Origin of the sequence: Plantactinospora sp. ZYX-F-223, from assembly GCF_039649625.1 — a bacterium.
Classification (GTDB): domain Bacteria; phylum Actinomycetota; class Actinomycetes; order Mycobacteriales; family Micromonosporaceae; genus Plantactinospora.
In genome coordinates this window covers 1-84,291 of record NZ_JBDJAV010000042.1, presented here as the reverse complement: position 1 = coordinate 84,291, position 84,291 = coordinate 1, and the positions used below count along the sequence as shown (strand labels likewise).

67 protein-coding genes, 1 tRNA gene and 6 pseudogenes are annotated in these 84,291 nt (G+C 71.0%); 28 read left to right on the top strand and 46 right to left on the bottom strand.

What is annotated here, in order from left to right:
- Positions 1–104 precede the first annotated feature (104 nt).
- Together AAH979_RS32995 and AAH979_RS32990 are read left to right on the top strand one after the other, a co-directional pair.
- Positions 105–602 carry a YfbM family protein gene (locus AAH979_RS32995; protein ID WP_346262047.1) on the top strand — a complete coding sequence of 166 codons (498 nt, stop codon included), beginning with the start codon at positions 105–107 and terminating at the stop codon, positions 600–602.
- Between the two features lie 261 nt (positions 603–863).
- Positions 864–1,268, top strand: coding sequence for a hypothetical protein (locus tag AAH979_RS32990; protein ID WP_346262042.1), 405 nt, complete (start codon positions 864–866; stop codon positions 1,266–1,268).
- A gap of 15 nt (positions 1,269–1,283) precedes the next feature.
- Here the strand turns inward: AAH979_RS32990 and AAH979_RS32985 are convergent.
- The 3 genes and pseudogenes from AAH979_RS32985 to AAH979_RS32975 form a co-directional block, all read right to left on the bottom strand.
- Positions 1,284–1,701, bottom strand: a pseudogene (locus tag AAH979_RS32985) (IS5 family transposase); the annotation flags it as partial.
- Between the two features lie 395 nt (positions 1,702–2,096).
- Positions 2,097–3,143 (bottom strand): LacI family DNA-binding transcriptional regulator, encoded by a 1,047-nt coding sequence (locus tag AAH979_RS32980; RefSeq protein WP_346262041.1) that lies wholly within the window; start codon positions 3,141–3,143, stop codon positions 2,097–2,099.
- On the bottom strand, positions 3,140–4,702 hold the full coding sequence (locus AAH979_RS32975) for an FAD-dependent oxidoreductase (protein ID WP_346262040.1): 1,563 nt from the start codon (positions 4,700–4,702) through the stop codon (positions 3,140–3,142). The genes AAH979_RS32980 and AAH979_RS32975 overlap by 4 nt, the downstream gene beginning before the upstream one ends.
- A 216-nt stretch (positions 4,703–4,918) precedes the next feature.
- Here AAH979_RS32975 and AAH979_RS32970 point away from each other — a divergent pair, with 216 nt between their 5' ends.
- The 8 genes from AAH979_RS32970 (at position 4,919) to AAH979_RS32935 (ending at position 19,540) form a co-directional block, all read left to right on the top strand.
- On the top strand, positions 4,919–6,685 hold the full coding sequence (locus tag AAH979_RS32970; RefSeq protein ID WP_346262039.1) for an FAD-dependent oxidoreductase: 1,767 nt from the start codon (positions 4,919–4,921) through the stop codon (positions 6,683–6,685).
- A gap of 5 nt (positions 6,686–6,690) precedes the next feature.
- The gene (locus tag AAH979_RS32965; RefSeq protein ID WP_346262038.1) at positions 6,691–8,253 is read left to right on the top strand and encodes an FAD-dependent oxidoreductase; all 1,563 of its coding nucleotides are present in this window, start codon (positions 6,691–6,693) and stop codon (positions 8,251–8,253) included.
- Positions 8,241–11,801 (top strand): hypothetical protein, encoded by a 3,561-nt coding sequence (locus AAH979_RS32960; protein WP_346262037.1) that lies wholly within the window; start codon positions 8,241–8,243, stop codon positions 11,799–11,801. The genes AAH979_RS32965 and AAH979_RS32960 overlap by 13 nt, the downstream gene beginning before the upstream one ends.
- Before the next feature lie 2 nt (positions 11,802–11,803).
- Positions 11,804–13,417, top strand: coding sequence for an extracellular solute-binding protein (locus AAH979_RS32955; RefSeq protein ID WP_346262036.1), 1,614 nt, complete (start codon positions 11,804–11,806; stop codon positions 13,415–13,417).
- Positions 13,418–13,448: 31 nt separating this feature from the next.
- A complete protein-coding gene (locus AAH979_RS32950) occupies positions 13,449–14,459 on the top strand; it encodes an ABC transporter permease subunit (protein ID WP_346262035.1) in 1,011 nt (336 codons plus the stop codon).
- Complete coding sequence (locus AAH979_RS32945) at positions 14,453–15,361, top strand: carbohydrate ABC transporter permease (protein ID WP_346262034.1); 909 nt, start codon at positions 14,453–14,455, stop codon at positions 15,359–15,361. The genes AAH979_RS32950 and AAH979_RS32945 overlap by 7 nt, the downstream gene beginning before the upstream one ends.
- Positions 15,362–15,473: 112 nt before the next feature.
- The gene (locus AAH979_RS32940) at positions 15,474–17,576 is read left to right on the top strand and encodes a hypothetical protein (RefSeq protein WP_346262033.1); all 2,103 of its coding nucleotides are present in this window, start codon (positions 15,474–15,476) and stop codon (positions 17,574–17,576) included.
- A 410-nt stretch (positions 17,577–17,986) separates the two neighbouring features.
- Positions 17,987–19,540 (top strand): FAD-dependent monooxygenase, encoded by a 1,554-nt coding sequence (locus AAH979_RS32935; protein WP_346262032.1) that lies wholly within the window; start codon positions 17,987–17,989, stop codon positions 19,538–19,540.
- Here the strand turns inward: AAH979_RS32935 and AAH979_RS32930 are convergent.
- From AAH979_RS32930 to AAH979_RS32850, 17 genes are all read right to left on the bottom strand, one after another.
- Complete coding sequence (locus AAH979_RS32930; protein ID WP_346262031.1) at positions 19,436–20,167, bottom strand: aldolase/citrate lyase family protein; 732 nt, start codon at positions 20,165–20,167, stop codon at positions 19,436–19,438. The genes AAH979_RS32935 and AAH979_RS32930 overlap by 105 nt on opposite strands.
- Before the next feature lie 388 nt (positions 20,168–20,555).
- Positions 20,556–21,275 carry a DivIVA domain-containing protein gene (locus tag AAH979_RS32925; protein WP_346262030.1) on the bottom strand — a complete coding sequence of 240 codons (720 nt, stop codon included), beginning with the start codon at positions 21,273–21,275 and terminating at the stop codon, positions 20,556–20,558.
- On the bottom strand, positions 21,272–22,450 hold the full coding sequence (locus AAH979_RS32920; RefSeq protein WP_346262029.1) for a globin domain-containing protein: 1,179 nt from the start codon (positions 22,448–22,450) through the stop codon (positions 21,272–21,274). Before AAH979_RS32920 ends, AAH979_RS32925 begins: the two co-directional genes overlap by 4 nt.
- 2 nt (positions 22,451–22,452) lie before the next feature.
- Positions 22,453–22,824 (bottom strand): group 1 truncated hemoglobin, encoded by a 372-nt coding sequence (locus AAH979_RS32915; protein ID WP_346262028.1) that lies wholly within the window; start codon positions 22,822–22,824, stop codon positions 22,453–22,455.
- Between the two features lie 349 nt (positions 22,825–23,173).
- Positions 23,174–23,893: an ElyC/SanA/YdcF family protein gene (locus tag AAH979_RS32910; protein WP_346262027.1), complete on the bottom strand. Its 720-nt coding sequence runs from the start codon at positions 23,891–23,893 to the stop codon at positions 23,174–23,176.
- 110 nt (positions 23,894–24,003) lie between these two features.
- Positions 24,004–24,594 (bottom strand): MerR family transcriptional regulator, encoded by a 591-nt coding sequence (locus AAH979_RS32905; protein WP_346262026.1) that lies wholly within the window; start codon positions 24,592–24,594, stop codon positions 24,004–24,006.
- 264 nt (positions 24,595–24,858) lie between these two features.
- A complete protein-coding gene (locus AAH979_RS32900) occupies positions 24,859–25,323 on the bottom strand; it encodes a bifunctional nuclease family protein (protein ID WP_318397067.1) in 465 nt (154 codons plus the stop codon).
- Between the two features lie 281 nt (positions 25,324–25,604).
- Positions 25,605–26,312, bottom strand: a complete 708-nt coding sequence (locus AAH979_RS32895) for a MerR family transcriptional regulator (RefSeq protein WP_346262025.1) — start codon at positions 26,310–26,312, stop codon at positions 25,605–25,607.
- Between the two features lie 152 nt (positions 26,313–26,464).
- On the bottom strand, positions 26,465–26,917 hold the full coding sequence (locus AAH979_RS32890) for an FHA domain-containing protein (protein WP_101365931.1): 453 nt from the start codon (positions 26,915–26,917) through the stop codon (positions 26,465–26,467).
- Between the two features lie 214 nt (positions 26,918–27,131).
- Positions 27,132–27,512 carry a glycine cleavage system protein GcvH gene (gene gcvH, locus AAH979_RS32885; RefSeq protein ID WP_346262024.1) on the bottom strand — a complete coding sequence of 127 codons (381 nt, stop codon included), beginning with the start codon at positions 27,510–27,512 and terminating at the stop codon, positions 27,132–27,134.
- Positions 27,513–27,580: 68 nt separating this feature from the next.
- Positions 27,581–28,597, bottom strand: a complete 1,017-nt coding sequence (locus AAH979_RS32880) for a DUF881 domain-containing protein (RefSeq protein ID WP_346262023.1) — start codon at positions 28,595–28,597, stop codon at positions 27,581–27,583.
- Positions 28,598–28,608: 11 nt separating this feature from the next.
- On the bottom strand, positions 28,609–28,941 hold the full coding sequence (locus AAH979_RS32875) for a small basic family protein (protein ID WP_203866211.1): 333 nt from the start codon (positions 28,939–28,941) through the stop codon (positions 28,609–28,611).
- Positions 28,938–29,840 (bottom strand): DUF881 domain-containing protein, encoded by a 903-nt coding sequence (locus AAH979_RS32870; protein ID WP_346262022.1) that lies wholly within the window; start codon positions 29,838–29,840, stop codon positions 28,938–28,940. Before AAH979_RS32870 ends, AAH979_RS32875 begins: the two co-directional genes overlap by 4 nt.
- Positions 29,837–30,397, bottom strand: coding sequence for a CDP-alcohol phosphatidyltransferase family protein (locus AAH979_RS32865; protein WP_346262046.1), 561 nt, complete (start codon positions 30,395–30,397; stop codon positions 29,837–29,839). The genes AAH979_RS32870 and AAH979_RS32865 overlap by 4 nt, the downstream gene beginning before the upstream one ends.
- 460 nt (positions 30,398–30,857) lie before the next feature.
- Positions 30,858–31,250 carry a DUF2267 domain-containing protein gene (locus AAH979_RS32860; RefSeq protein ID WP_346262021.1) on the bottom strand — a complete coding sequence of 131 codons (393 nt, stop codon included), beginning with the start codon at positions 31,248–31,250 and terminating at the stop codon, positions 30,858–30,860.
- Between the two features lie 93 nt (positions 31,251–31,343).
- Positions 31,344–32,459 carry an N-acetylmuramoyl-L-alanine amidase gene (locus AAH979_RS32855; RefSeq protein ID WP_346262020.1) on the bottom strand — a complete coding sequence of 372 codons (1,116 nt, stop codon included), beginning with the start codon at positions 32,457–32,459 and terminating at the stop codon, positions 31,344–31,346.
- Positions 32,460–32,647: 188 nt separating this feature from the next.
- Positions 32,648–33,805 (bottom strand): XdhC family protein, encoded by a 1,158-nt coding sequence (locus AAH979_RS32850; protein ID WP_346262019.1) that lies wholly within the window; start codon positions 33,803–33,805, stop codon positions 32,648–32,650.
- Between the two features lie 260 nt (positions 33,806–34,065).
- Between AAH979_RS32850 and AAH979_RS32845 the strand changes: the two genes are divergently transcribed.
- Together AAH979_RS32845 and AAH979_RS32840 are read left to right on the top strand one after the other, a co-directional pair.
- Positions 34,066–34,278, top strand: a complete 213-nt coding sequence (locus AAH979_RS32845) for a phosphatidylethanolamine-binding protein (protein ID WP_346262018.1) — start codon at positions 34,066–34,068, stop codon at positions 34,276–34,278.
- A 74-nt stretch (positions 34,279–34,352) separates the two neighbouring features.
- Positions 34,353–34,796: a hypothetical protein gene (locus tag AAH979_RS32840; RefSeq protein ID WP_346262045.1), complete on the top strand. Its 444-nt coding sequence runs from the start codon at positions 34,353–34,355 to the stop codon at positions 34,794–34,796.
- Between the two features lie 61 nt (positions 34,797–34,857).
- Here AAH979_RS32840 and AAH979_RS32835 read toward each other — a convergent pair whose 3' ends face one another.
- Positions 34,858–35,079 (bottom strand): hypothetical protein, encoded by a 222-nt coding sequence (locus AAH979_RS32835; protein WP_346262017.1) that lies wholly within the window; start codon positions 35,077–35,079, stop codon positions 34,858–34,860.
- A gap of 211 nt (positions 35,080–35,290) precedes the next feature.
- Here AAH979_RS32835 and AAH979_RS32830 point away from each other — a divergent pair, with 211 nt between their 5' ends.
- Positions 35,291–35,944 (top strand): hypothetical protein, encoded by a 654-nt coding sequence (locus AAH979_RS32830; RefSeq protein WP_346262016.1) that lies wholly within the window; start codon positions 35,291–35,293, stop codon positions 35,942–35,944.
- 31 nt (positions 35,945–35,975) lie between these two features.
- Here the strand turns inward: AAH979_RS32830 and AAH979_RS32825 are convergent, their stop codons facing one another.
- On the bottom strand, positions 35,976–36,128 hold the full coding sequence (locus AAH979_RS32825) for an amidophosphoribosyltransferase (RefSeq protein WP_346262044.1): 153 nt from the start codon (positions 36,126–36,128) through the stop codon (positions 35,976–35,978).
- A gap of 193 nt (positions 36,129–36,321) precedes the next feature.
- Between AAH979_RS32825 and AAH979_RS32820 the strand changes: the two genes are divergently transcribed.
- Positions 36,322–37,407: an SRPBCC domain-containing protein gene (locus AAH979_RS32820; protein ID WP_346262015.1), complete on the top strand. Its 1,086-nt coding sequence runs from the start codon at positions 36,322–36,324 to the stop codon at positions 37,405–37,407.
- A 10-nt stretch (positions 37,408–37,417) separates the two neighbouring features.
- On the opposite strand, the gene AAH979_RS32815 is transcribed toward AAH979_RS32820, so the two are convergent.
- Together AAH979_RS32815 and AAH979_RS32810 are read right to left on the bottom strand one after the other, a co-directional pair.
- Positions 37,418–38,746, bottom strand: a complete 1,329-nt coding sequence (locus tag AAH979_RS32815; protein ID WP_346262014.1) for a DUF1343 domain-containing protein — start codon at positions 38,744–38,746, stop codon at positions 37,418–37,420.
- 95 nt (positions 38,747–38,841) lie between these two features.
- Positions 38,842–39,045: a hypothetical protein gene (locus AAH979_RS32810; RefSeq protein ID WP_130462943.1), complete on the bottom strand. Its 204-nt coding sequence runs from the start codon at positions 39,043–39,045 to the stop codon at positions 38,842–38,844.
- A gap of 131 nt (positions 39,046–39,176) precedes the next feature.
- Between AAH979_RS32810 and AAH979_RS32805 the strand changes: the two genes are divergently transcribed.
- The 3 genes from AAH979_RS32805 to AAH979_RS32795 all read left to right on the top strand — a co-directional run bounded on the left by AAH979_RS32805 (position 39,177) and on the right by AAH979_RS32795 (position 44,006).
- The gene (locus tag AAH979_RS32805; protein WP_346262013.1) at positions 39,177–40,217 is read left to right on the top strand and encodes a DUF6461 domain-containing protein; all 1,041 of its coding nucleotides are present in this window, start codon (positions 39,177–39,179) and stop codon (positions 40,215–40,217) included.
- Between the two features lie 100 nt (positions 40,218–40,317).
- Positions 40,318–42,588: an excinuclease ABC subunit UvrA gene (locus tag AAH979_RS32800; RefSeq protein WP_346262012.1), complete on the top strand. Its 2,271-nt coding sequence runs from the start codon at positions 40,318–40,320 to the stop codon at positions 42,586–42,588.
- Between the two features lie 242 nt (positions 42,589–42,830).
- Positions 42,831–44,006, top strand: coding sequence for a low temperature requirement protein A (locus AAH979_RS32795; protein WP_346262011.1), 1,176 nt, complete (start codon positions 42,831–42,833; stop codon positions 44,004–44,006).
- A gap of 185 nt (positions 44,007–44,191) precedes the next feature.
- Here the strand turns inward: AAH979_RS32795 and AAH979_RS32790 are convergent, their stop codons facing one another.
- The 7 genes from AAH979_RS32790 to AAH979_RS32760 are packed head-to-tail and all read right to left on the bottom strand — an operon-like array spanning position 44,192 to position 53,169.
- Positions 44,192–45,409 (bottom strand): HAMP domain-containing sensor histidine kinase, encoded by a 1,218-nt coding sequence (locus AAH979_RS32790; protein WP_346262010.1) that lies wholly within the window; start codon positions 45,407–45,409, stop codon positions 44,192–44,194.
- Positions 45,410–45,447: 38 nt separating this feature from the next.
- Positions 45,448–46,134, bottom strand: coding sequence for a response regulator transcription factor (locus AAH979_RS32785; RefSeq protein ID WP_346262009.1), 687 nt, complete (start codon positions 46,132–46,134; stop codon positions 45,448–45,450).
- 50 nt (positions 46,135–46,184) lie between these two features.
- A complete protein-coding gene (locus AAH979_RS32780) occupies positions 46,185–47,471 on the bottom strand; it encodes a cation:proton antiporter (protein WP_346262008.1) in 1,287 nt (428 codons plus the stop codon).
- Positions 47,472–47,517: 46 nt separating this feature from the next.
- Positions 47,518–48,897, bottom strand: a complete 1,380-nt coding sequence (locus AAH979_RS32775; RefSeq protein ID WP_346262007.1) for a cytochrome P450 — start codon at positions 48,895–48,897, stop codon at positions 47,518–47,520.
- Entirely contained in the window at positions 48,894–50,015 is a 1,122-nt protein-coding gene (locus AAH979_RS32770; protein ID WP_346262006.1) for an alpha-hydroxy acid oxidase, read from the bottom strand. Before AAH979_RS32770 ends, AAH979_RS32775 begins: the two co-directional genes overlap by 4 nt.
- A gap of 5 nt (positions 50,016–50,020) precedes the next feature.
- Positions 50,021–51,601 carry an FAD-dependent oxidoreductase gene (locus tag AAH979_RS32765; RefSeq protein WP_346262005.1) on the bottom strand — a complete coding sequence of 527 codons (1,581 nt, stop codon included), beginning with the start codon at positions 51,599–51,601 and terminating at the stop codon, positions 50,021–50,023.
- Between the two features lie 35 nt (positions 51,602–51,636).
- Positions 51,637–53,169: an aromatic amino acid ammonia-lyase gene (locus tag AAH979_RS32760; RefSeq protein ID WP_346262004.1), complete on the bottom strand. Its 1,533-nt coding sequence runs from the start codon at positions 53,167–53,169 to the stop codon at positions 51,637–51,639.
- A gap of 73 nt (positions 53,170–53,242) precedes the next feature.
- Between AAH979_RS32760 and AAH979_RS32755 the strand changes: the two genes are divergently transcribed.
- Both AAH979_RS32755 and AAH979_RS32750 read left to right on the top strand, forming a co-directional pair.
- On the top strand, positions 53,243–54,862 hold the full coding sequence (locus AAH979_RS32755; RefSeq protein ID WP_346262003.1) for an NAD(P)-binding domain-containing protein: 1,620 nt from the start codon (positions 53,243–53,245) through the stop codon (positions 54,860–54,862).
- Complete coding sequence (locus tag AAH979_RS32750; RefSeq protein WP_346262002.1) at positions 54,849–56,387, top strand: AMP-binding protein; 1,539 nt, start codon at positions 54,849–54,851, stop codon at positions 56,385–56,387. The genes AAH979_RS32755 and AAH979_RS32750 overlap by 14 nt, the downstream gene beginning before the upstream one ends.
- 89 nt (positions 56,388–56,476) lie before the next feature.
- Here AAH979_RS32750 and selB read toward each other — a convergent pair whose 3' ends face one another.
- The 4 genes and pseudogenes from selB to amcA all read right to left on the bottom strand — a co-directional run bounded on the left by selB (position 56,477) and on the right by amcA (position 60,836).
- Positions 56,477–58,249 carry a selenocysteine-specific translation elongation factor gene (gene selB, locus AAH979_RS32745; RefSeq protein WP_346262001.1) on the bottom strand — a complete coding sequence of 591 codons (1,773 nt, stop codon included), beginning with the start codon at positions 58,247–58,249 and terminating at the stop codon, positions 56,477–56,479.
- A 1-nt stretch (position 58,250) separates the two neighbouring features.
- The gene (gene selA, locus AAH979_RS32740; protein ID WP_346262000.1) at positions 58,251–59,612 is read right to left on the bottom strand and encodes an L-seryl-tRNA(Sec) selenium transferase; all 1,362 of its coding nucleotides are present in this window, start codon (positions 59,610–59,612) and stop codon (positions 58,251–58,253) included.
- Between the two features lie 410 nt (positions 59,613–60,022).
- Positions 60,023–60,421 (bottom strand): annotated as a pseudogene (locus AAH979_RS32735) (pentapeptide repeat-containing protein); the annotation flags it as partial.
- Positions 60,422–60,668: 247 nt separating this feature from the next.
- Entirely contained in the window at positions 60,669–60,836 is a 168-nt protein-coding gene (gene amcA, locus AAH979_RS32730; RefSeq protein WP_346261999.1) for a multiple cyclophane-containing RiPP AmcA, read from the bottom strand.
- 443 nt (positions 60,837–61,279) lie between these two features.
- Between amcA and AAH979_RS32725 the strand changes: the two genes are divergently transcribed.
- From AAH979_RS32725 to AAH979_RS32715, 3 genes are all read left to right on the top strand, one after another.
- Positions 61,280–62,626: a hypothetical protein gene (locus AAH979_RS32725; protein ID WP_346261998.1), complete on the top strand. Its 1,347-nt coding sequence runs from the start codon at positions 61,280–61,282 to the stop codon at positions 62,624–62,626.
- Complete coding sequence (locus tag AAH979_RS32720; protein ID WP_346261997.1) at positions 62,623–63,198, top strand: flavoprotein; 576 nt, start codon at positions 62,623–62,625, stop codon at positions 63,196–63,198. The genes AAH979_RS32725 and AAH979_RS32720 overlap by 4 nt, the downstream gene beginning before the upstream one ends.
- Before the next feature lie 176 nt (positions 63,199–63,374).
- Positions 63,375–63,450 (top strand) — tRNA-Lys (locus AAH979_RS32715).
- A 157-nt stretch (positions 63,451–63,607) separates the two neighbouring features.
- Here the strand turns inward: AAH979_RS32715 and AAH979_RS32710 are convergent.
- The 7 genes and pseudogenes from AAH979_RS32710 to istA form a co-directional block, all read right to left on the bottom strand.
- A pseudogene (locus AAH979_RS32710) lies at positions 63,608–64,829 on the bottom strand (site-specific integrase).
- 639 nt (positions 64,830–65,468) lie between these two features.
- A complete protein-coding gene (gene istB / locus AAH979_RS32705) occupies positions 65,469–66,260 on the bottom strand; it encodes an IS21-like element helper ATPase IstB (RefSeq protein WP_346261996.1) in 792 nt (263 codons plus the stop codon).
- Positions 66,257–66,836: pseudogene (locus tag AAH979_RS32700) on the bottom strand (IS21 family transposase); the annotation flags it as partial. The gene istB and the pseudogene AAH979_RS32700, both read right to left, overlap by 4 nt.
- 1,083 nt (positions 66,837–67,919) lie before the next feature.
- Entirely contained in the window at positions 67,920–69,362 is a 1,443-nt protein-coding gene (locus AAH979_RS32695) for an endo-1,4-beta-xylanase (protein WP_346261995.1), read from the bottom strand.
- 269 nt (positions 69,363–69,631) lie between these two features.
- Positions 69,632–70,933, bottom strand: a complete 1,302-nt coding sequence (locus AAH979_RS32690) for a cellulose binding domain-containing protein (RefSeq protein ID WP_346262043.1) — start codon at positions 70,931–70,933, stop codon at positions 69,632–69,634.
- Positions 70,934–71,206: 273 nt separating this feature from the next.
- Positions 71,207–71,368: pseudogene (locus tag AAH979_RS32685) on the bottom strand (ISNCY family transposase); the annotation flags it as partial.
- Between the two features lie 860 nt (positions 71,369–72,228).
- A pseudogene (gene istA, locus AAH979_RS32680) lies at positions 72,229–73,164 on the bottom strand (IS21 family transposase); the annotation flags it as partial.
- Positions 73,165–73,409: 245 nt separating this feature from the next.
- Between istA and AAH979_RS32675 the strand changes: the two are divergent.
- Complete coding sequence (locus AAH979_RS32675) at positions 73,410–74,252, top strand: transposase family protein (RefSeq protein ID WP_346261994.1); 843 nt, start codon at positions 73,410–73,412, stop codon at positions 74,250–74,252.
- Between the two features lie 249 nt (positions 74,253–74,501).
- Here AAH979_RS32675 and AAH979_RS32670 read toward each other — a convergent pair whose 3' ends face one another.
- Both AAH979_RS32670 and AAH979_RS32665 read right to left on the bottom strand, forming a co-directional pair.
- Positions 74,502–74,867, bottom strand: coding sequence for a DUF2750 domain-containing protein (locus AAH979_RS32670; protein WP_203862856.1), 366 nt, complete (start codon positions 74,865–74,867; stop codon positions 74,502–74,504).
- A 259-nt stretch (positions 74,868–75,126) separates the two neighbouring features.
- Positions 75,127–75,462 (bottom strand): hypothetical protein, encoded by a 336-nt coding sequence (locus tag AAH979_RS32665; RefSeq protein WP_346261993.1) that lies wholly within the window; start codon positions 75,460–75,462, stop codon positions 75,127–75,129.
- Here AAH979_RS32665 and AAH979_RS32660 point away from each other — a divergent pair.
- From AAH979_RS32660 to AAH979_RS32645, 4 genes are all read left to right on the top strand, one after another.
- Positions 75,412–76,044, top strand: coding sequence for a transposase family protein (locus tag AAH979_RS32660; RefSeq protein WP_346261992.1), 633 nt, complete (start codon positions 75,412–75,414; stop codon positions 76,042–76,044). The genes AAH979_RS32665 and AAH979_RS32660 overlap by 51 nt on opposite strands.
- A 426-nt stretch (positions 76,045–76,470) precedes the next feature.
- The gene (locus tag AAH979_RS32655) at positions 76,471–78,786 is read left to right on the top strand and encodes a WD40 repeat domain-containing protein (protein WP_346261991.1); all 2,316 of its coding nucleotides are present in this window, start codon (positions 76,471–76,473) and stop codon (positions 78,784–78,786) included.
- Between the two features lie 684 nt (positions 78,787–79,470).
- Complete coding sequence (locus AAH979_RS32650) at positions 79,471–80,028, top strand: TetR/AcrR family transcriptional regulator (RefSeq protein ID WP_346261990.1); 558 nt, start codon at positions 79,471–79,473, stop codon at positions 80,026–80,028.
- The gene (locus AAH979_RS32645) at positions 80,025–80,522 is read left to right on the top strand and encodes a hypothetical protein (RefSeq protein WP_346261989.1); all 498 of its coding nucleotides are present in this window, start codon (positions 80,025–80,027) and stop codon (positions 80,520–80,522) included. The genes AAH979_RS32650 and AAH979_RS32645 overlap by 4 nt, the downstream gene beginning before the upstream one ends.
- A gap of 193 nt (positions 80,523–80,715) precedes the next feature.
- On the opposite strand, the gene AAH979_RS32640 is transcribed toward AAH979_RS32645, so the two are convergent.
- Positions 80,716–82,182, bottom strand: a complete 1,467-nt coding sequence (locus AAH979_RS32640) for a hypothetical protein (protein ID WP_346261988.1) — start codon at positions 82,180–82,182, stop codon at positions 80,716–80,718.
- Positions 82,183–82,256: 74 nt separating this feature from the next.
- Here AAH979_RS32640 and ilvY point away from each other — a divergent pair, with 74 nt between their 5' ends.
- Positions 82,257–83,144: an HTH-type transcriptional activator IlvY gene (ilvY, locus tag AAH979_RS32635; protein WP_346261987.1), complete on the top strand. Its 888-nt coding sequence runs from the start codon at positions 82,257–82,259 to the stop codon at positions 83,142–83,144.
- Between the two features lie 89 nt (positions 83,145–83,233).
- Here ilvY and AAH979_RS32630 read toward each other — a convergent pair whose 3' ends face one another.
- Positions 83,234–84,199 (bottom strand): IS30 family transposase, encoded by a 966-nt coding sequence (locus AAH979_RS32630; protein ID WP_346261986.1) that lies wholly within the window; start codon positions 84,197–84,199, stop codon positions 83,234–83,236.
- Positions 84,200–84,291: the final 92 nt, after the last annotated feature.

Below are 84,291 nucleotides of genomic sequence, written 5' to 3'. Positions count from 1 at the left end.
CTAAAGTGCACTGAAAGGTAACGGTTGCTGTACCGTGCTGCCCGACAAGAGCCGGTGACCGGCGGGGAGCACGCCAAGGATAGAGACGGGGTCGATCTGTGGGCATGGTGTTAGTCGGGCGCCGGTTGTCGGCCGAGGAGTTGGCAGCGGTGCTCGCCGACCCGGAGACGGTCGACACGCTGCTGTACGGCGACCTCGACGACGAGGCGGCCGAGATGCCCGAGCCCGAACTGGACCTGGACAAGTCGTGGCACGGCATCCACTACCTGCTCACCGGCACTGCCTGGCACATCGGCGAGGGTGCCGGCGCGGCAATCCTCGGCGGCGACGTGATCGGTCAGGATGGTGGCTACGGGCCTGCCCGGCTGCTCGACCCGGCGACGGTACACGCGATCGCCACCGCGCTCGACGCCCTGAATGTGGAGACCCTGCGCGCCCGCTTCGACCCGAACGCCATGGCCACCGCCGGTATCTACCCAGATATCTGGGCCAACGGGACCGAGGAGTTCGACAATTACCTTGCGCCGAACTTCACCAAACTGCGCCGGTTTTACCAAACCGCAGCCGTACACCGGCAGGCCGTGCTGTTGGCCATCACCTGACGCCACCGTGCCGCCGTCTTCGGGCGCCGACGTCCAAGACGCCCAGGTGCCCGCTTCTAGGACACCCTTCAGAAGACGTTGCTCTGGATCGAGACGTCCTCGGTGTGGTGACGCTCGGATCGGCAGCAAGCCGCGCGAGGTTCGGTACTGTGTGGCCGCGGTGTGGTCGGATGCTGTCTACTGCTCGTCATGGGTGGAACGGCGTTGAGCGTCCTGAGTCCCTGCACGGCTGAGGACGTCGAACCAGTACTGCCAGAGGAGATGGCAGCCGAGGGCCTGGTCCGGTACGAGCCCAACCCCAACTACTGGCTGTCCGCCGATGGCCTGCCTTACGAATACGACGTTCAGGCGCCGGACTTCGAGGTCGGTGTCGACGAGCTGCAGCTCGTCGCACGGGCAGCCGGTGCGATCATGCGCTGCGACATCGTGCTGCACATCCTCGTCAGCGATCGCGCCGGCCGACCTGCCCTGGCCCGGATTGCCGAGCGAGTGGCGTGGCGTACCAACGGCTGGGTGTTCGTTGAGTGCGGCACTCCGCCCTCGGCAGACCTGGTCGGGTATCTGGAGAACGCGGGTCGCTGCGTTCGCGTCGACGACGCCGTCTACCTGGACGCGGCGGCGATGACCGCCTGGATCGCCCATCCTGGCTTTCACGTCGTCAAGTGAGCGTCATGCGCGTCCGCCGCCGGGCGGCTCCTTCTGCTCCTGCGGGCGCGTGCGGGCGCCGGCGGCGTGCTGATGCGCGCGGGTGATCGTGGAGTCGACGCTGACGTCCCAGTCGATCAGACCGGCGGCGTCGGCGTGGGCTTGCAGATCCCGGCGCGCTGCCAGCGGCGGAACAGCCCGTACACGGTCTGCCAGGGTCCGTACAGGTCGGGTACGTCCCGCCACGGGCAGCCGACCCGCACCCGCCAACGGATCCCGTCGATGAGCTGGCGTTTGTCCCACTTCGGCGGACGGCCGGCTTCGTGCCCTTGGGCAGCAGCGGTGCAAGGGCCGCCCACTGCGCGTCGGTCAGGTCGTGCCGCCTCGCCGCCGGTAGTCTCCGGTTTCGTCCTTCTTGGTCGTTGAACGGTCTACCGGAGACCTCGCTGTTCATCGATCAGCGACACACCGCCTGATCAGCCGTACCCACGACCGACCTCATGCGTCACCGCCACTTCTGAAACGCGCCCTGGTAGGACTTTGTTAGGTCGGTACGGGGTGGTGGCAGTGAGGGCAGAAGCCGAGCCAGGTGGCGAGCTGGTATGGGCCTGGTCCCGATGGCGCCGACGACGCCAGTACCAGGCCAGACTCTGCCACTACCGACGACACGGCTACTCCTGACACTGCCGTTGCAGTACTAGCCGCGATCCGCGCCGACCCTAGTCGAGCCCTGCCGAGAAGGCAGGCGCATCGGTGGGGCACGCCGCTCGGCGAGGTGACTTTGGGCGGCCGGGCCGACCAGGACCGCAGTCGGGCCCGAGGCGACACTGCCCGCACCGCCGCCGGGATTCATGCGGGCGGCGGACCGACCGTCCGGTCGAGAGTGTGGCTGCACGGCAGCAGGACCTGCCGCTCGTATTCCCCGGCCGGATCGGTGAGCAATGCGGTGAGCATGCGTACCGCCCAGGCGCCCATCGCGTTCCGGGGGATGTGCATGGCGGCCCACGGCTGGCCGCCCACCTCGCCGTTCGGATCGTCGACCAGCAGGACGACCGAGACGTCCTCGGGGATGCGCAGGCCACGGAGGCTGATGATGGCGTGCAGCACCCGTAGCAGGCTGACCGATTCGACGAGGATGGCGGTGGTGGCGGCGGCGAGGGAGTCGTCGAGCCACTGCGCGGTCAGCTCGTCCGGGTTGACGTACGCCGGGGTGGGCACCGGCAGCCCGAACCGGTCCAGGGCGGCGGCGAAGCCGTCCCACCGGTCGGCCTGCGGTTCGTACCGGGAGCTTTCGCCGAGGTACCCGAACGACCGGTGACCGAGGGCGACCAGGTCGTCGACGATCCGGCCGGTCGCGGCGCGGTAGTCGCCACCGACGTAACAGATCTCGACGCCAGGGACCTCGCGGTGTCCGATGTAGACGAAGTGGTGGCCGTCGGCGGCGAGCCGGGCGAGGTCGTCGAGGTGTGCCCGGTGGCCGAGGATCAGGCTGCCGGCCGCCTGGCCGAGTCCGTTCACTCCGTTGCGGTAGATCCGGCGGATCCCGCCCTCGTCCCGGGCCGCGGTGAAGAGCACCAGGTTGCAGCCCTCGATGCCGGCCTGCTCCTCGATGCCCTGGAGGAACTCGAAGTAGTAGTCGCCGATGCTGGTGGGGAAGATCGGTTCGAAGGTGTGTACGCCCAGCAGGAGCGGGGCGCTCCGGCTCTGCGTGGCGGCGCGCTGTTGCGGGCTGGTGGTGTAGCGCAGCCGGCGGGCGGCGGTCAGCACGCGGCGCTGCGTTTCCGGGGAGATGCGACTCAGGTCACCCGCGCCGCGCAGCACCTGGGAGACGGTGGACTGGGAGACACCGGCCTCGCGGGCGATGTCGGCCTGCCGCGAGCCCTGGCCACGCCTCATGCCCGTACCTCCTGCTCGGGCGGCCAGGTGAGCACCGAGCCGGTCCGCACGAGTTCCTTGCGCAGTGTCTCGTAGTCGACGTCCCGTACGCCGCCCCGCACGCCGACCGCCTGGGCGGCGGCACAGCCGGCGGCCTCGCCGATCATCATGAAGACTGGCTCCATCCGGACCGAGGCGAAGGCCACGTGCGACGCGGAGACCGCCGAGGCGACGAGGAGATTCTCGCACTCGCCGGCTCTCGGCACGATTGACCGGTACGGGATGCCGAACGGCACTGTGAGTGGATGCTGGACATTGCCCTCGTTGCGCGGCTGCCCGTCGACGACGACCCGCTTGGCGTTGTGCGAGTCCATCACGTACGAGGCGAGCGCGATCGGATCGGCGGGCCGGGACCGTCCGGCGGCGTCGTGCTGGGTGACGACGTAGTCGGCGACCATCCGGCGGGCCTCGCGGATGTAGAGCTGGTGCGGCCAGTGTCCGGTGCTGGTGAATTCGGCCGGGGAAAGCCCGTACGCCCGGGTGGCCGCCCGGATCGGCGCCGGCAGTCGCGGGTCGTTGGCCAGGAAGTACAGCAGGCCGGCCTGGTAGCGGACGTGGTCCTGGAAGATCTCCTCCCGGCGGGGGTAGTCCGCTGTCGGCCAGTCGGTGTTGGCCCCGATGTGGTCCGAGGAGACCGCACCGTGGTTGTTCATGTCGTAGACGTCGCCGCGCACCGGGGTGGTGCGCCCGTAGAGCTCGAAGACGCCGGCCTCGATGTACCGGCGCAGCAGTTCGTACCGCTCCGGCTGGTAGCCGTCGGGGCGGGGGTAGCGGACCCGGCCGGCGCTGGTCGTCACGTGCAGCCGGAAGTTGTACGCCTGGAGGCGCCGGTCGCCGGCGCCGATCTCGCCGTGGTCGTCCGGGCTGATGCCGGGCAGCAGGCCGCTGTCCGGGTGCCCCGGCCGCAGGTAGGGGTCGACGGGGCGGCTGAACTGGTGGTTGGTGCTGGGCTGCACGCCGGCGAGGGGTTCGCGGTAGGTGGTCGATGCCTCGCGGCCGACGGTGTGGGTGACCCCGGCGGCCGCCATCAGGTCGCCCTCGTAGGAGGCGTCGACGTAGATCCGGGCGCGGTGCCGCCCACCGTCGTCGGTACGCAGCTCGACGATCCGACCGGATCGCACGACGACGTCACGCAGGTGCTGGCGGCGGCGGATCCGCACGCCGGTGTCGGCGAGCCAGCGTTCGAAGATCTCCTCGGCCACCCGGGCCTCGACCCGCCAGTGCGGGTCGGGCGCGTGGTAGGCGGCGGCGACGTCCGCGTAGAAGGCCCTGGCCAGCCCGCCGACGGTTTCCGGCCGGCCGACGTCGGTCTCGCCGAGGCCACCGGCGGACATGCCGCCCACATGGTCGTCGAAGGCGAGTAGGAGCACCGTCATGCCGTCCCGGGCGGCACGCACCGCCGCCGTGACGCCGCCGGAGGTCGCACCGTAGACGACCACGTCGGCCTCGGTCGGTGCCCCCTGGGCGGGTGGCGCGGGCAGGTGGTAGCGCAGGCCGGGCAGCGCTGGTGCTGCTGTCATGACTGGGTTTCTAACAGCTCGGCCGGAGATCGCAAATAGCTAATATTTGCTAATTCCAAGATGCCGAACCGTCACCGAAACAGCAGCTCAGCAACGATTGACATCCACCTGACCGAGGGATGTAACGTAGCCGCAATCTTCACGGCGGTGATCGTTGCCGATATATTAGCAGCGCCGCCGCAGACGCGTACCCCATCGGAAGGGAAGCGGGCGAGCATGAGCAAGACGACCGGGCTGGAGACCGATCTCCTGGTGGTCGGCGGCGGCCTCGGCGGCGTCGCGGCGGCACTGACCGCCGCCCGGCTGGGCCGCCGGGTCATCCTCACCGAGGAGACGGACTGGCTGGGCGGACAGCTCACGGCGCAGGCCGTGCCGTCCGACGAGCATCCGTGGATCGAGACCGAGCACATCTCGCCCGGCTACCGACAACTACGCGACGGCATCCGCGCCTACTACAAGCGGAACTACCCGCTACGCCCGGAAGCGCTCGCCGACCCGACCCTCAACCCGGGGCTGGGTAACGTGAGCCGGCTCTGCCACGAGCCCCGGGTCGGCGTCGCCGTCATCGACGAGTTGCTCGCCGGCTACCGATCCGCCGGCCGGATCACCGTGCTCTACGAGCACGAGCCGGTCTCGGCAGCCACCGACGGCGACCGGATCACCGCGGTGACCCTGCGCGACCGGCGCAGCGGCGACCTGCGCACCGTCACCGCCGCCCTGGTCGCCGACGCCACCGAACTCGGCGACCTGCTGGAACTGGCCGGCGTCGAGCACGTGCTGGGCGCCGAGGCACAGGACGAGACCGGCGAGCCGTTCGCCGCGCCCGAGGCGGACTGGACCGACCAGCAGGCGATCACCTGGTGCTTCCCGCTCGAATACCGGCCCGGCGAGGAGCACGTCGTCGACCGTCCGGCCTCGTACGACCACTGGAAGACCCACGTCGACCCGTTCTGGCCGGGCCCACAGCTGTCCTGGATGAAAATCGACATCCACACGAACGCGGGCAAGGAAAACCGCATCTTCGAGGGCGACCTGGACGCCGTACGCGTGCCCGACCTGTGGCACTTCCGCCGCATCCGGGCCCGCAGCCAGTTCCGGCCCGACCTCGTCGACACCGACATCAGCCTGGTGAACTGGCCCAATATCGACTACTGGGAGGCGCCGCTGGTCGGCCCGGGCATCGACGGGCACGCCCGCGAGCGGGCACTGCAACGCTGCCGGGAGCTTTCCCTGTCCTACCTGCACTGGATGCAGACCGAGGCGCCCCGCCCCGACGGCGGGCAGGGCTACCCCGGCCTCAAGCTGCGGCCCGACCTCACCGGCACCGCCGACGGGCTGGCCAAGACGGTCTACATCCGCGAGTCCCGCCGCATCCGGGCCCGGTTCACCGTGCTCGAACAACACGTCGCCGTCGTGGACCGGCCGGAGGACGCTGGAGCCGTCCAGTTCGCCGACGCGGTCGGCGTCGGGCACTACAACATCGACCTGCACCCCAGCACCGCCGGCGTCAACTACGTCAACCTGGAGTGCTACCCGTTCCAGATCCCGCTCGGCGCGCTCATCCCGGTCCGGATGCGCAACCTCCTGCCCGCCTGCAAGAACATCGGCACCACGCACATCACCAACGGCTGCTACCGGCTGCACCCGGTCGAGTGGAGCATCGGCGAGGCGGTCGGGGCGCTGGCGGCGTACTGCCTGTCCCGCGACACCGAGCCGCACGCCGTACACGACTCCGCGAAGCTGACCGAGGACTACCAGGCACTGCTCACCCAGACCCTGGGCATCCCGATCGCCTGGCCGGACGACATCCGGCGGACCCGCCCGTCGCGGGCCGCCCGGAGCGCTACACCGCTGCTCGCGTTGCCCGAACGCCGGGTGAAGAAGGCGGCGAACCAGGCGGCGGGGGCAGCGGATCCGGCGGCGGCGCAGCGGCCGGGTTCGCCGGGCCAGGCGGCGGAGCCGGCCACCCCGGCGGGACGGTGACGGCCATGCGGGTACCCGACGCCGCCACCGCTGCCCCTACCGCTCCGCTGCCGGTGGACGTCGTGATCTACGGCGCCACCCTGGCCGGCATCATGGCCGCCCTGCGGCTGCGCCTGCGGGGCCTGTCCAGCGTGATCCTCGAACCGACCGGGCACGTCGGCGGCATCATCGCCGGCGGCCTGGTCAAGACCGACACCCCCAACGTGACCGAGGCGCTCGGCGGGCTGACGTCGAGCCGGTTCTTCGCCGGGATCGGCGCCGCCTACGGCGACGACGGGTCCCGGTACCGGTTCGAGCCGAAGGTGGCCGAACGGGTCGCCCGGGACCTGCTGGCCGAGGCGCGGGCCACGGTCCTGGTGCACCACCGGCTGCACGGGCCGGCCGACGTCGAGGTCTCCGGCCGGCGGCTGCGGGCGGTACGTACCGCGCAGGGCTGGCAGCGCGCCCGCTTCTTCATCGACGCCTCCTACGAGGGTGACCTGATGGCGGCCGCCGGTGTGCCCTACACCGTAGGGCGGGAGCCGAAGACCCGGTACGACGAGCCGCTGGCCGGGTTCCAGCCGGTGCAGGCGTACCGGCGGCGCAGCTTCCGGCCGAACGACCGCTACCCGGTCGGCCCGGCGCCGAAGCTGCACGCCGGTGAGGGCGACGAGAAGACCCAGGCGTACAACTTCCGCGGCGTGCTGTCGACCAACGCCGACCGGCTGCCGTTCCCGAAGCCCGCCGGCTACGATCCCGAGCACTACCGCTACCTGGCGCAACTGCTGCGGCAGCGCGGCATCCCCGGGCTGTCGTCGATCGTCACCGAGACCGCGCTGCTGCCCGGCGGCAAGTACCAGACCAACCAGGCGCTCTTCATCGGCTTCGACCTGCCCGGCGCGTCCTGGGACTATCCGGACGGTAGCTGGCGGCGGCGCGACGAGATCATCGCCGAGCAGGTGCGCTGGCACCAGGGGATGCTCTACTGGCTCGCCAACGACCCGTCGCTGCCGGAGAGTTTCCGCGCCGACGCCCGCCGCTTCGGCCTGCCGCCGGACGAGTTCACCGACAGCCCGCACGGTACCGGCTTCCCGCACGCCCTCTACGTCCGCGAGGCGCGCCGGATGGTCGGCGCACACGTGCTGACCCAGCACGACCTGCTCAGCCCGAACAACACCAAGGCGACCCCGGTGTGCTGCTGGAAGTACGGCATGGACAGCCACATCGTGCAGTACTACGCCGAGGGCGACGACACCATCGTCGGCGAGGGCACCCTGAGCGGCACCGAGTTCAACCCGCCGGTGGACCTGTACCAGATGCCGGCGGAGGTGCTGTTCCCGGCGCGCGGCGGGCTGGAGAACATCGCCGTACCGCTCTGCTTCTCCGCCAGCCATGTGGGCTACACCTCGCCCCGGATGGAACCGAACTACGGCATGCTCGGCGAGGCGAGCGGCGAACTGGCGGCGCAGTCGCTGCGCACCGGCCGGCCGGTGCAGGACTACGACCACACCGACCTCGCCACCGCCCTCCGGGAGCACGGCAGCGTGCTGACCCTGCCCGGGCTGGAGCCGGAAACATGCTCCCGCTGACCATCGCCGCCCCCGGCGTCGAGCTGCCGGCGTTCCAGCCCGGCCCGCTCAACGCGTCGACCGGCTGGCGGGCGCACCGGGTCGAGCTGCCGCTGCGGATCGAGCCCGGCGACGTTCCGGCGTACGGCGCCGTGCTGCGCCTGGCGTTCACCGCCGGCCACGGGCCCTGCCCCGACCTCCTGCTGGAGCTCGACGGTACGCACCGTGGCCTGTTCCACCCCCTGGTACGCCGCGACGACCGGTCGGAGGTCTACCGGCACGGCCCGATCGCCGGCGACGTCCTGCTCGAGGTGCCACTGCCGGCGGCCTGGCTCACACCCGGCGACCACCTCCTGGCGGTCACCACCACCCTCGACGAGCCGGCCGCCACCGGACCCGTCCCGGCCGACCCCGACCGGCCCCGCCATCGCGAGCAGTTCGGCAACCACTTCGGCAGCGGCATCACCTGGCAGGAGCTGGCCCTCGTCCCGGCCACGGCGCCCGCCCCCGAGGCGCTCGGCGTGGCGCTCGACGCGACGCCGCTCTACGTCGAGCACGACGGCGCCCTGCACGAGCTGCTCGAACTCACCGTCACCGTCCCGCCGGGCGCGACCTGGCCGGCCCGGGCCGAGGTACGTCTCGCCGGGCGGACCCACGAGCTGGACCTGACCCGCGCCGGGCGGACCTTCGGGCAGGTGCGGGTGCGATTCCCGGTACCGGAGTTCACCGGTCCCGCACCGGCCACGGTCGCCGTCGACGGCGGGCCGGAGACCCGAGCCGTGCTGCACCCGGCCCGCAGGTGGACCCTGCACCTCATCCCGCACGTCCACCTGGACGTCGGCTACACCGACGTCCAGGGCAAGGTCCTGGAACTGCACAGCCGCAACCTGGACCGGGCGGTCGAGGCGCTGGACCGGGACCCGGACTTCGCCTTCTCCGTCGACGGCTCCCTGATCGTGACGCAGTACCTGGCCACCCGCTCACCGCAGCGGGCGCAGCGGGTGCTGGCGGCGCTGCGCTCGGAACGGCTCGCCGTGAACGCCTTCCACAGCCTGTTCCTGTCCGGAGTGGCCAGCCTGGAGGAGATCTACCGGGCCGCGTACGCCGCCGGACGGCTGCGCGACGAGCACGGCGTCCCGGTCCGGTACGCCAACCTCACCGACGTCCCCTCGTACAGCGCGGCGCTGCCGTCGATCCTGACGGCGCTGCGCATCGACGCGTTCGTCGGCATCGAGAACCACCACCGGGGTGGCAACGCCGAAAGCGACGAGCAGCACCTGGCCAGTCCGGTGATGTGGGAGGGCGTCGACGGATCCCGGGTGCTCACCCACTTCTCCGACACGTACTCCCAACTGCGGTTCATGGCCGGCGATCCGCAGACGGTCCCCGGCGCCGCGCACGCCTTCTGCCGGCTGCTGGCCCGCTACGAGCGGACCGACTACCTGCCACACGACCTGGCGGTGATCGGCACCCACGCGGACAACGAGGACCTGGCCGACGGCGACGCCGGCTTCGCCGCCCGCTGGAACGAGCGGTACGCGTACCCCCGGATGCGGGTCTCCACGATGGCCGGCTACCTCGCGGCGGTCCGCCCGCTCGCCGACCGGCTCCCGGTGTGGCGCGGGGACGGGGGCAGCTACTGGGAGGACGGCGTCGGTACCGGAGCCACGGTCAGTGCCGAGCACCGCCGGGCGCAGACGGCGCTGCCCGCGGCCGAGGGGCTGGCCGCGCTGGTCGCACTCGCCGACCCCGGCTACCGGCCGCACCGGGCGGCCCTGGACGCCGCCTGGGAAGGCGCGCTGATCGGCTGCGAACACACCTGGACCTGGGCCCACGCCAACGCCCACCCGCACGGCCACCAGGTCGGCGACCAGCTCGACTGGAAGCGGCACCAGGTGCACACCGCCCACCGCACCGCCGTCGACGAGGCCAACCGGGCGCTCAGCCAGCTCGGCGAGCTGGTCGGCACGCGCGGACCCACCCTGCTCGTGCACAACCCGCTGGGCTGGCGGCGCGACGTGGAGGTCGAGGTGGAAACCCTGCACGGGCCGCCGACGCTGCCCGGCGGCGAGCCCCTCGGGGCGGAACCGCTCGCCGACTGCAACGGGCTGCGACGGCTGCGGGTCACCGTGCCGGAGGTACCCGGATTCGGCTACCGGGTGGTGCCGCTCGGCGGCGCGCGGACGCTCGCCCCGGGCGAAGAGGACGGTGCGGCGGCCGGTGGTACCGCCGGGACCGGCGAGTCACCGGACTGGGGGCCGGTGCCGGCCACGCTGGTGGCCGACCGGTGGCTGGTCTCCCTCGATCCGGCCACCGGCGCGGTCCTCGGCCTGGTCCACCGGTCCAGCGGGCGCGAGCTGCTGGACCGGGCCGGGCCGTGGCGGTTGGGTCAGGTGCTCTACGCGCTCGACGGTCCGGTCGAGCTGACCCGCGGCGACGTCGACCGGCCGGGCGAGCAGTCGTGGACATCGCCGCTGCCGCGGTTGCAGAACGGCACCCCGGACAGCCCGTGGCACAGCGGCAGCCCGCACCGGCACGAGCCACAACCGCGCAGCTCGCTGCTCGGTCGGCGGCCGAAGGCGGATCCGCCGGCGCTGGTCGTGCACGCCGCCGAGATGCGGCCGGTCGGACTGCGTCGGACCTACGACGGGTGGCGGTTGCGGACCGTCGGCCGGGCGCCGAGCCTGCCGCGCATCGAGGTCGACGTGCTGCTGCGCGACGGCGACGACCGCGTCGACGTCACCGTCTCGTTCGACAAGGAGCCGGTGCTGGCCAAGGAGGCGGTCTACGTCGCCTTCCCGTTCGTGGCCGCCGACCCGGTCTTCCGGTACGACCGGCAGCAGGGCTGGATCAACCCGGCGGTCGACCATGCGCCGGGCGCCTGCCACGACTGGTTCACCAGCCAGTACGGCGTCGTGGTGGCGGACGGCGCCGGGCCGGCCATTGCCTGGTCCTCGGCCGACGCGCCGCTCTGGACCGCCGGGGACATCGTCCGGGGCGCCTGGTTCGAGCGCTTCGCACCCGCCTCGGCCGCGATCTTCTCCTGGGTGCTGAACAACTACTGGCCCACCAACACGCCACCGCAGCAGGAGGGAACCCTGACCCTGCGGTACGCCTTCACGCCGCTGCCGGAGTTCGACCCGGTCACCGCCGGCCGGTTCGGCCGGGAGGTCCGGGCGGCGGCGATCGCCACCGAGATCACCTGGCTGGACAAGTTCGACCTCGACCCGAGGCCGCTGGCCGAACCGGCCGGTGCGCTGCTCGACCTGGACCTGCCGGAGACCGTACACGCCACCGTGGCCCAGCCCCGGTCCGGCGGCGGGCTGCTGGTACGCCTCCAGGACCTCAGCGGTCGGGCGCACACCGTACGTCTCCGGCACCCGGCGGGTGGGCGCGGCGAGGCCACGCTCTGCCACGCCGACGAGCGGCCGGTGGCCACCCTGCCCCCGGACGCCGACGGTCGCTTCGCGGTACGCCTCGACGCGTGGCAGGTCGCCACGCTGACCCTCACCGGCGGTGCGTCCCCGGCCGACGGACCCCATGACGCCGCCGCACCCCCGAAGGAGTAACCATGCGCAACGTCCAGATGAGCCGACGCCGATTCCTGGCGATGACCGGCGGCGCGGCCGCCGTGGCGGCCGGCTCCGGCCTGCTCGCGGCCTGCGGCAGCTCGACCACGCCAACCACCGGCGGTGCCGGCAGTGTCACCTTCCCGGACTATCTCCCCTATACCGGCGTCCAGGCGGATCTGCCCGCCACCGCCGAAGGGGTGATGGCCGGCTTCTACCGGTACCCGACCGACCTCGTCACCGCGTTCCCCGGCAAGCCGGGGGACGGCGCGGGCACCGTGTCAGTGCTGACCAACATCCTGACGCCGGTGCCGCCAGCGGCCGGGTCCAACGCCTACTGGCAGGAGCTCGACAACCGGCTCGGCGCCACCCTCGACATCACGATGACCCGGCAGGTCGACTACCTCAGCAAGCTCTCCACCGTCATCGCGGGCGGGGACCTGCCGGACATGACCCTGATCTCCGCCCGGCTGGCGAACCGGGCCGACGTGCTCACCCGGCTCTGCGCCGACATCTCGGAGTTCGTCTCCGGCCCGGCGATCAAGCAGTACCCGTTCCTGGCCAACATCCCGACCGACGCGTGGCGGGCCACCGCCTATGGCGGCGGGATCTACGCGGTGCCGATCCCGCGCGCCGTCGTCGGGACCATCATGTTCGCCCGGGCCGACCTGATCCGCGCCAGGGGTCTCCAGCCGAATCCGGCGAACTACCAAGAGTTCCTGGCGCTGGCCCGGGGGCTGACCGACGCCCGCGCCAACCGCTGGGCGTTCGGCACCGCGAAGCAGGTCGTCACCTTCGTCGGCACCATGCTCGGCGTACCGAACGTGTGGCGCGAGGAGGGCGGCAAGTTCACCTCGGAGTACGAGACCGAGGAGCGCAAGGAGGCCCTCGCCCGGACCGCCGAGATGGCCAAGGGCGGGTTGTTCCACCCCGACGCGATGGGCGGGAAGCTGCAACTGCGGGACCTGTTCGGCAACGGCACTCTCGCCTTCAACCCCGACGGGTACGCCGCCTGGGACACGCTCGCCGACACCTACCGGGTCGAGGTCGGCGCGGTGCCGGCGCCCAGGTACGACGGCGGCGGCGTGGCCCGGCACCGGGCGGGTACCACGGCGTTCGCGATCACCGCCTTCAAGCGGGCCGACAAGGGCCGCATCCAGCAACTGCTGCGCATCTGCGACTGGCTGGCCGCGCCGCTTGGCACCACGGAGTACATGTTCCGCAAGTTCGGCGTCGAGGGCAGCCACTACACGGTGCAGGACGGCAGGCCGGTCCTCACCGACAAGGGAAAGGTCGAGGTCAAGCTGCCCCTGGAGTACGTCGCGGACGCTCCGCACGTGCTCGGCCCCGGCGACCGGACGCGGATCGACGCCCAGCGGGCGTACCAGGAGAAGGTGGTCCCGAGCATCCTGCGCAACCCCGCCGAGGGCCACTATTCGGCCACCGCCGTCGACAAGGCCGGCGCGATGAGCAAGATCATCGACGACGCCGAGCTGGACATCGTCGCCGGCCGCAAGCCGGTCAGCTCCTGGGACGAGGCGGTTGCCCAGTGGCGAAGGGCCGGCGGCGACGCCGCCCGCGCCGAGTACGAGAAGGCGCTGGCCGAGCAGGGCTGACCAGCCGATCGCGGCAGGAGGAGGAGAGGCGATGGCATCGACCGAGCTTGCCCGGGGTGCGGCGGCTCCCGCCGCCCCCGGCCCGGCGGGTCCACCCGAGGCGCCGCCGCCGGACCGGCCGCGCCGGCGGCCGTCGGCGCGGCAGCGGTTGCGCCGCGACGGCTTCCTGTTCCTGCTCGGCCTGCCCGGGTTGGCGCTGATCCTGCTGTTCCACTACGTCCCGCTCGCCGGCAACGTCATCGCCTTCAAGGACTACCGGCCGTACCTGACGATCTGGGAGGCGCCCTGGGTCGGCCTGGCCAACTTCCAGGTCATCTACACCGCCGATCCGGCGTTCCTCAACGCGCTGACCAACACGCTGATCATCTCGCTGCTCCAGATCATCGTGGTCTTCCCGATCCCGATCGCCGTCGCGTTGCTGCTCAACAGCCTGCTCTCGGAACGGCTCAAGCGCGTCGTGCAGTCGGTGCTGTACCTGCCGCACTTCATGTCCTGGGTCGTGGTCGTCGCCCTGTTCCAGCAGCTACTCGGCAACGCCGGGCTCTACAACACCTGGGCCCGCGCCCACGACCTGCCGCTGCTACACCTGATCGGCAACCCCGACCTGTTCCTCACCCTGATCACGTCGCAGGCGATCTGGAAGGACGCCGGTTGGGGCACCATCATCTTCCTGGCCGCGATCTCCCGGGTGGACCTGGAACTGTACGAGTCGGTCGCGGTCGACGGCGGTGGGCGGCTACGCCAGCTCTGGCACGTCACCCTGCCGGCGATCCGGTCCGTCATCGTCCTGCTGCTCATCCTGAGGCTCGGTGACGTGTTGACCGTCGGCTTCGAGCAGATCATCCTCCAGCAGGCCGCCGTCGGCCAGGACGCCTCCGAGGTGCTCGACACGTACGTCTACAACCGCGGCATCATCGACGGTGACTTCGGCATGGCGGCGGCGGTCGGCCTGGTCAAGGGCGTGGTCGGGCTCGCGCTGGTACTCGCCGCCAACAAGATCGCGCACCTGTTCGGGGAGAGGGGGATCTACTCCCGATGGTGACCACAACCGCCGCCCGCGGCCGCCGCCGGATGGTCAACGGCATGGCACCCCCGCATCCCGCCGTACGCGGCCTCAAGGGCATCGTGCTGGCTCTGTGCTGCGCCGTGGTGGCCATCCCGTTCCTCGGTGTCGTCGCCACCTCTCTCGCCGACCAGGAACAGATCACCCGGGCCGGCGGCTACGTCCTGTGGCCGCAGGACCCGACGCTCGACGCCTACGCCGCGATCTTCCGGGGCGGGGTGGTCACCCGCGCCACCCTCGTCTCGATCGGTGTCACGCTGGTCGGGTCGCTGCTGTCGGTGGCCGTGGTGGCGCTGCTGGCGTACTCGCTGTCCCGGCCGGGCAGCTTCGGCAGCCGTCCGGTGCTGATACTCGTACTGGTCACCCTGCTCTTCAACGCGGGCATGATCCCCAACTACCTGCTGATCAAGCAGCTCGGCCTGATCGACTCGTGGTGGGCGCTGATCCTGCCGCCACTCGTCTCGGCGTTCCAGGTGATCATCGTGCGCGCGTTCTTCCTGGAGGTCCCGAAGGAGATCGTCGACGCCGCGCGCATCGACGGCGCGGGCGAGCTGCAGATCCTCACCCGGATCATGCTGCCGCTGTCCAAGGCGGTGCTCGCGGTGGTGGCGCTGTTCCAGGCCGTGGCCTACTGGAGCGCCTTCTTCAACGCGTTGCTGTACCTCAACTCCACCGAGAAGTGGCCGCTGCAACTGGTGCTGCGCACCTACGTGGTGGACAACGCCGCGATCGGCACCGACCTGCCGGGCGAGGTGGTCCCACCGCAGCAGTCCCTGCAGATGGCCATCCTGGTCGTCTCGCTCGTCCCGATCCTGCTCGTCTACCCGTTCCTACAGAAGCATTTCGCCAAGGGAGTGGTCATCGGAGCCGTCAAGGGCTGACCCCTCCCGCACGTCCCCCACCCGTACCCCGGCCGTGGCCGGCGTTGGCGCCGGTCGCGCGGTGGTGCGCGTCCGCCGCGCCGGGGGCTACGCCGACAACAGGAGGCCCGAGATGCCCGACCGTCCCGACCCGACCGGCACGCCGTTCGCCGGTACCCGCCGCCGCGCCCTGGCCACCCTCGGTTTCGCCGGTCTCACCCTGACCGGCAGCCAGGCCGTCGCCACCGCCGCACACGCCGCGCCGCCGAAGCCGTCCCGTGCCGCCGGCGACGGCATCGCCAGCGTCGACCAGCTGCGCGGCACGCCCGGCCAGACCGACGGCCAGCAGGTGCACCTGCTCGGCTACCACGCCGACACGCCCGGCGTCGGCGGCGGCCCGCTGCACTGGGATGCGGACAGCACCGAGCCCGACAACGGGGGCACCGTCTTCGCCGTCGCCGGGACCGCCACCGGCCGGTGGAAGCGGCCGCAAACCACCCGCCTCGACCTGGCCTGGTTCGGCTGCACCGGAGCAGGGGTGGACGACGACTCGGCGCGGGTGCAGGCCGCCGTCGACACGCTGCGCACGGGCGGCGTCATCGAGGCCGGTCCCGGCAAGATCCGCCTGGAGCGCACCATCCGGGTACGCGACGTGCCGGTCACCTTCTCCGGCGCCGGCCCCACCGACAACGACGAGTACGCCACCCAGTACGTCGTCGCCACCGGCGGCGGGCACGGGTTCCTGCTCACCAACGTGTCCGGCGGCGGGCTGCGCGACCTCGTGGTACGCGGCGACGGCCTGACCGGCGGCAGCCTGGTCGCCACCGAGGCGGTCGACGGCGGCCGCAACTACATGGTGTCGTTCGTCAACGTCCGGTTCAAGAATGGCTACACCGGTACGACCCTGCGCTCCTGCAACACCATCCGGTTCCGCAACTGCGTCTGGAACGGCTTCACCGGCCCGTACGTGATCCTGCTCAACGGGGTGGGCAACACGTCCCGGGCCGACCCGGTGGAGTTCGTGCAGTGCGGCATCGCCGCCGGCTCCGGCAACACCACCACGGACAACCTGGTCATCGACGGCCTCGGCGGGTCGATCAAGTTCTTCGCGACCGCGGTGCTGTTCGGCCGGCACGGGCTGTGGCTGAAGAACACCACCGGCGGGTCCTACCCGAAGTTCGTCTACTTCGAGGGCGGCGGTTTCGAGAACGGTCACGGCACACCGGTGCTGCTCGACGCCGGCGCGCACGCCCAGTTCACCAACGTCTACATCTCGGCCGACAACGAACACGACAACGTCCGGATCAATCCTGGCTTCACCGGCATGGCCACCTTCACCGGGTGCGTCATCCGGGGCTCCGGGCGCAACGGCCTCGACATCGCCGCCACCCGGGTCACCGTCACCGGCTGCATCATCGGCAACAACGGCCGTACCGCACATCCCAGCTTCGCCCGCGCGATCAGCGGCATCACGGCGGGCCCGGGAGGCCGGGCCCGGGTCACCACCGCCGTCGAACACGGCTGGGAGACCGGCGACCGGATCACCATCTCCGGCGCGACCGGCAGCACCGAGGCCAACGGCACCTGGCGGATCGAGGTGGTCAGCCCCACCCAGTTCGACCTGCCGGTCACCGTCGCGCACGGGTACGCCGGCGGCGGCAGCGGCTACCGGCACGGCGCCGGCATCAACATCCGCTCCGGCGCCAGCCGGGTCGTCATCGTCGGCAACGCCGTCGGCTCGCTCGCCGACGGCATCAACCGGCAGGACTACGGCGTGGTCGACGGGGCCGGTGACGTACTGGTCGCCGACAACGACCTCAGCGGCAACCTGGTCGGCCCGTATCTGCTCGCCGGGACCTCCACCGGCCAGGCCCGGTTCACCGGCAACAAGGGTGTCGAGCAGATCGACGGTTGGCTGGCGGCCCGGGTGACCGGTCCGGTGGCCGACGGGCTGTACGACTTCGGCAACCTGCTCTATCTCGCCGGGCAGCGCATCCGGGTGGTCACGGTGACGCGCCGACTCGCCGCCGGTGCCTGCGCCGTGCGGCTGGACGCGGACGGGGAGTCCGCGGGCGGTAACGCCGTCGGCGTGACCACCGCCGTGCAGACCACCGCACTCGTCGCGCCGTTCACCGTCGACGGCAGCGGCGAGGCGCCGCGACTGCAGGTCCGGGTCCTCGACGCGGCCGCCGCCAGTGGCCTGGAGGTGCAGTTCGGGTACCAGTTGATCAGTTGATCCGCGGTGCGCTGCCTCCCCGGCCGGGAGGCAGCGCACCGCCAGTGCCATCCGGTAAGTGGACCGCGGTCTCGGCTCCACCGAGCCGATCTGGCGGCCCCTGCTATCAATCAATGGTTCGGCGCTGAGCAGCGCGAACCTGGTAGACGCAAGCCTTTACGGCGCGAACCTATTCGGCACGCTCTTGGACGACGCGAACCTGGCTGGCGCGAAGCTGGTCGGTACGGACCTAAGCGATACGAACCTGGGGAATGAACCTTTCGACCTCCCCTTGCGGTCCGACGGACCGCAAGGTCGGACGCGGTGCGTAAGCGCCGTGGGCCGTCGCCCGACAGGAGGTACTGGCGGAACAAGTCGGATCTTGAGCACACCATGGGACGGCGGAATTCCGCTAGCTAGCTTTGCCGGCTATGGGGGACAACAGAACAGTACCGGTGATCATCGTCGGATGTGGACCGACCGGAGCGACCGCCGCGCTTGAACTGGCGCACTATTCCATTCCGTCCATTGTGCTCGACTCGGGCGCCGAGAGGCCGCAGGGATCACGCGCAATCGCCATTCATCGCACCGCGCTGGCAGTCTGGGAGAAACTCGGCTGCGTCGAGCCGATGTTGGCGCGCGGCATCGCCTGGCGTACCCGGAAGACCTATTTCCGGCAGCACGAGATGCAGACCCAGACCGCAGCCGCACCGGCGCCCGGAGAACTACCGCCCTTCCTCAACCTGCCGCAACACGAGACCGAACGCCAACTGCTGGCGGCGATGGCCCGTTCACCCCTGGTCGACCTGCGCTGGCAGCACACCGTGGTCGGGCTGCACCAGGACGCCGACGGGGTCACCGTCACCGCGCGGACACCGTCCGGCCCGGTGTCGATCCGGGGCCGATACCTGCTGGCCTGCGACGGCGCCCGCAGCACCACCCGCAAACTGCTCGGACTCGACTTCCCGGGCCGGACCTATCCGGACCGGTTCCTGATCGCCGACATCCGCGCGAAGTTGCCCTTTCCGGCCGAGCCGCGGTTCTTCTTCGATCATCCTGCCAACCCCGGGCACAACATCCTCATCCACCCGCAGCCGGACGACGTGTGGCGCGTCGATTGGCAACTCAGCGGCGACGCGGCCGTCGAGGACGAGCGCTCCCCCGAGGCGATGGGCCGCCGGATTCGGGCGCTGATCGGGGATCTGCCATATGAGCTGGTGTGGTTGACCGACTACCGCTTCCACCAGCGTCTGCTGCGCCGGCTCCGGCACGGCCGGGTCTTCCTGCTCGGGGATGCCGCGCACCTGGTCGCGCCGTTCGGGGCACGGGGCATGAACGGCGCCATCCACGACGTGGAGAACCTGTGCTGGAAGCTCGCCTACGTGCTGACCGGCCGTGCCGGGTCAGACCTGCTCGAGACGTACCAGACCGAACGCTGGGCGGCGCAGCGGCACAACCAGGAGGTCACCGAGGCCACCATGCGGTTCATGGCGCCCCGGACCCGCTGGCAGCGCCTGCGCCGGAACGTGATCCTGCGACTGCGACTGCGGCGGCTCGTCGACAGCGGCAGGATGAGCACGCCGTACACGTACACCACGTCGCCGCTGTCCCTGGCCGACGACGTAGGGAACTGGGGCGGGGCGCCCGCGCTCGGGTCCAAGCTGGTACCCGCGGATCCGGACGTACGCCGACGACTGGGGCACGGCTTCACCGCCCTGTACTCTTCGCCCGACCCGGTCGACCTCGTCGGTGTCGTGACGATGCCGCCCGACAAGGTGTCGCCACCGGGTACCTGCTACCTGCTGCGGCCGGACGGACACGTCGCGGCACGGCGGCGGGATATCGCGCCCGCCGACCTGCCCGCCCTGGTACGGACGGTGCTAGGCAAGCCGGTCCCGCACACCCTGGCTCAGCACGGCCACGTCGGTGGCGACGTTGACCATGACGAAGCCCTGCTCGAGCCGCTCGGCGGCCGCCTCGGGTGACGAGCAATATATTCCTGCCGGCAGCCCGGCCGCCCTGGCCGCACGCAGGATCTCGTCCAGCGCCTGGCGGAAGGCCGGATCGCGGCTATCCGAATCCGGCCCCAGACCCAGCGAGATCGCAAGGTCGACGGGGCCCACAAACACGCCGTCGAGTCCCGGCACACCGCAGATCGCGTCGAGGTGATCCAGAGCCGCACGGTTCTCGATCTGCACCATCGCGATGGTCTGCTCGTTGGCGATACGCAGGTAGTCCGGCGCGGCCACATCGAAGGCGAGCCCTGCCCAGGCGCTGCCGAAGCTGCGCTGCCCGACCGGCGGGAACTTCGCCGCCGCCACAAACGCCTCCGCCTCGGCGCGAGTGTTGACCATCGGGCCGATCACGCCCCACGCACCCGCGTCCAGGGCCCGTTTGACGTTCTCCACACCCGGGCTCGCCAGCCGTACCAGCGGTGCCGGGCCGCGGGCGTCGGCGATCGTCGCCACCATCCGGGTCATCGTCTCCGCACCCACCGGGGCGTGCTCGACGTCGACAACCAGCCAGTCCGCCGGCATCCGTGCCATCAGCCGGGCGGATTCCACGCTGGGCAACGCCAACCACACTCCGCGCACCGGCTCGCCGCGCCGCATCCGGTCCTTCAACGTGTTCCCCCGCATCCGGCCGAGCCTATACCCGGGTCGGCGGTCACCGGCGAGTCGATCTGCCTGCCGCAACGGGGGTAGATCCGGGGGCAGCAGGATTCGGCAGGTCCGGGCCGCAGGCCGGCGCGCGGGGTGGCCTCGAAGTGTGGCCGGCGCGGGGCGTCGGAAACCACTCCCACAGCCACCCCGGGCCGGGCCGGACCGGACCGGCGGTACGTCACCGACCCTGCCCCCGACACCGTTCCCGCACCCGACCCCTACGACAGCGGAACACTCCGGACCGATGGCACCTCGGCCGGCGGCCCCCACAGCCGCCGGCACGCAGATGACGGCCGCCCACCCGGTCACGCCGACGGACCGGGCCAGGGCCGGCACCCTACATCTGCCGCGGCTGCTCCGGACGCGGCGACAGCGCCGGCCGGGCGACACCCGGCGGCGTCGCACTGCCGATCCCCGCACCCGCCTCCCGGACGATCCGGTCCATGGTGCGGGCCAGATGCTCACTGCCGTCGTCGAGATGCCGGGCCGCCGCCTGCATGTGCGAGATCATCATCTCGCCGAAGATACGCAGCGCCTCCCGGGTCGCCACCGTGTCGTCGAAACTCGACCCGGCCGACGCCCGGTAGTCCTGCACCGCCCGCTCCGCCTCGTTGCGGGCATCCTCGGCCGCCGCCCGCAGATAGTTCTCGTACTGCACCCGGGCGTACTCGGCGACCCGGCGGGCGTAGTCGTGCGCCTGGGCGATGATCTGCTCGGCCTCCCGCTGCGCCGCCGAGAGCAGGTTGACCTCCTTCGCCCCCGGCAACTGCGGCCGGTTGCTGGCACTCGGCAGCACCCCGTGCCGGTGCAGCTCCACATGGTCGTGCAGCCGCTGGTTCTCCGCCCGCAGATCTGCCAACTGGGTCGCCAACAGGTCCAACTCGTCGGCCACCTGGTGCCGGAACCGGTCGACATCCCGGTCGTCGTAGCCGCGCCTGGTGAACGACGACGTGTTGAACTCCCACCGCCGGACCCGATCCGCGGTCATCCGCACCCGAGGACTCGGACCCGACAGCGCCGTCGCGCGGTCGTACTCGCTGATCGGGCTGGCGCTCACTGCGTACCTCCGTCTGCCGGCCTATGCTCCTGCACCTCGCCGATCCGCCGCCCGGGCGAATACCACTGCCCACCCAGCGCCTCGTAGTGCAGCTGCCCGGCGTGGTAACCCGCCTGCGCCAGTCCGGTGACCGCGCCCGACACCATCGGATCGGACCCGCAGACGAAGACGTGCCGGTTGCGCCAGTCGCCGTCGGCGAGGGCGCGGTCCACCACCTGGACGAACTCTCCGGGCCGTGACGGGTCGGCGTTGACCACATACGTCACCCGCAACCATGGGTACGACGCCACCAGCTTCTCGGTCGCGTCGACGTCGTAGAACTCGGTACGGGACCGGGCCCCGACGTACGCGTCGACCCGCCGACCGCCGCCCTCGGCCGCCACCTGCTCCACCAGCGCCTTCAACGGCGCCCAGCCGGTGCCGTTGGCCAGCAGCAGCAGGTCCCCACCGCCGGACGCCTGGCGCAACGTCAGCCGCTCCCCCACCGGGGACGCCAGATGCACCTGGTCACCGACGCTGGTCCCGTACACCAGCCGGGAACTCACCGCCCCACCCGGCGCCGCCCGCACGTGCAGCTCGATCGTGCCGTCGGTGCGGGGCGTGTTCCCGGGCGAGTAGTACCGCCACGCCCGGGTCGCCGGGCTGGACACCCCGATCGACTGGCCCGCCTCGAACGGCAGCAGATATTGCGGGCGCAGCGTCAGCACCGCGATGTCGAACGTCCGCGGCTCGTGCGCGACGACCTCGCCGACCCACCACGGCGGGCTGACGTTCTCCGCCGCCGTCGCGCCGTCGGTCATCACCTTCGCGACCAGCCCGTACGCCGCCGTCCAGTCCTTCGCCAGATCCTCGGTCCAGTGCTCGCCGAGGAAGTGCGCCAGGGTCGCCAGCAGCGCCTCCCCGACCGCCGGATAGTGCTCCGGCCGGACCGCGAACTTGCGGTGGTCGGCGCCGAGAGACTGCAGGAAACCGACGAGCTGGTCCACCTGGTCCACGTTGGAGACAATGTGACCCAGCGCGGTGACCAGCCGGTCCCGCTGGCCGGCCATGTTCGTCGGGAACATCTGCCGGACGTCGGGATGGGCCAGGAACAGGGTCGAGTAGAAGTAGAGCGGCACCTGGTCGCCATGTCCGGCGACCAGGTGCCAACTCTGCTTGAGACGAGCGACGTCCACGGTCAGACGCCCGCGGAGGTGCCGCTCGCCACCACCTGGTCGCGTACCGAACCCAGCGTCGCCCGCACGTCGTCCAGGATGTCGTCCGGCACGCCGAGCCCGGTCAGGGTGTCGATCAGGTGCACACCGACCCGTGCGTAGTGCTCGTCCGGGATGTTCAGCGGCTGGTGCGCCTCGGCCAGTCCCCGGCCGGCGTAGTTGTTCGGCCCGCCGAGCACCACGGTCAGCATCAGCACCATGTGCCGCCGCTGCTCCTCCATGTTCACCGAGGTGAAATAGCCGGCCAGCTCCGGGTCGGCGAGCACCCGGTCGTAGAACAGCCGCACGGCCGCCTTGACCGACTCCGCCCCGCCGATCCGCTCGTAGTGCGTCACGCGGGCTGCTGCACCGTTACCGGTGGTCGCGGCGCCGTCCGCGGGGGACGACACGGCGCTGTCATGTGGATCCGTCACGGTCTTCCTTCCGGCGCGAGGGGGATCGCGCGGCGTGTGGGGTCGAAACACCAACAGTGCCGGCCGCCGGGCGGACGGCCGACGGGTGACACTGGGTGGGGACACTACCGCGCCCACCCGTTCTGTGTCATCCAACCCGAATCGGTGTCATCCATACCCAACCGGCTCGGCAATCATCGAGCTCGATCCGATCCGGACCATCATCCCCATCGGACGCCGCGCCGGCCACCCCGGTCACGGTACGCGACGACACACTCCACCGCCCGCACCGTCAGCCGGCCAAGGCGTCGCGGACCCCCGACTCAGCCGGGCCCAGGAACACCGGATCCCGTCCGCTGAGCACGTCGTAGACCGCCTTCACCGCCGCGAAGTGCTCCCGGAACCCGCCCCACCGCCAGGCCCGCTCGAACCGGCGTACCGACTCGTCGCCGACACCGACCGCGTCCAGACCGACCCGCCGGCACACCGTGACCGCCCGCTCGATGTGGAAGCTCTGGGTGACCACAATGGTCCGATCGACACCGAAGACCCGACGAGCCCGCGAACACGAGTCGTAGGTGTCGAACCCGGCATGGTCCTGCACCACCAACCGGGCCGGCACGCCCCGCTCCACCAACCAGCGACTCATCGCCCCCGGCTCGTCGTACGCCCAGCTCCGGTGGTCGCCGGAAACCAGGATCGCCCGGACCTTCCCCGCCGCCAGCAGCTCCTTCGCCAGCCCCAGCCGGGCGGCCAGGAACGGCGCCGGGGTGCCGTCCGGATACACCCGGGCACCCAGCACCAGGGCGACCGGCGCCGCCGGAACGTCGGCCAGCGCATACACGTGCTCCCGCGCCGACTGCCGCACCCAGACCACGCTGCCGACCACCGACACCGGCAACAGCAGCAGGCCCACCAGAGCCCCGAGCATGATCCGGCGACGCCAGCGGCGCCGGGCGACCCGACGCGGACGGTCGGAGCCGGACGACTCCGGCGACAAAGTAGACGACATACGCCAAGTATGCGATAACGATCAAGGGGGCGGGTGGCGGCGACCCGAGCCACGCAGCCTCCCGGCGCTGGGCCGGTATACCTCGACAACCCCGGCCCGGACGGGCCGGGTCAGCCCGCGCGCCGCCGGGCCCGGCGGGCCGCCAACTCGTCGCCGGCCTCCACCGCGACCGGCTCCGGCGTCTCCCCCGCCAACGGCGGCTCCCCGGCCGGCTCCGCCGGCAGATGCGACAGCGAGCCCTGGACCTCCTTGAACGCCCCACCAATGGCGATCCCGAACACCCCCTGCCCACCCTGCAACAGGTCGACGACCTCCTCCGGAGATCGGCACTCGTAGACCGTCGTGCCATCCGAGATCAGCGTGATACCGGCCAAGTCCGCCACCCCGCGCGAGCGCAGCGCGTCGATCGCCCGCCGGATGTTCTGCAACGAGACCCCCGCGTCCAGCAGCCGCTTCACCACCTTCAGCACCACCAGATCGCGGAACGAGTAGAGCCGCTGGGTTCCCGACCCCGAGGCGTCCCGCACGCTCGGCACCACCAGCGCCGTACGCGCCCAGTAGTCCAACTGCCGGTAGCTGATCCCGACGGCGTGGCACGCCGTCACACCCCGATAGCCGACCGACCCGTCCTCCACCGACGCCCCGCCAGCCGAGTGATCCTCCGCCACCTCACGAGGCCCGTCGACGTGCCGCTGATCCATACCCTGGGGATTCGACCTACCCGGATCAGGGTCCTGTGGCTCATGCATCGGACAACCTCCCCGCCCGTGCGGTGACACGTCGTTTCCGCCGACGTGCACCCCTCGACAGGCCCAACCCTATAGCCCGGCTGGAGGGTTACCCCGCAGGAAATGCCGCGACACGCCGCACACGGGGATCACCGCAGGGTTACCCCAGGACGAATCAATCGTTACCCGACCGGCAGCACCACAACCACCGGCCAGGCCGCCGCCACGGAGCCGCGGTCAACCGGCGAAGTCCTCCGGGCGGACCTGCTCCAGGAACTCCCGGAACTTCTCCACCTCGTCCTCCTGCTCGTCCGGGATGATGATCCCGGCCTCGGTGAGCACCTGCTCCGCACAGCGGATCGGCGCACCCACCCGCAACGCCAACGCGATCGAGTCCGACGGCCGGGCCGACACCCGCAGACCGTCCCCGATCAGCAGATCGGCGTAGAAGACGTTCTCCTTCAACTCCACGATCTCCACCGCCCGCAGCGGCGCCTGCAACGCGGAGAGGATGTCCCGCAGCAGATCGTGGGTCAGCGGCCGGGCCGGCTTGACCCCCTGCTGCTCGTAGGCGATCGCGGTAGCCTCCACCGCACCGATCCAGATCGGCAGATAACGGTCGCCCTCGACCTCTCTGAGCAGGACGATCGGCTGGTTGGTGGGTAGCTCCACCCGAACCCCGACCACGCTCAGCTCGCGCACCGCCGCCTCCGTGTCGCCGTCGTCTCTTCCCCACCACCGTCCTGCGGCGGCCGATGCTACCCGCCGCAGGGGCCGGTATGCCCCTTCCCTGCACGGTACACGGGCTCGGATAACACCGCCCCACCCGCGCCGCCCGCAACCGCCGCACCGCACGGGTTACCCCGGGAAGCGTACGCCACGCCCACCGCCGCAGATCTTTCCTGCCGGCCGAGTGCGCCAGGCCACACCCAGCAACCCGCCGGACAACCGCCCCAGGGCGGCACATCCGCCGCCCTGGGAGGTCACCGGCCCAACGTCCCGCGCAGCCCCACCCGGACCAGCGCCGCGTGCAGCCGCTGCGACAGGCCAACCAGCTCCCGCGCCGCCTCCGCCGCCCGCGCCCGGGCCGCCGGATCGTTCTGCCGGGCCAACGGCGCCACCAACTGGGCGAACAACCCCACCTCGCGATCCGCCGCCGTCCGGTAGCCGCGCAGATGCCGCGGCTCCAACCCGTACGCCGCCAACCCCGCCACCGCCTGCGCGATCACCAGCGCATCCGCGTCGTACCAGCCGGGCGGCTGCGACACCACCAGACCCATCCGCTCCAACTCGGCCAGCAACGCCTCACCGAGCCCACTGCGGGACAGCAATTCAGTCCGGTCCAGCCGGGTCTCCGACGACTCGCCGACCGGGGCGGCCGGCTCCCGACCCGGCACCTCGCCATCCGGCCCCACCGCCACCAGCGACGGCCGATGCCGCTCCGGCCCCGACAACCCGTCCCGAGCCGCCTCCGCGAGCTGCTCCCGAATCACCCGCAACGGCAGGTACTGGTCACGCTGCGCGGTCAACACGAACCGCAACCGCGCCACGTCGTCCCAGCTGTACTTGCGGTAACCCGCCGGCGTGCGTTGCGGCTCGACCAGACCCTCGGACTCAAGAAAGCGCAGCTTGGAGATCGTCGTGTCGGGAAACTCCACCCGAAGCTGCGCCAGCACCTCACCGATACTCATCAGTGAACCCTTGTCGGCCTCCCCCTGCGGTCCGTCGTGGCCGCGGGTGGAAGTCGAGGGGTGCGCGCCGCGCAGTTCAGGTGGAAAAAGGTTCGGTGGCTGGCCCCGAGCGGCCGTCCCCGGCCCGGGAACAGCCGCCGCCGCACTCTCGCTCACCCCCGGACGGCCCCCTCCTCCGGACGCGGACCAGCGATGAAGACCAGCCGGAACTTCCCGACCTGGACCTCGTCACCGTTACTCAGCGTCGCTGCCTCGACCCGCTCCCGGTTCACGTACGTCCCGTTCAGGCTGCCCACGTCCCGGACGGTGAACGTGCCACCGTCCCGGTGGAACTCGGCGTGCCGCCGGGACACCGTGACGTCGTCCAGGAAGATGTCACTGTCCGGATGCCGGCCACTCGTCGTCACATCGTGATCCAGCAGGAACCGGGCGCCGGCATTCGGACCACGCCGAACCACCAGCAACGCCATACCCGGAGGCAGCGAACCTGACATCCGGCTCGGCACAACGTCGGTCTCGGGCCCCTCCAACATCTCGTCGAGAGAACCAAGGTTCAGCGTCGATGTGACGTCGAGTGGGGGGAACTCGTCGTCTGGGCGCGTCATTGGGACCACCTCACGGATCTGTTCGGTCGGCGTCGGGTGTTACGGGTCTGGCCGCCGGGCGCCCTCGGGGCCCAGCGGCTGGCTCCCCCGTGCCCGGGAAGGCATTTCCGCAACGCGCAACTATTGGTTCTCGGTCGACTGGGCGAGCCTAGCCAGCGCCGAAATACAGGGCAACCAGACGCGCGGACACAACCACGCGACGGCGTCACCACGATCAGCTCTCGGTCAGCTCCCGATAAGCCTCGGCGGTCAACAAACCAGCCACCGCCGACGCGTCACTGGGCGCGATCTCGACCAGCCAACCCGAGCCGTACGGGTCGGTGTTGATCACCTCAGGAGTATCCGTGAGCTGCTCGTTCCGCGCCACCACCGTACCGGTCAACGGGGCGTAGATCTCCGAGACGCTCTTGGTCGACTCGACCTCACCGAACGATTCGCCGGCCTGCACCGTCGCACCCTCGTCGGGAAGCTGGACATAAACGATGTCGCCCAGCGCGTCCTGCGCGAAGTGGGTGATGCCCACCCGCACCGGTCCGCTGCCGTCGCCAGCCACCCACTCGTGCTCGGCGGTGTACCGCAGGTCCTCAGGAATCACCAGACGCGTCCTTCTTCATCGCACCAGCCAATACCGGGACGCCGAGTCGCCGTCCCGACCGCGCCCGGTCAGGAGACCGGACGCGCATGTTGCAGATCCTTCGGCGGGCTGAGGGCCGTCACGTCGACCACCTCCCGCTCCTGGATCGCCACGTTACCGCCGTCCCCGCTGACCGATGCCACCACCCCGCCCGGGATGTTCAGTGCGGTTTGCATCGTCTTCGGATCGCCGATCACCGAGATCATGTACGGTCCGGTCAACCGCCGTCCACTCACCGAGATACCGCCGTCCGCGTCGAGGAAGTACGTCGACGCGATGATCCGCACCGTGGCACCGTCACCGCCGGAGATCTGCATCGCCTCCGCCCCCGCGCCCCGCAGCTCCTGCACCGCGTCCAACACCCGCGACGCCGCGATCGGCTTGCTCACCGGCATGAAACTGACCGTCAACCCCGGCCCCCGGGCCGGCAACGTCCCCGCCAGGATGCCCAACTCGTCGGCCCGCCGGGTCGCCTCGTCCAACGCCGCCTGCCGCCCCTCGGCACCGGAGTTCAACTGCCGCTGGCTCTCCTCCAGCGCCGCGATGTCCTGCCGGACCCGCTCCTCCTGCGCGTCCAGGTCCGACAGGATCCGCACCAGGTCCTCCTGGCGGGTCGTCTCCAGCGACGCGTCCGTGGAGTTGGTCCGCAACTGCACCGCCAGGGTGAACCCCAGCAGCGCCAGCAGCACCCCGATCATCGCGTTCGCCGCGGTCAGCCGGGGCAGCAGCCGGCGAACCGCCGACGCCGGCCCGACCGGCTCCGGCGGCTCCGGCGGCGGGATCGGCACCGTCTCGTCGTCCCCCGGCAACGGCACGGTCGGCCCGTCGTCGGTCGACAGCCGCACCGTGGGCCCGTCGTCCGCCGAGACCGTACTCCGGTCGGCACCCGGGTCCCCGTCACCGGCCGGCCCCGGCGTGGCCGGCCGCTCCGCGGCGGCGCCGTCCGGCGACTCCGGCGTACCCGGCGTCCGGTCCGCCGGCGAACCACCCGGTACCGGGCCCCTGGCCGCCTCGTCCGGACTGTTCTGCTCGCTCGCTCCCGCCATCGCCGTCGAACCTACGCCCGGAACAGGTGCCGGCGAATAGCCGCCACGTTGCCGAAGATCCGGACACCGAGCACCACCACGACACCGGTGGACAACTGCCCACCGACGCCGAGCTGGTCACCCAGGTAGACGATGAGCCCGGCGACCAGCACGTTCGAGATGAACGAGATCACAAACTGCTTGTCGTCGAAGATGCCGTCGAGCTTGGCCCGCACCCCGCCGAACACCGCGTCCAAGGCCGCCACCACGGCGATCGGCAGGTACGGCTGGAGCGCCGACGGAACCGTCGGATCCAGCCAGACGCCGAGCAACACCCCGGCGAGCAACGCGAGCACAGCGATCATCGGCCGCCTCCATGCGGACTCGGGGACCCCCCGCCACCCGCCGACGACCCGGACGGCGTCGGGGTGGGCTCGGGCGAGGGTGTGGCATAGCGCAGCCGCGGCTCCGTCGCGGCCGGCAGAGTCAGATCGTCGACCCTACGGAACTCGAACGACATCCCGTGCTCCTCGGAGACGCTGTCCAGCAACCGCGCCGCCGCGCTGTCCCGGAACCGGCGCTCCAGCTGACCGGGACCGATCGCGGACACCTCGTACGGGCCGATCACCGGCTTGAAGTCGACCAGAATGGCGCCACCCGCCGCCCGGATCGTCGAGGTGGCGGTCAGCCGCTGCCCGTTGATCGAGACCGCCTCCGCCCCGCCACTCCATAGCGCGTTCGCGATGTCCTGGAGGTCACGGTCGAGTACCCGGCCGAGATTCGTCGCACCGGCACCCGTGACCGCGTCCGGCTCCTCGGGCGCGTCCGCGACCCGCACCACCAGACCGTCACCGCGCACCCGGCCCAGCCCGGTGGCCGCCTCCAGATTCCGCAGGTTCGCCGCCGCGCTGCCGGACAGCGCCGCGTCCCGCTGCCGGAGCACCTCGGCACGCAGCCGGTCGGCCCGCTCGGTCAGCGCGGCATTCTCAGCCTCCCGCTGCTTGATCTGGGTCACCAGGCCGGCCCGCGCCTTGCTGCGACTCGGCTCCGCCGCCACCGTCTGGCGGTAGGCCATCGCGAGCAGCAGCCCCAGCACGACCAGGGTCACCAGGGTCACCGCCCGGGGCATCGACCGCCGCCATCCGGTGGCCGGCACCGCACGCCGGCGCCGCGCGGCCGCATCGGCGTAACCGGGGTCGAGCGGGTTCTGGAAGAGCTCGGTGAGGAAATCGGCCGCGTACGTCCGCTTGCCCTGCCCGGTCATCCCACCTCCGCCCGTGCCGCCCGGATCAGCCGGACGGCCTGGATCAGGTAGAGCCCGCCGGCCAGCCAATACAGGACCAGTCCCCACAGTGCCAGCCCCCAGCCGATCGCCCCGGCAGCGGTAGCCGCCCCGGGCACCGTAGCCGCGAGCAGCAGTACCGGAAAAGCGGCCAGTAGTACGAACGTCGCCGTCTTGCCCAGATAGTGCACCGGCGGCGGGCGGAAGCCGAAGTGGCGCAGCATGCCCAGATTGGCGGTCATCACGACGTCCCGGGCCAGCAGCGCGACAGTGAACTGCCACGGCACCACCTCGCGGACGGTCAGCGCGACCAGGGTGGCCAGGATGTAGAGCCGGTCGGCGACCGGGTCGAGCAGCTCGCCGAGCCGGCTGACCTGGCGCAGTCGCCGGGCGACGAAGCCGTCCACCCAGTCGCTCAGGCCACCGACGGCGAGGACGACCACGGCGGCCGCGTCCGCCTCGGTGACCAGGAAGAGGTAGAGGAAGAGCGGTACGCCGAGCAGCCGGACGAAACTGATCAGGTTGGGGACGGTGAGGATCCGCCCCGTCGAGCCAGCAGGCCCGGCGGTGGCGTCACCGGTTGGCTGGGCGTCATCCGCCCGCGCCGGCCGACGCGACACCGAACCTCCCTCTGCGCCACGGCCCGGCGTCCGCACGATGGCGGAGGACGGTCCAGAAACCGGTGCGCGCTCCGACCGACCTCTCGCCCGGGAACGGTTGACGCATTCCGGACGAGTGACGGCACCTGACGCAGCCCCGGTTACGGCGCATTCGGCTCCCGTGGCTGCTCAATTGCCGTGCCACTATATCCGGCCCGATTTTGGCGCGGCCGTCCGTGTCCGGTGTCTTCCGTTTCTGTCGTGCGGTGTGAGCAGGGGCACGCCGCGTAGGGCATCCTAGGATGCTAGTTCGGGTGCTGGGGCCGCCCGAACGGGCCGGACGGCGACGATCAGGCGTGGCCAGGCGGGATCAAGGACGGTGCGAAGGTGGATCGGCTGCTCAGCCGCTCAGGCCGGCCCGGCCGAACAGTACGGCGTACCCGGACGGCAGCTGGGTCAGCACGTCGTTGAGCTCACCGCCGGAGATGGCCTCGGCCACGGTGCACAGCACCGCGCTGGCGTCCCACTCGGCGGTCCGCGCGGTCGCTCCCGCCCCGGTGGCGACCCGGCCCAGGAACTCCCGTGCACCGAACGCACCCGCGGTACCCTGCCCGGCCGAGATCAGGGTCGCGGCCAGCGGGCCGGGCAACTGGGCGGCCAGATCCTCCGCCTCGTCCGGGTGCAGCCGCTGGGCGAGGATGCCGAGCACCAGGTGGGTCACCCGTTCCGCCTCCGCCGAATCGGCGTACTCGCCACGGTCGCGCACCTTGGCGACGAACTCGTCGTACCGCACTCCCCCACCCCCTTAGCCGCCTCCGGTACGCCGATACCCGTCGGCACGCCGTTGATGCGTTCCGGCGGGTATCGGCGACGGAGTCGGTACGGGTCAGACCCGGGTGACCCGTACGGCGTCGGCGATCACGTATCCCGTGGCGCCGCTCCACCGGCTCACCCCGACCACGTTCTTGTCGCCGGCGGTCAGCGTGAAGGTGCCCAGCGAACGCCACGTCCCGCCGCCGGTGCTCTGGTCCACCACCACCGTCTGGTTGCCGCTCTTGGCCAGCACGATGTACGGGGTGGCGGTGTTGTAGCCGGCGATGCCCGGGTACCAGGCGTCGATCCGGTACGTCCCCTCGGCCGGGATGTTCACCTTGTAGTACGCCACGTCGCTGATCGCGGCCGGGTCGGCGTACCGGTAGTCCGCGCCGTACCGCTCGGTGGAGTACGACGAGGTGAGCCAGTTGGCGCTGGCGGTGAACCGGCCGCTGGTGGTGTTGTCGACGATCGCGCTGAAGGCCGGCGGTGGGGTGGTGCCCCCGTCGAGCGCGTCGGCGACGTCGGCGCGCAGTTGCGGGAGCATGCCGTAGAGCACGTTGCCGGGGCAGGCGGTGGCCACGTAGTCCCGGTGGCCGTAGATCCGGGACGCGGCGATGCCGTACTGGTCGCAGACGTACGCGCAGAACTGCACCAGGCTGTCGTAGAGCGCGGCGGTCGGGGTGGCGCTGGTGTAGGTGCCCTCGTTCTCGATCCCGATGCCCTTGTCGTTCTGGCCCGGGCAGTGCGCGCCGACCACCATGCCGCTGCCGGCGCGCAGCCGGGACAGGCTGTTGTGCCGGCCCTCCATGATGTAGCCGCCACGGCTGATGGTGAAGTGCTGTCCCGAGTCGGACCAGCCGTTGCCGTCCATGTGGAAGTTCTGGATGCTGCGGGCCATCGCGTACGCGTGCGCCTGGGTGTAGTTGGTGGTGTTCGAGCCGGCGGTGTGGTGGATCACGATCTTGTCCGGCGAAGACGAGATCACGCTGAGCGAGCCCGGCGACCGGGCCCCCCAGGTGGCGCAGCTGGCGATGGTGGGGACGGGCACCGCGAGCGCGTCGACCTCGTCGGGCGCGGCCAGCGCCGGTGGCGCGCCGGCGATCGACACACCGCCGGTCGCGGCGCCGACACCGAGGAAGACCGCGCCGCGTACGACGTCGCGGCGGGACAGGGGGTTGCCGGTCACGTGGACCTCCAGGTGAACGGGGGTTGAAGGTTTCTTTGATGACGGCGGGAGAGATTGAAGGAATTCTTACCAGAGGATCGACGTTTACCGCTAGACCTGTCCCTTCGCGGATATCCGCGATCCGTCGACCGGCGCGCGGACGGGGTCGCCGCGCCGTCCCTCCCCCGCTGCGCCTGGCCCGGCCGGAATCAGCCGACCGGGGCGGCCTCGTCGGCTGCGGGCGCCTCGTGGTGGATCCGGCCGGACAGCGCCGACAGCGGGCTGCCGGTACCACCCCAGCGGCCGGCGACCACCTCGGCGGCGATGCTCACCGCGGTCTCCTCCGGGGTACGCGCGCCCAGGTCCAGCCCGAGCGGAGAGGAGAGCCGCCCCAGTTCCTCGGGGGAGAGACCGGCCGCCCGCAGCCGGGCCACCCGGTCGCCGTGGGTCCGCCGGGAGCCCATCGCGCCGACGTAGCCGAGCGGCAGCCGCAGCGCCACCTCCAGCACCGGCACGTCGAACTTCGGATCGTGGGTCAGTACGCAGACCACGGTCCGCCCGTCCAGCCGGCCGGCCTCCGCCTCGGCCCGCAGGTAGCGGTGCGGCCAGTCGACCACCACCTCGTGCGCGTCCGGCAGCCGGCGGGAGGTGGCGAAGACCGGCCGGGCGTCACAGACCGTGACTCGGTAGCCGAGGAACGCACCGATCCGGGCCAGCGCGGCGGCGAAGTCGATCGCGCCGAACACGATCATGCGGGGCGGGGCGGCGTACGCCGCGACGAAGAGCAGCAGGTCGTCGCCACGCCGTTGGCCGTGGTAGCCGTACCCGAGCGTGCCGGTCCGCCCGGTGGCGAGCAGGCCCCGACTGTCGTCGGTGGCCGCCGCGTCCAGCCGGTCGGTGCCGAGCGAGCCGGCGGTGCGGTCCGGCCAGACCACCAGCCGCCGGCCGAGCCGCCCGGCCGGATCGGACTCGCCGGCCGACACGCAGGTCACCACCGCGACCGGCGCACCGGCCCGGATCGAGGCCGCCACCTCGGCGAACTCGGCGAAACCGGCCGGGTCGACCCGTTCGATGTAGACGTCCAGGAGGCCGCCGCAGGTCAGGCCCACCGCGAACGCGTCGTCGTCGGTCACGCCGTAGCGTTGCAGCGCCGGCCGGCCGGTGGCGGTCACCTGCCGGGTCAGCTCGTAGACCGCGCCCTCGACGCAGCCGCCGGAGACGCTGCCGACCGCCGCCCCGTCCGGGCCGACCAGCATGGTGGCGCCGGCCTGCCTGGGCGCGGAACGCCAGGTCGCGACGACCGTCGCCATTCCGACCGGCTCGCCCGCCCGCCACCACCGGTCCAGTTCGTCCAGCACGTCACGCATGACCCGCTCACCCGTACCCGTTCCGCCTGCTCCGTTGGCCGGCAACGACTCCCCTGCGGTGCTCCCGCGCGGTTACCGGGCAACCTGGCACCATCCGTCGATCGTCCCATATGTCCGATCACCCGCGCCGGCCCATCCCGGACCGCGACTTGCGAGGTTACGCGCGCCAGACGGCCTCCCGGTGCGTCACGCTCCGTGAATGGGCCGGACCCGGGCGGGTAGACCAGCCGGGACGGCGCCGACACGACGGGAGGCACCCCATGCCAGGACCACGACCGGGCAGCAACGCGTACGACGTGGAGCGTGCGCGGCTGCGCAAGCGGATCGACGACTCCGGCCGCCGGACCAACGACGGCAAGGCCGACGACACCGCGAACCGGTACCTCCAGGAGGATCGCGGGCGGCGGGGTTTCGTCCGGGGCGAGCGAGGGCTCGGCCCGAAGGGTGAGCGCGGCCCGGGCGAGCCGAAGTGACCGGGAAACGCGTCGTCGCCGGCCTGCTGGATCGGCCGGCGACGGGTGGCCCGGTCACCGACGCGGTGGACGGGATGATCGCCGGTGCGGTCGGCAGTGTGGCGTTGAACGTGGTCACCTACCTCGACATGACCCTGCGGGCCCGACCGGCCAGCATCGTTCCGGAGGAGAGCGCCCAGCGGCTGGCCGAGATGCTGCACATCGGTCTGGGGCCCGAGGACCGGGCGGCGAACCGCCGCTCGGGCCTCGGGCCCCTGCTCGGCTACGCGACCGGCGTACTCTCCGGGGCCGCGCTCACCGTTATCGGGCTGCGCCGTCTTCCCGGACCGGTGGCGGCCGGGCTCTTCGGCGCCGGCGTGATGCTGGCGTCGGACGGCGCGTTGACGGTCCTGGGCAGCACCGATCCACGCCGGTGGAGCCGGACGGACTGGCTCTCCGAGATCGTGCCGCACCTGGTGTACGGGGTGGCCGCCGTCGCGACGCTCGGGCGGCTACGGCACACCCGGTGCCGCCGGTGACGGCCGCGGACCGGGTGATGCCGACGCGCGGGATCCCGCACCCGGTGCCCCGCCGTCCGGGTCACTCGATCCGGCGCGCCTCGCTGCGGCCCGCGGCCTTCCGGTCGGGATCCTCGGCAACGGGCCGGACAGACGGGCCGTACGGAGAGACCTGCTCGGGCGGGATCCGCCGGCCGTCGCCGCCCCGGACCCGGGTCGGGTCACCCGGCCGCGGACCCTTGCTGTCCTGCACCGTCGGGTTCAGTTCGTTGCGGCGCATCTCCGGCTGCTGCACGTTCGTCATCGCCGTCCCCTTCCGCCGTCGTACTCCCTCGATGGTGGGCGCCGGCCGGCGGTGGTCGCCGACCGGCGGGGTGCCCCGGGGGTTCGCAACGGCCCGTGCGCCGAGCTCGGCACGGACACCCGGGTACCCGACGTGGGGTTACCCGGTGCGGGTGGCACCATTCGGTCGGCCGCGCGGGTGCGTGGACCCGCTGCGCGGGTAACCGGACGGAATGAACCGTGACCGCGCAATGGTGCGGGTGCTGCTGGACCGGCAGGGCCGCACGTACGCCGAGGAGGCGGGCATCCGGCTGGCCGACCGGCCCGGCCCGCTCTACCAGTTGTTGGTGCTGACCACGCTGCTCAGCACCCGGATCCGGGCGGGTGTGGCGGTCGCCGCCGCCCGCGAACTCTTCGCCGCCGGCTGCCGTACCCCGCAGGGCACGGACGCGCTGAGCTGGCAGGACCGGGTGGACGCGCTGGGCCGGGGGCACTACCGCCGCTACGACGAGCGGACCGCGACGATGCTGGGCAACGCGGCACGGCTGTGCCTGGAGCGCTGGAACGGCGACCTGCGCCGGTTGCACCGGGAGGCCGGTAGTGACCCGAACGCGCTGCGCCGCGAACTGACCCGGTTTCCCGGAATCGGGCCGACCGGGGCGGACATCTTCCTCCGGGAGGCGCAGGCGGTCTGGCCGGACGTCCGCCCGTACGCCGACCGCCGGGCGGTGAACGCGGCCGGCCGGCTGGGTCTGCCGTCCACACCGGACAAGCTGGCCAGACTGGTCGGCGGCACCGACTTCCCGCGGCTGGCCTCCGCGCTGGTCCGGGTTTCGCTCGGTCAGCAGTCGATCGGCGAGCTGACCAGGGCGGCCGCCGCCCGCTGACCGGCCCACCCCGCAGGCGATGTTCTGGCGGTCAGCTCACCGGCTTGCCGGAGGTGGGTCTGGTCAGATACCACACGGTCAGTCCGGCCGCGACCGCCAGCAGCAGGACGGTGTTGGTGACCCTGCCTTCCTCCTCCCCGGTGCGGCCGAAGTAGATGACGGCGAGCGCGGCGCCGACCGACAACAGGGTCCGCAGTCCCTTGTTTTTCACGCAAATCATACTAATTATGGCAGAGGGTTCTCTTCCGGGAATCGGCCAACCACCCCGATCCGGTGACCCCGGCCGGGGTCGTCCGGGGCGGCGGTCGGTACCGGCTCCGACGTCGGTCGGCCGGGGCCGGGACATCCGCGCATACCGATGGACGTACAGTCTCGCCGTGACCGAAATCCGGACCACCGTCGAGCTGCGCCATCCCCCGGAGCGGGTCTGGCGGGCCCTCACCGACCGCGAGCTGCTGCCGAAGTGGTTCGCCTCGATCGAACCACGACCCACCTCGATCAGCCGGTTCGAGCTGCGCCCCGTGGACCTGCCCGAACTCGACGAGCTGATCATCGAGCTGATCGAGGTCGACCGGCCACACCGGATGGTGCTGCGCTGGCCGGAGGAGGGCCAGCCGACCCGGTTGGAGTGCGAGCTGACACCCACTGCGGAGGGCTGCCGGCTGACCGTCGTGCAGAGCGGCGAGGAGGAGCCCTGGCTGCCCGCCGACCCGGCCGGGCGCGAGGAGTGCTACCAGGGGCTACTCGACACCCGGCTGCCCGCCGTACTCGACTGGTTGGCCTTCCGCGAGGTGGACCTCCCCGGGCCGACCCAGATCATCAGTGCCGTGCCGGCCGGGCGGGCCGGGCCGGCACGGCGGTCACGGCGCCGGCTCGGCGCCGGGCTGGCGGTGCTGGCCCTGGCGGTGGGCGCGGTGGTCGTGGTCGCCGGCCTGGCCCGCGGCCGCGGCGACGACTCGCCGCCCGGAGCGGCGGCCACCGTCGCCAGCGCCGCGCCGAGCACGCCACCGGGTACGACCCCTCCGGTCGCCCGGACCCCGGCCAGCGGTGTCACCCCGGTCCAGCCCAGCCGGACGGCCCAGCCCGGCGCGACGCCTCGCCGGACGTCCCCGGCCGCCACCGCCAACCCGACCAGGCCGGGCCAGCCGAGGTTGACCGCCCAGTACAGCACGCTGTCGAGCCGGCTCCTCGGCTATCAGGGCGAGGTGGTGGTGGCCAACGACGGCGCGGCGACCGCGACCCGGTGGACAGTGGTGATCACCCTGGCCGGCGGTGCCCAGGTGGCGAGCGTCACCGGAGCGGAGAGCTACCGGCAGGAGGAGCAGCAGGTCACCTTCACCGGCGCCCCGCTCGCCGCCAACAGCTCGGCGACGATCCGGTTCGACGTGGAGCGCGCCGGCGCGCTGGCCCAGAAGCGGCCGACGAGCTGCGCCGTGGGCGACCAGCCGTGCGCGGGGCTGTGAGGACGACGGGTCAGTAGAGCAGGTACGGCCGGCGCCGGCGGTCGAACTCCGCCAACTCGGCCGACCAGGCTCCGACCACGTCCGGCACGTCGGCACCGGCGTCGATCATCGTACGCAGCCGGGTGGAGCCGGTCAGCTTGTCGATCCAGTACGGCCGGGCGGTGTCCCAGGTGTCCGCCCGCCAGGCGAACGCCGGGTATTTACGGGACTCGACCAGCAGCGCCACCCCGGTGCGCACCGGGTCGAACCGGGCCGGGTCGGTGACCTTCACCTCCACCCCCGCGCAGAGCTTGTTGAGCAGGGCCGGCTTCTGCCCGGCGGCGGTCGGCGAGAAGTACGCCTCCCGGAACTCGACTCCGGGCAGGTCCCGGGCGACGAGCCGGTCCACCAGGTGGTAGTCGAACTCGGTGGCCAGGCCGCCGATCAGCTCGAAGGGCCGGGTGGTGCCCCGCCCTTCGGTCATCGACGCGACCCCCTCGAACATGCAGGTGCCGGGATAGACCAGCGCGGTGTCCGGGGTCGGCATGTTCGGGCTGGGCAGCACCCACGGCACGCCGGTGTCGGCGGCGAAGTCGCCCCGCCGCCAGCCCCGGCACCTGACCACCGTCAGGTCGACCGGCCGGCCCGCCTCGGCCGGCAGGAACTCGCCGTTGTAGAACCGGGCCAGCTCGCCGACCGTCATGCCGTGCTGCTGCACGATCTCCTTCTTGCCGACGCCCGAGGTGAACGGCGTGGTCATCATCGGCCCGTACGCCCGCCCGCCGATCGGGTTCGGCCGGTCGAGTACGACGTACCGGCGGCCGAGGCGGGCGGCGGCGACCATGGAGTCGTAGAGGGTCCAGATGTAGGTGTAGAAGCGGGCGCCCACGTCCTGGATGTCGAAGACCACGGTGTCGACCCCGGCCTGGGTGATCAGTTCGCCCCACTTCGCCTGCGAGGCGCCGTACGCGTCGTAGACGGTGATGCCGGTCCGGGCGTCGATGCCGGTCCCCTCGCTGCCGCCGGCCTGGGCGGAGCCCCGGAACCCGTGCTCCGGCCCGAACGCGGCGGTGAGCCGCACCCGGCCGGAGGCGTGCATCAGGTCGACCAGGTGGCGGTAGCGGGCGTCCACTCCGGTCGGGTTGGACAGCACCCCGACCCGCTGGCCGGCGAGGACCGCGAACCTGGAGTCGACCAGCACGTCCAGGCCGGTGCTGACCCGCCGACCGTGCCGGCCCGAACCGGAGCGGTCCGCTGCGGTGTCCGGAGCGGCGGACGCGGCGGCGCCACCGAGGGCGCCGGCCGTCGCGCCCATGGCGCTCACGGCGGCGGTGCTGGCGAGGAACCTTCTGCGTTGCACGGCGGCCTCCCGGGGGCGGGGCTGCGGGCAGGGGACGTGTCGGAAGTTACCTACATCATAATGGTTGGTCAAGAAGGAAAATTACGAGAGCGGACTCAGAGCTCCTCCGCCTCCAGGTCACCGAGTTCGATGTTCTGGATCATCAGCCACCGGGCCAGCGCCGGCATGCCGTACAGCCACAGGGGTGCGGACTCGGTGGTGCCGTTGGTGGCGTAGATGGCGAACCGCAGGTCGGGAGCGTGGATCGCCTCGATCCGCCAGCGATGGTTCTTGTCCCGCCAGATGGCGGATGGGTCCATGCCCCTCACCGTAGTGCCGTCTCCGGTAGCGTTCGCCGGGTTTTGTCGTACGCCGGGTGTTGGCTCTGACGATCGGGGCGCGCCGCCGAGCCACCCGGTGGCAGGTGCCCGGCGGATCGGAAGGGGGCGGCATGGCCGACTACGACTGGCTCGACGACCACGGCCTCCGCGAGGCGTTCTGCCTGACGTTCGTCCGGGACCCGGACGAGCAGGCGGTGTTGCGCCGGTTCGGCGTCGAGCCGGCCAGCCTTCGATCGTTGACCGGCCTCGCCGAGGCCACCGAGCTGCCCTTCGACCACCTCGTGCTGGCCGGCCGGCTCGACGGCTGGGTCTTCGTGCTGGAGGAGAACGGGTTCCAGGGGATGCGGACCGAGGTGCTGCGGGCCGTCTCCGGCGGTACCGAGGCGGTGTCGCTCTATACCAACATCAACGGCAACCGGCGGTTCACGCACACCGTGGACGGCGTACTGCGCACCGGCTTCGACCCGAGTTCGCCGGTACGCCGCTGGGGCACGGCGCCGGACGCCCTGGTGCCGCTGATGCGCCGGGTCGGCCTGCCGGACAGTGGCGACGCCGGCTGGTCCAGTGCCGGGCTCGACGCGGGGCTACGCCTCGCCGACCTGCTCACCGGCGTGCACCTCGATGCCGACCGGCTGGCCGGACCGCTGAGCACCGGCCGGCTGGTGCCCCTGCTCCCGGATCCGCCCGCGCTGCCGACCTGGATGCTGCGCGAGGACCACGAGTTGTTGACCGCGATCACCTCCGCCCGGCCCGACCTGCTGCGCCGGGTGGTGGCGGCCGAGGCGCGGCGGCGCGCCGACGAGGCGGGGATCGACACCGAGCCGGTGGTGGCCGACGCGCTGGCCGAGGTGGACCGGGGCGGGACGCGGATCGTGCCGGACGACTCGGCGCTCGGTCTGCTGCTGCGCGAACTGGCCTGCCAGTCCGACGTCGCCGGCACCTCGCTGGCGCTGCCGACCCAGCGGGGCCGGATGACCGACGCGCAGCGCCAGCAGGCGTTCCTGCGGCACTCCGCCGGGCTGGCGGTGCAGGCGGCGCTCTTCCCCGACCCGGTGCGGGCCGCGTACGAGGTGCTCGGCTGGGTGGCACCGGCCCGTGATCCCGCCCGGGTCGCCCACCGCGCGCGGTTCCTCGCCGAGTTGCGGGGCTGACCACGCGCCCCCGACCGCTGCCCCGAGCCAGCGTCGGCCCCACCCCGTATGCTGTACGGTGACTCGTTGTCGTACACCATACGGGAAATAGGGGGAACGCGTGGCGGCCGACGACATCGTCATCACCGGGGCCCGGGAGAACAACCTGCGGAACGTCTCGCTGCGGGTGCCGAAACACCAGCTGGTCGTCTTCACCGGCGTCTCCGGCTCCGGCAAGTCCTCCATCGTCTTCGACACCATCGCCGCGGAGGCGCAGCGCCAGCTCAACGAAACCTTCACCGCCTTCGCCCGGACCTTCCTGCCCCGCTACGGCCAGCCGGACGTGGACACCATCGAAAACCTCTCCGCCGCCATCGTGGTCGACCAGAAGCGGCTCGGCGGTGGCTCCCGGTCGACGGTCGGCACCATCACCGACATCTACTCGCTGCTGCGGCTCCTCTACTCCCGGGTCGGCAAGCCGCACGTCGGCTACTCCAACGCCTTCTCCTTCAACGACCCGCAGGGGATGTGCCCGGAGTGCGAGGGCCTGGGCAAGTCGGTCCAGCTCGACCTCGACGCCTTCCTGGACCGGTCGAGGTCGCTGAACGAGGGCGCCCTGCTGCATCCCGACTTCGCCAGGACCGGCTGGTTCTGGAAGATGTACGCCGCCTCCGGCTTCTTCGACCTGGACAAGCCGCTGGCCGACTACTCCGAGCAGGAGTGGCAGACCCTGCTGTACGGCGACGGCAAGGTCCCGCTGGAGTGGCAGGGCACCACCATCAACTCCAGCTACGAGGGCGTGGTCACCAAGTTCACCCGGCTCTACATCCGCAAGGACGCGGCGGAGATGTCCGAACGCAACCGGGCGATCTTCCTGCGGTTCGTCACCGAGCAGACCTGCCCGCTCTGCCGGGGCGCCCGGCTCAGCCAGGCGGCGCTGAGCAGCGAGATCGACGGCTACAACATCGCCCAGTTGGCCGCGATGGAGGCCACCGAACTCGTCGCGGTGCTGCGGACCTTCACCGACCCGGTCGGCGCGACCGTGCTGGAGAGCCTGCTCGACCGGGTCGGCAACCTGGTGGATATCGGTCTCGGCTATCTGAGCCTGAACCGGCCGACCGACACCCTCTCCGGCGGTGAGTCCCAGCGGATCAAGATGGTGCGGCACCTGAGCAGCAGCCTCGTCGACATGATGTACATCTTCGACGAGCCGAGCGTCGGCCTGCACGCCCGGGACGTCGAGCGGCTCAACCGGCTGCTGGTGAAGCTGCGCGACAAGGGCAACACCGTGTTGGTGGTCGAGCACGACCGGGACGTCATCGAGATCGCCGACCATGTGATCGACATCGGCCCGTCCGGTGGCGCGGGCGGCGGTGAGGTGCTGTTCGGCGGCACCGTCGACGAGCTGCGCAGCGCGGACACCCCGACCGGGCGCTACCTGGAGCACCGGCTGCCGCTCAAGACCGACTACCGGCGGCCGACCGGGCACCTCACCGTGACCGCGGCCGACGTGCACAACCTGCGGAACGTCACGGTGGACATCCCGACCGGGGTGCTGGTGGTGGTCACCGGGGTCGCCGGGTCGGGCAAGAGCACCTTGATCAACAAGGTCTTCGTCGGGCAGCACCCCGAGGCGATCGTGATCGACCAGTCCGCCGTCGGCGCCTCGATCCGGTCCAGCCCGGCGACGTACACCGGGCTGCTCGACCCGATCCGGCAGCTCTTCTCCAAGGCCAACGGCGTACCGGCCGGGCTGTTCAGCTTCAACTCCAAGGGTGCCTGCCCGAACTGCCAGGGGCTCGGTGTGATCTACACCGACCTGGCCTTCATGGACGGGCTCAAGTCGGTCTGCGAGGCCTGTGAGGGGCGCCGGTTCAGCGAGGACGTACTCGAGCACAAGCTGCGCGGCAAGTCGATCAGCGACGTGCTGCGGATGCCGGCCTCGGAGGCCCTGGAGTTCTTCCCCGAGAAGAAGTTGCGGACGATCCTCCAGGCGGTCAACGACGTCGGGCTCGGCTACCTCCAGCTCGGCCAGCCGCTGAGCACCCTCTCCGGTGGCGAGTGCCAGCGGATCAAGCTCGCCACCGAACTACACAAGGGCGGCACCATCTATGTGATGGACGAGCCGACGACCGGGCTGCACATGTCCGACATCCAGCACCTGCTCGACATCGTCGAGCGACTGGTCGGCGGCGGAAACTCGGTCGTCGTCATCGAGCACAACCTCGACGTGATCAAGAATGCCGACTGGATCATCGACCTCGGACCGGAGGGCGGCAGCCAGGGCGGCACGGTGCTGTTCGAGGGCACCCCGGCGCAACTGCTCGACGCCCGCAACTCCTACACCGCCGAGTACCTCCGGCGCGACGTCGGGGCACCCGCACCGGCCTGAGCGCTCGGGCCGGGCCGGGCCGGCGGTGGCCGCGAGCCGCCGCAGCTCGCGCCGACGTCTCCTGGCACGGTTCCCCGCCGTACCGGGTGTTGCCGCGCGCCGGCCGCTCATCGCGGTGAAGCCGGGAACCGGACAGCCCCACCGTGGTACGACTGCTTCGACGGTGGGGTGTGACGGGTCCGCGCAGGTCAGGGCGCTGGGCGGCGGCCCGCGTGCGGCGGGTTGGGGGGAACAGGCGGTCGATGGCGACGGGCAGACACTCCACGCTGATCCGGGATCCGAGTCAGCCGCAGCGGGCCACTCCGGTGGAGCTTTTCTACGATCTCGTCTTCGTCTTCATGCTGGCCCGGCTGGCCGAAACGTTGCTCATGAGTCTGCACCCGCTCGGGGCCTACCAGACGCTTCTGCTGCTGCTGGCGATCTGGTGGGTGTGGTCGTACACCAACCTGACCACCGACACCCTGGACTCGCGGCGGCCCGCCGTGCAACTGGTGGTCATCACGATCATGCTCGGCAGCCTGCTGATCTCGACCGCGCTGCCCGACGCGTTCGACGGTCGAGCCCTGCTCTTCGCCTCCGCTTACGTCGGGATCCACCTGTTCCGCAGCACGATCCTCGCGGTGATCCTGCGGGGCCACCGGCTACGGAACCGGCCGCTGCGCGGGATCTTCTGGTTCAGTCTCTCCGGCACGCTCTGGTTCGTCGGGGTCTTCGTCTCCGGCACGCCACGGCTGCTGCTCTGGACGGCGGCCCTGGTGATGGAGTACCTGGGGCCGGTGGTGCGCTGGCCCACCCCGTGGATCGGACGCTCGCCGGCCTGGGAGTGGAACACCGCCGGTGAGCACCTCGCCGAGCGGTACCGCCAGTTCATCATCATCGCTCTCGGCGAAACCGTGGTGATCATCGCCCGGACCGTGCGGAGCACCGACTACTCGCCGAAACAGGCCGTCGCCGTGCTGATCTCGTTCACCACCACGGTGCTGCTCTGGTGGATCTACTTCTACCGGGCCAGGGAGAAGCTCGGCAGCGCGATCATCGGCTCGGCCGACCCGGCCCGGGAGAGCAAGTGGGCCGGGTACGCCCACCTGATCATGGTGGCCGGCGTCGTCCTGACCACGGTCGGCGACGAGCTGATCATCCGGCACCCGATGGAGGACACCCCCGGAGGCTGGATCGCGGTGATCGTCGGTGGTCCGGTGCTCTTCCTCGCCGGCCGGATCCTGCTCGGGCACGAGGTGTTCGCCCGGGTGTCCCGACCGTGGCTGGTCGGGATCGGTGTGCTGATCCTGATCGCGCCGATGATGGTCCTGCTGCCGCCGCTGCTCGTCTCCGTGGCCGTCATGGTCGTCCTGCTCGGAGTCGTCGTCGCCGACGCGGTGATCGTCCGGGAACCGCGCGGCACGCCCGGCATCACCTAGGACCGGGTGCCGCGGGCGCCCCGGCGCCCGGGCAGCAACCACCCACTGCCAGCGGGGTCTCCGACAACCCCGACCGCACCCGGTTCGACCGGCCCGGTTCCCCGTCCGACCGGCCCGGCGGCTACGGCGGCCCGGCGGTCACGGCTGGACGGCCACCGCCACCGGTCGCCGGCTTGCCTGGCGGCTCACGGGTCCGGACTGCTCCGCGCCGGCAGCCGGACGGCGAACTGGGCACCCTGGCCGGGGTGGCTGCGGGCCTCGATCGTGCCGCCGTGGCCGGTGACGACCTCGCGCAGCAGCGCCAACCCGAGGCCGGTGTGCCGTTTCTCGGCGCCCACGCCGCTGTGGAACCGGTCGAAGATGCGGTCGGCCGGATCAAAGCCCTCACCGGTGTCGACCACTATCAGTTCGGCGACGTCGTCCCGGCGGCGCACCGTCACGTCGATCCGCCCGTCCGCGGGCGTGTGCCGCAGGGCGTTCGTCAGAAGTTCACTGATCACCCGGCGCAGTGCCGACTCCACCCCGGGCACCGGAACCGGCACGTCGGGACGGCTGAGGGTGAGCGTCACGCCCTGTTCGGTGGCGCGGTCGGCCTCGGCGACGACCGCCGCCTCGGCGAGCGCGGCCAGATCCACCGGGGTGGTGGCCGGCCGGTCGTCCGGCATGGCCGCCAGCCGGGCGGAGAGCAGCAGGTCGTTGACGACCTCGCCGAGCCGCCTGCTGGTGCCGACCAACCGGTCCAGTTCCGACCGGTAGTTGGCCGGAACGCCGGTGGAGCCGGCCCGCCGGGCCAGCACCTGTGCCCGGGTGTGCAGTTGCGCGATGGGCGTACGCAGCTCGTGGCTGACGTCGGCGATGAACCGGCGCTGCCGGGCGAGTGCCTCGGCGAGCGGCGCGACGGTGAGCCGGCCCACGACCAACCCGCTGACGACCGCGGCGAGCAGTCCGACCAGCTCCGCGACCGCGAGGGCGAGGAGCAGATGGCGGCGGTCGGCGAGCTGGTACCGGGCATCGAAGATCGCCTGCACCACATCCTCACCCCGGGGCTCGGTGAGGACGAAGTAGACGGTGCCGTTGCGCTCGATCCTGTCGGTGGCCGGGGTCCGGGTGGCGGCGGTCGCGGTCATCGAGGCCGTGAGGGGGAAGCCGGCCGGCGCGGGTACGGCGCCGGAGATGAGTTGGCCGTCGTGCAGCAGGAAGAGCCAGGTGCATCCCGGCGGCCCGGACGGGTCGCCGCGGACGGCGGTGTAGGCGAGCTCCCGCTGGATCTGGCGCTCCTGGCCGCGTACCAGCATGCCGTAGGAGACGGCGCCGACCAGCGAGACCAGGACGGTCACCGCGAGTCCGACCAGCAGGCCGACCCGCCGGCGGGCCCGGGCGACCACCGCCCGCTCGGCCGCCATCCAGGAGAGCCCCGCCGGCGCCGCCGGCCGCCGGACCCTCACAGCTCGCCGAGCCGGTAGCCGAGGCCGTGCACGGTACGGATCGCCGCCCGGCCGAGCTTGCGGCGCAGGTAGTACACGTAGGTGTCTACGATGGACGAGGCGGCGGCCTCGTCGAACACCCGGCGGCGCAGCTCGGCCCGGGAGTGCACCGCCCGGGGGCGCACGGCGAGGACCCGGAGCAGCTCGAACTCCCGGGCGGAGAGAGCCACCCGGGATCCGTCGGGGAGCACCGCGTCCCGCAGCCCGAGGTCGAGCCGGCCGGCACCGATCGGCAGCGCCTCGGCGCCGTCGGAGGTACGCCGGCAGAGCGCCCTGATCCGGGCGCTCAGCTCGTCGAGGTCGAACGGCTTGATCAGGTAGTCGTCGGCGCCCGCATCCAGGCCGGCGACCCGGTCGTCGACCGTGCCGAGCGCCGTGAGCAGCAGGGCGCGGGCGCCGACCGCGCGGGAGCGCAGCCGGGCCAGCAGGTGCAGCCCGTCGAGCGCCGGCAGCAACCGGTCGATCACCATGACGTCGTAGCGTCGGGTGAGCCCGAGATGCAGGCCGCGCTGGCCGTCCGGGGCCACGTCGACCAGGTATCCCTCGTCGGCCAGCACCTCGGTGAGCAGCTCCGCGAGTTCCCTGTCGTCCTCGACCAGGAGCAGGCGGCGTACGGTAGGTGACGCCTCGCTTGCCTGTAGCACAGGCTGAGAATCCCACACCCACCGCCATACATAGACTGTGATAGATGTCTCTATACCGTGTCGGCCACCGGTTGAACCGCCGGCACCGGGTCCTTCGTGGCAACCGAGATGGGGTTCCTCGCCTCGCGCCGGTCGATCCAACTCAGCAGCGGCGTGGTCATCAGGGTGGTGACCAGCGCGACCAGCACCAGGGCGGTGAAGAGGGTCGCGTTGACGATCCCGGCCGCCATGCCGACGTTGATCGCGATCAGTTGCATCAGCCCGCGAGCGTTCATCAGTACGCCGATCCGCACCGCGACGCCCTTCGGTTCACCCCGGAGCCGGGCCGCCGCCCAACAGGCGCCGAACTTGCCGACGACGGCGACCGCGACACAGCCGAGCGCGAAGAGCAGCACCGAGGGTTGGCTGAGCAGCCCGAATTCGGTGTGCAGCCCGGAGTAGGTGAAGAAGAGCGGAAGGAAGACGATCTGGCAGACCGGGGTGACGGTGGCGACCATCCGATCCGTACGGGCCCGGTGCGGCATCACCGCGCCGACCGAGAAGGCGCCGAAGACCGCGTACAGGCCGATCTCGTCGGTGTACCAGGCGACCACGAAGAGCAGTGCCACCAGGCCGAGCAGCCGGGACTGGTCACCGATCCGGTCGCTGCCGACCAGCGCCGCGGCCACCCGTCGGCCCACCGACCAGAGCAGCAGCCCGAACAGGATCGCGCCGGCGACCGTGACGAGTGCCGGGCCGGACCGGCCGGTGGCGGTGGCGAGGACGACGGCGAGCAGGATCCAGGCAACCGCGTCGTCCAGCGCGCCACTGGCCATGGCGAGCGACCCGTGCCGGGTGCCCTCCTGCCCGCGTTCGGTGATGATCCGGGCGAGCATCGGAAAGGCGGTGATGGCGAGGGCGACCCCGACGAAGGCGGCGGAGACCCCGACCGAGGTGCCCGGGGCGAGCACCGGCACGTGTCCCGCGGTGGCGAGCACCAGCAGGACGCCGAGGCCGAGCGGCGCGAGTACCCCGGCCAGCGACACCGCCCCGGCGGTGCCGGCCAGTCCGGTCACCGGGTGCGAGGTGAACGCGTAGCCCGCCTGGAACATGAAGATGACCAGACCGACCTGACCGACGATGTAGAGCACCGGATAGAGCTGCTCCGGAAAGAGTGCGTCCTGCACGGCCGGGGCCAGCAGCCCGAGCAGCGACGGCCCGAGCAGGACGCCGGCCAGCATCTCGCTCACCACCGGCGGCTGGCCGACCTTGCCGAGCAGCCACGTCGTCGCCCGGCAGACGAGCAGGATGGCCGCGACGGCGATGAAGAACCGTGGCGCCAGCTCGACGGGATTCATGCCGTCCCGCCTTCCCCGGCAGTGTCCGCTGTGGACCCGACCTCGATCATGGCCGAACCTCCTCGAAGTAGCTGGTGCAGAGTCGTACGCGTCGCGCGTCGACCACCATCCAGGTGCCCAGGACCAGTTGGACGAGGCTGCGCCACACGTCGGCCCAACGGTCCGTCCACCGCATCCACCACCGTCGTACGTTCCCCGGCGGCCGTGCCCCGGGCGGGACGAGGAGGCAGGGGCCGCGGCTGGGCAGCGAGCGGGTGTGCCGCACGGTGGACACCAGGGCGTACCGGCGCAGCACCTCCCGGGTGACCGCGCGCATCATCACCGGGGCGACGCCACGGGCCGGACAGGCCCGGTTCGCGGTGACGCCGAACGGGACGAAATGCGCGTCGCCCCGGCGCAGGGTCAGCCAGCGGGCGGGGTCGAAGGTGTCGTCGGCGGCCGGCCCGGTGCGCTGGAAGGCGAGATAGTTGAAGAGCAGGACCGAGCCGGCCGGGATGGTGACCCCCGGCTCGACCTCGATCGGGCCGGAGGTGATCCGGTGTGCCACGCCGAAGAGCGGATGTACCCGCAGCGCCTCGTCGATCACCCGGTCCAGCGCCCGGTCGCCCTCGCCGCCGAGGTCGTCGAGGGTCGCGATCAGGTCCCGCTGAGCCGACGGGTGTTGGGCGAGGGCCAGCAGGAGGTGCGCCATCGCCTCGGACATCTGCACGACGGCGGTGTTGAAGAAGGTGCCCTGGAGATACCAGGTCGTCTCCTCGGCGGTGAACGGCTCCGGCAGGGTGACCGGTGCCGTGCCGGACTCGACCCGGGCCCGCAGATGGCGGGTGAGCCGGTCCCGCCGGTCCAGGTGCCGCAGCCCGCAACACTTGAGCGCGCTCACCACGTCGTCGGCGTTGGCCACGATCAGCGCCCGGACGTCGGGCGGGCACGCCTCGGCGAAGACGAGTTCGTGGTAGACCTCGGCCCAGATCGGCATCATCAGGTCACGCAGCCGCACCTGGCTGGTCCGGCCGGCCGGCAGTTCGTCGAGGACGCGTCGGGCCGCCGCCCCGGCCAGCTCGGTCGACCGGCGCTGCGACACCGCCAGCACCCGCCGGGTCGTCCGGGCGACCGTGCGGTAGCGCTCGCCCGGCTCCAGGTGCTCCTGGTGCATCTGCGGTCCGGGCGCCAGCCAGTACCAGAACAGGTCGGAGAGCCCGGCGCCCCGGCTGCGCCCGTCCGCCGCCGGGTCCGAGTACACCCGTTCGAAGTGCTCCGGGCCGACCAGCGGGCCGGGCACCGGGATGCCCTCGACGCCGTTCACCCGGATGAAGATCCGTTCCCGCAGCCGGACCACGGCCGGTGGCAACCACCGCGGCAGCGTCCACGCCACCGCCGCCACCAGCACGCCCACCGCGTACCACGGAAACCCGGGGAGCCGGCTCATCGCGGCACCCGCATCGCGATCATGTCCGGAGCGAGGTCGGTGGGGCGGACCGCGCCGGCCAGCGTCATGGCCCGGACGAGGTCGGCGCGGAGCAGGTCGAGGAGTTGGCGTACCCCGGACTCGCCCCGGGCCGCGAGACCCCAGACGACCGGCCGGCCGATCCCGACCGCCGTCGCGCCGAGCGCCAGCGCGGTGAGGACGTCGGTACCCCGGCGGATCCCGCCGTCGAGCAGTACCGGAATCCGCCCCTCGACCGCCTCGACGACCGCCCGCAGCGCGTCGATGCTCGCCGGTACCCCGTCCAGTTGCCGCCCGCCGTGGTTGGAGACCAGCACGGCGTCGGCCCCGTGCGCGACGGCGAGCCGGGCGTCGGCCGGGTGCAGGATTCCCTTCAGCACCACGGGCAGCCGGGTCGTACCGCGCAGCCACTCGATCCGGGCCCAGTCGAGGTCGGCGTCCAGCACGATGTCCCGGACCCGCCCGGTCTCCGGATCCCGCATGTTCTCGCAGCGGAGCCCGGACGGCAGGTCGAGGAAACCGTTGCGCAGGTCGCGCTCGCGGCGCCCGAGCACCGGCGAGTCGACGGTGACCACCAGGGCGCGGCAGCCGGCCGCCTCCACCCGCCTGATCACCGACTCGGTGAAGCCGAGATCCGGTTGCGGATAGAGCTGGAACCACAGCCGCGCCGGCCGGCCGGCCGGGTCCGTCGCCCCGGCGACCGCCTCGATCGGCGCGGTGGCCGCCATGCTGACCACCATCACGGTGCCGGCCGCCGCGACCGCCCGGGCGCTCGCCACCTCGCCCTCGGGGTGGGCCAGCCGGTGGAAGGCGGTCGGTGACACCAGCACCGGCATCGCGAGCGTCTCGCCGAGCAGGTCGGTACGGAGGTCACGCGCGCCCCCGCCGCGCAGCACCCGGGGCAGGATCCGGTACGCGTCGAAGGCCGTCTCGTTGGCCCGCAGCGTACGCTCGTCGCCGGATCCGCCGGCGAAGAAGTCCCGGTGCACCGGGTCGAGCCGGCGGTGCGCCTCCGTCCACAGGTCGTCGACGTTGAGCAGGGGGCCCGCGCCGGCCGTGGGTGTGCGGCGCGGGCCCGCCTGGTCCGTGACCGAGGGCATGGCGGTCAGCCCACGGTGTCCGCGAGGCAGCGGTCCAGGAAGGCGACGAGCGGGCTGCGGTGCACGTCCGGCCTGTCCCACCGGTTCTCCAGGTTCTCCGCCAGGTGGTGCACCGCCGCCACCCGGCCCCGGTGGTGGTGCCGGACCACCGGGTGCAGGTAGGCCGCGGCGTGCGCCTGGCCGGGCACGTCCTGGGCGATCCGACCCACCGAGATGTCGAACGGGTCGACCTGGTCGTGCTGCGGGCCGTACTCCAGCGTGACGACGAAGGCGTGTTCGACCGGATGGTCGGCGGTGGCGAGCCCGGTGTCGACGAGGTAGTCGACCGGCACCTCCTCGTGGTAGCGGGCGTCCGTCCCGGCCACGGTCAGCACGTCGGCGAGTACCCCGAACTGCTGCCACAGGGCGGAGCTGCGGTTGACCCGTTCGATGATCGCGTCGGCGGCCGACTCGGCGGTCGCGTCGACCTTCTCGGCCGGCCACGGGGTGTCGTGGTAGCGCCGCTGGAGGATGCGGTGCAGGGCTCGGACCCCGTACCGGAAGCCGTGGATGAAACCACTTGTCGACCGCTTGAAGTCCCGCTGCTGGGAGAGGGTGCCGGCGAAGAAGAGGTCCGGTACGTTCACCGACTCCCACTGCGCGGTCTGGGCCGGGAACCGGTCGTCGATGACGAGCGCCGGACGGCAACCGTCGGCGAAGACGGACGGGTCGAACCGGAAGCCGGTGCAGACCAGTACCCGGTCGTAGCGCAGCTCCTTGGTGACCTCGTTGGCCCGGGAGAAGCTGAAGGTGACCCGGTAGCCGTCCGCGTCCCGCTCGATGTCGCGTACCTGCCCGTCGAGGATCGCGTTCGCCGACTTGAGCTGGTAGGTGTCGAGGAAGTTGTTGTTCACCGCCCGCAGGTGTCCGACGTAGTGCGTGCGCCACGCCATCCGCACCGAACTCGGCCCGGCGACGTGGATCAGCGTGGTGGTCTCCATCAGGGCGTCGGCGGTCTCGAAGGCGGAGTTGCCCTTCCCGATGATCAGCACCCGCTGGTCCAGGAAGTCCCGCGGATCGACCGGCATCTCGTCGTACCGCTCCGCGTGCGCGATGCCGGGGATCGCCGGGACGTACGGCTGGGAGACCCCGGTCGCCACGACGACCCGGCGGGCGCGGTGCGTGGTACCCGTCTGGTCGGTGACCGCGAAACCGCCGTCCGCGTCCCGGGCGACCCGGACCACCCGGCTGCGGTACCGGACCCGGACCCCGGTGGCCGCCGCGAAGTCCGCCAGGTAGCGGACCAGCACGTCGGCGTCCGGGAAGTAGCGCTCGGTGTACCGGGTGAACCGCAGCGCCGGATCGTCGCTGAGCAGCGAGTTCCAGTCCAGCCGCAGGTTGAGTTCCGGGTCGTCGGAGCCGGTGTGCGGCTTGTTGATGGAGATGAGCTGGCGATGCCGTGGAAAGCGGGTGAAGAAGGCGCCCGGGGCGTCGGCCGCCTCCAGCACCAGGTAGTCCCGCCGGCCGTCCCGTTGGAACAGGGCCGCGAGCTGTAGTCCGGCCGGCCCCGCCCCGATGATCAGATAGTCGAGCATCTCTGCGGTCACGCGGGGAAACGTACGAAGGAGAACTCAGAGAAAAATCAGTTCGCCGGCTCGGCCGGTGCCGCCGGCGGCTCGGTCAACAGGTCGAGCAGGTCGGCGGCCCGGACGACGTCCGCGTCGAGCGGCCGGTCCGGGTCGATCGGCGGGACCAGCGCGACGAGGCGGTCCAGCGCGGCGGCACAGCCGGGGGCGGTGGGGGTACGCGCGCCGACGTGCAGAGCCTGGCGCAGCCCGACCGCGAGCGTGCCGCAGACCAGCCGGAGCAGCCGGGCCTGGTCCACGGCCCGGAGCGCGGCCTGGGTACCGAACGGCACGACATCCTGGTTGTGCAGGTTGGTCGGCAGGCTCTGCATGCTGGCCGGGGTGGCGGCCCGGCGGATCTCAGCGACCATCGCGGTGGCGGCCAACTGGGCGCCCTGCAAACCGTGCTGGCGGCCGGGCCCGGCCGCCAGCATCGGCGGCAGTCCCCCGTTGCGGGCCGGGTCGACCAGCAGGTCGAGTTGGCGCTCGACCAGGTTGCCGAGCTGGGCGGCGACCGTCGCCAGCACGTCGGCCGCGAAGGCGGCGGGCTGGCCGAAGAAGTTCCCGCCGTGCAGCACCAGGTCGTCATCCGGGAAGAACAGCGGATTGTCGCTCACGCCGCGCAGGTCCGCCGCCACCACACCGTCGACGTAGCGCAGCGCGTCCTCGGCCGCGCCGAGCAGTTGCGGGGTGCAGCGGATGCTGTACGCCTCCTGGAGCGGGCGGGCACCGGACGGCACCGCACCGGCGAGGTACCCGCGCATCCGCCCGGCGACGTCGACGGCGCCGGGGTGCCCGTACGCGGCCAGCAGCCGGGGGTGCGGGAACTGGCCGGGGTCGCAGCCGAGCAGGTCGACGAGGAGGCAGGTCAGCAGCTGGGCGGCCCGGTGCGCGCGGCGGATGTCGTCCAGGGCGAGCGCGGTGGCGGCGGTGGTCAGCGAGGTGCCGTTGACCAGTGCCAGGGCGTCCCGCCCGTCGAGGGCGAGCGGGGTCAGGCCGGCCCTGTCCAGCGCCTCGGCCGCGGGCACGCGCCGGCCGTCCAGATAGGCCCAGCCTCGGCCGCGCAGCGCCTGGGTGGCGTAGGCGAGCGGGATCAGGTCACCGCTGGCCCCGACCGAGCCGAGGCGGGGCATCGCCGGCGCGAACGCCGTCGCCAGCATCGCGGCGAGCCCCTCGACGACCCGCACCGAAACCCCGGAGACGCCCTGGGCGAGCGACCAGACCCGGACCAGCATCGCGGCCCGGCTGACCGCCGGATCGATGTCCGGACCCTGGCCGGCGCCGAGATGCGCCAGCGTGTTGTCGCACTGGTCGGCCTCGTCGTCCCGGCCGGCGAACCCGACCAGCGCACCGAAGCCGGTGGTGGCGCCGTACACCGGACGGTCGTCGCCGAGCACCGCCCGCAGGTGGTCGCGGGAGCGCCGCAACCGGTCGCGTACCGGGGCGGTGATGTCGACGCGGATCTCGGCGGCGGCATGGCGCAGGTCCGCCTCCCGCAGCGGCCGCGTCAGGTCGATGGGACGGATCGCCTTGCGGGCCTGGATCGTCATCGGGCCGACCGTAGCCGGGCATTCTCAGAGCGGTCTGAGACATCTCTGATTACCGGTGGCTACCGTCCCGCGCATGACGCACGACTACCTGATCATCGGGGCCGGGCCTGCGGGACTGCAACTCGCCGCCCTGCTCGAACGCGACGGTCATGACTACGTCGTGCTGGAGGCCGGCGCCGCACCCGGCACGTTCTTCAGCACCTATCCGCGACATCGCCGGCTGATCTCCATCAACAAGGTCTACACCGGCTCCGACGATCCGGAGTTCAACCTGCGGATGGACTGGAACTCGCTGCTCAGCGACGAGCCCGACCTGCTGTTCGGCCGGTACAGCCAGCGGTACTTCCCGGACGCGGACGACCTGGTGCGCTATCTCGCCGACTTCGCCACGGCGACCGGGGTACGGGTCGAGTACCGGACCACGGTGGTCCGGGTGAGCCGCGACGGCGACGGGTTCCACGCCCTCGACGCCGCCGGCCGCACCTGGCGGGGTCGCCGCCTGGTGGTGGCGACCGGGGTGTCCCAGCTTCACCTGCCGGCAATCGAGGGGATCGAGACCGCCGAGCGGTACGACACGGTCAGCGTCGATCCGCAGGACTTCGCCAACCAGCGGGTCATGGTCATCGGCAAGGGCAACTCCGGATTCGAGACCGCCGACGCCCTGGTGGAGACCGCCGCCGTCGTGCACGTCGCCGGGCCGCACTCGGTCCGGTTCGCCTGGCAGACGCACTACGTCGGGCACCTGCGGGCGGTGAACAACAACTTCCTCGACACGTACCAGCTCAAGTCGCAGAACGCCGTCCTGGACGGCACGGTCGAGAGCATCCACCGGCGCCCGGAGGGCGGCTACCTCGTGCGGTTCCGGTACGCCCGCACGGTCGAGGCGATCCGGGAGATCGAGTACGACCGGGTGATCGCCTGCACCGGCTTCCGCTTCGACGCGAGCGTCTTCGACGACACCTGCCGGCCGCGACTGGTGATCAACGACCGCTTCCCGGAGCAGACCTCGGGCTACGAGTCGACCTCCGTACCCGAACTGTACTTCGCCGGCACGCTCACCCAGCAACGCGACTTCAAGCGGTCGACCAGCGGGTTCATCCACGGCTTCCGGTACGGGGTCCGGGCGCTGCACCGGATCCTCAACTCCCGCTACCACCAGGTCGGGTGGCCCGCCGTGGAGTTGGCGGCGACCCCGGAGGCGATCACCGACGCGATCATCGCCCGGATCAACCGCTCGTCCGCGCTGTGGCAGCAGTTCGGCGTGCTCGGTGACGTCGTGACGGTACGCGGGGACAGCGCGTACTTCCACGAGGAGGTGCCGGTGGCGTACCTCGCCGACGGCGGGCTCGGTCCCGGTTCCTCGTCCGCCTTCGCCGTCACGCTGGAGTACGGGGCGGACCACGACGCGGTGGACCCGTTCGACGTCTCGATCCCCCGGGTCGCGGAGAACGACCCGCACGCCGCGCACCGGGCCAGCTATCTGCACCCGGTGGTGCGGCACTACCGGGACGGGACGGTGCGGGCGGTGCACCACCTGGCGGAGAACCTGGAGAACCAGTGGAACCTGCCCACCGTGCACCAGCAGCCGCTGGCCGCATTCCTGAAGGAACACCTGGCCGACGGCGAGGTCGTCGCCGAGCCCCTGGCCGGCGGCGGGACCGCCGAAGAGGTCCGGGTCGATGCCGGAAGCTGAGCCGGGCTATCCGCAGGCGATCCTGGACCTGCTCGGCACCGGCCGGGACCGCCCGGTCTTCGAGCACGGCCCGCGTACCGTCACCGCCGACGAACTGGCGGACCTGGTCGGCCGGATCAGCGCGGGCCTGCGGGAGGCGGGGATCGGCCCGGGCGACGGGGTGGCGGTGGTGCTCGGCGTGTCGCCGGAGGCGTTCGCCGCGATCGTCGCGGTGCAGGTGGTGGGTGCCCGGCTGGCCGGGGTACGTCCCGGGCTCACCCCCGGCCAGCTCCGGCACCTGCTCAGCCATCAGATCGCGGCGGTGCTGGTCGACCCGTCGACCGCGACCCCGCAGCTCCGGTCGGCCGCCGCCGGGCGCCCCCTGCTGGCGGTCGGCCCGGTCGACGGGGTACCCGAGCTGACCACCAGCCGGGCGTACCCGCCCGTTCCCGCCGGACGCCCGCAGGACGTCGGCCGGGTCATCTACACCAGCGGCAGCACCGGCAACCCGAAGGGCTGCCTCCAGACGTACGCCGCGCTCGGTGCCGCCTGGGCACCGCACCCGGACCGGTGGCCTCCGGCGATCCGCGACCTCGCCGCCAACCTCGACCGCTACCTGGTCTTCGGCTCACTCAGCAGCCAGGTGATGCTGGAGTACGGCATCCTCACCCTGGCCGCCGGCGGCACCATGGTGATCGCCGAGCCGCCCCGTGGCACGGAGCCGTTCTTCCCCGCCGCGATCGTCCGGCACCGGGCCACCGCCAGCGTGATCACCGTGCCCCGGCTGGCGAAGCTGGTCGCGAGCCAGCGCGCCGCACCGGTCGACCTCGGCACGCTGCGCGCCCTGCTGGTCTCGGGCTCCCCGCTGCACCCGGCCCGGCTCGCCGAGGCGCTCTCGGTGCTCGGGCCGGTCGTCTACCACGGCTACGGCCAGACCGAGACCGGCATGATCTCCATGCTGACCCCGGCGGAGCCGACCGCCGCGCCGGCCACCCTCGCCTCGGTGGGCCGGCCACCGACCGCCGTCGAGGTGCAGGTCCGGGACGGCAACAGCCGACCGGTGCCGACCGGGGTCGCGGGGGAACTCTTCGTCCGCACCCCGGCGCAGGCGAGCGGGTACTGGGCCGACCCGGCGGAGACGGCCGAGGTGTTCGTCGACGGCTGGGTACGCACCCGCGACCTCGCCCGGCTGGACGCCGACGGATACCTGCACCTGCTGGGGCGGGCCCGGGACGTCGTCATCGTGAACGCCGACCTCCAGTACGCCGGGCCGATCGAACGCGTCCTGGCCAGCCATCCGGACGTGGCCGAGGCGTACGTCGTGGCCGCGCCCGACGAGGAGACCGGCGAGGCGGTACACGCCTTCGTCGTCCCCGCCCCGGACCGGCGGCCGGATCCGGACGTGCTGCGCGCGCTCGTCCGGGAGCGGCTCGGCGCGGCGAGCAGTCCCCGGCACGTCACTTTCATCGCCGAGGTTCCCGTCACCACGGCCGGCAAGCCCGACAAGCGGCGCCTGCTGGCCGACCGGCGACCGGCGCTGCCCTGACCCGCGGCTGCCGCAGATGCTCTTGGCGGGTGCGTGAGCTGTGGGGCGCTCTCGGCGGGTCGGGCCGGGGTCGGGCACCGGCGGTGGGCTCAGCGGTCGCCCGGTCCGGAGAGCACGATCCGGGCGTCGTCCGGCAGCCGGCGGGTGGCGCCGCGCCGGTCCAGCAGTTCGAGCAGGGGCACGGCGACCCGCCGGGTCGTACCGAGGGCCTGCCGGGCGGTGCTGAGGGTGAACGGCTGCGGCAGCGCGGCGAGTACCCGGATCGCCCGCTCGGGGGCGTCCGGCAGCAGTACGACGTTGTCGGCGAGCTTGAGCAGCGCGCCAGCCCGTACCGCCGCGCCGATCTCCCGGTGGCCGAGTCCGAACTCGGCGAGCCGGGCCGCCTCCGGGGCGACGAACGGCCGCTCGGCCAGCTCCGCACCGACCCGCCGTACCGCCCGGGCGACCTGCTCGGGCAGCGCGCCGGTCGCCCCGCCCCGGCCGATCCGGCCGTCGCCGGACACCAGCGGCGCCGCGACCAGCGCCTCGACCAGGGCCCGGTCCGGCAGGTCCAGCAGCCGGCGGGCGGTCTCGACCGGTACGCCCGGCTCCAGCGGATGCGCCTGTGCCCACCGGGTCACCTCGTCGACCAGTCGCCGCCGCAGCTGTCGCCAGTGCGCCGGATCGGCGTGCCAGTCCCCGGCCACCGGTGCGGTGCGCACGGTCACGCCCATCCGCGAAAGCTCCGGCCGCCGGGCCAGGCCGCGCCGGGCCAGTTCCCCGGACTCGTCGGGGCGGCCGTCCAGCCCGGCCAGCACCGCCGCCCGCTCGGCCGCCGCGCCCCGCCGGCTCAACCTGGGCGGTACGACGTCGAGCACCGTCACCCCGCCGGCCACGTGCCGCCGGCCGGGATCCCGCAGCAGCGCCCGGTCACCGATGCGCAGCGGCAGCGGCCGGTCCAGCCGCAGCCGGGCGGTGTCGGCGCCGAGCGGGCGTACCCGGGCGGTCACCGCGGCCGAACCGACGTGCAGGGTGACCTCCGCCGGAAGCTCGGCCACCGGGTCGCCGGCCAGCCGGACGTCGACCAGGTCGGTCTGCTGGAACCGTCCCGGGGTGAGCAGCGCGTCGCCCCGGCCGACCTGTTCCCGGGGCACCCCGCGCAGGTTGACCGCGACCCGGGCCACCCCGGCGACCTCGGACACCTGGGTACCCAGGGTCTGTAGGCCCCGGATCCGGACCCGCTGCCCGCTGCCGGTCAGCTCCAGCTCGTCGCCGGTACGCAGCGTCCCCGCGCCGAGGGTGCCGGTCAGCACCGTGCCGCTGCCCCTGATGGTGAACGCCCGGTCGACCCAGAGCCGCACCGGGGCGCTCGGCTCGGGCACCGGCAGCCGGGCGGCGAGCCGGTCCAGGGCGGCGCGCAGCTCCGGCAGCCCGGCGCCGGTGGTCGCGCTGACCGCGACCGCCTCGACCTCGCCGAGCGAGCTGACCGCGATCTCGGCGAGCGCCAGTTCGGTGGCGGCGGCCGGATCGGCCAGGTCGGTCCTGGTCACCACCAGCAGCCCGTGCCGGACCCCGAGCGCGTCCAGCGCGGCCAGGTGCTCGGCGGACTGCGGCATCCAGCCCTCGTCGGCGGCGACCACGAAGAGCGCGGCCGGGGCCGGGCCGATCCCGGCGAGCATGTTGGGGACGAACCGCTGGTGTCCGGGTACGTCGACGAACGCCAGCACCGTCCCGGACGGCAGCGCGGTCCAGGCGAAGCCGAGGTCGATGGTCATGCCCCGGCGCCGCTCCTCCGCCCAGCGGTCCGGCTCCATCCCGGTCAGCGCCCGGACCAGGGTGGACTTGCCGTGGTCGACGTGTCCGGCGGTGGCGACGACCTGCACCTCAGCTCTCCCGCCGTCCTCGGGGCACCCGGGCGACGGCGGCCCGCACCGCCTCGTCCCGGTCGACGGGTACGCAGCGCAGGTCGAGCAGCAGCCGGCCCCGCTCCAGCCGGCCGAGTACCGGCGGGTCGCCGAGGCGCAGCGGTTCGGCATACTCCTCGGGGAGGGCGAGGGCCCACGAGTCGAGGGTGACCTCCGGCGCCCCGCCGCCACCGACCACGGCGTCGTGCGGGACCACCTCGGCCCTCAGGCCGGCGGCGGCGAGCTGGTCGCGGAGCCGTTCGGTGCGCAGCCGCAGCGCCGCCGGGGTGGTCCGCAGCGCCCGCCAGGTCGGCGTCTCCGGACCGGTCAGAGTCGCCTCCAGGGCGGCCAGGGTCAGCTTGTCCACCCGCAGCGCCCGGGCCAGCGGGTGCCGGCGGAGCAGTTCGACCAGCTCCGCGTCGCCGAGCAGCAGCCCGGCCTGCGGACCGCCGAGCAGCTTGTCGCCGCTCGCCGTGACCAGCGCGGCGCCGGCCCGCAGTGCCGAGGCGGCGTCCGGCTCGTCGGGCAGCAGCGGGTCCGGGGCCAGCAGCCCGGAGCCGATGTCCACCACCACCGGTACGCCGAGGGTGACCAGCTCGTCGACGGGTACGGCGGCGGTGAAGCCCCGGACGACGAAGTTCGACGGGTGCACCTTGAGCACGAACGCGGTACCCGGCCCGACCGCCGCCGCGTAGTCGGCCAGCGCGGTCCGGTTGGTGGTGCCCACCTCCCGCAGCGTCGCGCCGGTGCTGGCCAGCAGGTCCGGCAGCCGGAACCCGTCGCCGATCTCCACCAGTTCGCCCCGGCTGACCACGATCTCCCGCCCGGCCGGCCCGTCGCCGAGCCCGGCTGCCCCGCCGGTTTGCCGCACGGCGGTGAGGGCGGTCGCGGCCAGGGCGAGCGCGGCGGCACCGTTGTTGACCACGTGCACCCCGCCGGCCGCCGGCACCGCGGCGGCGAGTGCGGCCAGCGCGCCCCGGCCCCGCCGGGCCCGCCGCCCGGTGCGCAGATCGAGTTCCACGTCGGTGTGCCCGGCGGCCGCGACCACCGCGTCGACGGCCGCCGCCGACAACGGCGCCCGGCCGAGGTTGGTGTGCAGCACCACCCCGGTGGCGTTCAGCACCGGGCGCAGCCCGGCGGCGGTCTCCGGCAGCGCGGCCAGGGTGACCGGGACGACCTCCTCCGGCGCGATCTCACCACGCCGGACCCGGTCCTGGGCGGCGCCGAGTACGGCCTTGAGCCGGGCCCGCCCGACGGTGGCCTCGGCAGCCGCCAGCCGGGGATCGGCGAGCAGTACGTCGGTACGCGGCACCCGCCGCCGAGGATCGGCCGCCCCGTTCATCCCCACCCCACTGTCGAAACCCGTTCACCGGCACTAAACCACACCTGATCTCTCCGCGCCCGTGGAAGTCTCACCGACGTCCCGGCGGAAACGGCCAGCACCATCGCCGGATCAGCTGCCAACCCGGTCGCGGGGTGTCGGGGAGTTCCACCGGGTCAGAGTGGTTGAGGCCGCTGCCGTACGGCGTGCAGGGCGTCGAGTGTCTTGGTAGCCGGCCGCTTCGCGGTGTTCGCCGCCCGCGAGGGCTGCGTAGCCGGCGAAACAAGTGCCGGCGGACCTGTTGTGCAAAGTCGAACTGTTGAAAGTCGAACCACCCCGGCAGCGGCGAGTCGCTGACGCCTTCCGGCGGCCACTTTTCGAGTAGCCTCGGCGGACTCCTGAGCCGGTCGGCCTCGCCGCGCTCTGATGCCTCAGTCAGCCCGCACCTCAACGCGTAGCTCCGCGATGGCCATCTGAGTAAGTTCGGAGAGTTGGTCTTCGCCGATGGTGACCCCGTGCAGGTTGACGAGTGCCGCCTTGAGATCGTGGAGGCGGTTGCCGCGAAGATCAGCGTCTTGGAGCTGGCAGGATTCGAGTTAAAGGTTGGTCAACTGACAGGACCTGATGGCGATTTTGGGTAGTCGGCAGGACGACCACATGGCGTTGGTGAGCGTGCGGTCGGTGAAGGCCGTGGCTCCGGCGGCGACGACGCGTTGGAAGGTGGCGTAGTCGAAGCGGCAGCCGTCGAAGAGGACGTCTTTGAGGCGTACATCGGTCAGCCGGGTACCGGTGAACCGCGAGCCGGTGAACGTGCAGGGTTCGATGATGACTCGAGCTGGTCGATGATGTAGTGGTACGGGTACGAGCCGCCATCGGCGCGCTGTGGCCGGAACCGGCCCACGAGCCTGCTGCCCTGGTACTCGACCAAGAGATCCAGCTTCGCCTGCCCGCAGGGCCAGGGCTGTCCGCAGGTCCGGCACAGCCAGAGCGGACGCAGCGGCAAGTGCTCCCTCCGCGCCTGTTCTCCCTGCTTCGAGGTGCGGCGATACGCAGTTACGGCATCCGGGTGGGCTTCGGTCATCGGCGCATCGCCTCCCGTGCCTGCCGTTCGAAATGCTGACGCCACACGTGGGTGAGCAGCGGCGGCTCGGGCATCCGCTCCAACTCGGACGGACCGGCGTGTTTCGGCGGATCCGTACGCCATGGTCCGCCGGTCGTCGCGTTGCGCGAGACGTACACCGTCATGGCCGCCTCCCGAAGCAGGTAGGCGCCGGCAAGCGGTGGACTCGCCTGGGGAAGGGCGAGCCCACCGCCGCCGGGCGGCGGCTGGGAGCAGACCGCCGGTCACCCGCCCGCGCAGCTCTCGTCGCAGTACGCAGACGGGGAGTCACCGGCACACACGTGCCAGTCGCTGGGGACGCCGCCGGCCGACGCGTCAAGCGCTTCTGGCCTCGAGTGGCTGCATGCTTCATTCCGGCGCTCCCTGATGGAAACCGTGAAAGGTGGTGGGGCGCCCGTTCGTCACGAACGGGCGACCGGCCGATTCAGAATCGCCGGGGAGCGTGACGACGAGGAATGTCCCCGCGGTGCACTCGCGGTGCACTCGCGGTGCACTCGCGGTGCACCCGCCGGCACGCCACGTGACGCTACGATCGGCACGCTGACCTGTCCCATCGAGAGGGCATCCGATGGCCACAGTGACCAACTGGACCGGCCAGGACGCAAACGCCCTGCGGCGGGCGTTACGAATGAGCGTCACCGGCTTCGCCGAATACCTGGGCGCGGCCCGACGCACGGTGGCCAAGTGGAGCAGCCAGGGCGAGACCATCCAACTACGTGCCGACATGCAAGCCGCGCTCGATACGGTGCTCGCCCGGGCCGCCCCCGACGTTCTGGAACGCTTCGAGGCGCTACGGGGGCAAGGCACCAGTGGTGCACTTGCCGTTACCACCAGACCGCCGGCCGCTGCGGACGCCGATACTGGCAGGGACAGACCTGGCCTTGAGTCGGACGGTGACGTGCAGCGTAGACAGTTCCTGCAGGGCGCGACGGTCGGCGGCATGGCTGTCCTTCCCGGCGTCACGCCACTACTCGACGCGCTGGTCTCAGCGCCGACCGCTCTGGCCGCCGAGCCGGTTGCCCTGCCCCCTCGAGACTTCACTCGCGACGTGGCCACCGCGAAGGCCGCCTACCAGGCATGCCGGTACGAGCAGGTTCTCGGTCGCCTCGCGACCCTGCTACCCGCTCTGGCACCGACCCAGGCGGAAGCCGAGGGCGACCAGCGGATCCGAATCGACGCCCTGGCCAGCGACCTGTACCACGTCGTCGGCAGCGTGCTACTCAAGATCGGTGACCGGGGCATGGCCCTGGTGGCGGCCGAGAGAAGCGCCCACGCCGGCACGGCCAGCCAGGACCCGGTGGCAATGGCCACCAGCGCGCGGATCATGACCCACGCCCTGATGAGCAACGGCCACACCAGGCAGGCGAGGAACCTGGCCGGGAACGCGGCCGGCGCCCTCGAACGGGACACCCACCTCAGGTCCGCCGACCAGGTGGCCGTCTACGGCGCCCTCCTGTTTCGCGGTGCGATCGCCGCCGCGCGCAGCGACGACCGGGACAGCGCGCAAGCCATGCTCGACGAGGCCACCCGTGCCGCCGCACGGCTCGGCTACGACGGCAACGACCGGTGGACCGGTTTCGGCGCCACGAACGTCCTGCTCCACCAGGTCAAAATCGCGCTGACCCTGGGCGACGCCGGCACCGCGATCACCCTCGCCCGCCAGGTGCCACTGGACAAAATCCACCTCGCCGAACGCAAAGCCTCACTGTTCGTTGACGTGGCCCGTGCCTACGGCCAGTGGGGACGCTACGAGCAAAGCCTGAACGCCTTGCGCATCGCGTACGACGTGGCACCCGAGGAACTCCGGTGCCGACCGGCGGTCCAGCGCATCGCCGGCGACCTCGCAGCCCTCAGCCGGGGCCACGTCCGTACCGAAGTCGTTGAGTTCGCCCACCGCGTCGGGATCCCGGTATGACCGTCGGCCACCTTCAGATCGTCGTCTGCGGAGCCGGCCCCGCCACCGACGTGACACAACTGATCGCCGCAGCTACAGAGAAAACCTGGACGGCTGCGGTCACCACCACCCCCAGCGCCATCGACTTCATCAACACCGAAGCGATCGAGACGATGACCGGGCACCCGGTCAGGTCCACCTACCAGATGTCTCTAGGAGGCCGCCGCACGCTTCCCGCCGCCGACGCTCTCGTCATCGCCCCCGCGACCTACAACTCCATCAACAAGATCGCGCTCGGCATCGCCGACAACTACGCCATGACCTCGGTCGCCGAGCTGATCGGACGCCAGGTACCGACAGTCATCGTCCCGTTCGTCAACGCCGCCCTGGCCACCCGCGCACCCTTCCAACGCGCCGTGGTGAGCCTGCGCGACGAACGCGTACGCGTCCTGCTCGGCGAAGACGACGGCTGGGAGCCCCACCCACCGGGCAGCGGAAACGAACGGCAGAGAGTCTTCCCCTGGAAGGCAGCGTTCGAGACCGCAGCCCGACTCGTCCACGAGTCGCGAGCAGTTGCCAGCGATCAGGACTGACCGTCAGGGATGCAGGCAGCCACTCTCCGAGCCGGTCCACAACCGCAGCGGACAATCCACGGACGCGGTATCCGTCCAACGGCTCCCGAGCACCCGTCGAGCACCCGGGCACGGCCGCAGCATTGAAAAAGGCCCGGACCCAGGTGAAACCCCAGGTCAGGGCCTATCTCAGTTGTGCGCCGCCAGGGACTCGAACCCCGAACCCGCGGATTCTTAATCCGCGGGTTCGGGGTTCGAGTCCCTGGCGGCGCACAACAATAAGGCCCTGACCAGCAGTAAGCTGGCCAGGGCCTTGATGGTTATCTATGTGGTTTCAAGCTGCCCCCCGAAAACCCCCCGGTAACGCCCCTGGCGATCAGGTTCGACAGGCCCGGGTGGTGGCGGCGCTAGCCGCTACCGTGCCCCGGATCTATGCGGCCGGGCTCTGGCCGGGGTGGCGGGGCTCGGGATCGCCTGACTCCGGCCTCCCGCCGAGCTGTTCGAGGATGTGGGAGCTGTCCGGGGCGAGAGCGGGCTTGACGATGTAGTGCCTCTTGGTGGTCTCCTTACTTTCGTGCCCGAGTTGGGCGGCGGCGCTGTCGGCGTTGGCCTCTTTGTCGATGAGGGTCGCGACGGTCTTGCGGAAGGTGGGGGGTGACCCATTCGAGGCCGGTGTCGGCGCGGGCTGCACGCCACTGGCGACGCACGTTGGGAGGGGATAGCCAGGTGCCGCGCCGGGAGGGGAAGATCGCGTCGTTGGGGTTGGCGGCGGCGGTGAGCTTGCGGCCTATCAGCATCCCGACTGCGAATCGGGGCAGGAAGACTGACCGGTAGCCAGCGTCGGTCTTCGTCCACTCCTGCCGGAGGAAGCCCTTGCCTTTGATGTAGATGATGGTGCCGCAGACCGTGAGGACGGGACGTTCGGCGGCGAGGTCCAGGTCTTCCCACCGCAGTGCCAGGATCTCGCCGATGCGGGCGCCGGTGGCGAGCATGAGGTCGATGATGTTGGCGAGGTCGGTGGTGGGTCGAGGTCCCGACTTGCCGGGGGTCGGCTGCTGCCACTTCCGGATCGCTGAGCGAACGTCGTCCAGTTGCTCCCGTTCTAGGGCGACTACCTTCTTGTGCGGCTTTGGTAGTTGGCCGGTCTCGCGGATGGGGTTGGTCGTGAGCGCACCTCGACGTACGGCTAGGGCGAACATCTGACCGAGGACCACCCTGGCGCTCTTGGCGGCCGATGGGCGGTCCTCGGCGATCTTGCGGAGGAACTTGTCGAGGCGGCCTGCGGTGGCCTCTCGCACGCGTAGGTTGCCGAGGGCGGGCACGATCGAGACGCGCACGCTGATCTCGTATCGACTTATGCTTTGCAGTGAGATGCGTTTCTCCGCAGTGATCTCTTCCAGCCACAGCGCGGCGAGCCTGCTGATGTGTGTTTCTCTAGTGACTTCGTCGTCGTTGGGGGCTGCGCGGTCGCGCAGCTTGATCTTGAGCGCTCGGATAGCGGCCGGGCCAGTGGTGTCGGTGGCCTCGACGTCGCGGGTCTTGCCGTCGTGGTCCCGGAATCGGGCTCGGGCGCAGTACCGGTTGGGGCCGAGTTTCTCGGTGCGGATGTTGCCCCAGGTGCCGATGGGTACGGCCCTTGTGGAACGCGAAATCGTCGACGCCGAGCACCGTCACCGTGCCGACCTCGGGCACCGGCAGCGCCCGGACCAGCCGTAGCAGGGTTGTGCGGGACACCCCGACGGCCAGCAGGCGCGTCATCCGTGCACCCGGCCGGCCGCCCAGAGCCAGGGCGATCTTCTCCAGGATGCCGCGCAGTAGCGGGGTGCGACGGGCATATGGTGCGGTCAGACCCGGCACCTGCTCCGCGAAGGTCCGCCGGGCACAGGCGGTGTTGTCGCAGAAGAACCGCCGGATACGCACCCGTAGCAGCGTCTGCCTGCCACCGATCGCCGGGTCCGCCAGCGTCCGCCGGTACCGGCTGTGCACCCGCGCCGACCTGGACCCGCAGCCGGGACACCGCGCATCATCAGCCGAAACGTCGGCATCCAGCCAGACCGACCGTCCCTCGGCCCGCACACACCCGATCCGCAGGGCCGCAAGATGGGGTAGCAATCCTTCGAGGCCATGGTCATCACACCGCAGGCATGATCATCCACATCGGATCTCACCCGGACGCCGGGGTCGAGCCCGATGCACCAACTTCGTGCCAGAGCCGTAGTTTTCCCCGCTGGCGGCCACGGTTTCTCCCCAGCAGTGGCCAGATAGTTCCCCGCCGAGGGGTGGTGCTGGGGTCAGTGCAGGGCTTTGACGCCCTGCCCCGCGGTGGCTTGGTTGAACCGGTAGCTGTCACCCTGGGTCACGACGACGTGGGCGTGGTGCAGGAGCCTGTCGACGGTGGCGGTGGCCAGGGTCTTCGGCATGATTTCGTCGAAGCCGGACGGGTGCAGGTTCGAGCTGACCGCGAGGCTGCGCCGCTCGTAAGCGGCGTCGACCAGGCGGTAGAAGCCTTCGGCGGCGTCTGGGGAGACCGGTAGCAGGCCGATGTCGTCGATGATGATCAGGTCGGTGCGGATCAGCCTGGCCATGGCCCGGGCGACGGAGTCGTCGGGGCGGTGCCGGCGGACCATGACGCCGAGGTCTTCGATGGTGAGCCAGGCGACGGTCATGCCAGCTTCGACGGCGGCCTGGCCGAGGGCTTCGCAGAAGTGACTTTTGCCGGTGCCTGACGGGCCGCAGATGGACAGGTTCTCCTTGCGTTGCATCCATACCAGGCTGCGTAGAGCGTCCTGGGTCGGCCGGGGGATCGACGAGGCGGCTTCGTCCCAGTCGCCGAAGGTCTTGCCGGCGGGGAACGCGGCGCGTTTGCGGCGGGTGCGCAGGTTGGCCTGGTCCCGGCCAGCGGCTTCCTCAGCGAGGAGCACTCGCACCACCTCGGCCGGGTCCCAGCGTTGCGCTTTCGCGGTCGGGATCAGATCGGCCATCGCCCGGCGCAGGTGTGGCAGTTTCAGCCGCCGGGTGAGTTCGATCGCTTCTGTCAGCGGGTCACCGGCCGTGCCGGTGACCCGCAACGGGGTGATGGTCACTGTTCTCCAGTCGTCGTGCCGAAGGTCGACCAGGCAGAAGTGCCTGGCTGCAGGCTGTGGGTTTCACTGGCCCGGGTTGGTGGGGTGTCGTCGTCGCGTTGGTGGGCCAGGATGCGGATCAGGTCGTTGTCGGCGAACCGGCCCGCCAGTGCCGCGGTTCCGAGGGCCCGGTCGACCTTGTCGACACCATGTAGCTTCGCGAGAGCGACGGCTTCGGTCATCTTGCGGCGCAGGCCGCGGACCCCGGCCGCGGCGGCCTCGACCAGCCAAGCGGCAGCGCCGGGGCCGAGAGCGAGGAATGCGGCCTCGTCGGCGGTGCGAGCCCGGGGCACCCGCTCGGCCGTCTCGGACTGGCGTGATCGGGGCGGGTAGTGCTCATCTCGGATCGACGGACGCCCCGGCTGGGCCCGCGGATGGCGGGCGACCTCGGCCGGCCCGTCCTCGCCGACGGCGGTGACGATCAGCTCGTCACCGTGGAACCGGGGCCCAGACCCGAGTGTCGACCAGGCGGTGCGGAACCGAGTAGCGGACCCCGTCGACGGAGATGGTGCAGTCCCAGTTCACCCGGCGGGTGGTGTCGGGGTACGGCTTGGAGTGCAGAGCCCGGTACACGATGAGCTACAAAGATCCACAAGCCGACGGATCGACGTGGGGTGCATCGAGGACCGCCGTCGGCCACCAAGACGGCTGACTGATCTAACTACGTTGTGTCACCGAAGGACGGAGGGATGAGCGCGGATCGCGGCAGATCCGCGCAGGTGATCTCGGCTCAGGAAAGGTCGAACGATCGGTCTGAGCTGATGGCCGTGGCAGGTCGACAGCGACCTCGTGGTGGCTAACGCGTTCATCCCACCCGGTCGGGCAACTCTACTGGGCGTCCTATGCGGACGGCAAGATACACGTGTTCGCGCCCGACGCAGAGCACTGGGCCCAATCTCCGGAGGCAGGAACACCACGAACGCGCATTCGGCGGCGCGGACGGCCGCACCCTTTCATCACCTCGGGGACGTGGGGTGACTTCGGCGTCTACCAGATCCAGCTCAATGTGCCCGGATGACCCTACTGATCACCAACGTCGCCTCGTTCGGGGCGGGCGGGGCCGGTCCACGACCGCAGCAGGTGCCCACCAATGGAGTCGAGCGCCTGAGGACGCGTGCCAGTGACTACCGGACGACGGGCGCGCTCGTTGACCACGTACGTCGGTTACGCCAGGAAAGTGTCGGTCGAGACCTGACCGTGAGCGAGACTCAACGCACCGAGTTGGTATGCCCTGCCACCGCACCCACTCGCCGAGGCGGAGATCGATGGCTGGCGGACGACGGTTCCGGCGCGGCATCATCCACGCGTTAGGTACGAGCTGTACGCGCAGCCGCTCGTCGACCTGTCGCAGATCCACCTCGTCAGCGGCGGAAAGCTCTGCTCGTGTCTCGCCATGCGGCCTGAACCCTTCGGGTTCGTGCATCAAAACCTCGTGGACCAGCGGTGCACCGGCCCGATTTTGATAGATCAGGCGCGGTGGTGCGACGCGGTTCGGGAGTCGCATTCTTCGCCGGCGGCGTCAGCTCGCCGGCCGACGACGACGGCGCAGGGCCCGGAGCCGGTGGCTCCGGGCCCTGTCAGGGTCCTGATGCGATAGTGCTGGTTCGTGTCGTCGGTCGGTCAGGGGCTGGTGCACGAGATGTTGCCGGGCGCCGCGTCGGTGCTTCCGTTGACGAGGAAGCCGAAGTTGGTCGAGGCGTTCGCGCCGAGGGTGCCGTTGTACGCGGCGTTGCGGACGCTGACCGCGCCGCTGGTGCCGGTGTTGGTGCCGCTCCAGATTTGGGCGAGGGTCTGCCCGCTGGCCAGCGTCAGTCGTACGGTCCAGCCGTTGAGGGTGGCGGAGCCGTTGTTTGCCACGGTGACCTCGCCCTGGAAGCCGCCGCCCCAGCTGTTGACCATGCGGTACGTCGCGGTGCAGGCGCCCGGTTGCCCGGTGACGGGCGGCGTGGTCGGGGGCGCGCTGGTCGGGGGCGCGCTGGTCGGGGTGCTCGGCGGCGTGGTCGTGCCTGGCACCGTGGTGGAGGCGGCATTGAGAGCGTTGAGGACGGAGGTGTACGCGGGCTTGGGGTTGCTGCTGCGGTCGAACAGCAGCGGGTTCTCGCTGCTGCGCCAGGAGTCGCTGTCCCGTACGCCCCACGTCGTGATGCCGAGGCAGCGGGGGACGTTCATGCAGGCCTGGGTCAGTCCCTGGTACTGGCTGGGTGACGCGTTGGTGACGTCGACCTCGGTCAGGACCACGTCCACCCCGAGGGCGGCGAAGCTGGACAGCGTCTGCTGGAAGTTGCCCGGCAGTGAGCTGCCACCGGTGAAGTGGGTCTGGAGGCCGACGCAGTCGATCGGCACACCACGGTTCTTGAAGTCCTGCACCATCCGGTAGACGCCCTGCGTCTTGCCGTAGGTCCAGTTCTCGATGTTGTAGTCGTTGTAGCACAAACCCGCGGCCGGGTCGGCGGCGTCGGCGGCCCGGAACGCCGCTTCGATCCAGTCGTTACCAGTGGCCTGCAGGTTCGAGTTCCGCCGGGTGCCGTTCTCCTCGAAGGCCTCGTTGACCACGTCCCACTGGTAGATCTTGCCTCTGTAGTGGTCCATGACGCCGTTGATGTGCGAGATCATCGCGGAGCGCAGGGCGCTGCCGCTGAGATTCCGCCAGAAGCTCGGCTGCTGTGCGTGCCAGGCGAGGGTGTGGCCGCGGACCCGCATGCCGTTCTGAATGGCCCAGTTGTAGAGCCTGTCAGCGTTTGTGAAGTTGAACTGGCCCGGGTTGGGCTCGGTCGCGTCGGGCTTCATCTCGTTGACGGCCGTCAGCATGTTGAACTCGCGTCGCGCGATAGTCTGGAAGCCTGAGTCGCTGAGGCGGTCTGCCCCCATGGCCATGCCGAAGTACCGGCCACTCCGCTCGGCGGCAGCCTTCAAGGTAGTCCCGGGCGGGCCGCTGAGATCGGCGTGGGCGAACGTGACTATGGCCACTGAGGACACGGCGATCACCACGGCGCAAGCACCGCCGAGCAGCAGTCTCGCGCGACCGCCGGTACGGCGTTTCGGGTGAGCTGGAACGTCGTTCATCTGTGCGCTTCCTCCTCGATGTTCTGTCTGAATCGTTGCCGTACGAGGCACGGAACCGGCAGCTCGCTGTGCGGTCGACGACCGGAGCACCAAGCTCGCGCTTGGACCATCACCCCGGGAGGTGACGCCATTGCCGGGTTCAACCCGGCCTGGGCGTTGTGGGTGACAGCGGTGTCGTTCTGCTGCGGCCCGTCCACGGCCGCTTCAGTCGACGACGGTCCGACCGGCCGCAGCCCGTCTCACGAGCCTCCCGAGACGCGTATGCCGGGCTACGGGCTGACGCAGGTCAGTGCCGGCGTCGACGGTGTGCCGTTGGCGAGGAAGCCAAATGTGGTCGACCCGGACGCCGGCACCGATCCGTTGTAGGAGGCGTTGCGCACCGTAACGGTCGAGCCGCTGGTAGTCAGCGTGCCGTTCCACACCTGGGTGACGTTCTGGCCGCCGGCGAGCGTCCACTGGACGGTCCAGCCGTTGATCGCCGAACCGCCGGCCGTAACGCTGACCTCACCCTGGAAGCCACCCTGCCAGGAATTGACCGTCCGGTAGCTCGCCTGGCACGCGCCACTGGGCCCCGGGGAACTGGGTGACGCACTCGTCGTCGGCGAGGTCGACGGCGGGGAGCTCGTCGTCGGCGAGCTCGTCGGCGGGTTGGGGCCGAGTTGGGTGATGAAGGTCCACACCGCCTGCTGGGTCCAGGACCTCGCGCCGGGCGCGTACGGGTCGGCGGAGCCGTCCACGGCGTTGGGGGCATGCGGCCCGTCGAAGGCGCCCCACACCACTGGATAGCCCGCCCTGCACCCGGTGTAGTAGGTGACGACGTGGGTGAGGCTGCCCTGCGCCGGCTCCGGCGGGTTCTGCGGCGTGCAGCCGTTGTTCCTGACGAACCGGTCGCGCATCGACCGCCCGCCCGCGATCGACAGCGTGGAGTCCCGCAGCCCGTGGATCCCGAAGTAGGCGATGGGTTGAGTTCCGCCCTCGCACCCGCTGAGGACTCCCCCGGCGTAGAGCACCACCCCGCGGAACACGTTTGCCCGCGCGCAGGCGATGGCATAGCTCATCCCGGCTCCGTAGCTGAAGCCCGAGGCAAACAGTTGAGTGGTGTCGACGCACAGGCCGGCCCCGATCTGTCTGATCATGTCCTCGACGAAGGTCAGGTCTTGGCCGCCGGAGTTCGCCCAGGCGTTGCCGATGCCCTGCGGGGCGACGAAGATCGTGGTGTTGTTGGCCAGCGGCCGGAGCCCGTAGTAGGACCACTGGGGGCCGCTGGTGCTGCCGTTGTCGACCTGCTCGGCGGTGCCGCCCCACCAGTGGAACGAGAAGATCAACCGGTATGCATGGTTGTTGTCGTAGTTGTCGGGGACCCGCAGGATGTAGCTGCGGTTCTGCCCGCCGCTCTGGATCGTACGTGTCCCACTGGCAAGCGTGGGCGCCTTACCACACCCGGCCGTCGCCGCCAGAGTGTCGGCCCCGGCGGCAGCAGTGAGCCCGCCGCTGATTGTCAGGCCGCCGGCCGCCATGACGGTGACTGCGGCGACCGCGGCGGATACAAGTGCTGATCGGTACTTCAAGATCTTCAGCTCCTTCTCGGTACCACGGTTGCCGCGCACGGTCGAACCGGCCTGCGGGGATCGTGGCCCGATCGGCACCGACCGAAGGCGTCCCTTCCGTCGGCGGCGGCAACGCAGATCCGAACGAAACCGCTGGCGTACGTCCGGCTGGCGGGGTTCGGATAGGGGGATCTCCACACAGCCCGGCGAACCGATTCGAGAAAAACGTAGATCAGACGTCATACGTGTGTCAAGTCACGTCCGTCGATGTCCTGAGTGAGTGGCAGCCGCGGGTGAACGGTAGCGGTGCTTGAGGAACATCAACCGCAGATACGTCACCATCGGGATGCGCGGCCGGCACATCCACGGGGAGAAGTGCGGCACGAACGAGGCGAAGAACCGCTCATCGTCCAGCCATCCATCGAACCGTTCCAGCTCGACCGGCAGCCGCAGACACACCTCTGGACGAGTGACCCGACCCTGGTCGACTGGGACAGCGACCTGATCCTCCGGCACGCCGGTCCAGGCCCAAGTGCCCTCGCTCCGGCCCTCGGAGGACCGCCACATTGCGCGTGGGTGGTCGCGATGATCACGTCAATCGCATCCTGCTGGCGGAACTGTCCCGAGACGGGACGCAAAACCGTTCGCGCCCTTGCCGCGCTCGTCGGGTTGTCCGAGCCCGCCGTGCGCGACCGCCTGGACAAGCTCTCGCGCGAAGGTGTCGCCACCGGCGACCGCGCCGTCACCGAACCCCAAGCCGTCGGCGCCGGCACCGCCGCGTTCGTCGCGCTGCGCATCAGGTCGGAACCCGGCGTCAAAGCCGCGGTCAACACCGCACTGCCAAAAGGAAGCGTGTGTCCTGGAGGTCCACGAGGTCGCCGGCGAAGACTGCTACCTCATCAAGGTCCGAGTCGGCACTACCGTCAAACTCGCCGATGCTCTCGATCGCATCCGGGCGATCCCGGCCATCTCACACACGAATTCCACCGTTGTCCTGCGTACCGTCCTCGAACGGCCCGTCGCGGTCCAGCACGGTCAACCGGTCAATGGGCACGAAGAAAACAGATGATCATCGCCGGTTCGCGGCGGCCGAACGCCTTGGCCTTGACGAGAAACCCAGCCTTGATCACGTGCACTGATCTCGACAGATCCGGAAGCGAGCGGCTCGCGGCACTCGGGGAGATCCGTCACGTACGGTTATCGTCGGGGACACCTCGCGAGATCCGACGGTCAGCAAGGTGGTCGATCACTGGGGATGGGCTGACGTGCCCAGGGTCTGCACTTCGAGCCGTACGTGGCTTTGTACTTGTGCCGGTACCCCGACAGGTGGTGCCAAACGCGACCGTGAACGGCTGCGCCGGCAGCGGGTGCAGCCGGTGGCGTTCCTCCAGCAGGGCCTCGGCCGGGCGGCGGCGGGTGTCGCGGTGGAGCCGGGCGTTGACCTCGTCGGTGAAGTCACGACAGGCCGCCTCCAACTCAGCGAACGTGCGGTACTGATCGAGCAGGTTCGCGCTGGTCGGGACCAGATCCGCCTTGGCGATCTTCACGGTGTTCTCGGCGCCGCCCTTGGACTGCGGGTCCGCCGGCACGCAGGTGCGGATCGTCATCCCGTAATGCCGGGCCACCTGCACGATCTCCGGATTCCGCACGGTGATGTCCGCGACGTGCTCGACTGTGATCGTCTTCTCGTTATCGGTCAACACGTAGGCTGGCACCCCGCCAAGCCGCCGCAGGGTGGCGTCCAGGCAGGCTACGATCGTCGGCAGCGTCTTGTCCAACACCGGGATCACCACCCGGAACCGCGACCAGGGCAGCCACGCGCACCACAACGTGGTCCGCCGGCCGCCGATACGCGGACCCTCACCCCAGTCGAACTGCAACCACAACCCCGGCTCCGGGATCCACGGGCGGAACACCCGCCTCTGCCCGGCCTGCCAGGACTTCGTCACCGCGGCAACCGCCCGACGAGTGGTGCGTTCTCCGCCGGCGAAGCCCATCGCGGTGATCCTCCGATGCACCACATCAGCGCGGACCCGGCCACCCGAGCGGGCCACCAGCTCCTCGATCTTGTCCATGAACTCGTCGATCGGCCGAGCCCGATGCGTCCGCTCCTCGGGGCTGCGCCCCTCGGCCCGCAACTTCACATACCGGGCCACGGTGTGGTGATCACACCCGGCCAGCTCGGCCGCCGCACGGTAACTACCCGTGAGGTCGTACGCCTCCAAAATTTCCACGATCTCCCTGCCACGTTTCACGCCGCCGACCCTCGCCGACCAGCGTCTCGTCATGATCAGCGGGGAGATATCTGGCCGTCCACGGGGAGAACCCTGGCCGTCAGCGGGGCGGTAAATGGCCGCCTATGGGGATCTTTCACTGGCCGCCGACACAGGTTGGGATGACACGGGCATCGCGTCCATAACGGATGGTCCGGAGACAGAGCGTAGGGCCCTCGGTAGACAGGTTCTTGCGACGGAATCTGATCTACCAGGAAGGACCCCACGTGATTGCCTATCGTGCCATCCTCGACGTCCCCAAGGAACTCGTGCAGTACGTGGCGCGGCTGCTACGCGCCGAGCGTCGCGCGGTCGGCACTCGACCGGGTACCCGCGCTCTGACCTGCTTCTACCAAGCACTCCTGGTGCTGGTGTGGTTTCGCAAAGGAGAGGACAAGACCATCCTTGGGGCCGGGTTCGGAGTGTCGAGAGCAATCGCCTACCGGTACGTCGCCGAGGCCGTACGGGTCCTGGCGACGCAGACACCCACCCTGCACGACGCCCTGCGACGAGTAGCCGCCGACGGCTGGTCACACGTGATCCTCGACGGGAAGCTGTTCGACACCGACCGGCTTGCCGAGACGACCACCAGCGTGAAAGGCGAGACGATCGACGCCTGGTACTCCGGGAAACACCGCGACTTTGGCGCGAACATCCAGGCCGTGATCCGCCCGGACGGACTGCCGATCTGGACCTCCGACGCGATGCCCGGACACCTACACGACCTGACCTGCGCCCACCACCTCGACGTCACCGGCGCCCTGTACTGGGCGGCATCGCAACTCCACCTACCGACCCTTGCCGACTCCGGCTACGAAGGCGCCGGCCAGGGCATCCACACCCCGTACAAGCAACCCGCCGACAGCCGCCGCCTCGCTCCGGACAACCGGGACTACAACACCATGCTTCGATCCATGCGATGCCTCGGAGAACGCGGCTTCGCGATCCTCACCGGCCGATGGCGAACGTTACGACACACCACCGCCAGCCCTCGCGGCATCGGCGACATCGTCCGCGCCGCCCTCCACCTCACCCACGTCGAATACCGATACCTACCGGATTCTTGTTGAGATCACGTCAGTGAACCAGCCGAACCAAGGCCCTCGACCAAGATCCGACTGGGGCAAAACTGCTCTACAGGATCAAGACGGCACGGCGGAGCCGGCCGCGCGCACGCGCGACCGGCCCACGGCCCCGCGCGCACGCCGTTCGACGGCGAATCGCCGATTAGGGGGCCATCACATTCGCCGACGAGGCTCCACATTCGTTCTACGGGATCCGGACAGCCGCGCACCACGACAGGCGCCGCGCGACCGAATCTATTTCCCGTATGGTGGCTCGCCGAGTGCATGATTGAGGCGATTAATTACCTCATCGACTGTGAAGTCCCATCCAGTCAGTCGCTGCCCACTCCAATTTATTCCCACACGGAAGTCATCCTTAGCTAGGTCCGGCAGCGCCGCACTTCGCCAATGATCTAAGGGCATCGAAACGGCACGAAATTGTGGGCCCCATAGATTAGCGGCTCGCCGCGCACGGGCCTCCGACGACCAATAGGGAAAAGCTCGCCGCCCAGAACTCGATACCGGCGTCGGGCTGCCAGCGTCGTCTCGAACCCACCAAACAGTGTGACTTTGGACGATCTCGCGGAAGAAGGCCGCTGCCTGAGCCCCGCTTGCACTCACCCGGATCCTCCCAGAACGTTACGACTTGAGCACGGTGCTTGAACGCGGCATCCAGAGCGCCCCAGTGCCGCACTCACTTGGCGGCCTTAATAGTCGGGTGGGAGCCTACGATACCCACCCGGATCCATGAGGACGTGATCCTCTGGCCACCGTGGTGTTAGCACCACACCACCATCCCGCTCGGGAATAGGCTCGTGACTTAGCTCCATTGGCTCCCACGATCCGTCCGGACGCTGCCGCTGTGGGGCCAGTCCGCGCTTCATACGACCGATGTTCGCAGGTCCATATTGGTCTGCGGCGGCCGGCTCCGCCGCCTCATTCTTCCAGAACCGCTTACGCATGGTGGACATGGAGGGCGGGTTGCCATTTTTATCGGGCTTAGAGTAATCCTCGCCAATTTCCAAGGCCCACCGCAGTTGTGTACGAGCACCGGCGTGGTGCCGGCAAGCACATAGTACGTGTGGATGTCGTCGACCGTAAGGTTGTAGGCGGCCCCAAGGTCGCGGTTGCATCCAGCAGGCCGACGACGGGCACGCTTCCGCCTATGGCGGTCAGGAGCAGGTCGCCCTGGTCGAAGTGTTGGGCGTCTTGCCACTGTTGGTCGGGCGCCCTGCGTAGGGCGGCCGACGACGGCTGGTTCCACGTCATCCTGGACGGCAAACTGTTCGACTGCGACCGGCTGTCCGAGACCACCCTGTCGGTCAAGGGCGACACGATCGACGCCTGGTTCTGCGGCAAGCACCGCGACTTCGGCGCGAACATCCAGGCGGTCATGCGCCCCGACGGGCTGCCGATCTGGACCTCCGAGGCGATGCCCGGGCACCTGCACGACACCCGCTGCGTCCGTGAACTCGCGATCACCGCCGCCCTGAACTGGGCCGCCGCCGATCTCGACCTGCCCGCCCTGGCCGACTCCGGCTACGAAGGCACGGGCCACGGCATCAAGACTCCGCTCAAGCAACCCGCGGACGGCAGCCGGCTCGCACCCGACAACCGCGCCTACAACCGGCTCCTGCGCGGCCTGCGCTGGCAGGGCGAACGCGGCTTCGCGATCCTGGTCGGACGCTGGAAAACGCTACGTCACACCACCGTCAGCCCGCGCCGGATCGGTGACATCGTCGCCGCCGCGCTGCACCTGACCCACTTCGAGTACAAGTACCTACCACAAAGTCGCTGAGATCAGCTCACTGTCCGCGCGGGGCATTAGCGGAGGCGTATCCGTTACGGTTAGCGGACGCGTTACTGCTGGGTGGGTGCTGGCCGATTCCGCACGCTTCGGGCAGGTGCCGGCCGCCCCGCGGGTGCGGTGGCGTACTCGGCGTTCCTGTTGGCGCTGAGCCTGATCGCCGCTGCCCGACGCTGCCCGGTCCGGGGTAGACACGCCGCGTGACGGCGACCGCGGAGTTCTGGACAGCCGGCTCGGTCGTCCGCGGGGTGTCGGTGCCGCTGCCTACAATCCGCTGTCATGGATATATCGGGCGACCACCCTGATAACGACGCCTCTTGCCACTCACCCAGGTTTGTGGACCTTCCGCCGTCAGGCGCCGATCCGGACGCGTACCTCAGGGCGTTGCGCGGCGCGGACTGGTCCGCGTTCACTCCGGTGCGTGACCTACCGCCGTTGCGCGCCGCGCTGGTCGCGCTCGACCAGGCGTACGGGGTGACCGAGGCGCACCGGCTCGCGACCGAGCGGATCAGGTCGGCCGGCGCGGTCCTGCGCCATCCCGACGTGCATTTTGACGAAATCGACGCCTTCGCGTTGAGCCCGTGTGGTCGTTATCTTGCCGTCGGCAGTTGGTGTGGTGGCGACTACGAGCGCGGTGGCGCGTTGCAGATCTGGGAGGTGTCCACCGGGCGGTGTGTCAACGTGCTGGACGGGATCCGCGGCGGTGTCGGGTGGCCGGGATATCCCACCCTGCTGCAGTGGTCAGCCGATGGCCGGCGGGTCGCGGCGGCCTTCGACACCAACGTGGTGGGGGCGTGGGACCCGTTCGGTGACCACGTCGAGCCGATTGGGGCCGCGGATGTGACCAACGGGTCTGGGCGGCCGCCCGGGTACGCCTTCGCGCCGGACGGCACGCGTGCGTACGTCCACGTCGGGTTCGAACGCGCGGTGTCCGGCTGCCTCGTCTCGCTGGTCAACGGCAAGGTCTACGACCACGACCGGGAGGACGACGAGGACGACAGCGACGGGCCGGCGTCGGTGCTGTTGCTGGCTGACACGCTTCCGGACTGGGCTGAGGACGAGTCCGAGCCCAGGTGGCTCTACCCCACGGGGTCCATCTGGTCGCGGGACGGATCGCGGATCTTCGCGCGCGCCGAAGACGGCGAGGTGTACGCGATCGACGTCGACAGTCGGCAGGTGTTGTGGCTTGTCGACACCGAAACACCGGACGTAGCCGTGTCGTGGAGCCCGGACCACCGGCTCTTCGCCTACCAGTCCCAGGAGCGACTGGTGATCGCCGATACCGCGACCGGCCGGCCAGTGGCCGACCTGCCCGAACGTCCCGGCGCCACCGAGTTGTACTGGGGCGACCGAGACGGTCGGGGCCGACTGGCCGTCGTGATTCCCGCCGGCGACGACACCGATGTCCGGCCCCTCGTCGCCATCTACGACGAGGGCGAACATCGCTACGACCTCGACCTGGCGTTGGTGAAGCAGGAACCGGAGGAATCGGATCACACCGCCTGGGCGTGGGCACCCGATGGCGAGCGGGCGGCGTGCCTCACCACCGCCGGCCACATCGAGGTCTGGTCGTTGGCCGGAGAACCTGAACGGCTACGGGTGATCGACGTGCCCGAAAACACCGGAGGAGTGCTCTGGGGTGTCGACGACGTACTCATCGCCACCGGCTGGAGCACCCTGCGGTTCGTCCGGGCCACGACCGGCAAGGTGATCGGGGATCTCACGTTCCTGAGGGAGCCGCCTGGGCCCCGTCCGCTGGAACTGGACCGCACCGACACCGGCGACGACATCCGCCGCGACCTCGGCCTGGACCCGACATTCGCGCTGGATGCCAGCAGCTGGGCGGTGGCGTTCGAAGCCGGACTCGTCATCGCCCCCGGCGACCGGCGGGATACGCTCGACGCGATCCTCGCCTGGACGGTCGACCGCCGGTTCGCGTGGTCGACCCGCTGGGGAGACCTCGACATCGTGCCCGATGCCGGCAGCGCCGCCGAGCGCCTCGGCCCGCCGCTGGCGCGATACCTCGATCGTTTCCGGGACCGACCCGCGCCGGTCGCCACCCCGTGGCCGCCGCCGAACACCGCGACCATGGACGACCTGTACCGGGCGGCTCTGGAGTCGATCCGGCCCCTTGACGAACGGTGGAGTACGCAGGTCTGCCACAGCCTCCATCGCGCGGCAGTGCTGCGTGCCCAGCGTGGGGAGGCGACGGGTGCGCTGGAGTTGGTGGCGGCGATACCCGTCGCTGTTGCCCGGGACGCAGCCACCACAGAGGTGGAGCCGATCCTGACCAAGCGGCTCCGGCGCGCGGCCCGGCTGCGTGCCCAGCGTGGGGAGGCGACGGCCGCGCTGGAACTGGTGGCGGCGATACCCGTCGCCGCCGCCCGGCTGAAGGCCACCGCGGAGGTGGAGCGGATCCTGGCGACTGCCACGGCAGACGCGGACGCCATCGAGAGCGCCGCGCCGACCGTGAACGTCAATCCAGCGCCCCGGCCGACCCAGGCGGAGACCGGCGCGCTCGCGGAGGCCTACGCGACGCTACGGACCACTCGTCGAAGCGAGCGGCTCTACGCGACCAAAGACCTGATCAAGCAGGCTGCGAAGTGCCGCCACTTCACTGCAGTTCTCGACCTGCTCTCGACGCTGCGCGACGACGACTTCAACGGTCGAGCCGACGCCGCGTTCGGTGCGCTACGGACCATCGGCACCGCGCTCGACACCGAACCCAGGTGACTCGCACACCCACCGGACCGAACTGGGCCGGGCCGTGCCGAGCCGGGCTGGACATGGAAAGGCGGGATCTGCCGAAGCTGGGCTGACGGGCAGCTTCGGCCGGTCCAGATCACCCGGTGCTGCGCATCCCGGCGGCGATGCCGTTGACCGTGGTGAGCAGGGCCCGTACCAGCGTCGTGCCGTCGCCGCCCGACACCCACCTGAAGCTACGTCTGAGGATGGCCGTTCACCGTTAGCGGCGGCGTAGCCGGAAGCGCTGCGCTTCTCTCGCCGGATCCGCGCTGTTGCTGTCGTCGGATCTCGTACCAGGACCCGGCTTGTTAACTGCATCAGCCGCCGTTGTGCGCCGGTGGGAGGGACTGCGGCGTACGCGGTGTCGCTAACCGGTTCGAGCCAGTGGACGACGTCGTGCTGGTCGTCTGCTTCGTTGATGGCGAGGGGTGGACCAACCCGGACACCCGCAAGGTTCGTCCGGCAGCCGTCGTGCGGTGGTTCAGGCGCGCTGCCCGCGGGGTGGTAGTACGACATGTCAGCCACCAGGTCCATGCGCTACTCCGCCGGGGACTGCCTTCCCTCGGTGTTGCCGCATCGTAGAGCTGCTACGGGTGGGTGTCGGTTCGGTCCCACTCGCCAAATTTCGGTCCGACTCTTGAAGGTGACTGACCGGTCAGTCATAATAGCGGCGTGACCCCGAGGAAGGTTGACAAGGATGCGCGGCGGCAGGACATCTTGACCGCCGCGGTGCGGGTTTTCGCGCGCCAGGGCTTTGCCGCGACCCGGATCGAGGATGTTGCCGCCGAGGCGGGAATCGCCAAGGGCAGTGTCTACCTGTACTTCGGCAGCCGCGACGCCTTGTTGGAGGCGGCCTTCCACGCGCATGCCGCGCGGGCCGCCGAGATACTGGCCCGCACGGACACTGCCGGTGAGCCGCTGCAACGGCTGGCGGCGTTGATTCGGGCCACCGTACAGATGCTCGCCGCCGACGCCGATTTGGCCCGCCTCCAGTTGGACCTGTGGCCCGCTGCTGTGGGCATCGCGGGCGTATACCGTGACTACCGTGCAGCGATCGCGGACCTGCTGCGCCAGGCCAAACTGAGGCGGGGGTTGGATCCCGACCGCACGGCCGCGGTAATTGTGGGCGCCGTCGAGGGCTGCCTGGTCCAGTGGCTGGTAGATCCCGGCGTCCCGCTGGCCGACTTGACCGAGCCCATCATCGAAGTCTGTGTCAACGGGCTGACATGAGTAGAGTCGACGACGCGCTCATCGGCCCTGGCGCCACCGTGGGCGATCGGTTCTGGTGCTACGGCAGCGCCACCGTCGGCGCCGCACTCGCGCTCACGCTGGCCGCCCGCCAGGGCTGGCCATGGTGGACCATCGCCGCGGTCACGGTGGTCGCCTTCGACCTGTACGGCGGCGCCGTGGTCAACGCCACCGCGGCGGCCAAGCGCCGGTTTCACGCGCCGACTCGCAAGCCCAGGCACCATCTGACCTTCGTCGCCGCCCATGTGCAACCGTTCGTGATGGCCTGGCTGGTGCCCGGTTTCGCCTGGGTGACCGCCGCGGCGATCTACGCGGTCGCGGTCGCTGGTGCGGCACTCGTTCTGAAGGCACACCGGCCGGCGGCCTTCGCCGTCACCGTCCTTGGCCTGACGCTGGCACCCACGCCCGACGCACTGTTTTGGTTCACTCCTGTGCTCTTGATCAAGCTGCTCCTGTCCTACCTCGATCCCACATGACACCCGCAGCCGCCGCCTGGGCCAACGGGTGGGACGACCTGGTCGTCCCGGAGCCGGTCTCGACGCCGGTGACCGGGAAGGCGGCGTTTCGGCCTCTGTCGGCGTACGGACTCAGGTGCACAACCGGGTACGGCTGGGCGTACACCCTGCGGCCGGGGTGATCCGTGCGCCGCGGACTGCGGCGGTGCCTGTGTCAGATGGAGATGTCGACGGGTGGGCGTAGCGGGGCGAGGCGCGCGAGCGCGTCGTGCACCGGGTTCTTCCGGAAGGCTTCCACGAGCTGGCCGTCCGGGTCGCCGGAGCCGTCGAAGTCGGGGAAGGCGATCTGGTCGCACGCCGCCTGGAAGCGAGGCCCCCACTTGCGGGCGCCGAGCCGGGCGGTGACCGAGCAGTTGTCCACCATGTAGGCGACGTCCCGGGCGTGCATGTATGGCAGCAGCGAGTCCACCGCCTCGATGACGGACTCGTTGACGATCTCCGACCAGGGGTGGCCACGCTCGGCAAGCAGGTCGACCTGGGCGGTCAGCATGGCTAGGAATGCGCCCGCGGTGAACGGCTCGACCGGCAGGTCCCGCTCGGCGCGCCGGGCCCGTACGGCCGGGCCGGCTGCCCACATCGGCGAGCCGCTGATCGGTGCCATCGGCCGTTTGGCCAGCCGCTGGGCGGCCAGCACCACGCTGCGCAACTCGTTGCCGGAGTCGACCTCGTCGTAGATCTCCGCGATCAGGTCGAGGGCCGGCTGGTAGGTGGCCGTGTACGCCCGGTCGAAGATGTGCCGCCCGGCCGGGTCGAGCCGGTCGCGGACGGCGGCCAGCCCGTCGGCGGAGATGGTCCGCGCGATGGGTCCGGTCACGTTCTCGCAGGAGCGCTCGTACGCCGTGTGCGGATCGTCGCCGGCGAGCCGGAAGCGTTGGTAGAGGCTCTCCACCAGTCCGTGTACGGCGCCGAGCAGGACCGCTCGTTCACCGACGATGTCGGAGCGGTACTCGTTGTCCAGTGTGGTGCCGAACGTGTACGGCGCGCCGAGCCCGACCGACCAGGCCAGCGCCCGCTCGACGGCCCGCCCGTCGTGGTCGCGGTGCACCGCGACGCTGCTGTTGATGCCGGCGCCGTTGACCTGTGCGCCCTGCACGTAGAGCCGTCGCAACGAGTCGCCCATGCCCTTGGGACAGACCGCGACGACGCTGATCCCGTCCGGGAAGTCGGCGCCGCTCTGGCGCAGGTGACCGACCAGGAAGCCGTGCGAGAGCCCCAGCGTCGTGCCCGGCCGCAGTGCTGCGAACAGCTCCCGGTGGTGCGCGGCCAAGGCCGCGTCGGAGACGAGCGTGATGACCAGGTCGCTGCTGGCCGCCACGGACAGCCAGTCGCCCAGTGTGCCGTCGTCGGTCCGGAAACCCTCGGCCCGCGCCGCGTGCGCCGAGGCGGAGCCGGGCCGCAGCCCCACTGTCACCGGGATCTGGCTGCCGGTCAGGGAGTCGCGCAGGTTCAGCGCCTGCGCCCGGCCCTGCGGTCCCCACCCGAGCACGCCGATGCGGCGTACGCCGGCGAGGGCGGCCGGCAGCAACGGGAACAGGTGCCGCCCGCCGGGCACGATCGTCTCCGCGCCGCCGGGCAGGTCGACGCTGCGGACCGGGAAGATCTGGGAGGTGAGTGCGGCCATGACGCTGTTCTATCGGCGACAATGCTGTTTCAGCAAGCGCAACTATTGCAACGACCTGTTGCAAGGAGTGAAAGATGGATTCGCTTGAGCCGCTCCGGGTGTTCGTGCACCTGGCTGAGACGCTCAACTTCGGTCGCACCAGCGTGGAGCGGCACCTCAGCCCGGCCACCCTGACCCGGACCGTCCAGCGGCTGGAGGCACAGGTCGGCCACCGGCTGCTCGACCGCGGGCCGCGCGGCGTCGCGCTCACCGAAGAGGGCCGGCGATTCACCGAATACGCCCGGCAGGTACTGGCCCTCTGGGCGGACTACCGCCAACACGGCCCGGAGCCGGCCGGCCTCAGCGGCACCCTGCGGATCTTCTCGTCAGTGACCGCGGGCCAGGCAATCCTGCCCGACCTGCTGGCCCCGTTCCGCCGGGCCCACCCGCAGGTGCGGCTGGAGTTGCAGACCGGCGACGCGGCCAGCGCGATCGGCCGGCTCGACGAGGGCGCGGTCGACGTCACCGTCGCCGCGCTGCCGGCCCGCGTACCCGAACACCTCGCTAGCGCGCCCATAACCGAAACGCCGCTGGTGTGTGTCGTGGCCCGCACCGCCCGGCAACTGCGGGCCACCGCCCGCACCGGTAACTGGGCCGCGGTGCCCTTCGTCCTACCACGCGGCGGCCTGGCCCGCGACGCCGCCCGGCGCTGGTTCCGCCGCCAACGGCTCGACCCGACGATCACCGCCGAGGTGGACGGACACGAGGCGCTGCTCACCCTCGTCGCGCTGGGCATCGGCGCCGGCGTCGTACCCCGCCTCGTGCTCGACACCAGCGCGGTCAAAGACCGGCTCGCGGCCATACCCACCGACCCACCGATCGGCACCTTCACCATCGGCCTGTGCGCCCGCCGCACCGACCTACGCCGCCCGATCCTCTCAGCGCTATGGGCCTCGGTGGCCACAACCGGTCCCACCAACTGACCGACGCCGGACAGTCAAAAGAAGCCCGGCGTGTGCGCCACCTCCCTGCCGCCCGGCCCGGTCACCCCGCACAGCAGCGACCAGCGCCTCTACACGCTTCGGGTTGCCGAGCGTGAGTGACCGCGCCGCCGCCGGAGGCCATGTGCGACGAGTGCGGGCACGCCCAGCCCCGCGCCGTGGGCGACGAGGTCCCCACCGACGCGACCGTGACCGGTGTCGGCCGCCGGCACCACCGGATACGCGCGGGCCGAAGCCGCCGCCCGTGCGGGCGCGACCATGGTCAGATAGCGCGACTTGCGGTCGACCAGGGTCGCGACCTGGCTGTTCTTGGCTCCAATGATGAGATCGCCTTCGAGGTGGCCGAGTTCGGTTCGTGTGTCGGCTGCGGCAGGTCGCTCTTCGATTGGCCGTGCTCCAGTGATTTGGGAGCGCCACTGGCCCTTGACCGTGTTCTTCTTGTTCTTGCGGATGGGACGGCCCGTGCGCAGCTTGGCGCACAACTCACGCGGGATCACCTTCCACCGAGTCGTGTAGACCGCCCGGTAGATGCTCTCGTGGCTGATCCGCATGACCGGGTCGTCGGCGTGCACCAACCGCAGATGTCCCACGATCTGCTCCGGAGACCACTCTGTCTCCAGCAGCTCGATCACCAGCTGACGCAGCACCAAGTTGTCCTGCAGGGCGGACGGTTTCGGGCGACGCGCCTGCTCCCGAGCGCGTTGCTCAGCAGCGAACGCACGGTACTTCAGCTGACCGCCGTTGCGTGAGACCTCCCTGCTCACCGTCGACGGCGGACGGCCGACGGACACGGCGATCGAACGCATGGAAGCGCCAGCCTCGAGACCACGAGAGATCGTCTCCCGGTCCTCAGGGGTCAGACGGTCCACCCGACGCACCCGCTCGGCCGGCGCGATGCCGCCGTGGTGCTTCAACACCGTGAAGACCGAACCGGGCGGCTTGCCGAGGGCTCGGGATATCACGCTGATGGAGTCACCGGCACGCCAGCGCCGCCACAAGTCTTCTTTCATCGCGTCCGGCATTCCCGGCCGACCCATCCGAGCCACGATCCACCCATCCACCAGCAGTGTTGCGTTGATCGTCTGAATCTAAGCTTCGCGACCTGCGCGATCGATCGGTCACCCCGCCG

What these genes read in the sequence shown, in the direction of transcription:
- AAH979_RS32995 (WP_346262047.1), top strand. Translation starts at nt 105, where the DNA reads ATGGTGTTAGTCGGGCGCCGGTTGTCGGCCGAGGAGTTGGCAGCGGTG.
- AAH979_RS32990 (WP_346262042.1), top strand. Translation starts at nt 864, where the DNA reads ATGGCAGCCGAGGGCCTGGTCCGGTACGAGCCCAACCCCAACTACTGG.
- AAH979_RS32980 (WP_346262041.1), bottom strand. Translation starts at nt 3,143, where the DNA reads ATGAGGCGTGGCCAGGGCTCGCGGCAGGCCGACATCGCCCGCGAGGCC.
- AAH979_RS32975 (WP_346262040.1), bottom strand. Translation starts at nt 4,702, where the DNA reads ATGACAGCAGCACCAGCGCTGCCCGGCCTGCGCTACCACCTGCCCGCG.
- AAH979_RS32970 (WP_346262039.1), top strand. Translation starts at nt 4,919, where the DNA reads ATGAGCAAGACGACCGGGCTGGAGACCGATCTCCTGGTGGTCGGCGGC.
- AAH979_RS32965 (WP_346262038.1), top strand. Translation starts at nt 6,691, where the DNA reads ATGCGGGTACCCGACGCCGCCACCGCTGCCCCTACCGCTCCGCTGCCG.
- AAH979_RS32960 (WP_346262037.1), top strand. Translation starts at nt 8,241, where the DNA reads ATGCTCCCGCTGACCATCGCCGCCCCCGGCGTCGAGCTGCCGGCGTTC.
- AAH979_RS32955 (WP_346262036.1), top strand. Translation starts at nt 11,804, where the DNA reads ATGCGCAACGTCCAGATGAGCCGACGCCGATTCCTGGCGATGACCGGC.
- AAH979_RS32950 (WP_346262035.1), top strand. Translation starts at nt 13,449, where the DNA reads ATGGCATCGACCGAGCTTGCCCGGGGTGCGGCGGCTCCCGCCGCCCCC.
- AAH979_RS32945 (WP_346262034.1), top strand. Translation starts at nt 14,453, where the DNA reads ATGGTGACCACAACCGCCGCCCGCGGCCGCCGCCGGATGGTCAACGGC.
- AAH979_RS32940 (WP_346262033.1), top strand. Translation starts at nt 15,474, where the DNA reads ATGCCCGACCGTCCCGACCCGACCGGCACGCCGTTCGCCGGTACCCGC.
- AAH979_RS32935 (WP_346262032.1), top strand. Translation starts at nt 17,987, where the DNA reads ATGGGGGACAACAGAACAGTACCGGTGATCATCGTCGGATGTGGACCG.
- AAH979_RS32930 (WP_346262031.1), bottom strand. Translation starts at nt 20,167, where the DNA reads ATGCGGCGCGGCGAGCCGGTGCGCGGAGTGTGGTTGGCGTTGCCCAGC.
- AAH979_RS32910 (WP_346262027.1), bottom strand. Translation starts at nt 23,893, where the DNA reads ATGTCGTCTACTTTGTCGCCGGAGTCGTCCGGCTCCGACCGTCCGCGT.
- AAH979_RS32905 (WP_346262026.1), bottom strand. Translation starts at nt 24,594, where the DNA reads ATGGATCAGCGGCACGTCGACGGGCCTCGTGAGGTGGCGGAGGATCAC.
- AAH979_RS32895 (WP_346262025.1), bottom strand. Translation starts at nt 26,312, where the DNA reads ATGAGTATCGGTGAGGTGCTGGCGCAGCTTCGGGTGGAGTTTCCCGAC.
- AAH979_RS32890 (WP_101365931.1), bottom strand. Translation starts at nt 26,917, where the DNA reads ATGACGCGCCCAGACGACGAGTTCCCCCCACTCGACGTCACATCGACG.
- AAH979_RS32880 (WP_346262023.1), bottom strand. Translation starts at nt 28,597, where the DNA reads ATGGCGGGAGCGAGCGAGCAGAACAGTCCGGACGAGGCGGCCAGGGGC.
- AAH979_RS32875 (WP_203866211.1), bottom strand. Translation starts at nt 28,941, where the DNA reads ATGATCGCTGTGCTCGCGTTGCTCGCCGGGGTGTTGCTCGGCGTCTGG.
- AAH979_RS32870 (WP_346262022.1), bottom strand. Translation starts at nt 29,840, where the DNA reads ATGACCGGGCAGGGCAAGCGGACGTACGCGGCCGATTTCCTCACCGAG.
- AAH979_RS32850 (WP_346262019.1), bottom strand. Translation starts at nt 33,805, where the DNA reads ATGCGTGACGTGCTGGACGAACTGGACCGGTGGTGGCGGGCGGGCGAG.
- AAH979_RS32845 (WP_346262018.1), top strand. Translation starts at nt 34,066, where the DNA reads ATGCCAGGACCACGACCGGGCAGCAACGCGTACGACGTGGAGCGTGCG.
- AAH979_RS32840 (WP_346262045.1), top strand. Translation starts at nt 34,353, where the DNA reads ATGATCGCCGGTGCGGTCGGCAGTGTGGCGTTGAACGTGGTCACCTAC.
- AAH979_RS32835 (WP_346262017.1), bottom strand. Translation starts at nt 35,079, where the DNA reads ATGACGAACGTGCAGCAGCCGGAGATGCGCCGCAACGAACTGAACCCG.
- AAH979_RS32830 (WP_346262016.1), top strand. Translation starts at nt 35,291, where the DNA reads ATGAACCGTGACCGCGCAATGGTGCGGGTGCTGCTGGACCGGCAGGGC.
- AAH979_RS32810 (WP_130462943.1), bottom strand. Translation starts at nt 39,045, where the DNA reads ATGGACCCATCCGCCATCTGGCGGGACAAGAACCATCGCTGGCGGATC.
- AAH979_RS32805 (WP_346262013.1), top strand. Translation starts at nt 39,177, where the DNA reads ATGGCCGACTACGACTGGCTCGACGACCACGGCCTCCGCGAGGCGTTC.
- AAH979_RS32795 (WP_346262011.1), top strand. Translation starts at nt 42,831, where the DNA reads ATGGCGACGGGCAGACACTCCACGCTGATCCGGGATCCGAGTCAGCCG.
- AAH979_RS32790 (WP_346262010.1), bottom strand. Translation starts at nt 45,409, where the DNA reads ATGGCGGCCGAGCGGGCGGTGGTCGCCCGGGCCCGCCGGCGGGTCGGC.
- AAH979_RS32780 (WP_346262008.1), bottom strand. Translation starts at nt 47,471, where the DNA reads ATGAATCCCGTCGAGCTGGCGCCACGGTTCTTCATCGCCGTCGCGGCC.
- AAH979_RS32775 (WP_346262007.1), bottom strand. Translation starts at nt 48,897, where the DNA reads ATGAGCCGGCTCCCCGGGTTTCCGTGGTACGCGGTGGGCGTGCTGGTG.
- AAH979_RS32770 (WP_346262006.1), bottom strand. Translation starts at nt 50,015, where the DNA reads ATGCCCTCGGTCACGGACCAGGCGGGCCCGCGCCGCACACCCACGGCC.
- AAH979_RS32760 (WP_346262004.1), bottom strand. Translation starts at nt 53,169, where the DNA reads ATGACGATCCAGGCCCGCAAGGCGATCCGTCCCATCGACCTGACGCGG.
- AAH979_RS32755 (WP_346262003.1), top strand. Translation starts at nt 53,243, where the DNA reads ATGACGCACGACTACCTGATCATCGGGGCCGGGCCTGCGGGACTGCAA.
- AAH979_RS32750 (WP_346262002.1), top strand. Translation starts at nt 54,849, where the DNA reads ATGCCGGAAGCTGAGCCGGGCTATCCGCAGGCGATCCTGGACCTGCTC.
- selA (WP_346262000.1), bottom strand. Translation starts at nt 59,612, where the DNA reads ATGAACGGGGCGGCCGATCCTCGGCGGCGGGTGCCGCGTACCGACGTA.
- amcA (WP_346261999.1), bottom strand. Translation starts at nt 60,836, where the DNA reads ATGACGGTGTACGTCTCGCGCAACGCGACGACCGGCGGACCATGGCGT.
- AAH979_RS32725 (WP_346261998.1), top strand. Translation starts at nt 61,280, where the DNA reads ATGGCCACAGTGACCAACTGGACCGGCCAGGACGCAAACGCCCTGCGG.
- AAH979_RS32720 (WP_346261997.1), top strand. Translation starts at nt 62,623, where the DNA reads ATGACCGTCGGCCACCTTCAGATCGTCGTCTGCGGAGCCGGCCCCGCC.
- AAH979_RS32695 (WP_346261995.1), bottom strand. Translation starts at nt 69,362, where the DNA reads ATGAACGACGTTCCAGCTCACCCGAAACGCCGTACCGGCGGTCGCGCG.
- AAH979_RS32660 (WP_346261992.1), top strand. Translation starts at nt 75,412, where the DNA reads ATGGCGGTCAGGAGCAGGTCGCCCTGGTCGAAGTGTTGGGCGTCTTGC.
- AAH979_RS32645 (WP_346261989.1), top strand. Translation starts at nt 80,025, where the DNA reads ATGAGTAGAGTCGACGACGCGCTCATCGGCCCTGGCGCCACCGTGGGC.
- AAH979_RS32640 (WP_346261988.1), bottom strand. Translation starts at nt 82,182, where the DNA reads ATGGCCGCACTCACCTCCCAGATCTTCCCGGTCCGCAGCGTCGACCTG.
- ilvY (WP_346261987.1), top strand. Translation starts at nt 82,257, where the DNA reads ATGGATTCGCTTGAGCCGCTCCGGGTGTTCGTGCACCTGGCTGAGACG.
- AAH979_RS32630 (WP_346261986.1), bottom strand. Translation starts at nt 84,199, where the DNA reads ATGGGTCGGCCGGGAATGCCGGACGCGATGAAAGAAGACTTGTGGCGG.